At 53.2% G+C, this 115,343-nt stretch carries 106 protein-coding genes, 1 tRNA gene, 2 pseudogenes and 1 riboswitch (2 of these 110 cut by a window edge); of the genes and pseudogenes, 53 read left to right on the forward strand and 56 right to left on the reverse strand.

All coding sequences use genetic code 11. From position 1 onward, the window contains the following. From dmsA to lrp, 6 genes are all read right to left on the reverse strand, one after another. Nucleotides 1–110 carry the beginning of a dimethylsulfoxide reductase subunit A gene (gene dmsA, locus OGV65_RS13930; protein WP_049269642.1) on the reverse strand. Its footprint begins 2,335 nt before the window's first position, so only the first 110 of its 2,445 coding nucleotides appear in the window; the start codon lies at nt 108–110; its stop codon lies off the left edge, out of view. A 236-nt stretch (nt 111–346) separates the two neighbouring features. Continuing rightward, a complete protein-coding gene (gene serS / locus OGV65_RS13935; protein WP_003831902.1) occupies nt 347–1,639 on the reverse strand; it encodes a serine--tRNA ligase in 1,293 nt (430 codons plus the stop codon). Between the two features lie 92 nt (nt 1,640–1,731). Further along, entirely contained in the window at nt 1,732–3,075 is a 1,344-nt protein-coding gene (rarA, locus tag OGV65_RS13940) for a replication-associated recombination protein RarA (protein WP_016152429.1), read from the reverse strand. Nucleotides 3,076–3,085: 10 nt separating this feature from the next. After that, nucleotides 3,086–3,697, reverse strand: a complete 612-nt coding sequence (gene lolA / locus OGV65_RS13945; protein ID WP_279263431.1) for an outer membrane lipoprotein periplasmic chaperone LolA — start codon at nt 3,695–3,697, stop codon at nt 3,086–3,088. A 111-nt stretch (nt 3,698–3,808) separates the two neighbouring features. Then, nucleotides 3,809–7,714 (reverse strand): DNA translocase FtsK, encoded by a 3,906-nt coding sequence (gene ftsK / locus OGV65_RS13950; RefSeq protein ID WP_286455078.1) that lies wholly within the window; start codon nt 7,712–7,714, stop codon nt 3,809–3,811. 134 nt (nt 7,715–7,848) lie between these two features. Further along, complete coding sequence (lrp, locus tag OGV65_RS13955) at nt 7,849–8,343, reverse strand: leucine-responsive transcriptional regulator Lrp (RefSeq protein WP_002439523.1); 495 nt, start codon at nt 8,341–8,343, stop codon at nt 7,849–7,851. A 546-nt stretch (nt 8,344–8,889) separates the two neighbouring features. Here lrp and trxB point away from each other — a divergent pair. The 5 genes from trxB to infA all read left to right on the forward strand — a co-directional run bounded on the left by trxB (nt 8,890) and on the right by infA (nt 14,714). Next, nucleotides 8,890–9,858, forward strand: a complete 969-nt coding sequence (gene trxB, locus OGV65_RS13960; RefSeq protein WP_016152427.1) for a thioredoxin-disulfide reductase — start codon at nt 8,890–8,892, stop codon at nt 9,856–9,858. A gap of 114 nt (nt 9,859–9,972) precedes the next feature. After that, complete coding sequence (gene cydD / locus OGV65_RS13965) at nt 9,973–11,739, forward strand: heme ABC transporter permease/ATP-binding protein CydD (RefSeq protein WP_137381060.1); 1,767 nt, start codon at nt 9,973–9,975, stop codon at nt 11,737–11,739. Further along, nucleotides 11,740–13,461 carry a heme ABC transporter ATP-binding protein/permease CydC gene (cydC, locus tag OGV65_RS13970; protein ID WP_019076386.1) on the forward strand — a complete coding sequence of 574 codons (1,722 nt, stop codon included), beginning with the start codon at nt 11,740–11,742 and terminating at the stop codon, nt 13,459–13,461. Between the two features lie 44 nt (nt 13,462–13,505). After that, the gene (gene aat, locus OGV65_RS13975) at nt 13,506–14,210 is read left to right on the forward strand and encodes a leucyl/phenylalanyl-tRNA--protein transferase (RefSeq protein WP_046274664.1); all 705 of its coding nucleotides are present in this window, start codon (nt 13,506–13,508) and stop codon (nt 14,208–14,210) included. 285 nt (nt 14,211–14,495) lie between these two features. Next, a complete protein-coding gene (gene infA / locus OGV65_RS13985; RefSeq protein WP_002211347.1) occupies nt 14,496–14,714 on the forward strand; it encodes a translation initiation factor IF-1 in 219 nt (72 codons plus the stop codon). A gap of 79 nt (nt 14,715–14,793) precedes the next feature. On the opposite strand, the gene OGV65_RS13990 is transcribed toward infA, so the two are convergent. Continuing rightward, nucleotides 14,794–15,705, reverse strand: a complete 912-nt coding sequence (locus tag OGV65_RS13990) for a LysR family transcriptional regulator (RefSeq protein WP_016152423.1) — start codon at nt 15,703–15,705, stop codon at nt 14,794–14,796. A gap of 108 nt (nt 15,706–15,813) precedes the next feature. Between OGV65_RS13990 and OGV65_RS13995 the strand changes: the two genes are divergently transcribed. The 3 genes from OGV65_RS13995 (at nt 15,814) to OGV65_RS14005 (ending at nt 17,605) form a co-directional block, all read left to right on the forward strand. Further along, on the forward strand, nt 15,814–16,674 hold the full coding sequence (locus OGV65_RS13995) for a pirin family protein (protein WP_286455079.1): 861 nt from the start codon (nt 15,814–15,816) through the stop codon (nt 16,672–16,674). Nucleotides 16,675–16,690: 16 nt separating this feature from the next. Further along, nucleotides 16,691–17,368, forward strand: coding sequence for an isochorismatase family protein (locus OGV65_RS14000; RefSeq protein ID WP_016156101.1), 678 nt, complete (start codon nt 16,691–16,693; stop codon nt 17,366–17,368). 149 nt (nt 17,369–17,517) lie between these two features. Further along, nucleotides 17,518–17,605, forward strand: a tRNA-Ser gene (locus OGV65_RS14005). An 87-nt stretch (nt 17,606–17,692) separates the two neighbouring features. Here OGV65_RS14005 and rlmC read toward each other — a convergent pair. The 10 genes from rlmC to OGV65_RS14055 all read right to left on the reverse strand — a co-directional run bounded on the left by rlmC (nt 17,693) and on the right by OGV65_RS14055 (nt 26,558). Continuing rightward, entirely contained in the window at nt 17,693–18,820 is a 1,128-nt protein-coding gene (gene rlmC / locus OGV65_RS14010) for a 23S rRNA (uracil(747)-C(5))-methyltransferase RlmC (RefSeq protein ID WP_049259765.1), read from the reverse strand. A gap of 41 nt (nt 18,821–18,861) precedes the next feature. After that, the gene (locus tag OGV65_RS14015) at nt 18,862–19,350 is read right to left on the reverse strand and encodes a YbjO family protein (RefSeq protein ID WP_047501197.1); all 489 of its coding nucleotides are present in this window, start codon (nt 19,348–19,350) and stop codon (nt 18,862–18,864) included. A gap of 59 nt (nt 19,351–19,409) precedes the next feature. Further along, on the reverse strand, nt 19,410–20,255 hold the full coding sequence (gene potI / locus OGV65_RS14020; RefSeq protein WP_016152417.1) for a putrescine ABC transporter permease PotI: 846 nt from the start codon (nt 20,253–20,255) through the stop codon (nt 19,410–19,412). Then, nucleotides 20,252–21,205 carry a putrescine ABC transporter permease PotH gene (potH, locus tag OGV65_RS14025; protein WP_016152416.1) on the reverse strand — a complete coding sequence of 318 codons (954 nt, stop codon included), beginning with the start codon at nt 21,203–21,205 and terminating at the stop codon, nt 20,252–20,254. Before potH ends, potI begins: the two co-directional genes overlap by 4 nt. A gap of 9 nt (nt 21,206–21,214) precedes the next feature. Further along, nucleotides 21,215–22,348, reverse strand: coding sequence for a putrescine ABC transporter ATP-binding subunit PotG (gene potG, locus OGV65_RS14030; RefSeq protein ID WP_286455081.1), 1,134 nt, complete (start codon nt 22,346–22,348; stop codon nt 21,215–21,217). Between the two features lie 138 nt (nt 22,349–22,486). Then, nucleotides 22,487–23,599, reverse strand: a complete 1,113-nt coding sequence (gene potF / locus OGV65_RS14035) for a spermidine/putrescine ABC transporter substrate-binding protein PotF (RefSeq protein ID WP_016152414.1) — start codon at nt 23,597–23,599, stop codon at nt 22,487–22,489. 433 nt (nt 23,600–24,032) lie between these two features. Beyond that, nucleotides 24,033–24,509 (reverse strand): type III secretion system chaperone family protein, encoded by a 477-nt coding sequence (locus OGV65_RS14040; protein ID WP_016152413.1) that lies wholly within the window; start codon nt 24,507–24,509, stop codon nt 24,033–24,035. Nucleotides 24,510–24,599: 90 nt separating this feature from the next. Further along, the gene (gene rimK, locus OGV65_RS14045) at nt 24,600–25,502 is read right to left on the reverse strand and encodes a 30S ribosomal protein S6--L-glutamate ligase (protein ID WP_016152412.1); all 903 of its coding nucleotides are present in this window, start codon (nt 25,500–25,502) and stop codon (nt 24,600–24,602) included. Between the two features lie 59 nt (nt 25,503–25,561). Further along, a complete protein-coding gene (gene nfsA, locus OGV65_RS14050) occupies nt 25,562–26,284 on the reverse strand; it encodes a nitroreductase NfsA (protein WP_286455083.1) in 723 nt (240 codons plus the stop codon). Further along, a complete protein-coding gene (locus OGV65_RS14055; protein WP_016152409.1) occupies nt 26,268–26,558 on the reverse strand; it encodes a YbjC family protein in 291 nt (96 codons plus the stop codon). The genes nfsA and OGV65_RS14055 overlap by 17 nt, the downstream gene beginning before the upstream one ends. A gap of 172 nt (nt 26,559–26,730) precedes the next feature. Between OGV65_RS14055 and OGV65_RS14060 the strand changes: the two genes are divergently transcribed. Continuing rightward, nucleotides 26,731–26,994, forward strand: coding sequence for a GrxA family glutaredoxin (locus OGV65_RS14060; protein ID WP_016152408.1), 264 nt, complete (start codon nt 26,731–26,733; stop codon nt 26,992–26,994). 34 nt (nt 26,995–27,028) lie between these two features. Here the strand turns inward: OGV65_RS14060 and OGV65_RS14065 are convergent, their stop codons facing one another. Next, nucleotides 27,029–27,409 carry an inner membrane protein YbjM gene (locus tag OGV65_RS14065; RefSeq protein ID WP_016152407.1) on the reverse strand — a complete coding sequence of 127 codons (381 nt, stop codon included), beginning with the start codon at nt 27,407–27,409 and terminating at the stop codon, nt 27,029–27,031. Between the two features lie 269 nt (nt 27,410–27,678). Between OGV65_RS14065 and OGV65_RS14070 the strand changes: the two genes are divergently transcribed. Continuing rightward, on the forward strand, nt 27,679–29,364 hold the full coding sequence (locus OGV65_RS14070) for an aspartate:alanine antiporter (protein ID WP_016152406.1): 1,686 nt from the start codon (nt 27,679–27,681) through the stop codon (nt 29,362–29,364). 268 nt (nt 29,365–29,632) lie between these two features. Beyond that, nucleotides 29,633–30,430 carry an SDR family NAD(P)-dependent oxidoreductase gene (locus OGV65_RS14075; protein WP_286455084.1) on the forward strand — a complete coding sequence of 266 codons (798 nt, stop codon included), beginning with the start codon at nt 29,633–29,635 and terminating at the stop codon, nt 30,428–30,430. On the opposite strand, the gene OGV65_RS14080 is transcribed toward OGV65_RS14075, so the two are convergent. Next, entirely contained in the window at nt 30,417–30,977 is a 561-nt protein-coding gene (locus OGV65_RS14080) for a TetR/AcrR family transcriptional regulator (RefSeq protein ID WP_029139468.1), read from the reverse strand. The genes OGV65_RS14075 and OGV65_RS14080 overlap by 14 nt on opposite strands. 85 nt (nt 30,978–31,062) lie before the next feature. Here OGV65_RS14080 and OGV65_RS14085 point away from each other — a divergent pair, with 85 nt between their 5' ends. The 3 genes from OGV65_RS14085 to OGV65_RS14095 all read left to right on the forward strand — a co-directional run bounded on the left by OGV65_RS14085 (nt 31,063) and on the right by OGV65_RS14095 (nt 33,474). Continuing rightward, nucleotides 31,063–32,271 carry an MFS transporter gene (locus OGV65_RS14085; RefSeq protein ID WP_046274659.1) on the forward strand — a complete coding sequence of 403 codons (1,209 nt, stop codon included), beginning with the start codon at nt 31,063–31,065 and terminating at the stop codon, nt 32,269–32,271. Further along, a complete protein-coding gene (locus OGV65_RS14090) occupies nt 32,271–33,086 on the forward strand; it encodes a Cof-type HAD-IIB family hydrolase (RefSeq protein WP_279263433.1) in 816 nt (271 codons plus the stop codon). Before OGV65_RS14085 ends, OGV65_RS14090 begins: the two co-directional genes overlap by 1 nt. A 106-nt stretch (nt 33,087–33,192) precedes the next feature. Then, nucleotides 33,193–33,474 (forward strand): hypothetical protein, encoded by a 282-nt coding sequence (locus OGV65_RS14095; protein ID WP_103766083.1) that lies wholly within the window; start codon nt 33,193–33,195, stop codon nt 33,472–33,474. A 28-nt stretch (nt 33,475–33,502) separates the two neighbouring features. Here OGV65_RS14095 and OGV65_RS14100 read toward each other — a convergent pair whose 3' ends face one another. Continuing rightward, a complete protein-coding gene (locus OGV65_RS14100; protein WP_047501216.1) occupies nt 33,503–34,735 on the reverse strand; it encodes an MFS transporter in 1,233 nt (410 codons plus the stop codon). A gap of 297 nt (nt 34,736–35,032) precedes the next feature. Here OGV65_RS14100 and ybjG point away from each other — a divergent pair, with 297 nt between their 5' ends. Beyond that, entirely contained in the window at nt 35,033–35,641 is a 609-nt protein-coding gene (ybjG, locus tag OGV65_RS14105) for an undecaprenyl-diphosphate phosphatase (RefSeq protein WP_286455086.1), read from the forward strand. A gap of 64 nt (nt 35,642–35,705) precedes the next feature. Beyond that, the gene (gene deoR / locus OGV65_RS14110) at nt 35,706–36,464 is read left to right on the forward strand and encodes a DNA-binding transcriptional repressor DeoR (RefSeq protein ID WP_019076372.1); all 759 of its coding nucleotides are present in this window, start codon (nt 35,706–35,708) and stop codon (nt 36,462–36,464) included. A 45-nt stretch (nt 36,465–36,509) separates the two neighbouring features. Here deoR and dacC read toward each other — a convergent pair whose 3' ends face one another. Beyond that, complete coding sequence (dacC, locus tag OGV65_RS14115; protein WP_286455109.1) at nt 36,510–37,712, reverse strand: serine-type D-Ala-D-Ala carboxypeptidase; 1,203 nt, start codon at nt 37,710–37,712, stop codon at nt 36,510–36,512. Between the two features lie 328 nt (nt 37,713–38,040). Here dacC and OGV65_RS14120 point away from each other — a divergent pair, with 328 nt between their 5' ends. Next, nucleotides 38,041–38,667 carry a glutathione S-transferase family protein gene (locus OGV65_RS14120; protein ID WP_141875023.1) on the forward strand — a complete coding sequence of 209 codons (627 nt, stop codon included), beginning with the start codon at nt 38,041–38,043 and terminating at the stop codon, nt 38,665–38,667. Between the two features lie 5 nt (nt 38,668–38,672). On the opposite strand, the gene OGV65_RS14125 is transcribed toward OGV65_RS14120, so the two are convergent. Then, nucleotides 38,673–39,770: a PQQ-dependent sugar dehydrogenase gene (locus OGV65_RS14125; RefSeq protein WP_200107591.1), complete on the reverse strand. Its 1,098-nt coding sequence runs from the start codon at nt 39,768–39,770 to the stop codon at nt 38,673–38,675. Nucleotides 39,771–39,872: 102 nt separating this feature from the next. Further along, nucleotides 39,873–40,256 carry a biofilm formation regulator BssR gene (gene bssR / locus OGV65_RS14130; protein ID WP_016156086.1) on the reverse strand — a complete coding sequence of 128 codons (384 nt, stop codon included), beginning with the start codon at nt 40,254–40,256 and terminating at the stop codon, nt 39,873–39,875. 230 nt (nt 40,257–40,486) lie between these two features. On the opposite strand from bssR, the gene rimO reads away from it, so the two are divergent. Beyond that, nucleotides 40,487–41,812: a 30S ribosomal protein S12 methylthiotransferase RimO gene (rimO, locus tag OGV65_RS14135; RefSeq protein ID WP_016152393.1), complete on the forward strand. Its 1,326-nt coding sequence runs from the start codon at nt 40,487–40,489 to the stop codon at nt 41,810–41,812. Between the two features lie 57 nt (nt 41,813–41,869). On the opposite strand, the gene gsiD is transcribed toward rimO, so the two are convergent. The 6 genes from gsiD to OGV65_RS14165 all read right to left on the reverse strand — a co-directional run bounded on the left by gsiD (nt 41,870) and on the right by OGV65_RS14165 (nt 49,122). Further along, nucleotides 41,870–42,781: a glutathione ABC transporter permease GsiD gene (gene gsiD, locus OGV65_RS14140; RefSeq protein WP_047501226.1), complete on the reverse strand. Its 912-nt coding sequence runs from the start codon at nt 42,779–42,781 to the stop codon at nt 41,870–41,872. A gap of 2 nt (nt 42,782–42,783) precedes the next feature. Further along, nucleotides 42,784–43,704 (reverse strand): glutathione ABC transporter permease GsiC, encoded by a 921-nt coding sequence (gene gsiC / locus OGV65_RS14145; protein WP_016152391.1) that lies wholly within the window; start codon nt 43,702–43,704, stop codon nt 42,784–42,786. Between the two features lie 46 nt (nt 43,705–43,750). Further along, on the reverse strand, nt 43,751–45,289 hold the full coding sequence (gene gsiB / locus OGV65_RS14150) for a glutathione ABC transporter substrate-binding protein GsiB (protein ID WP_115190782.1): 1,539 nt from the start codon (nt 45,287–45,289) through the stop codon (nt 43,751–43,753). Nucleotides 45,290–45,317: 28 nt separating this feature from the next. Next, a complete protein-coding gene (gene gsiA / locus OGV65_RS14155) occupies nt 45,318–47,189 on the reverse strand; it encodes a glutathione ABC transporter ATP-binding protein GsiA (RefSeq protein ID WP_019076365.1) in 1,872 nt (623 codons plus the stop codon). After that, nucleotides 47,176–48,141, reverse strand: a complete 966-nt coding sequence (gene iaaA / locus OGV65_RS14160; RefSeq protein ID WP_286455087.1) for a beta-aspartyl-peptidase — start codon at nt 48,139–48,141, stop codon at nt 47,176–47,178. The genes gsiA and iaaA overlap by 14 nt, the downstream gene beginning before the upstream one ends. A gap of 192 nt (nt 48,142–48,333) precedes the next feature. After that, nucleotides 48,334–49,122 carry an aminoglycoside nucleotidyltransferase ANT9 gene (locus OGV65_RS14165; RefSeq protein ID WP_016152387.1) on the reverse strand — a complete coding sequence of 263 codons (789 nt, stop codon included), beginning with the start codon at nt 49,120–49,122 and terminating at the stop codon, nt 48,334–48,336. Between the two features lie 176 nt (nt 49,123–49,298). Between OGV65_RS14165 and moeA the strand changes: the two genes are divergently transcribed. Both moeA and moeB read left to right on the forward strand, forming a co-directional pair. After that, a complete protein-coding gene (moeA, locus tag OGV65_RS14170; RefSeq protein WP_115190784.1) occupies nt 49,299–50,534 on the forward strand; it encodes a molybdopterin molybdotransferase MoeA in 1,236 nt (411 codons plus the stop codon). Then, nucleotides 50,534–51,283: a molybdopterin-synthase adenylyltransferase MoeB gene (gene moeB / locus OGV65_RS14175; protein WP_016152385.1), complete on the forward strand. Its 750-nt coding sequence runs from the start codon at nt 50,534–50,536 to the stop codon at nt 51,281–51,283. The genes moeA and moeB overlap by 1 nt, the downstream gene beginning before the upstream one ends. Before the next feature lie 119 nt (nt 51,284–51,402). Here the strand turns inward: moeB and fsa are convergent, their stop codons facing one another. Further along, nucleotides 51,403–52,065, reverse strand: coding sequence for a fructose-6-phosphate aldolase (gene fsa / locus OGV65_RS14180; protein ID WP_019076360.1), 663 nt, complete (start codon nt 52,063–52,065; stop codon nt 51,403–51,405). Between the two features lie 132 nt (nt 52,066–52,197). Between fsa and OGV65_RS14185 the strand changes: the two genes are divergently transcribed. The 4 genes from OGV65_RS14185 to OGV65_RS14200 all read left to right on the forward strand — a co-directional run bounded on the left by OGV65_RS14185 (nt 52,198) and on the right by OGV65_RS14200 (nt 57,888). After that, nucleotides 52,198–53,097 carry a glycyl-radical enzyme activating protein gene (locus tag OGV65_RS14185; protein WP_016152383.1) on the forward strand — a complete coding sequence of 300 codons (900 nt, stop codon included), beginning with the start codon at nt 52,198–52,200 and terminating at the stop codon, nt 53,095–53,097. Nucleotides 53,098–53,102: 5 nt separating this feature from the next. Then, nucleotides 53,103–55,535, forward strand: a complete 2,433-nt coding sequence (locus tag OGV65_RS14190; protein WP_286455088.1) for a glycyl radical protein — start codon at nt 53,103–53,105, stop codon at nt 55,533–55,535. A 121-nt stretch (nt 55,536–55,656) separates the two neighbouring features. Beyond that, the gene (locus tag OGV65_RS14195) at nt 55,657–56,472 is read left to right on the forward strand and encodes a Cof-type HAD-IIB family hydrolase (protein WP_286455089.1); all 816 of its coding nucleotides are present in this window, start codon (nt 55,657–55,659) and stop codon (nt 56,470–56,472) included. Between the two features lie 153 nt (nt 56,473–56,625). Beyond that, the gene (locus OGV65_RS14200) at nt 56,626–57,888 is read left to right on the forward strand and encodes a DUF1479 domain-containing protein (RefSeq protein ID WP_286455090.1); all 1,263 of its coding nucleotides are present in this window, start codon (nt 56,626–56,628) and stop codon (nt 57,886–57,888) included. 69 nt (nt 57,889–57,957) lie between these two features. On the opposite strand, the gene OGV65_RS14205 is transcribed toward OGV65_RS14200, so the two are convergent. Beyond that, on the reverse strand, nt 57,958–58,803 hold the full coding sequence (locus tag OGV65_RS14205) for a hypothetical protein (protein WP_286455091.1): 846 nt from the start codon (nt 58,801–58,803) through the stop codon (nt 57,958–57,960). Nucleotides 58,804–58,911: 108 nt separating this feature from the next. Beyond that, nucleotides 58,912–60,504 (reverse strand): ABC-F family ATPase, encoded by a 1,593-nt coding sequence (locus tag OGV65_RS14210; RefSeq protein ID WP_049043037.1) that lies wholly within the window; start codon nt 60,502–60,504, stop codon nt 58,912–58,914. Between the two features lie 232 nt (nt 60,505–60,736). Here OGV65_RS14210 and ldtB point away from each other — a divergent pair, with 232 nt between their 5' ends. Further along, the gene (ldtB, locus tag OGV65_RS14215) at nt 60,737–61,657 is read left to right on the forward strand and encodes a L,D-transpeptidase (RefSeq protein WP_003035268.1); all 921 of its coding nucleotides are present in this window, start codon (nt 60,737–60,739) and stop codon (nt 61,655–61,657) included. Nucleotides 61,658–61,737: 80 nt separating this feature from the next. Here ldtB and OGV65_RS14220 read toward each other — a convergent pair whose 3' ends face one another. Both OGV65_RS14220 and mntR read right to left on the reverse strand, forming a co-directional pair. Continuing rightward, complete coding sequence (locus OGV65_RS14220) at nt 61,738–62,847, reverse strand: anion transporter (protein WP_286455093.1); 1,110 nt, start codon at nt 62,845–62,847, stop codon at nt 61,738–61,740. Then, on the reverse strand, nt 62,844–63,317 hold the full coding sequence (gene mntR, locus OGV65_RS14225) for a manganese-binding transcriptional regulator MntR (RefSeq protein ID WP_003831586.1): 474 nt from the start codon (nt 63,315–63,317) through the stop codon (nt 62,844–62,846). Before mntR ends, OGV65_RS14220 begins: the two co-directional genes overlap by 4 nt. A gap of 186 nt (nt 63,318–63,503) precedes the next feature. Here mntR and mntS point away from each other — a divergent pair, with 186 nt between their 5' ends. Next, a complete protein-coding gene (mntS, locus tag OGV65_RS14230; protein ID WP_016152374.1) occupies nt 63,504–63,632 on the forward strand; it encodes a manganase accumulation protein MntS in 129 nt (42 codons plus the stop codon). Between the two features lie 276 nt (nt 63,633–63,908). Beyond that, nucleotides 63,909–65,495 (forward strand): phosphoethanolamine transferase, encoded by a 1,587-nt coding sequence (locus OGV65_RS14235; protein ID WP_286455094.1) that lies wholly within the window; start codon nt 63,909–63,911, stop codon nt 65,493–65,495. 63 nt (nt 65,496–65,558) lie between these two features. Here the strand turns inward: OGV65_RS14235 and ompX are convergent, their stop codons facing one another. Then, nucleotides 65,559–66,074 (reverse strand): outer membrane protein OmpX, encoded by a 516-nt coding sequence (gene ompX / locus OGV65_RS14240; protein ID WP_016152372.1) that lies wholly within the window; start codon nt 66,072–66,074, stop codon nt 65,559–65,561. Between the two features lie 411 nt (nt 66,075–66,485). Between ompX and rhtA the strand changes: the two genes are divergently transcribed. The 6 genes from rhtA to ybiO all read left to right on the forward strand — a co-directional run bounded on the left by rhtA (nt 66,486) and on the right by ybiO (nt 73,134). Then, a complete protein-coding gene (gene rhtA, locus OGV65_RS14245) occupies nt 66,486–67,373 on the forward strand; it encodes a threonine/homoserine exporter RhtA (protein ID WP_016156069.1) in 888 nt (295 codons plus the stop codon). A gap of 303 nt (nt 67,374–67,676) precedes the next feature. Further along, a complete protein-coding gene (gene dps, locus OGV65_RS14250) occupies nt 67,677–68,180 on the forward strand; it encodes a DNA starvation/stationary phase protection protein Dps (protein ID WP_006685362.1) in 504 nt (167 codons plus the stop codon). 365 nt (nt 68,181–68,545) lie between these two features. Then, nucleotides 68,546–69,292, forward strand: coding sequence for a glutamine ABC transporter substrate-binding protein GlnH (glnH, locus tag OGV65_RS14255; protein ID WP_016152370.1), 747 nt, complete (start codon nt 68,546–68,548; stop codon nt 69,290–69,292). A gap of 107 nt (nt 69,293–69,399) precedes the next feature. Then, nucleotides 69,400–70,059: a glutamine ABC transporter permease GlnP gene (gene glnP, locus OGV65_RS14260; protein ID WP_003035248.1), complete on the forward strand. Its 660-nt coding sequence runs from the start codon at nt 69,400–69,402 to the stop codon at nt 70,057–70,059. Next, entirely contained in the window at nt 70,056–70,778 is a 723-nt protein-coding gene (glnQ, locus tag OGV65_RS14265; RefSeq protein ID WP_003035246.1) for a glutamine ABC transporter ATP-binding protein GlnQ, read from the forward strand. The genes glnP and glnQ overlap by 4 nt, the downstream gene beginning before the upstream one ends. 118 nt (nt 70,779–70,896) lie before the next feature. Beyond that, the gene (ybiO, locus tag OGV65_RS14270) at nt 70,897–73,134 is read left to right on the forward strand and encodes a mechanosensitive channel protein (protein ID WP_286455095.1); all 2,238 of its coding nucleotides are present in this window, start codon (nt 70,897–70,899) and stop codon (nt 73,132–73,134) included. Here ybiO and rlmF read toward each other — a convergent pair. Further along, entirely contained in the window at nt 73,131–74,057 is a 927-nt protein-coding gene (gene rlmF / locus OGV65_RS14275; RefSeq protein ID WP_016152368.1) for a 23S rRNA (adenine(1618)-N(6))-methyltransferase RlmF, read from the reverse strand. The genes ybiO and rlmF overlap by 4 nt on opposite strands. 210 nt (nt 74,058–74,267) lie before the next feature. On the opposite strand from rlmF, the gene mcbA reads away from it, so the two are divergent. From mcbA to ybiJ, 5 genes are all read left to right on the forward strand, one after another. Further along, nucleotides 74,268–74,528 (forward strand): DUF1471 family periplasmic protein McbA, encoded by a 261-nt coding sequence (gene mcbA, locus OGV65_RS14280; RefSeq protein ID WP_016152367.1) that lies wholly within the window; start codon nt 74,268–74,270, stop codon nt 74,526–74,528. A 293-nt stretch (nt 74,529–74,821) separates the two neighbouring features. Next, on the forward strand, nt 74,822–77,107 hold the full coding sequence (locus tag OGV65_RS14285) for a catecholate siderophore receptor Fiu (protein ID WP_103766488.1): 2,286 nt from the start codon (nt 74,822–74,824) through the stop codon (nt 77,105–77,107). Nucleotides 77,108–77,150: 43 nt separating this feature from the next. Beyond that, nucleotides 77,151–77,828: a PKHD-type hydroxylase YbiX gene (gene ybiX, locus OGV65_RS14290; protein ID WP_047501257.1), complete on the forward strand. Its 678-nt coding sequence runs from the start codon at nt 77,151–77,153 to the stop codon at nt 77,826–77,828. A gap of 75 nt (nt 77,829–77,903) precedes the next feature. After that, nucleotides 77,904–78,170: a DksA/TraR family C4-type zinc finger protein gene (locus OGV65_RS14295; protein WP_003035233.1), complete on the forward strand. Its 267-nt coding sequence runs from the start codon at nt 77,904–77,906 to the stop codon at nt 78,168–78,170. A 300-nt stretch (nt 78,171–78,470) separates the two neighbouring features. Next, a complete protein-coding gene (ybiJ, locus tag OGV65_RS14300) occupies nt 78,471–78,731 on the forward strand; it encodes a DUF1471 family protein YbiJ (protein WP_016152363.1) in 261 nt (86 codons plus the stop codon). Nucleotides 78,732–78,828: 97 nt separating this feature from the next. Here ybiJ and OGV65_RS14305 read toward each other — a convergent pair whose 3' ends face one another. From OGV65_RS14305 to rhlE, 4 genes are all read right to left on the reverse strand, one after another. Next, nucleotides 78,829–79,914: a malate/lactate/ureidoglycolate dehydrogenase gene (locus OGV65_RS14305; RefSeq protein ID WP_046274639.1), complete on the reverse strand. Its 1,086-nt coding sequence runs from the start codon at nt 79,912–79,914 to the stop codon at nt 78,829–78,831. A 161-nt stretch (nt 79,915–80,075) separates the two neighbouring features. Beyond that, on the reverse strand, nt 80,076–81,044 hold the full coding sequence (gene ybiB, locus OGV65_RS14310) for a DNA-binding protein YbiB (RefSeq protein WP_016156063.1): 969 nt from the start codon (nt 81,042–81,044) through the stop codon (nt 80,076–80,078). Between the two features lie 29 nt (nt 81,045–81,073). Beyond that, nucleotides 81,074–83,224 (reverse strand): ATP-dependent DNA helicase DinG, encoded by a 2,151-nt coding sequence (dinG, locus tag OGV65_RS14315; RefSeq protein ID WP_046274637.1) that lies wholly within the window; start codon nt 83,222–83,224, stop codon nt 81,074–81,076. Nucleotides 83,225–83,320: 96 nt separating this feature from the next. Then, complete coding sequence (gene rhlE / locus OGV65_RS14320) at nt 83,321–84,664, reverse strand: ATP-dependent RNA helicase RhlE (RefSeq protein WP_049282687.1); 1,344 nt, start codon at nt 84,662–84,664, stop codon at nt 83,321–83,323. Between the two features lie 221 nt (nt 84,665–84,885). On the opposite strand from rhlE, the gene cecR reads away from it, so the two are divergent. From cecR to OGV65_RS14345, 5 genes are read left to right on the forward strand one after another with little or no spacing between them, the layout of a single operon-like run. Next, on the forward strand, nt 84,886–85,563 hold the full coding sequence (gene cecR / locus OGV65_RS14325) for a transcriptional regulator CecR (RefSeq protein WP_016152358.1): 678 nt from the start codon (nt 84,886–84,888) through the stop codon (nt 85,561–85,563). Next, nucleotides 85,560–86,555: a secretion protein HlyD gene (hlyD, locus tag OGV65_RS14330; protein WP_200079518.1), complete on the forward strand. Its 996-nt coding sequence runs from the start codon at nt 85,560–85,562 to the stop codon at nt 86,553–86,555. The genes cecR and hlyD overlap by 4 nt, the downstream gene beginning before the upstream one ends. Beyond that, the gene (locus tag OGV65_RS14335; protein ID WP_016152356.1) at nt 86,548–88,284 is read left to right on the forward strand and encodes an ATP-binding cassette domain-containing protein; all 1,737 of its coding nucleotides are present in this window, start codon (nt 86,548–86,550) and stop codon (nt 88,282–88,284) included. The genes hlyD and OGV65_RS14335 overlap by 8 nt, the downstream gene beginning before the upstream one ends. Next, a complete protein-coding gene (locus OGV65_RS14340; RefSeq protein ID WP_286455096.1) occupies nt 88,277–89,410 on the forward strand; it encodes an ABC transporter permease in 1,134 nt (377 codons plus the stop codon). Before OGV65_RS14335 ends, OGV65_RS14340 begins: the two co-directional genes overlap by 8 nt. A gap of 10 nt (nt 89,411–89,420) precedes the next feature. Continuing rightward, entirely contained in the window at nt 89,421–90,527 is a 1,107-nt protein-coding gene (locus tag OGV65_RS14345; protein ID WP_008784194.1) for an ABC transporter permease, read from the forward strand. Here the strand turns inward: OGV65_RS14345 and OGV65_RS14350 are convergent. Further along, nucleotides 90,489–90,899 carry a YbhQ family protein gene (locus OGV65_RS14350; RefSeq protein WP_016152353.1) on the reverse strand — a complete coding sequence of 137 codons (411 nt, stop codon included), beginning with the start codon at nt 90,897–90,899 and terminating at the stop codon, nt 90,489–90,491. The two genes, OGV65_RS14345 and OGV65_RS14350, sit on opposite strands and share 39 nt — an antisense overlap. 131 nt (nt 90,900–91,030) lie before the next feature. On the opposite strand from OGV65_RS14350, the gene OGV65_RS14355 reads away from it, so the two are divergent. The 3 genes from OGV65_RS14355 to OGV65_RS14365 are packed head-to-tail and all read left to right on the forward strand — an operon-like array spanning nt 91,031 to nt 93,992. Continuing rightward, nucleotides 91,031–91,792 carry an endonuclease/exonuclease/phosphatase family protein gene (locus OGV65_RS14355; RefSeq protein WP_153690577.1) on the forward strand — a complete coding sequence of 254 codons (762 nt, stop codon included), beginning with the start codon at nt 91,031–91,033 and terminating at the stop codon, nt 91,790–91,792. Then, entirely contained in the window at nt 91,789–93,030 is a 1,242-nt protein-coding gene (clsB, locus tag OGV65_RS14360; protein ID WP_200079517.1) for a cardiolipin synthase ClsB, read from the forward strand. Before OGV65_RS14355 ends, clsB begins: the two co-directional genes overlap by 4 nt. Beyond that, a complete protein-coding gene (locus OGV65_RS14365) occupies nt 93,030–93,992 on the forward strand; it encodes a lysylphosphatidylglycerol synthase domain-containing protein (protein ID WP_016152350.1) in 963 nt (320 codons plus the stop codon). The genes clsB and OGV65_RS14365 overlap by 1 nt, the downstream gene beginning before the upstream one ends. A gap of 39 nt (nt 93,993–94,031) precedes the next feature. On the opposite strand, the gene OGV65_RS14370 is transcribed toward OGV65_RS14365, so the two are convergent. From OGV65_RS14370 to moaA, 6 genes are all read right to left on the reverse strand, one after another. Then, complete coding sequence (locus OGV65_RS14370) at nt 94,032–94,736, reverse strand: Bax inhibitor-1/YccA family protein (RefSeq protein ID WP_003831536.1); 705 nt, start codon at nt 94,734–94,736, stop codon at nt 94,032–94,034. Nucleotides 94,737–94,777: 41 nt separating this feature from the next. Next, a complete protein-coding gene (moaE, locus tag OGV65_RS14375; protein WP_046274634.1) occupies nt 94,778–95,230 on the reverse strand; it encodes a molybdopterin synthase catalytic subunit MoaE in 453 nt (150 codons plus the stop codon). A 1-nt stretch (nt 95,231) separates the two neighbouring features. After that, nucleotides 95,232–95,477 (reverse strand): molybdopterin synthase sulfur carrier subunit, encoded by a 246-nt coding sequence (gene moaD, locus OGV65_RS14380; protein ID WP_016152348.1) that lies wholly within the window; start codon nt 95,475–95,477, stop codon nt 95,232–95,234. Next, nucleotides 95,470–95,955, reverse strand: coding sequence for a cyclic pyranopterin monophosphate synthase MoaC (moaC, locus tag OGV65_RS14385; protein WP_003035188.1), 486 nt, complete (start codon nt 95,953–95,955; stop codon nt 95,470–95,472). Before moaC ends, moaD begins: the two co-directional genes overlap by 8 nt. A 2-nt stretch (nt 95,956–95,957) precedes the next feature. After that, on the reverse strand, nt 95,958–96,470 hold the full coding sequence (gene moaB / locus OGV65_RS14390; RefSeq protein ID WP_016152347.1) for a molybdenum cofactor biosynthesis protein B: 513 nt from the start codon (nt 96,468–96,470) through the stop codon (nt 95,958–95,960). 19 nt (nt 96,471–96,489) lie between these two features. Further along, nucleotides 96,490–97,479, reverse strand: coding sequence for a GTP 3',8-cyclase MoaA (gene moaA / locus OGV65_RS14395; RefSeq protein ID WP_016152346.1), 990 nt, complete (start codon nt 97,477–97,479; stop codon nt 96,490–96,492). Beyond that, nucleotides 97,467–97,612: riboswitch (molybdenum cofactor riboswitch) on the reverse strand. It overlaps the preceding gene by 13 nt. A 392-nt stretch (nt 97,613–98,004) precedes the next feature. On the opposite strand from moaA, the gene yvcK reads away from it, so the two are divergent. Next, nucleotides 98,005–98,913 carry a uridine diphosphate-N-acetylglucosamine-binding protein YvcK gene (yvcK, locus tag OGV65_RS14400; protein WP_016152345.1) on the forward strand — a complete coding sequence of 303 codons (909 nt, stop codon included), beginning with the start codon at nt 98,005–98,007 and terminating at the stop codon, nt 98,911–98,913. A 64-nt stretch (nt 98,914–98,977) separates the two neighbouring features. Here yvcK and nhaC read toward each other — a convergent pair whose 3' ends face one another. The 3 genes from nhaC to uvrB form a co-directional block, all read right to left on the reverse strand. After that, nucleotides 98,978–100,444 (reverse strand): Na+/H+ antiporter NhaC, encoded by a 1,467-nt coding sequence (gene nhaC, locus OGV65_RS14405; RefSeq protein WP_286455098.1) that lies wholly within the window; start codon nt 100,442–100,444, stop codon nt 98,978–98,980. A 15-nt stretch (nt 100,445–100,459) separates the two neighbouring features. Continuing rightward, complete coding sequence (locus OGV65_RS14410) at nt 100,460–101,671, reverse strand: trans-sulfuration enzyme family protein (protein WP_047501285.1); 1,212 nt, start codon at nt 101,669–101,671, stop codon at nt 100,460–100,462. 316 nt (nt 101,672–101,987) lie between these two features. After that, on the reverse strand, nt 101,988–104,009 hold the full coding sequence (gene uvrB, locus OGV65_RS14415) for an excinuclease ABC subunit UvrB (protein WP_016152344.1): 2,022 nt from the start codon (nt 104,007–104,009) through the stop codon (nt 101,988–101,990). Between the two features lie 770 nt (nt 104,010–104,779). On the opposite strand from uvrB, the gene OGV65_RS14420 reads away from it, so the two are divergent. Beyond that, nucleotides 104,780–105,502 (forward strand): ATP-binding cassette domain-containing protein, encoded by a 723-nt coding sequence (locus tag OGV65_RS14420; protein ID WP_047359446.1) that lies wholly within the window; start codon nt 104,780–104,782, stop codon nt 105,500–105,502. On the opposite strand, the gene bioD is transcribed toward OGV65_RS14420, so the two are convergent. From bioD to bioB, 4 genes are read right to left on the reverse strand one after another with little or no spacing between them, the layout of a single operon-like run. After that, complete coding sequence (bioD, locus tag OGV65_RS14425; protein WP_286455099.1) at nt 105,468–106,166, reverse strand: dethiobiotin synthase; 699 nt, start codon at nt 106,164–106,166, stop codon at nt 105,468–105,470. The genes OGV65_RS14420 and bioD overlap by 35 nt on opposite strands. Beyond that, entirely contained in the window at nt 106,159–106,914 is a 756-nt protein-coding gene (gene bioC / locus OGV65_RS14430; RefSeq protein WP_181632741.1) for a malonyl-ACP O-methyltransferase BioC, read from the reverse strand. Before bioC ends, bioD begins: the two co-directional genes overlap by 8 nt. Beyond that, nucleotides 106,898–108,055, reverse strand: a complete 1,158-nt coding sequence (gene bioF, locus OGV65_RS14435; RefSeq protein ID WP_286455100.1) for an 8-amino-7-oxononanoate synthase — start codon at nt 108,053–108,055, stop codon at nt 106,898–106,900. The genes bioC and bioF overlap by 17 nt, the downstream gene beginning before the upstream one ends. Continuing rightward, the gene (gene bioB, locus OGV65_RS14440) at nt 108,052–109,092 is read right to left on the reverse strand and encodes a biotin synthase BioB (RefSeq protein ID WP_029139462.1); all 1,041 of its coding nucleotides are present in this window, start codon (nt 109,090–109,092) and stop codon (nt 108,052–108,054) included. The genes bioF and bioB overlap by 4 nt, the downstream gene beginning before the upstream one ends. A 76-nt stretch (nt 109,093–109,168) precedes the next feature. On the opposite strand from bioB, the gene bioA reads away from it, so the two are divergent. The 5 genes and pseudogenes from bioA to OGV65_RS14465 all read left to right on the forward strand — a co-directional run. Further along, a complete protein-coding gene (gene bioA / locus OGV65_RS14445) occupies nt 109,169–110,458 on the forward strand; it encodes an adenosylmethionine--8-amino-7-oxononanoate transaminase (protein WP_286455101.1) in 1,290 nt (429 codons plus the stop codon). A 358-nt stretch (nt 110,459–110,816) separates the two neighbouring features. Next, nucleotides 110,817–111,251, forward strand: a complete 435-nt coding sequence (locus OGV65_RS14450) for a hypothetical protein (protein ID WP_153690586.1) — start codon at nt 110,817–110,819, stop codon at nt 111,249–111,251. Nucleotides 111,252–111,422: 171 nt separating this feature from the next. Continuing rightward, nucleotides 111,423–111,683, forward strand: coding sequence for a hypothetical protein (locus tag OGV65_RS14455; RefSeq protein WP_286455110.1), 261 nt, complete (start codon nt 111,423–111,425; stop codon nt 111,681–111,683). Next, a pseudogene (locus tag OGV65_RS25510) lies at nt 111,664–111,804 on the forward strand (gp53-like domain-containing protein); the annotation flags it as partial. The gene OGV65_RS14455 and the pseudogene OGV65_RS25510, both read left to right, overlap by 20 nt. 99 nt (nt 111,805–111,903) lie before the next feature. After that, nucleotides 111,904–112,377: pseudogene (locus OGV65_RS14465) on the forward strand (kinase inhibitor); the annotation flags it as partial. Between the two features lie 61 nt (nt 112,378–112,438). Here the strand turns inward: OGV65_RS14465 and hutH are convergent. After that, complete coding sequence (gene hutH / locus OGV65_RS14470) at nt 112,439–113,959, reverse strand: histidine ammonia-lyase (RefSeq protein WP_047501300.1); 1,521 nt, start codon at nt 113,957–113,959, stop codon at nt 112,439–112,441. A gap of 1 nt (nt 113,960) precedes the next feature. Continuing rightward, nucleotides 113,961–115,343 carry the 3' portion of a urocanate hydratase gene (gene hutU / locus OGV65_RS14475; protein ID WP_286455102.1) on the reverse strand. It continues 303 nt past the right edge of the window, so the window shows 1,383 of its 1,686 coding nt (coding positions 304–1,686); its start codon lies beyond the right edge, outside the window — the gene reads right to left on this strand; the stop codon is at nt 113,961–113,963.

Consider the following 115,343-nt stretch of genomic DNA (forward strand, 5'->3'; position numbering starts at 1 on the left):
AGGGTAAACGCGCTACTGGCCACCGCCAGTCCGCCTATCGCCGTCGTTTTCACCAAACCGCGGCGACTAACCTCAGCTGCCAGCACGGCATCGGGGATCTTAGTTTTCATAGTGGCTCACTCTGCTGCTCACAATAAACAAAATACAAATATTCGATGTATGGTTTTTTATATAACGTTAATATCGATATACGGGCTGGTAGAAACTGAATTTGCTAAAAGACAGAGAAAAATACTGACTTTCATTCGAAGTCAGTATTACCCCTATGGGAGTAGTCGTTATTGTCCGACGTCAAACGGGCATAAAAAAAGCGCCTTGAGGCGCTTTTTTAGCAGAGAAAGGTAGCTTAGCCGATGAATTCGAGGCCATTCATGTACGGACGTAATACTTCCGGAACCTGAATGCGGCCATCAGCCTGCTGATAGTTTTCCATTACCGCAACCAGCGTACGCCCAACCGCCAGACCGGAACCGTTCAGAGTATGCACTAAACGGGTCTTTTTGTCGGATTTGCTGCGGCAACGCGCCTGCATACGACGAGCCTGGAAATCCCACACGTTGGAGCAAGAGGAGATTTCGCGATAGGTGTTCTGCGCCGGGATCCACACTTCCAGATCGTAAGTTTTGCATGCGCCGAAGCCCATGTCGCCAGTGCACAGGATGATTTTGCGATACGGCAGACCCAGCAGTTGCAGGACCTTCTCGGCATGGCCGGTCATCTCTTCCAGCGCGTCCATCGAATCTTCCGGGCGAACAATCTGCACCATCTCAACTTTATCGAACTGGTGCATACGGATCAGACCACGCGTGTCACGACCGTAAGAACCTGCTTCAGAACGGAAGCACGGCGTATGCGCAGTCATTTTGATCGGCAGCGCATCTTCATCGATGATTTCGTCGCGCACCAGGTTGGTCAGCGGAACTTCTGCTGTTGGGATCAGCGCATAGTTGCTGCTGTCAGCTTCTTCATCCAGCGGACGGGTATGGAACAGATCGCCAGCGAATTTCGGCAGTTGGCCTGTACCGTACAGCGTGTCGTGGTTAACCAGATACGGGACGTAGTTTTCGCTATAGCCATGCTGTTCGGTATGCAGATCCAGCATGAACTGAGACAGCGCACGGTGCATACGCGCAATCTGCCCTTTCATAACAACAAAACGAGAGCCGGTCAGCTTAACCGCCGCGGCGAAATCAAGACCCGTGTGCATTTCACCCAGGGTAACGTGATCGCGCACTTCGAAATCAAACTCACGCGGAGTACCCCAGCGGCTGACTTCGACGTTGTCATTTTCATCTTTACCCACCGGAACGTCGTCCGCTGGCAGGTTAGGAATAGTCAGCGCAATGTCGCGGATCTCGGCCTGTAAGGTATCAAGTTCAGCTTTCGCGGCATCCAGCTCTTCGCCCAGTTTGTTCACTTCCAGACGTAAAGACTCGATATCTTCCCCGCGCGCTTTTGCCTGGCCGATGGATTTCGATCGCGAGTTACGCTCTGCCTGCAGGTTTTCAGTTTGTACCTGCAGAACTTTACGACGCTCTTCAAGAGCGCGCAGCTTATCTACATCCAGCTTAAAGCCCCGGCTTGCCAGTTTTTCTGCGACTGCGTCTGGCTCATTACGCAGCAGATTGGGATCGAGCATGCTTATCCTGTGCTTATCGAATTAAAATAGGAGAAAGTGACCACAGCCTGCGGTCACAGGGATACAGAGACAACATTACCGCAACGATAACACTAACGGTAGCGTTTTATAGGGCTATTTTGATCCTGTCCGGCGAGCCAGGCGAGCTTTTCGCCAATCTTGCCTTCAAGACCTCTGTTTGTGGGCCGATAATAGCGCGTTTGTGCCATTTCCTGCGGGAAGTACTCTTCTCCGGCGGCATAGGCATTAGGCTCATCATGGGCATAACGATACTCCTGACCGTAGCCCATCTCTTTCATCAGCTTAGTCGGCGCATTGCGCAGGTGAACCGGCACGTCGTAATCCGGACGTTCGCGGGCATCAGACAGCGCGGCTTTGAAGGCGGTGTAAACCGCATTACTCTTCGGCGCACAGGCCAGATAAACAATCGCCTGAGCAATCGCGCGTTCGCCTTCCGCGGGTCCCACGCGGGTAAAGCAGTCCCATGCGGAAATCGCCACCTGCATGGCGCGGGGATCGGCATTGCCGACATCTTCTGAGGCAATCGCCAGACAGCGACGGGCAACGTACAGCGGATCGCCACCAGCGGTAATAATTCGCGCATACCAATAAAGCGCCGCATCTGGGGCGCTTCCACGTACCGACTTGTGTAATGCGGAGATGAGATCGTAAAAACGATCGCCTTTATTATCGAAACGCGCACTACGTTCACCGGCAATTTCGGTGAGCAATTCTGGTTTCAATACGCGCTTGCCGGAATCATCAACTTCGGCCATATCGGCCATCATTTCCAGCGTATTCAGCGCCCGCCGCGCGTCACCATTAACCAGTTCGGCAATAGCCCGACGCGTTTCTGGCGGCAGAACAATATCCTGGCCGCCATAACCACGCGCTTTGTCTGACATCGCCTGGTCCAGCACCTGTTCAATGTCGTCGGAAGTTAACGATTTCAGTAGATAAACGCGTGCACGCGACAACAGCGCCGAATTGAGCTCAAACGAGGGGTTTTCAGTGGTGGCGCCAATAAACGTAATGGTACCGTCTTCAATATGCGGTAAAAACGCATCCTGTTGGCTTTTATTAAAACGGTGAACTTCGTCCACGAACAGGATCGTGCGTCGACCCGCGTTACGGTTCTGACGCGCACGCTCAATCGCTTCACGAATTTCTTTAACGCCAGACGTAACTGCCGAAATTCGTTCGACATCGGCGTTGGCGTAACGGGCAATAACTTCGGCAAGCGTCGTTTTCCCGGTCCCCGGCGGTCCCCATAAAATCATGGAGTGCAGATGCCCGGCCTCGATAGCGCGCGGCAAGGGTTTGCCCGCAGCCAGCAGATGCTGCTGGCCGATATACTGCGCTAAATTTTCTGGCCGCATACGCGCGGCCAGCGGCTGAAAAGTATTATCAGAAAAGTCGAGCGACAGATTGCTCACTCACACGCCTCTACTTACGTTGATCGTCAACCGTTACACCTTGCGGCGGGGTAAAGGTGAATTTAGAGGATTCAATCGCACCATTCTGCTGAGATTTCAGCTGATAGCTGCTGCGCTGATCGTCTTGTTCAACGGCGCTGAACTGGTGGATCGTCCCGTCACGCCCAACATTGATAGTAAACTGCTTAAGGTTACCGCTGCTGGTTTTTGGCGTCAGCACGAAATCATCGCCATTTTGCTTAATATTGTACTGCTGCCAGTCGCTGGCTTGGTTACGCGCAATCAGCATGAACGGCGTGTTGCCCGTGGCGTCTTTCAGCCATGTCGCAGTCGCTTGCTCAACAAACGGGTTAAAGAACCACAGCGTTTTACCATCGGAAACCAGGATGCTCTCGTCAGGCTGCGTCATATGCCAGTTAAACAGATTAGGACGTTTAACCCATAAGTCACCCTGACCTTCCTGCACCGCCGCACCGCTACCGTCCGTGACCTTCTGAGTAAAGCTGGCATGGAAACTACTGACTTTATCCAGGCGGCTTTTCAGGTCGCTGGCAGCATCTGCCCACACGCTGCTCACCACAAAGCTCGACAATAATGCACAGGTGATTGCGATTCTTTTCATTGTTATTCCTCAAAATACGTCACTCCCAACGGGGAGATCCCTCTGCTATCCATTTCAGGCCAAAAATCAGCATGAGGAAAGTAGAAAATACTGAATTACTTAACTTTGCAATCATTCGAAGGGCGGCGGAGCCAGCACTTCACGATTACCATTATGCCCTTGCTCGCTGACAATTCCCTGCGCTTCCATCTGTTCGATGATACGCGCCGCTCGGTTGTAACCGATACGGAACTGACGCTGGACGCCGGAGATTGAGGCTTTGCGTTTCTGGGTGACAAAGTTTACCGCCTGATCGAACAGCGGATCCAACTCTTCGCCACCATCAAAGCCGCCACCGCCGCCTTCGCTTTCGCTGTCAGACGTAATGCCGTCAACGTATTGTGGACGACCGCGCGCTTTCCAGTCCTGAACCACAGCGTGAACTTCTTCATCACGTACAAAGGCGCCGTGTACACGCACTGGGATCGTTGAGTTTGGTGCGGAATACAGCATGTCACCCATACCCAACAGCGATTCCGCGCCGCCCTGGTCAAGGATGGTACGCGAGTCAATTTTACTGGACACGGTAAAGGCGATACGCGTTGGGATGTTCGCTTTAATCAGACCAGTGATAACGTCAACCGACGGTCGCTGGGTCGCCAGCACCAGGTGGATCCCCGCCGCACGCGCTTTTTGCGCCAGACGAGCAATCAGTTCTTCCACCTTTTTACCCACGGTCATCATCAGGTCGGCGAATTCATCCACCAGCACAACAATATACGGCAGTTTTTCCAGCACCGGATGCTGAACATCCATACTGTCGCCCGGCTTCCAGTACGGGTCCGGAATCGGACGCCCCATACGGGCGGCTTCAGCAATTTTTTCGTTATAACCGGCAAGGTTACGCACGCCAAGCGCCGACATCAGCTTGTAGCGACGTTCCATTTCATTGACGCTCCAGCGCAGGGCGTTGGCAGCATCTTTCATGTCGGTCACAACTTCAGTCAGCAAATGCGGAATGCCTTCATAAACCGACAGTTCCAGCATTTTCGGGTCAATCATGATAAAGCGAACGTCTTCCGGCTGCGCCTTGTATAACATGCTGAGGATCATGGCGTTCACCCCAACCGACTTACCGGAACCGGTTGTCCCTGCCACCAGCAGGTGCGGCATTTTCGCCAGATCGGCAACTACCGGTTCGCCCGCAATATCTTTACCCAGTACCACGGTCAGCGGAGATGAGTTATCACGGAATTTGGCGTTATCCAACACTTCGCGCAGATAAACGGTTTGACGTTTTTTGTTGGGTAACTCCAGCCCGACATACGGTTTGCCCGGAATGACCTCGACCACGCGTACCGCTGCGGTCGACAATGAACGCGCCAGATCTCGCGACAGGTTGGAAATACGCGCCGCTTTAACTCCAGGAGCAAGATTAAGCTCAAAGCGGGTAATGACCGGACCAGGAGAGTAGTTCACCACATCGGCTTTAATGCGGAAGTCCGCCAGACGAGCCTCCACCAGACGAGCCATTTGCTCCAGAGCAAAAGTATCTATCGGCTCAACCTCACTCGGCGGCGGCGTGAGCAGATCCAACGATGGCAGCGGCGTACTTGGACGGTGCGCCGGACGACTGTCGCCATTACGCATCAGGAGCGGATGGATCAGACTATCCTGCGGCGATGGTGTAACAGGCTGCGCTGGCTGCTGATAATGCTGCTGCGGTGCGACTGGCTGCGCTGGCTGCTGATAATGCTGCTGTGGTGCGACTGGCTGCGCTGGCTGCTGATAAAGCTGTTGTGGTGCGACAGGCTGCGCCGGCTGCTGAAAATGCTGCTGTGGTGCGACAGGCTGCGCTGGCTGCTGGTAATGCTGCTGCGGTGCGACAGGCTGCTGGTACTGCGGCGCAGGCTCCGGCATTACGCCTGGAGTAAATAGCGGCTCATGCGGACCATCATCCACCAGCGTTTTCATTGGCGAAAATTCAAAGTCATCAAGCGAGAACGGATTCGCTCCGGCAGGCTGTTCACCGGAATAGCGCTGCTGCTGGGAAGAGGCAAACTGGCGAGCCAGTTCCGCTTCTGCGGCTGAATCATCATCAGTCTGACTGGCATCATCCTGATACTCGTCGCCGTAGCGGTGCTGCTGCGACTGGGCGAACTGACGCGCCAGCTCATCTTGCTGCATTGCGTCAATTTCTTCGTCACTGTACGCATCTATATCAAGATGCTCTTCGCGCGCCTTCTCTTCAGCCATACGTTGTGACGGCAGTTTTATGCCATACGACGCCAGCTCCCGACGAGTAGGTACGCGCACACGATTCGGACGCGGTAACTGCGGACCAATCCCCTCTTTCACCTGTGGACGCGGCGCACCGCTACCCGCAAGACTAAAGACAGGTGCAGCGGCAGCCGCACCCGCCCCTAAAGCGGCGTTTTTCACCCCGGCGGCCAGCGGCGCAACGGCAGCAACTGACTCAACGGGCGGTATGGATGCTGCCGTCGGCATAGACGGCTTAACACGTTCAGGCTCCTGAGCAGGCTCTGGAATCGGCTGATACCAGGCGGCCAGTTGCTCGCGCTCACGTGCACGTTTCTCTTCAACTTCTTCAAAATAGTAGAGTGGCGGACGAGTCGGTTTAACCTCTTCAACCACCGGCTCAGGTTCCACTACAGGCGGTTGTTCAACCGCAGGCTGCTGGAACGCGGCGTTTTGTTGAAAGGTTGATTCCGGCTGATAAACAGGTTGCTGCACGGGATCCGGCTGATAAGCAGGTTCCGGCTGCCAGTTGTGCTCCGCGGTAAATCCCTGCGGCTGCGGACTTTCTTCCACAACCGGCTGCTGCCATGGTTCATACTGCTGCTGCACCGGTGGCTGTGCGTAGTGAACTGGCTGAGGATAACCCTCAGGCGCTGGCGCAATCACCGCATCACCGGTTTGCGGACCAGGCACGGCTTGCCAGGCTACGGCTGGGGCCGGTTGTTCCATAACCGTATTGGTCACTGGCGACGTTTGCAGCAGCGGATCAACCGGTGCGCTCCAGGCCTGAGCTGCCGTTGTCGCTGCCGCTGCGGCGGCAACTGGCTCTGTCACCGAATGACCATTCAGCAGTGGGTCAAGTTCGTCATATTCAGGCAGCGTCGCACGATTACCGGAGAACAGCACATCGTTAGGATCGGCAACCACGCCACGAGCGCTGTATTCAATTTCGTCTTCATCATCCATGCGTTTGCCGGAAAACAGCGCGGCATCAGTATGACGGCCAAGCGGGTTGGTAAATTTCTCCGCCAGACGCTTACGGCGCGCTAACGCACCGCGCAGAATACGCGCCCGACGCGATTCATGAGGTTTGCCATCAGCGGTGTCGAAAGACTCATCTTCATCTTCATATTCTTCGTCATCGACCCAGGTATCATCGCGACGGGTACGGTTGCTGGCAAACGTCAGGATATTGAGTAACCAGCCGCCCAGTTTTTCCGCAATGCTCACCCATGACCAGCCGGTAAACAGCGTTAATCCCGCAGCCCAAATGCACAATAGCGTCAGCGTACCGCCGCTACTGTGCAGTAATGGTTGCAACGTGGTGCTGAGCAGGCTGCCGATCACGCCGCCAGAGGCGAAATACCAGATGTCATCGGCATTGATTGCGGCAAGCCCGCAGGAGGTAAGGATCAGCGCCAAAACGCCAATAATACGCAGCGAAACGGCAAAATAATCGACGTATTCGTCGCTGGCCTGGTGTCGCCATGCAAACCAGCAGCCGCCGACAATGATGACGGGAATGGTGTAGGCCATGACGCCAAAAATAAAGAACAGTGTGTCTGCCAGCCATGCTCCGGGTATTCCCCCAAGATTATGGATAGGTTCGTGCCACGCGGTTTGCGACCAACTGGGATCCGAAGGGTTAAAGCTGAGTAAGGCAGCCATCAACCAGACGGCAAAAAGGGCAATAAGGATCAGTAGCGCTTCCAGGAGTCGGCGCCCGCTGCTTAACTTCGTCAATGTGACGTCTTTGTCTTCAGTGTATTCCTGGCTCAAAAACGGCTCTCCAGGTTTCAGGCTTTTCCTGCCCGATGCTAAAACGGACAACAGCACCGGGTTGCCCCGGCACTGTTGCTGTATGGATTAACAGGAGTGTAATCAAACTGCGTCGATTTTGCACCTGTTCCGTGTTAGCGCGTCTTAATTACCAGACGATTGCTCTGTTTGACTTCTTCCATTACGACATAAGTACGTGTGTCATTCACGCCAGGCAGACGCAGCAGGGTTTCCCCCAACAGCTTACGGTACGCCGACATATCCGGTACGCGTGTTTTCAACAAATAGTCGAAATCACCGGAAACCAAATGACACTCTTGAATTTCTTCAAGTTTTTGTACTGCAGAGTTAAATTGCTCAAACACATCCGGGGCGCCACGATTCAGAGTAATCTCAACAAAAACCAGAAGTGATGCATCCAGATAATGCGGGTTTAACAGCGCTGTATAGCCCTGAATAAAACCCTGTCTTTCCAACCGACGCACACGCTCAAGGCAGGGCGTTGGTGAAAGTCCCACACGTTTAGAAAGCTCGACGTTAGAAATACGCCCATCCTTTTGCAGCTCATTAAGAATGTTACGATCGATACGGTCGAGATCTTTGCCAGGGCGCTTCTTACTATCTACCATTATTATTGTCTCTCTGTATTCCTTCCCTACTCCTGCCTGACTCTACCAACATCACTGTTCAGAGTCGCTACCCATCAAAATAAACCGCAACCCAGAGGGATTTTCGGTTTGTAATGCCTGGGCTTATGGTGAGAAGACCGTTGCCTGTCGGCGGCTATCGACATCACGAATGGCATCTGTCCACACCATGCGTAGATTTCGCTAACACGGTAAACATGGTATCTACATGCATGATTATGCAGCACATACATGACACATTTTTTTCTTCCTTGACTGTTTTCGCAAAACAGCAGGTGATTGTCAAAGTAAAACATCGATTTTTAGTACAACATGCCAGTTATTCATTCGCAGTGATGGAAAATCGTCATTTTATCACCTTATAACTGACCGATTTTTAGTAGAAATCGTTATAGTATTACGACTTATTCCCCCGCTCATCGGTTTCTGCTATTACACAAATTGTTAACAAAATCGCCATACTCTTTTTTTACGCCTGTAAATTCCCTACAATCCTGCTCATTGCCTGCCAACAACTATGGGGATCTCATGGGCGCAACCAAACACAGTAAACTTCTTATTCTGGGCTCAGGCCCTGCGGGATATACCGCTGCGGTCTACGCTGCACGCGCTAACCTGCAACCGGTACTGATTACCGGTATGGAAAAAGGTGGTCAACTGACCACAACAACAGAAGTGGAAAACTGGCCTGGCGATCCGCACGATCTCACTGGCCCGCTGCTGATGGAGCGTATGCACGAACATGCGACCAAATTTGATACAGAAATCATTTTTGATCACATCAGCAAAGTTGATCTGCAAAACCGCCCTTTCCGTCTGACCGGCGATAGCGGAGAGTACACCTGTGACGCACTGATCATCGCTACCGGCGCTTCAGCACGTTACCTGGGCCTGCCTTCAGAAGAAGCATTCAAAGGCCGCGGCGTTTCCGCCTGCGCGACCTGCGACGGTTTCTTCTACCGTAACCAAAAAGTTGCGGTGATTGGCGGTGGCAACACTGCGGTTGAAGAAGCGCTGTATCTGGCGAATATCGCATCTGAAGTGCATTTGATTCACCGTCGCGACAGTTTCCGCGCAGAGAAAATTCTCATCAAGCGTTTAATGGATAAAGTTGAAAACGGCAACATCGTGCTGCACACCCACCGCACGCTGGAAGAAGTAACCGGCGATCAAATGGGCGTAACCGGGCTGCGCCTGCGTGATACGCAAAACACTGACAATGTGGAGTCACTTGACGTTGCCGGATTGTTTGTCGCTATCGGTCACAGCCCGAATACGGCCATTTTCGACGGTCAGCTTGAACTGGAAAACGGCTACATCAAAGTTCAGTCCGGTATTCACGGTAATGCCACACAAACCAGCATTCCGGGGGTCTTCGCAGCCGGTGACGTAATGGATCATATTTATCGCCAGGCGATCACCTCTGCGGGCACAGGCTGTATGGCCGCGCTCGATGCAGAACGTTATCTCGACGGTCTGGCGGACGCTTGCAAATAAGTTTTACAAATCAGTAACAAAAGTAAAAAAGGCGACTATAAGTCGCCTTTATTTTTGCCTCGTTGTAACATTGCCCTGCCCAAAAATTCCAATAACTCACCTGCTAAGCGTGCAATGAATAAAACCCGTCAAAAAGAGCTGACCCGCTGGTTAAAACAGCAAAGTGTAATTTCCCAACGATGGCTGAACATTTCACGCCTGTTGGGGTTCGTGAGTGGTCTGTTAATCGTCGCTCAGGCCTGGCTCATGGCCCGCATTCTGGACCATATGATCATGGCCAACATTCCCCGAGAGGCGCTACTGCTTCCGTTCATCGTGCTGGTATTGATTTTCATCCTGCGGGCATGGGTCGTCTGGTTACGCGAACGGGTCGGGTTTCACGCAGGGCAACATATTCGCTTTGAAATTCGCCGCCAGGTGCTTGACCGTCTGCAACAGGCAGGTCCGGCCTGGATACAGGGCAAACCGGCCGGGAGCTGGGCCACGCTGATCCTGGAGCAGATTGACGATATGCATGATTACTATGCACGTTATCTGCCGCAAATGGCGCTGGCCGTATGCGTCCCATTATTGATTGTGGCGGCGGTATTCCCGTCAAACTGGGTAGCCGCCCTTATTCTGCTCGGAACAGCCCCGCTGATCCCGTTATTTATGGCAATGGTCGGAATGGGCGCTGCCGATGCTAACCGCCGCAATTTTCAGGCTCTTGCCCGCCTCAGCGGTCATTTCCTCGATCGTCTGCGGGGCATGGAAACGCTAAGAATATTTGGTCGCGGTGAAGCCGAAACGGAAAGCATCCGCGCTGCGTCGCAAGATTTCCGCCAGCGCACCATGGAAGTCCTGCGCCTGGCGTTCCTGTCATCCGGTGTCCTTGAGTTCTTTACCTCTCTGTCTATTGCGCTGGTGGCGGTTTACTTCGGTTTTTCCTACCTCGGAGAGCTCGATTTCGGCCACTACGGGACGGGCGTCACGCTGGCAGCAGGCTTCCTCGCGCTCATTCTGGCGCCGGAGTTTTTCCAGCCCCTGCGCGATCTGGGCACGTTTTATCACGCCAAAGCGCAAGCCGTTGGTGCAGCTGATAGTCTGAAAACTTTCATGGAAACCCCGCTGGCTCATCCAGAGCGTGGCGACATTGAGCTGGCGACGAAAGACGCCGTTTCACTTGAGGCACACGATCTGATTATCACTTCGCCGGAAGGTAAAGTGCTGGCCGGCCCGCTCAACTTTACCCTGGCAGCCGGTCAACGCGCGGTGCTGGTTGGACGTAGCGGTTCCGGTAAAAGTTCGCTGCTTAATGTCCTGTCCGGTTTCCTCTCTTATCGGGGATCGCTGCGAATTAACGGCTTTGAACTTCGCGACCTGTCACCTGATTCCTGGCGTAAACAACTGTCATGGGTCGGGCAAAATCCGCAACTTCCTGCCGCCACGTTACGCGAAAACGTTCTGCTGGCTCGCCCCGATGCCAGCGAAGAACAGCTACAAGCCGCACTCGACAGCGCATGGGTCAGCGAGTTTTTACCGCTGCTGCCGCAGGGCGTGGATACGCCAGTCGGCGATCAGGCGGCCCGACTTTCCGTCGGGCAAGCGCAGCGCGTTGCCGTCGCTCGCGCCTTACTCAATCCCTGTCAGTTACTGCTGCTGGATGAACCCGCCGCCAGCCTTGATGCGCACAGCGAACAACGCGTGATGCAGGCGTTGAACGCGGCATCTCGCCGCCAGACCACGTTGATGGTGACGCACCAGTTGGAAGATCTTGCCGACTGGGACGCTATCTGGGTGATGCAGGACGGACAGATCGTTGAACAAGGTACCTGGACCGAACTTAGCTCAGCCAACGGGGCTTTTGCGACATTACTGGCTCATCGTCAGGAGGACATCTAAATGCGCGCTTTGCTACCTTATCTGACGCTGTATAAACGTCACAAATGGATGTTAACGCTGGGGATCGTTCTGGCGATCGTCACGCTGCTGGCAAGTATTGGTTTGCTGACGCTTTCAGGGTGGTTCCTGTCGGCTTCTGCGGTGGTTGGCGTCACCGGAATTTACAGCTTTAACTATATGCTCCCTGCCGCAGGCGTACGCGGCGCAGCGATCACCCGCACCGCGGGGCGTTATTTCGAACGACTGGTCAGCCATGACGCAACGTTCCGTGTGCTGCAGCATTTGCGTATTTATACCTTCAGCAAACTGCTGCCGCTCTCTCCTGCGGGCCTGTCCCGTTATGGACAGGGTGAATTACTTAACCGCGTGGTGGCTGATGTCGACACGCTCGATCATCTGTACTTGCGCGTGATCTCCCCGCTGGTAGGGGCTTTTGTCGTAATCATGGTGGTCACGCTGGGGCTAAGCGTTCTCGATTTCACGCTGGCTATCACCCTCGGCGGTATTATGCTGCTGACCTTATTTATTCTGCCCCCACTCTTTTATCAGGCAGGCAAAAGCACCGGACAAAGTCTGACACATCTGCGTGGGCAATATCGTCAGCAGTTAACCTCCTGGCTACAGGGCCAGGCTGAATTGACCATTTTTGGTGCCAGTGAACGCTACCGCGCTCAAATGGAAGCCACCGAGCTGCAATGGCACGAAGCCCAGAGACGCCAGTCTGAATTAACGGCGTTGTCGCAGGCGGTCATGCTGTTAGTCGGCGCGCTGGCAGTGATTATGATGCTATGGATGGCCTCAGGCGGCGTGGGCGGTAACACCCAGCCAGGCGCACTGATCGCGCTGTTTGTCTTCTGTGCACTAGCCGCGTTCGAAGCGTTAGCGCCTGTCACCGGCGCGTTTCAGCATCTCGGCCAGGTTATTGCCTCTGCGCTGCGCATCACCGAACTGACCGAACAGCAGCCAGAAGTGACCTTCCCGGATGCGGGTTCCTCGGTTTCAGAGCAGGTAACCCTTACGCTACGCGATGTGTCATTCAGCTATCCAGGACAGGCGCAAAAGGCGCTCGATACACTTTCCCTGCAGGCCAACCCCGGTGAACACATTGCGATTCTCGGTCGCACCGGCTGTGGTAAGTCAACGTTATTGCAATTGCTAACCCGCGCATGGGATCCGCAGAGTGGCGAGATCCTGATTAACGAACAGCCGATTGCGACCCTTAGTGAAGCCACGCTGCGCCAGAGTATCAGCGTCGTGCCACAGCGCGTGCATCTGTTCAGCGCTACGCTTCGCGATAACCTGTTGCTGGCGGCACCGCACGCCGGCGATGACGCATTAGCCGCGATGTTGTGCCGCGTCGGTCTGGACAAACTGCTTGAGGATGATGGACTCAACGCATGGCTGGGCGAAGGCGGTCGTCAGCTTTCTGGCGGCGAGCTCCGTCGTCTGGCTATCGCCCGCGCCTTATTGCACGATGCTCCGCTGATGCTACTGGATGAACCTACCGAAGGGTTGGATGCCACAACGGAAAGTCAAATGCTTGAATTAATTAGCGATGTCATGCGCAACAAAACCGTATTAATGGTTACACATCGTCTGCGTGGGCTGTCACGTTTTGATCAAATAATAGTAATGGACAACGGACAAATTATTGAGCAAGGTAATCACGCAGATCTGTTAGCCAGGCAGGGGCGTTATTACCAGTTTAAGCAACGTCTGTAAGCTATTATTGAACGATCAAACTCGCGTAGTGGAGTTTCGCTGTCATGCGCCTGGTGCAACTGTCCCGCCATTCCATAGCCTTCCCGTCACCGGAAGGCGCTTTACGCGAGCCTAACGGTTTGTTGGCGCTTGGCGGCGATCTCAGCCCTGCCCGCCTGCTGATGGCTTATCAGCGCGGTATTTTCCCATGGTTTTCACCTGGCGACCCCATCCTTTGGTGGTCGCCCGATCCGCGCGCCATTCTTTGGCCCGAGAAATTTCACCTCAGCCGTAGCATGAAACGCTTTCATAAAAATTCGCCTTATCGCGTGACGCTCAATTACGCGTTTGGTCAGGTGATTGAAGGCTGCGCGAATGACCGGGAAGAGGGCACCTGGATAACGCATGATGTGGTGGATGCTTACCATCGGCTGCACGAACTGGGGCATGCCCACTCAATTGAGGTGTGGCGACAAAATGAATTAGTGGGCGGTATGTATGGCGTGGCGCAAGGTACGCTGTTTTGTGGCGAATCGATGTTCAGCCGTCAGGAAAATGCGTCGAAAACCGCACTGCTTGTTTTTTGCGCTGAATTTATCCGTCAGGGCGGAAAATTAATCGACTGCCAGGTATTAAATAGCCACACAGCCTCGCTGGGCGCCGTCGAAACACCGCGTCGGGAGTACCTTGAGCACCTGAGCAGACTGCGCCAGCAGCGGCTACCGAGCCATTTCTGGATTCCCAGGATGTTATTTTCACCTCAGGAGTGAATGTTTTCGGCACATTTTTTGTCGGGGTGTTATAATTGTCGCGCAGAGTTGGTTTAGCCCATTACCCCGCCGCCGTTAAGGAACAGTTCGCGTCAGGCAACGCCTATCGTTTATCTCTTCGTTCCCTTACACGTTGCGCTTTAAGTGCGGCTTTGCCGTGTGTGGATAGAGTAATGCGCCAAACCCGATTTGCTGTGTTTTAAACGCACAAATCTTTACTTATTAAAAGAACTTCGGCATTATCTTGCCGGTTCAAATTACGGTAGTGATACCCCAGAGGATTAGATGGCCAAAGAAGACAATATTGAAATGCAGGGTACCGTTCTCGATACGTTACCTAATACCATGTTCCGCGTAGAGTTAGAAAACGGTCACGTGGTTACTGCACACATCTCCGGTAAAATGCGTAAAAACTATATCCGCATCCTGACGGGCGACAAAGTGACTGTTGAGCTGACCCCGTACGACCTGAGCAAAGGCCGCATTGTCTTCCGTAGTCGCTGATTGTTTTTAACGCCCGAATGGCGTCCAGATAATAAAAGGTCGGTTTAACCGGCCTTTTTTGTGGGCTGAAGCCTGGTATTTAATCCTCAATCATCCGCGCATATTCTTCCGTTAAGAAATCCACTAATGCGCGCACTGACGGTAATAATCCCCTGCGTGATGGAAAGACTGCGTGAATAATTTCTCGCTTAGGTTCCCAACCGTCGAGCAACGCCACCAACTCACCCGCAGCTAATTGATCTTTTACCATCAACTGTGGAAGTTGAACAACACCTACGCCGGCGACTGCGGCTTCGCGTAACGCCAGCATATCGGTGGTGATCATACGCGGCGTGAAATGCACCTCCGCCCGCGCGCCCTGCGGGCCGAATAACTCCCAACGATGCACATGTTTACCAGAGGCCAGACTCAAACCTGGCCAACGGGTCAGCTCTGCCGGAGAGTGTAGCGCCCCCATCTGCTCAATTAACTGCGGGCTGGCATACAAGCGATGTCCTCTGTCCGCCAGGACGCGCATCACCAGGTCGCTATCCTCAAATGGCCGAGGTCTGACGCGAATCGCCACATCCAGACCTTCTCCAACGACGTCAACACGACGGTTAGTGGCCTCCAGTTGTACTGATACGTCAGGATAACGTGCCATAAAACGGGCAAGCATTGGCCCGATATGCACATGCAGCAATGTGACAGGACAAGTCAGCTTCACAACGCCGCGCGGTTCAACCTGTAACGCGGCAATGGCATCCTGTGCCGCCTGCGCCTCCACCAGCATCGCCTTACAGTGTTCGTAAAAGGTTTGCCCGACTTCAGTCACGTTAAATTGCCGGGTGGTTCGCTGAATCAGCCGTACCCCCAGCCTCTCTTCGAGTTGCGCTATCCGTCGGCTCAGTTTTGATTTTGGTTCATCAAGCGCCCGACCCGCCGCCGCGAATCCCCCTTCCTCTACAACATGCACAAACCATGCAAAATCATTGAGATCCGGCCTTGTCATTTCATTGTCCTATTTTTGAGACAGTGAGAGCTATTTTAGCTACTACTCAGCTCGCTGTCATGAATATAAGCTTATTTACATCAAAACAACGCCACTGAGGAGACACATATGAAACAAGTAACAGGCGTCTACACCGCACCTCGCCCACACTGGGTTGGCGATGGATTTCCGGTTCGCTCGATGTTCTCTTACCAGTCTCATGCTGAGCAATTAAGCCCGTTCCTGCTGCTTGATTACGCGGGTCCGCATACGTTCACGCCGGGTAAAGAAAAACGCGGCGTAGGTGAACACCCTCACCGCGGTTTTGAGACGGTGACTATCGTTTACAGCGGCGAAGTTGAACACCGTGATTCAACCGGTCGCGGCGGCATTATCGGCCCTGGCGATGTGCAGTGGATGACCGCTGGTGCAGGAATATTACACGAAGAGTTCCACTCCCCGGAATTTACCCGTCAGGGCGGTGAACTGGAAATGGTGCAACTGTGGGTCAATCTGCCGGCAAAAGACAAAATGGCCGTACCGGGTTATCAGGGCATCAGCAGCGATGTTATTCCCACCGTCGCCTTGCCCGATGATGCAGGCAGCGTTCGCGTGATCGCGGGCAGCTATCAGGATACGAAAGGCCCGGCACACACCTTTTCACCGCTGAACGTCTGGGATATGCGCCTGCAACGTAATCATCCGCTGACGTTGTCCCAGTCTGAAGGGTGGAGCACCGCTCTGGTGGTATTAAAAGGGAATATCACCGTAAACGGCACCACGTCTGCCGGCGAAGCACAACTGGTAGTGCTAAGCCAGCAGGGGAAAACGCTACACATTGAAGCCACCAGCGACGCCAGCGTGCTGCTGCTGTCTGGCGAACCATTGAACGAGCCGATTGTAGGTTACGGTCCGTTTGTGATGAATACGAAACAAGAAATCGCTGAAGCCGTCCGCGATTTTAACTCCGGCCGCTTTGGCCAAATCTGAATCGAAGGAGAAGAATATGTCCAGTCCTGCAAACTTTAATGGTTCACGTCCGGTCATCGATGTGAATGATTCCGTCATGCTGCTTATCGATCATCAGAGTGGGCTGTTCCAGACCGTCGGCGATATGCCAATGCCGGAACTGCGTGCGCGTGCCGCCGCGCTGGCTAAAATCGCAACCCTGGCGAAGATGCCGGTAATTACCACGGCATCGGTACCGCAGGGGCCTAACGGCCCGTTGATCCCAGAGATCCATGCCAATGCGCCACATGCCCAATACGTAGCACGTAAAGGCGAAATCAACGCCTGGGATAACGAAGACTTCGTGAAAGCGGTCAAAGCTACGGGTCGTAAGACGCTGATTATCGCCGGTACGATCACCAGCGTGTGCATGGCTTTCCCGGCCATCAGCGCGGTTGCGGAGGGCTACAAGGTCTTCGCAGTGATCGACGCTTCCGGTACTTACAGCAAAATGGCGCAGGAAATCACCCTGGCACGTGTTGTTCAGGCTGGCGTGATACCGATGGATACCGCCGCCGTCGCTTCTGAAATTCAGGGAACATGGAACCGGGAAGACGCCGCTGAATGGGCGGAAGTGTATACCAAAATCTTCCCGGCTTATCAGTTGCTGATCGAGAGCTATAGCAAGGCCCAGGAAGTCGTGACCAACGGCGAAAAACTGGACTCGCAGCGCTAATCATATTCTCCGCGCCTGTCCGGGCGGAGGAATATGTACATTGCGTAACCAAACGAGAGTTAACACGTAAATTCTGCTTGACCGTATTAGCGCAACTCCCTATAGTAGCGCCCCGTTGCCCCCCAAGCGGTCAGGCAGCAATACAATATGGTGAGGTGTCCGAGTGGCTGAAGGAGCACGCCTGGAAAGTGTGTATACGGCAACGTATCGGGGGTTCGAATCCCCCCCTCACCGCCATATTCAAGAAAGAGCTCGTACGCAAGTACGGGCTTTTTTTTCGCATGTTGCATTTGCCTGATAGCGTCACGCCATCAGGCATGTCGGTTATTGTCGGCTGAGCAGAGTTAACACTTCGTAATGCGCAGTATGTGGGAACATATCGAAAAGTTGGACGCGTTCAATGCGATACCCAGGCAACTCGCGGATATCCTTTGCCATGGTTTGTGCATTACAGCTGGAGTAAACGATAAAACGCGGTGCCATGCGGGAAAGAAAATCGCACAGCGGCTTCCCAATCCCCCGACGAGGCGGATTCACCAGCACCAGGTCCGGCACTTCTCCCTGCGCGGTAGCAAACTGGGTTGAATCCAGCGCCTGAAAATGCAGATTCTGCAACCCAAGCTCCTGCGCCGACTGTTTCGCGCAGGTAATTGCCTCTGGCGCAATTTCAATACCCGTCAGTTTCATCTGCGGCGTGGCGCAGTGCAAACCAAAACCCCCTACGCCGCAAAACAGATCCCACATGTGATTAACCGGAAGCTGACGCACCCAGTCGCGCGCCGTGGCATATAAATGCCCAGCCACCACGGGGTTGGTCTGGAAGAAGCTCTGTGGGCGTATCCACAATGGCACATCGTTAAAGCGTTCAGCCAGCGCCTGTTGTTCCGTCAGGAAGATTTCACTCTCCCCTTCCATAATCGCCATATGCACAGGTTGAATATTGGCGGTGATCACTTTTAACTGCGGAAGCTGCGCCTGTAACCATGGCAGCGCCGTACGCAGTTGTGCCAGTTTCGCATCGGAGCGCAGAACAAAACGCAGCATCATACCGCCATCAAACCGGCTTTCCGTTAACAGCAGATATTTCAGCTCCCCGCGTTTGCGCGCCACGTTATAGGGCGTCAACCCCGCACGGGCGATAAACGGTTTAAGTGCGGCAAACACCGGCGCAAAAGACTCAGGATAGAGCGGACACTCGCACAAATCCTCCGGCGTACCGTCACGATGCAACATCCCCAGCAGCGGTTTTTCCACGCTGCCGCTGACCACCATTTTAGCTTTATTACGAAAAGCGCTCTCCGGGCCGCTGACCGGCGCGCACCATTCTCCGACCGGATAATCGGCCAGCAGATTCTGCAGATCGGCTGTTTTGGCGAAGAGTTGATCGGCGACAGGCTGCGTTATCCACTGACAAGAGCGGCAGCGTTCGGCGTCATAAAGTGCGCACTGCATACAAAAACCTACAAATTAACAGGGGGCGAAGATTATACACGTTATTGCAAGCGGAAGAACCGCCTGCTGGACGCAGGAACAAACAGCAGTAGCAACACCAGCATATCCGGTAATTTTTGCATCACCAGCGTATGCAGGATTTCACGTCTGGACTCTCCCGCAATACTGAACAGTTCCGGATATCCATAGCCCAATGAGGCCGCCCACAGATAGAAGCTGGCGATAATCTGGGTCAGTAGATAGACCCAGCGTGCCCAGTTCCGACCTTTAACCAGCGAAAATGCGCAGTAAATTTCGATAAACAGCAGCACCAGGCTACCCAGAAACACCAGCGTCAAATTCCAGGTCTGGACGCTGCGATGAATAAACTCGCTGGTTCCGCGAAACCCGAGCGTATTAAAAATCATCAACAGATCGAGACAGCGGATCATGATAATAGCCAGCGCCGCCACCTGCACTAAAGTAGGGACGTTTAAACGGGCATGTGATGTGGATGATTTCTTAAAAAATCCCAACGCGTCGTCTTCCATGAAAACGGCGCAGCCACCGCAGCTGCGCCGTATAGACAGGTTGGCAGATTTTAGTTTTTTCAGCCGCGTCTTGCACGTTGGATATCGCGAATCCGTTGTTTTTCTGTTCGCGCCATCAGATACCACGCGATAAATCCGATAATTCCTACTACGCCAAGTATCAACGTCGCCAGCGCGTTGATCTCCGGATTGACCCCCATACGTACGCTGGAGAACACCAGCATGGGTAACGTTGTGGCGCCAGGACCAGAGACAAAACTGGCAATGACCAGATCATCAAGCGACAGCGTGAAGGCCAGTAACCACCCTGAGATCACCGCCGGCATAATCATCGGCAGCGTGATGACGAAAAAGACCTTCAGCGGCGTGGCGCCAAGATCCATCGCCGCTTCCTCAATGGAGTGATCCAGTTCGCGTAAACGCGAGGAAATCACTACCGCCACGTACGCTGTACAGAATGTGACGTGCGCCAGCCAGATGGTCAACATACCGCGATCCGCTGGCCAGCCGATGGCGTGCGCCAAAGCCACAAACAGCAGCAGCAGCGACAAACCGGTAATGACATCCGGCATCACCAGCGGTGCGGTGATCATAAAGGCGAAACCATTTGATCCACGAAAACGACCAAAGCGCACCATCACCACGGCGGCGATGGTACCGAGAATTGCCGCCATCGTCGCAGCACAGGCGGCAATCGTTAAGCTCATGCCGACGGCGCTTATCATCGCGCTATCGTGGAAAAGCTCACCATACCAACGCGTTGACCACCCCGCCCAGACCGTCACCAGCTTGGAGCTGTTAAACGAATAGATAACCAACATCAGCATCGGCGCGTACAGGAAGGTAAAACCCAGTACCAGGATAAAAATACGCCACGGCGAGCGAACGACCGGTAAGTTATTCATCCGTGTTCCCCCACGCTTTTTTGCTGATATTTATGGAACCACATGATCGGCACAATCAGTAACAGCAGCATAATAATGGCGACGGCAGAAGCCACCGGCCAGTCACGGTTATTGAAAAACTCCTGCCAAAGCACACGCCCAATCATGATGCTGTCCGGGCCGCCCAGCAGTTCAGGGATCACAAACTCCCCAACCGCCGGGATAAATACCAGCATTGACCCGGCGATAATCCCGCCCTTGGTCAACGGCACGATCACGCTAAAGAAGGTTTTTAACGGTCGGGCACCTAAATCCAGCGCCGCTTCCACCAGCGAGTAATCAATACGTGTCAGCGCGGTATAAATCGGCAGCACCATAAAGGGCAAATAGGCGTAAACAATACCGATATAGACCGCCAGATTGGTGTGCAGAATCGTCAACGGTTGGTCGATAACGCCCAGCCACATCAGAACGTTGTTCAGGACACCGTTATTTTTCAGGATCCCCATCCAGGCGTATACGCGAATCAAAAATGACGTCCAGGACGGCAGGATCACCAGCAGCAACAGAATATTGCGTGTCGAGGGTTTGCTGTGCGCGACCGCCCATGCCAGCGGATATCCCAACAGCAGGCAACAGACAGTCGAAATCCCTGCTACCTGCAAAGATTGCAGGTACGCATCAAAATAGAGCGGATCGTCCGTCAGTTGCAGGAAATTGCCTAAATTGAGGGTGATGGATAACTGATCGTCAGCCCATGAAATGAGGTCGGTATACGGCGGAATAGCCCGCGCCATTTCAGCCAAACTGATTTTGAAGACGATCAGAAACGGCAGCAGAAACAGGAGCATCAGCCACACATACGGCAGCGCGATGACCAGCTTGCGCCCGTGCTTCATTTGCAGCCGCGACATAAACAGCGTGAAACGCCCCACGTTATCCACGCGCGCCGGAGGTTCAAGTGTACTCATCTTCGCTCCTTAAACCGTCAACACCACACAGCTGTCCGCATCCCAACATAAACGGACTTCGTCACCCCAGGTTGGTAATCCCTTGCGATAACGATGTTCATTTTGTAGCTGAGCGCTCAGCATCTGGCCACTTTTCAAGCGTACGTGGTACACCGACAAATCCCCCAGATAGGCAATGTGCACCACTTCGCCTACCGCGAAGTTATATCCCTCTGGCGGAGGGGTTTCGCAGAGCATGATTTTTTCCGGGCGCAGCGCAACATACACCGGGACGTTATCGACAACGGAAGCGTCTGCGTCCACTTTCAGCGGATGTACCAGTCCTGGAGACTCAATAACCAGACCATCTTCCTGACGTTCTTTCAGCAGCCCCTCAAAGACGTTAACCGAACCGATAAATTCTGCACTGTAACGCGTAGTCGGATGCTCGTAGATCTCTTCAGGCTCGCCGATCTGGACAAATTTGCCACGGTTCATGATCGCAATGCGGCCCGCCATCGTCATGGCTTCTTCCTGATCGTGCGTCACCATCACGCAGGTCACGCCGACACGTTCAAGGATATCCACCACTTCCAGTTGCATGCGGTCACGGAGCTTTTTATCCAGCGCCCCCATCGGCTCATCCAGCAGCAGCAGCTTCGGGCGTTTCGCCAGGCTACGCGCCAACGCCACGCGCTGACGCTGACCGCCAGAAAGCTGATGCGGCTTACGTTTGGCGAACTCCTGCATATGCACGAGTCCTAGCATCTCACTCACCCGGCTGGCGATTTCAGCCTTTGGCAGCTTGTCCTGCTTGAGGCCAAAGGCAATGTTCTGCTCTACCGTCATGTGCGGAAACAGTGCATAGGACTGAAACATCATATTAATCGGACGCAGATAAGGCGGGACATGCGCTAAATCGACGCCATCAAGCATAATTTGCCCGGTTGTTGGCTGTTCAAATCCCGCCAGCATCCGCAACAGGGTCGATTTACCGCAGCCGGACGCCCCGAGCAGAGCAAATATTTCGCCTTTATAGATAGTAAGATTGACGTCATCAACGGCGTGCTGACCGTCAAAGGACTTGGTCAGGTTGCGAATTTCAAGCAGCGGGGTCAGCGCCTTGCGGATTTTCGCTTGTGGGCGTGGGGTTGCATCATTCAATTAGGCGCTCTCCGGCATAAAACAAAGAAACGGTGCAAATAACGCACCACGGTGGTGCGTATTGCCGGGTCATATGTGTCCGGGATCAACACTGCCCGGCAGGCGTAAATCCTGCCGGGTCACGTCCCGTACATCGGGTTATTTCCCGCTTTTTACCTTCGTCCAGGCGCGTGTACGTACACGATCGATCTTCGGATCCTGTACTTTCAGCGTGAACAGCTTGGCGCGAACATCGGCAGGCGGGTAAATGCCCGGGTTGTCGCGCACGTCCTGGCTGACCAGTGCTGTCGCTTCTTTGTTGGCATTGGCATAGAACACGTGGTCAGAAATATGCGCAATTACATCAGGGCGCAGCAGGTAGTTGAGGAACTGATAGGCTTCGTCTTTGTTTTTCGCATCGGCTGGCATCGCGAACACATCAAAGAAGGCCATCGCACCTTCCTTAGGAATTGAGAAGGAAATATTGACGCCATTTTTCGCTTCTTTCGCCCGGTTTGCCGCCTGCCATACATCCCCGGCCCAGCCAATCGCCACGCAGGTATCACCGTTTGCCAGGTCGTTAATGTACTGCGAGGAGTGGAAGTAGCGAATATTTGGGCGCAGTTTCAACAGCAGATCGGTTGCCGGTCCGGTGTAATCATCCGCTTTGGTACTGTTTGGATCTTTACCCAAATAATTCAGCACGGTGGCAAACACTTCTTCGGGCGCGTCGAGGAAAGAGACGCCGCAGCTTTTGAGTTTTTCCAGATTTTCTGGCTTGAGGATCAGATCCCAGCTATTAACCGGCGCATCCGGCCCCAGTACCGCTTTCACTTTATCCACGTTATAGCCAATACCGGTTGTTGCCCACATATACGGCATCGCAAACTTGTTGTCCGGATCGTGTTTACCCACCAGCTTCAGCAGCTCAGGATCGAGGTTTTTCCAGCCAGGCAATTTGCTCTTATCCAGCGGCTGGAAGACGCCCGCGGTCAGTTGACGCTCAAGGAAACTGGCGGATGGAACGACAAGGTCAAAGCCGGTACTGCCAGCCATGAGCTTACCTTCCAGCACTTCATTGGAATCAAATACGTCATAGATAACTTTAATTCCGGTCTCTTTTTCAAAATTAGCCACCGTATCCGGGGCAATATAATCAGACCAGTTATAAATATGCAGCGTTTTTTGTTCAGCAGCGAGCGTGCCAGCAGAGATGGCCATCAGAGCACCCGCAACCAGGCCTGGTAACCATCGTTTATTTAAGGCGGTCATAATCTCTTTCCTTCTGAAAGTTCGTTAACAAACGAACAAAAATGTCACACTCTAATGATATGCAAGAAACGTGCATATTCTTTCAAGCGGCACCCATGAAAAGAGAGGACTCTCCTCACGCCGCTATTGCGCGCTGTTATCCGCCCATGCATTCAATATGCATTGTGGCCACAGGTCAGGCCACAAGGGGCTGTTTGAATGATGACGTTGATCAGCTTCGCAAGAATAACTTTAGCCAGGATTTGTGGATATAGCCCAGATTAAAAAACGTCTTTTATCAATTTTTTATGCATGAATTGTCTATGACATACAGTGGAAGGCGCTGAATGGAGGTGAATAATTCTTTAATGAACGGTTAAATGCAGAATAAAAACAGGCAATACGCAACCGCTTTGGCAGCGGCTGCGCAATATATGTCCAGATTCAGGAAGAATTAATGGAGGAAATGAACTTCGGCGTTGCTGTTTTGCGCATCTTCTTCAGCGTTAAATAACAGCTGATGCGCACCGGCCTCGAGGATCACCATCGATATTTGCTCTTCACTCTGGCGAACAAAATATTCGAACTGCTCAAACGTCACGCCCGGGATAACGGATAAAGACTGGCAGACCACCAGCTTTGGCAGATTATCATCCTGCATATCCAGAAAGGCTTTCACCGTCAGTGAACTGGCGTTAATCGCAGACAGATCGGCGGCCAGCGGCAGTAGTGCAGAAGGTCTGACTTCTGCCATCGCGGAAAACAGAATGACGTTATCGACCAAATCAACTTTTGCATCAAAGATGCCGTCAAAATTCTGCATGTGCGGCAAATGCAGCGCCTGACAGGTATCGCATTCAAAAAAACTCATGCCCAGGTCGTCGAGCCATTGACGCAACGTATCCAGAGTGGGAACGACCAGTGATGTCATAATAATGTGCGACCTCTATTGATGAAAAAAATACCGACACAGCTTACGCAAAAAGAGCGTGTCATACTACGATCGCAATCGATATTGTGCTTAGCCGCCGATTTTAAGGCAAAATTCAGGCGTAGCGTGACGCTCAATCCACTGGATCATCTTGCCGGCAATGTCTATTCCGGTAGTTTTCTCCACCCCTTCCAGGCCAGGAGAAGCGTTGACCTCCATGACCAGCGGCCCACGTTCAGCACGCAGAATATCAACGCCAGCAACGTCCAGACCCATTGTCTGAGCGGCTTTGAGCGCAATTTCCCTTTCGCGCGGCGTGATATTCGCAATAGTGGCAACCCCACCGCGATGGAGATTAGAACGAAAATCACCTTCTTTCGCCCGGCGCTCAATGGCGGCCACCACCTCGTCACCGACCACGAAACAGCGAATATCTCGCCCTTTCGCTTCTTTGATATATTCCTGAACCAGAATATGGGCATTCAACCCACGAAAGGCATCCACCACGCTTTCTGCGGCCTGCCGCGTTTCCGCCAGTACCACGCCGATCCCCTGCGTACCTTCAACCAGTTTCACCACCAGCGGCGCGCCGCCAACCATGTCAATCATGTCGCTGGTATCGTCCGGAGAGTGAGCAATCCCGGTGATGGGTAAATCGATCCCCTGACGCGCCAACAGCTGCAGCGAACGCAGCTTATCGCGCGCACGCGTAATCGCTACCGACTCATTCAGCGGATAGCTACCCAGCATCTCAAACTGGCGCAACGCCGCGGTACCGTAAAAGGTAATCGCTGAACCAATCCTTGGGATCACTGCATCGAAATGAGGAAGCTGGCGGCCCTTATAATGAATTGAGGACGCCGCCGGGCTGATATTCATATAGCAAGAAAGGGGATCGATAATTTCAACCAGGTGACCACGCTGCATCGCCGCTTCACGCAGGCGCTTACAAGAATAGAGCGTTCCGTCCCGGGACAAAATGGCAATTTTCACCCTGCACCTCTCTGAATGACCTGGTAAAAGCTGGCGTATCATACACTGCGTTAAAATCTTTAGCGCGTAGCCCATCCCTGTTTATGCAAATATTCCAGGATAAAGGGACGACTTTCTTTAATGATGGTGCGGCGAATATGGTCGCTCCAGGTGTCACGGCCCGTATTGCTCCCGCGGGTCAGATAGTACTGCGCGAGCTGCTCATCATATTGCGATAAAACGTCTTTGTTGAGTGGCTGATACTGATTTTCGTGCACCACAAGCGACGCTGGCAGTCGCGGCTTGATATCCGGGTTATCAGCAGGCCAGCCGAGGCACAGCCCAAACAGCGGCAGAACATGTTGCGGAAGCTTCAGCAGTTCAGTGACCGGCTCAATGTTATTTCGCAGACCGCCAATAAACACGCCGCCAAGCCCCAAAGACTCTGCCGCCGTCAGCGCATTTTGCGCCATCATCGCGGTATCAACGACGCCCAGTAGCAGCTGTTCCGCCAGCCCGAGTTGCGCGTCAGGGCAAATCTGCAAATGGCGATTAAAGTCAGCGCAAAACACCCAGAACTCGGCGGCCTGCGCCACATGTTTTTGTCCGCCGGATAAAGTAGCCAGTGATTCGCGCAGAGCGTTATCCGTTATGCGAACGATGGATGTGCATTGTAAAAAACTGGAGCTTGAGGTCCCCTGAGCGGCGGCAATAATCGCCTCCCGCTGCGCATCCGAAATGGCATCATCGGTGAAATGGCGAATGGAACGGTGGCTACGAAGTAAATCAATGGTTGGCGTCATCTCTTTTTTCTCTGTCTGAACGTGAAGAATCACCGGGGGTTCGTGACATCAGCTGCGGCGCAACCAGTTGAGCAATACGCCACGTTAATACCACCGCGGCGGGAAGCATCAGCAGCACACCCAGAAATATCATCACCACGCAGGCTAACGGACTGCCAAGCGGTGCGGGTAAAGTGAGGTAATCGTTAAGCGATAGCAGCGCCAGCGATAACAAAACCATCCCGATTATTTCCAGCATCAATACGCTTTTGGGTAATGCACCAATTGTGCGCATAAGCGGCCTCCCGGCGAAATGGCTTTCATTATAAAACGTTCCGGCTTGTCGTGTTTAACAGTTATAGCTTGAGGATATCAAAGCAACAGGCTGAACCTGCTTTTCATCTGTCACAAATCGCGGCATCATAACAAGTATTGCCATCCGGCCTGATAAGTTCGAGGAGAGAGAGATGTTTGCCGTTATTTTTGGTCGCCCAGGGTGCCCGTATTGCGTGCGCGCAAAAGAATTAGCAGAAAAATTAAGCAATGAGCATGACGATTTTAACTTCCGCTACATTGATATCCATGCCGAAGGTATTACGAAAGCCGATCTGGAAAAGACGGTAGGTAAACCAGTTGAAACCGTTCCGCAGATTTTTGTTGATCAAAAACACATCGGCGGCTGCACGGATTTTGAAGCGTGGGCAAAAGAGAACATGAATCTGTTCGCCTGATAGCCGTTTCTACGCCCTCCGCTGGAGGGCGTCTTCAGTTCTTTTTCCGTCGATGATGCTGATTGAACAAGTTGCTGATAAACAAAAAACACAATGCGCCAAGCGCGCACCAAAACACCGCACTAAACAACCACGCCAGCTCTTGCCACAATGAACGCGTCGGCATAAAAACGAACCGCATCAGTAACAGACAGCACGGCGCCGCCAACATGGCACCAAGAAGGGGTTTGAGCACCTCCCGACGATGGGAGAAAAAGCTTGCTGCAGCACCAGGCAGGATAAAAAACAACAATCCGACCTCAGGATGCCCTGCCGCTCTGAATGCCCCTTTCACGTTCAGCGTTAATGAAAGACACACCACAATAAAGAGCACAAAGCAGCAGACCGCACCCGCCCAACTTTGCTTATGTTTCAATTGTTCCTCCTGACACATTCTCTATCGAACACTCTTTTCGCCCGCAGGCGTCCAGTCAGATAAAGTAACCAGGCATTCCATGCCAAAAACACACTCACACGATTCTTATAGCCGTTGATACGTAATGAGATTAAACTAACCGCATATATTGTTATGCTGCATTATTCGGGGCTGTGTACGAAGCTGTCGCCCCTTAATTTCTGGCAAAAACATTAGCGTAAATTGCCATTTCTTTCAATAGCTTACTAGTAAACAAGAAGTTAGTCTCCGTGAATATAAACGTCGCAGATTTGTTAAATGGGAATTACATCCTGTTATTATTTGTGGTCCTGGCACTGGGCCTGTGTCTGGGTAAATTACGTCTGGGTTCAGTCCAACTCGGTAATTCCATTGGCGTTTTAGTGGTGTCCCTATTATTAGGTCAACAGCACTTTAGTATTAACACCGATGCATTAAATCTCGGCTTTATGCTGTTTATTTTTTGTGTCGGCGTCGAAGCCGGTCCCAACTTTTTTTCGATTTTTTTTCGCGATGGGAAAAATTATCTAATGCTTGCTCTGGTGATGGTCGGCAGCGCCATGCTGATCGCCCTGGGGCTGGGTAAGCTATTTGGCTGGGACATCGGCCTGACGGCAGGTATGCTGGCCGGCTCGATGACCTCAACGCCGGTGCTGGTCGGCGCGGGTGACACCTTGCGCCATTCCGGAATGTCGGGGACATCGCTTTCAACCGCCCTCGATAACCTGAGCCTCGGTTATGCGCTCACCTATTTGATTGGTTTGGTCAGTCTGATTGTTGGCGCGCGCTACCTGCCGAAACTTCAGCATCAGGATCTGCAAACCAGCGCCCAACAAATCGCACGTGAACGGGGTCTGGACACTGATGCCAACCGTAAGGTTTATCTGCCGGTAATTCGTGCCTATCGCGTTGGCCCGGAACTGGTGGCATGGGCCGATGGCAAAAATCTGCGCGAGCTGGGTATCTACCGCCAGACCGGTTGTTACATTGAACGCATCCGTCGCAACGGCATCCTGGCCAACCCGGATGGCGACGCGGTACTGCAAATGGGCGATGAGATAGCCCTGGTGGGTTATCCGGATGCGCATGCCCGCCTCGATCCCAGCTTCCGTAATGGTAAAGAGGTGTTCGATCGCGATCTGCTCGATATGCGCATCGTTACTGAGGAGATTGTGGTGAAAAATCACAATGCCGTTGGCCGCCGCCTGGCCCAGTTGAAACTGACCGATCACGGCTGTTTTCTCAACCGCGTGATCCGTAGCCAGATTGAAATGCCTATCGATGATAACGTCGTGCTTAATAAAGGCGACGTGCTGCAGGTCAGTGGGGATGCTCGCCGCGTCAAAACCATTGCCGATCGTATCGGCTTCATTTCCATTCACAGTCAGGTGACCGATCTGCTGGCCTTCTGCGCCTTCTTTATCATCGGTCTGATGATCGGGATGATCACCTTCCAGTTCAGTAATTTCAGCTTCGGCATCGGGAATGCGGCTGGACTGCTGTTCGCCGGGATCATGTTGGGCTTCCTGCGTGCCAACCATCCAACGTTTGGCTATATCCCACAGGGGGCGCTGAACATGGTCAAAGAGTTTGGCCTGATGGTATTTATGGCAGGCGTCGGTTTAAGCGCGGGCAGCGGCATTGGCAATGGCCTTGGCGCCGTGGGTGGGCAAATGCTGATTGCTGGCCTGGTTGTCAGCCTGGTGCCGGTTGTCATCTGTTTCTTATTCGGTGCTTACGTATTGCGCATGAACCGCGCCCTGCTTTTTGGCGCCATGATGGGCGCGCGTACCTGCGCTCCGGCAATGGAAATCATCAGCGATACAGCACGCAGCAACATCCCCGCATTAGGCTATGCCGGGACCTACGCAATTGCCAACGTACTGCTGACATTAGCGGGGACACTCATCGTCATTGTCTGGCCTGGGCTTGGTTAGCGCTGAAATTTACTCTTAAACGAAAATTTTTTGCAGGTAAGCAGAACTTTTCTTCAAGACGTCAGTCATAACTATTGCCACTGCTTTTCTTTGATGTCCCCAATTTGTGGAGCCCATCAACCCCGCCGTTTTGGTTCAAGGTTGATGGGTTTTTTGTTGCCTGAATTTTGCGTTCGCTGACTCCCTCCCCCCGAAACTCTCTCACATTTGCAGCATGCTGGTTATGACACATACTTTTAGTCAGAGCTAAATGGTAATGGGGGGTGCTATGTTACTCGCAGGCAAAGTCGCGGTAATCTTCGGAGGCAGCGGCGCTATAGGCAGTGCAGTTGCGCATGCCATGGCGCGTGAAGGCGCCCATGTGTATCTGGGCGCGCGCAGTCAGGAAAAGCTGGATTGGGCGGCCAGTAGCATTCGAACCGCGGGCGGTGCAGTCGAAACCTTTGTCGCCGATGTACTCGACGAATACGGCACCTCAAAACAAGTTACTCACCTTGCGCAGCAAACCGGTGGAATAGATGTGGTGGTTAACGCAACCGGCTTTATGCATGAACAAGGCAAACGCATCGAGGCATTATCCCTTTCTGAGTTTATGAGCGGTATCACCCCTTTCCTCTCGGCGCAGTTCAATATCGCAAAAGCCGTAACACCACACATGGGCGGCAATCGTGCGGGCGTCATTCTCACCGTTGTTGCGCCAGCGGCCCCGATGGCGATGCCTGGACATCTGGGACACATCGTTGGCTGTGCGGGAACAGAGGCCTTTATTAAAGCGCTTGCCAGCGAACTGGGGCCGGCGAATATTCGGGTCGTCGGCGTGCGCTCGCATGCGATTGTGGATGCCGTTCAGGCCGGTTCCTATACCGGGGAAATTTTTACCGCTAAAGCGCAGTCAATGGGTATTACCGTCGCACAATGGTTAGCTGGTGCGGCGCAAAGTACCATGCTCAGGCGCCTGCCTACGCTTGCACAAATCGCTGAGGTAATGACCTTTCTGGCTTCAGACCATGCCGGAGCAATCACCGCAACGGTGGTGAATATTACCGGCGGCGCTACGCACAACTGACCGTTGCGGGCAACCCCGCAATACGCTCCACCATCAGCAAGATATCTTCTCGCCGCAGTGGTTTTTTGTCCGTGACAAAATGCAGCGTCATCCCTTCAATAAACGCATCCAGCGCCCGCGCCGTAACCGGAGCAAACCACTGCTCCAGCGTTTGTTGGCTGCGTAACATCCAGTTTTGCATCACCGTTTTTAGTGCCGGTTTACGGCTGGCGAAGGCATACAGCTGATACATGAGTTCCATGTTATCGGGTGTCGTGACCTGGGAGCTGTAAATCATATCGGTAATCGCATGGCAAGCCTGCGACGCATCCGCAACGTCGGCAAAAAAAGCCTGATACTGCAGCATCATCCTGTCAGTAAAACGGTCAAACGCCTCCATTAAAAGCTCATCAATTCCCGAAAAGTAATAGGTCATAGAACCCAAGGGCACCTGAGCAATTGTCGCAATCTTCCGATGTGTAACCGCATGAATACCATGGGCTATTACCGCATCCAGAGTCGCCTGAACTATTTTTTCCCGCCGCTGCGGATCGTTCGCACGTCGCACTGCATTACCTCTTCTTGCATTTGTGTACAAATGTACACAACCTTGCTAAGGTTGTCTTCTTTCCTCTTTTCTTCGGCTCGAATTCATGACTGGCATCTCATCACGCAAAGCCTTAAGACGTCGCACCTGGGCACTGTTCACGTTCTTCTTTTTACCAGGATTATTAATGGCCTCCTGGGCAACGCGTACCCCTGCCATCAGAGATATCCTCTCCATCTCAACCGCCGAAATGGGCGCGGTGCTGTTTGGACTCTCAATTGGTTCGATGAGTGGCATTCTTTGTTCGGCCTGGCTGGTGAAACGATTTGGCACGCGTAAAGTGATCCGCACCACCATGTCTTGCGCAGTCCTCGGAATGGCAATCCTCAGCCTGGCGCTCTGGCTGCATTCCGCATGGCTTTTCGCATTTGGTCTGGGCGTGTTCGGCGCCAGCTTTGGCGCAGCAGAAGTTGCCATCAACGTCGAAGGTGCGGCTGTTGAGCGCGAAATGAATAAAACCGTACTGCCGATGATGCACGGTTTTTACAGCCTGGGAACGCTAGCGGGTGCCGGAGTCGGGATGATGCTTACCGCCTTCAGCGTACCGGCGACCGCGCATATCTTGCTGGCGGCGATGGTGGCTATCACCCCTATCTTCATCGCCATCAAAGCCATTCCTGACGGCACGGGTAAAAATGCCGCTGACGGGTCTCACTCCGGCGAAAAAGGACTGCCTTTTTATCGCGATATTCAGCTATTGCTGATTGGCGTCGTGGTGCTTGCAATGGCATTTGCTGAAGGTTCCGCCAACGACTGGCTTCCGCTACTGATGGTGGACGGACATGGATTTAGCCCGACATCAGGCTCGCTGATTTATGCCGGATTTACGCTGGGTATGACCGTTGGACGATTTACTGGCGGCTGGTTCATCGACCGCTACAGCCGCGTCGCGGTAGTACGCGCCAGTGCGCTTATGGGTGCTCTTGGGATTAGCCTGATTATTTTTGTCGACAGCACTTGGGTGGCGGGTGTTTCCGTTATTCTGTGGGGACTCGGCGCATCACTGGGCTTCCCACTGACCATTTCGGCTGCCAGCGACACCGGCCCCGATGCGCCAACCCGCGTCAGCGTTGTCGCCACTACCGGCTATCTGGCATTCCTGGTTGGACCACCGCTGCTGGGCTACCTGGGTGAACACTACGGCCTGCGTAGCGCTATGCTGGTGGTGCTGGCGCTGGTGCTTGTCGCCGCCATCGTCGCGAAAGCGGTGGCAAAACCGGATCTCAAAAACACCACTGTGATGGAGAACAGCTAATGCGTATCAAACTGATTGCAGTCGACATGGACGGCACATTTTTAAGCGACCAAAAAACCTATAATCGTGAGCGCTTTATGGCGCAATACCGCCAGATGAAAGAACAAGGGATCCGCTTTGTGGTCGCCAGCGGCAACCAGTATTACCAGCTCATCTCCTTTTTCCCTGAACTGGCCAGTGAAATCTCATTTGTCGCCGAAAACGGCGGATGGGTGGTCAGTGAAGGGGAAGATGTCTTTAACGGTGAGCTGGCAAAAGACGATTTCCTGGCCATCATGGAACATCTGCTGACCCGTACGGACATCGACATTATCGCCTGCGGTAAAAATAGCGCCTATACCCTGAAGCGGTACAGCGATGAGCATAAGACGGTCTCCGCCATGTATTATCATCGTCTTGAATTTGTGGATAATTTTGACAACCTCAACGACATTTTCTTCAAGTTCGGGCTAAATATTTCAGACGATCGTATCCCCCAGGTGCAGGCTGACCTCCATGAGGCGATTGGCGACATTATGGTGCCGGTACATACCGGCTACGGCAGTATCGATTTAATTATACCCGGTGTGCATAAGGCAAACGGGCTGCGTCTGCTGCAACAACGCTGGAATATTACCGATGATGAGGTTGTTGTGTTTGGCGATGGCGGCAATGATATTGAGATGCTGCGTCAGGCAGGATTTAGTTTTGCAATGGCGAACGCCCATAAGCCGGTTATCCAGGCGGCAAAATATCGCGCAGGGTCGAACAACGAAGAGGGCGTGCTGGATATTATCGACCGCGTGTTAAAGAATGAAGCACCGTTTACGCAATAACGCCTCAGCACAGACGGCAACAAAATGATGGCATGATCTATTCATAATCCGCCTCAAATTAACCCGCTGGATTATTACCTCCAGTGAATATTCAGACGAGCGGATTATGAAGAAAAGTGTACTGATAGCGACATTGTTGCTGGGTTTTGCGGGGACAACATTTGCGCAAAGCGTTACCATTGATGTACCAAGCGGTTATAAGGTGGTGGTAGTACCCTCTTCCGTCAGCGTTCCGCAGGCGGTCAGCGTTACCACAGCGCCACAAACGGTGTATGTTGCTCCGGCGCCTGCCCCGGCGCCTGTCTATCGCGCACATCCTTATGCGCGACATGTTGCAAGCGTCGGTGAAGGAATGATCATCGAACACCAGATTGACGATCACCACTAAGTTTTTGCCTGGCCCGGGCAACCGGGCTTTAACCTTCCCGTGAATCCCCTACCCGTTTATCTTTCAGGAAGATAACCATCAGAATCACCCACAGTACGCCGCTTGCCAGATTGAACAGGCTGAACAAGCCGTTTCCTCCGAGCAGATAAGCGTGTTTACTCAGCTCAATACCGACGGTAAAAATCAGCATCTGCAACATACCCATGGCGGCAGAAACCGTGCCCTTACTCATTTCACTGGCAAACAGCGTCAGACGTACCAGTCCCGCATTCGCCACGCCAATACCAAACGCATAGATGCTTAAACCCGCCGTCATCCATAGATACGCATGGGATGACACCACCGTGGCCGCAGCGGCAATCACCAGCCCGACGGCGATTGGCCAGCCGCCCATGATAATCAGCGAACGTACGGTTTTTCGCGAGGTCAGGCGCGCCAGTACCAGGTTACCGGCAATCAACGCGCCAAAAATCGGTACCTGCAACAGGCCATATTCGTAACTGCTGAGATGTTCACCGCTGATGATAATAATCGGGGACTGCGCAATCCACGCCAGTAACGGCAGGCTGACAAAACCCAATGCCAGCGCGCCTGCAACGAAGCGCACGTTCCTCAGCACCAGCTTATAATCTTTGCCCAGCTCTTTAATCGACAGCTTTTCACCAAGCCGGGTTGCCGTTTCCGGCATCGCGCGTTGCAGACCAAAAAAAGAGATGGCGGCCAGGGCGGCAAACAGGATAAACATCCCTTCCCACGGCAGAACATGTACCCAGGCTGCACCGACCAACGGCCCCAGCAGGGGCGCAATCAACGCTACGTTTGCCATCAGCGCAGTAATTTTTATGCACACCGCTTCTTCAAAGGATTCCTGAATTGCGGCGTAACCCACCGCGCCAATAAAGCACAGGCTTATCCCTTGTAAAAAACGCAGGAAGGTAAATTGCTCAATATTCTGCGCAAGCAGGGTTGCAAGGCAGGTCACAATGAACCAGAGCACGCCGGTTAACATCACCGGGCGACGTCCAATTCGATCCGACAGCGGTCCTAATAACCACTGCAAAAACATGCCGCCAGCCAGATAGGCGGTCATGGATGTGGGCACCCAATCTAATCCGGCATTATATTGCTCCACCACCGCCAACATTCCGGGCTGGATCATATCGTTGCCGATATAAGTAGAGAATTCGTAAAGCACCAGACAGAGAGGGAAAAGTAATGCCTGACGCCCCAAACGGGCGCCTGAAGATAAACGGTTCTGCATGCAGTCTCTTAACTATAGGAAAATCGCGCAAAGTGTAATAAATGCGCCGTACTGGTGATAGTGAATTATGTGATTTGCAAGCAAATTGCGCACATTTTTACACTCATTTGCTCAGGAACATTTTGCGTTAAGGTTAATTTAAGTTGAGGCCGCTATCATGTTCAATAAGTCTCATTAATTGTCTGAAAAATAGTCATTTAACAGACAAATAAGACAAGACCGCTTTTTATCCCGTGAAAGCAATTTTATGCTCTCCTCTCTTGGGCCTTTTTAACGATTACACTGAGTCTGGACGTTATGCTGGAAAATCTGAACAACTCACTTTTTTATCTCATCAATGCCACGCCGGACTCTGCGCAATGGATGATATCGCTTGCCATTTTTATTGCCAAAGACCTGATTAACATCGTACCGCTGTTAGCCGTTGTGCTTTGGCTTTGGGGGCCGCGGGCCCAGGTTACTCTCCAGCGCCAGTTAGTTATAAAAATGGCGATTGCGCTGATCGTCGGTCTGGCGATTTCATGGCTGATGGGGCATCTGTTCCCTCACGATCGTCCGTTTGTTAACCACATCGGTTACAACTTCCTGCATCATGCGGCGGATGACTCTTTCCCGAGCGATCACGGTACGGTTATCTTTACCTTTGCACTGGCTTTCCTGTTCTGGCATCGCCTGTGGACGGGCGCTCTGCTGATGGTCGTTGCTGTGGCGATTGCCTGGTCGCGGGTCTACCTTGGCGTACACTGGCCGCTGGATATGCTGGGAGGATTACTCGCCGGGCTGATTGGCTGCCTGAGTGCCCAGATGATCTGGCAGCGGTTTGGCACGCCCCTGTACCTCGGCTTGCAATATTGCTATCGCGCCTGCTTCGCTCTGCCCATCCGTAAAGGCTGGGTGCGTGACTAACCCACGGTAAAAAGAGTAGTATTAAGCGCGATACTGAGCACTTATTCTACTCTCCAGGGGAACTATGGAAACTCGACGCGACGAGCGTATTGGTCAATTACTGCAGGCGCTGAAACGCAGCGATAAATTACACCTCAAAGAAGCCGCGACGCTGCTGGGCGTATCTGAGATGACCATCCGTCGCGACCTGAATAATCACGATGCTCCCGTCGTCTTGCTCGGGGGCTATATTGTTCTGGAACCCCGCAGCGCCAATCACTATTTAATCAGCGATCAAAAATCCCGACTGGTTGATGAAAAGCGCCGTGCCGCCCAGATGGCGGCAAGCCTCGTGCAGGCACACCAGACTATCTTTTTCGACTGTGGTACCACCACGCCGTGGATCATTGAGGCTATCGACAATGAATTGCCTTTCACCGCAATCTGCTACTCGCTGAATACGTTTCTGGTGCTGCAGGAAAAACCGCAGTGCCGCGTCATTCTGTGTGGTGGCGAATTCCATGCCAGCAACGCAATTTTCAAACCGCTTGATTTCCAGGAAACGCTGAACAACCTGTGCCCGGATATCGCTTTTTATTCCGCAGCTGGCGTTCATATTGAGAAAGGCGCGACCTGTTTTAACCTGGAAGAGCTACCGGTGAAACACTGGGCGATGTCGATGGCGCAGCATCACGTGCTGGTGGTCGATCACAGCAAATTTGGTAAGGTGCGTCCTGCGCGGATGGGTGAAGTAAAACGCTTTAATACCATCGTCAGCGATAGCCGTCCTGACGAGGCGTTTGTTGAGTACGCGAAAGCGCAACGTATCAAACTGATGTATTAAGCGATACTGCCGGATGGCGATAGCGTCATCCGGCAAACGCTAAGATTAAGAGAACCAGCCGCCAAACCACTGGTGGAATTTCATCATCACAAAGTCCCACATGCGACTAAAGAATCCCCCCTCTTCCACGGCCTCCATCACCATCAGTGGACGCTGCTCGATGGATTTCCCGTTCAACTGGAAGTCGATAGTTCCCACAACCTGACCTTTCTTCAGCGGCGCGGTTAACTGTGGTTCGGTCAGGGTAAAGCTGGCCTTCAGGTTTTTGAGCTGACCACGCGGGATAGTCACCGAGCCCGCTTCTCCGGCGCCCAAATTAACTTCACTCTTATCGCCAAACCAGACGCGCTGCGTCACGAAAGTGGCATCCGGTTTAATCGGCGTAACGGTTTCAAAGAAGCGGAAGCCCCAGGTCAGCAGCTTTTCTGACTCATTAAAACGAATGCGGTCGGTTTTCGCCCCCAATACCACGGAGATCAGGCGCATATCCCCCTGGGTCGCGGAAGCGACCAGGTTGTATCCCGCCCCGGCCGTGGTACCGGTTTTCATACCGTCCACGTTCAGGTTGGTGCTCCACAACAAACGGTTGCGGTTCGGCTGGCGGATTTTATTAAAGGTAAATTCTTTCTCTTTGTGGATAGCGTACTCTTCCGGTACATCGTGGATTAGCGCCTTCCCGAGCAGGGCCATATCACGTGCGGTACTGAACTGTCCTGCCGCATCCAGGCCATGCACGGTCTGGAAAGTGGTATTGGTCAGCCCCAGTTTTTTCGCGTAGCCGTTCATCAGACCAATGAAGGATTCCTGGCTGCCGGCAACGTAATCAGCCAGTGCGATACAGGCATCGTTACCAGACTGGATGATAACGCCTTTGTTCAGATCGGACACTGCAACCTGATCGCCGGGCTTGAGGAACATAACAGACGAACCGCGCAGGGCCGGATTACCGGTCGCCCAGGCGTCTTTGCCCACGGTGACCATATCGTTGAGGTTAATTTTCCCGGCCTTCAGCGCCTGACCGACCACATAGCTGGTCATGATCTTAGTCAGACTGGCAGGATCCAGTTTCTCATCAGCATTACCTTCCGCCAGTACCTTACCGCTGGCGTAATCCATTAGGATCCACGCGCGCGCGTCGACGCTCGGTGGGGCCGTTGGTTGCTCCGCCGCCTGTACGTTCGGCGCCAAAAGGATTAAGAGTGCAGAACCTGCAGCAAAGCAGCGAAGTGAAGAGAAGTATTGCGTCATAAATGCCACCCGAGTATCCATTCCAAAAAACCACGTCATACCACACCGTGTTTACACAAAACCAGCCAAGCGACCCTGGCCAACCCATGCAGAAAAGGTCTGATGGATGACGTGTAAAATAAGTGCGGTGAGTAATAACGCACTAACGAGCTTAAAGAAACCGTAAGTTGGTAAAGTTTTTAAAGTTTATGCAATAACACCGCGCTGCGCTGCTCCCGGCACGATTTTTTTAGACTTTGTTGCGTAAATATTAGGTTTACCCCACCATGTGGGCTAGTCAGATGGCATCTGCAGCCATAAAGCTGCTCAATTAATTTGCGGGGTTACTATGATTACACTGTGGGGTCGCAATAACTCGACCAACGTAAAAAAAGTATTGTGGACGCTCGAGGAACTGGAACTGCCGTATAACCAAATTCTGGCGGGCGGACAGCATGGCGGTAACCGCGATGCCGACTATCTGGCACTCAACCCGAACGGACTGGTCCCGCTGCTACGTGATGATGAAACGGACGTTGTTCTGTGGGAATCCAATACCATTGTCCGCTATCTGGCAGCTCAGTACGGACAAAAGCGTTTGTGGATTGACACCCCGGCCGCGCGCGCCGTCGGTGAAAAATGGATGGACTGGGCAAACCAGACGCTAAGTCCTGCGCATCGGGTTATCTTGTTTGGCCTGGTCAGAACCCCTGCCGAGAAACGCGACATGGCGGCAATCGAGGCGGGTAGTCAGGTGTGCGATAACCTGTTTGCCATTCTGGATAACGCGCTGGCGGACCAGCCATGGTTCTCCGGGGCTGAATTTGGCACTGCCGATATCGCCGTTGCGCCGTTTATCTATAACCTGTTCAACGTTGGCCTGAGCTGGACCCCGCGCCCACATCTGGAGCACTGGTATCAGCAACTGACCGAACGTCCGGCGTTTCAAAAAGTCGTGATGATCCCGGTCAGCTAACTAAATCAGGGACTCACTTTCAGTAATTCCCCGTCGGACTCGTCGGTTAGTACGTATAAGTACCCGTCTGGTCCGACGCGCACATCACGGATCCGTTGTCCCCTTTCCTGCAACAGACGACCCTCTTCGGTGACGGCATTCCCTTTGACGCTCAGCACGATCACTTCTTTCTCTTTCAACGCGCCAATGAATAACTTCTGCCGCCACTGTGGGAAGGTATCGCTATTATAAAAAGCCATTCCGCTGACCGCCGGTGACTTTTCCCAGTAAAAGATGGGTTGCTCTGTTCCAGCAACAATTGGGCCTTTTGCTTCGGGAATTTTAAGACCACTGTAGTTAACGCCCCAGGTCGCAAGCGGCCAGCCGTAGTTTTTCCCTTTCTCGGGGATATTGATTTCATCGCCCCCGCGTGGACCATGCTCATTAAGCCACAGCGTATCGCTCCAGGGATTCATCGCCATCCCCTGCGGGTTGCGGATACCATATGACCAAATCTCTGCCCGCGCTCCTGCCCTCTTCACAAACGGATTATCCGGCGGAATTTTTCCCTCATCGGTCAGTCGTACGACCTTGCCCTGCAACTTATCCAGATCCTGTGCGGTAGAACGTTGATTATTTTCACCAAGACCAATAAACAGATAACCGTTGCCATCAAAAACCATACGTCCGCCAAAATGGTTTCCGCTGGAGAGCTTCGGCTGTTGGCGAAAAATGGTCTGGAACCCTTGCAGATGTTTGAGATCGTCGCTCAGTCGTCCGTAACCAACCGCTGTCCCGGCGTTACCTTCACTGTCAGCTTCAGCAAAGCTAAGCCACACCCGGCGGGATTGTTTAAAATCCGGAGCTAATGCCACATCAAGCAATCCCCCCTGACCATTCGCCCAGACTTTGGGTACGCCGGTCAGCGGGTCGGAAAGCCCCTTCCCTGACTGCCAAAGTCGAAGCTGGCCGCCTTTGAGCGTAATGAGCATGCCGCGATTGTCGGGTAAAAACGCCAGCGACCACGGATGATCGAGTTTCGTTTGCAGCACTTCCACCTCTACCGCGGCGGCATAAGAGGAAAATAGCGCGAGTGGGACAGCACAGAGAAAGAGTCGACGCATAACACCTCCTTAATGGCTCTGCATAAAGCGTAGCCAGCAAGGGGAATTATCCTGCCACATTTACATAATCTTAACGAAAAGGGGGAGCGCCCTCCCCCTGATTCAGACGTGTTCCAGCGTTGAATAAGATTGCAAACACTGGATACTTAGCGTCAGCGTTGTCAGGCAGTTTTCCAGTTTCTCTGCGTTAACGGCGATAAAGGTTGGACAATCGTGATGTCCACTCATAAGACAAACAGCGGCGGCGGCTAACGCCCCTTCAGCACGATGAAGGGCATTCCACTCTTCCTGATCAAGATGCATACCGTGAAGCTGTGATTGCTCGTGCAATTCGCGATTCAGTGCAAAAAAATTATCACGCAGACGATCGCTCTCGCTGACTGACATGTAGCCTTTCGCTTTTCTCAACAGCAGATAAGCGGCAAGTTCGACACGGGCGTTTATCAATTTGTTGAGAAGATCGGTTCTCAGTCTGTCAACAACCATACTTTGTTCCTCCTCTTTCCAACTATGGTGCAACTTAATAGTATGGTCATTTTTTGAACAAAGTCGTGTCCAGGATCAATCCATCACCGAAAATTAACACAATTTACAAATAATCTTTAATTCCACGCCGGGCGTGGCGACTGATGGTATGAGATTGCGATACAATTTTTATTCAGAACTCTGTAGAATCCGTGCCCTGAATATTCCAATAACTGAACAATTTTTACGCTATGAGCAATGTAACCCACCAGCCGAAAATCGGCTTTGTCTCCCTCGGCTGCCCGAAAAACCTCGTCGATTCTGAACGCATCCTGACCGAACTTCGTACCGAAGGCTATGACGTTGTGCCAAGCTACGACGATGCGGATATGGTTATCGTTAACACCTGTGGCTTTATCGACAGCGCGGTTCAGGAGTCGCTGGAAGCAATCGGCGAAGCGCTGAACGAAAACGGCAAGGTGATCGTCACCGGCTGTCTGGGCGCGAAAGTCGATCAGATCCGTGAAGTCCACCCGAAGGTGCTGGAAATCACCGGACCGCATAGCTACGAACAGGTTCTGGAGCACGTTCACCACTATGTGCCCAAACCAAAGCACAACCCGTTCCTGAGCCTGGTTCCTGAACAGGGCGTCAAGCTCACTCCGCGTCATTATGCCTATCTGAAAATTTCTGAAGGCTGCAACCACCGCTGCACGTTCTGCATTATTCCGTCGATGCGTGGCGATCTGGTGAGCCGTCCGATTGGCGACGTCCTCAGCGAAGCCAAACGTCTGGTGGATGCGGGCGTAAAAGAGATACTGGTCATTTCTCAGGATACTTCCGCGTACGGCGTGGATGTGAAGCATCGCACCGGTTTCCATAACGGCGAGCCGGTCAAAACCAGCATGGTTGATCTGTGCGAGCAGTTATCAAAACTGGGGATCTGGACTCGTCTGCATTACGTCTATCCCTATCCGCACGTTGATGACGTGATCCCACTGATGGCGGAAGGGAAAATCCTGCCGTATCTGGACATCCCGCTGCAGCATGCCAGCCCGCGTATTCTTAAGCTGATGAAACGCCCAGGCTCCGTGGACAGACAACTGGCACGCATCAAGCAGTGGCGTGAAATCTGCCCTGAACTGACGCTGCGCTCAACCTTCATTGTCGGTTTCCCGGGTGAAACGGAAGAAGACTTCCAGATGCTGCTCGACTTCCTGAAGGAAGCGCGTCTGGACCGCGTGGGCTGCTTTAAATACAGCCCGGTAGAAGGCGCTGGCGCCAATGACCTGCCGGACCAAATCCCGGAAGAGGTGAAAGAGGAACGCTGGAACCGCTTTATGCAATTGCAACAGCAAATCTCTGCTGAACGTTTGCAGGAGAAAGTGGGCCGCGAAATTCTGGTTATCGTTGATGAAGTTGACGAAGAAGGCGCGATTGGCCGCAGCATGGCTGACGCCCCGGAAATCGACGGCGCGGTATACCTGAATGGCGAAACCAAGGTGAAACCTGGCGATATCATCCGCGTGAAGGTCGAAAACGCTGATGAATACGATCTGTGGGGCACCCGCGTTTAAATAAGCGCAACCCAACTGTAGGCCGGATAAGCGTTACGTCTTATCCGGCCCTGTGATTTATCCTTTAATTTTCGGGTCCAGCGCGTCGCGCAGACCATCTCCGAGTAAGTTAAACGCCAGTACCGTCAGGAATATCGCCACCGCCGGGAAAATCGCCACGTGCGGCGCGATCACCATATCAGCGCGGGCTTCATTGAGCATTGCCCCCCACTCCGGGGTCGGCGGCTGCGCACCCAATCCCAGAAATGACAGGCTCGCGGCAGAGATAATCGACGTGCCAATTCGCATGGTAAAAAAGACCACGATCGATGAAACCGTACCCGGCAGGATATGGTTGAAGATGATGGTCGCATCGCTGGCGCCGATACTGCGCGCGGATTCAATAAAGGTCTGCTGCTTTAGCACCAGCGTATTTGCGCGCACCAGCCGCGCGAAGGCCGGAATGGAGAAAATGGCCACGGCAATAATCACGTTTGCAATGCCGCTGCCCAGCACGGCGACCACGGCTATCGCCAGCAAAATACCCGGAAAGGCAAACAGCACATCGCAGATACGCATAATCAGTCGATCCCACCAGCCTTCGAAGTATCCCGCCAGCAGACCCAGCACAGTGCCAATCGCTGCGCCAATAAATACGGCAAAGACCCCCGCCGCCAGCGAGATTTGCGCCCCCACCAGCACACGGCTAAAAATATCCCGCCCCAGCGAGTCAACGCCGAACCAGTGCAGCATCGACGGTCCGTCATTCAGACGGTCATAATCGAAGTAATTCTCGGCATCAAATGGCGTTAACCAGCGAGCAAAAATCGCCACCATTATCAGCAGCAGGACAAATAACCCCGCTAACATCGCCATGCGCTGGCGACGGAAACGACGCCAGAATTCATGCCACGGCGTGCGTATCTGCTCAGGCTTAACAAGGGGCATCGCATTTAAAATCGCCTGTCGGCGCCAGTTAAAAAATCGCATCCTTACTTGTACCTGATAGCCGGATTAATGGCGGCATAGAGCACATCCACCACTAAGTTAATAAGAATAAACTCCAGAGAAAACAACAGCACCTCGGCCTGAATCACCGGGTAGTCGCGCATTTCGACTGAGTCCACCAACAGCCGCCCAAGCCCTGGCCAGTTAAACACCTTCTCAACCACAATCGAGCCGCCAAGCAAAAAACCAAACTGTAGCCCCATCATGGTGACCACCGGGATCATCGCATTGCGCAAACCATGTTTTAACACCACCCAGGTTTCACTCACCCCTTTGGCCCGCGCGGTACGCATATAGTCTTCACTGAGCACATCGACAAACGAAGCGCGGGTAAACCGGGCTAACACCGCAGCCACCGCCGCACCCAGGGTAATAGACGGGAGGATATAGTGCCGCCAGGTATCAGCGCCAACGGTGGGCAACCAGCCAAGCTCAACGGAGAATATCTGCATGAGCAGCATGCCGAGCGCAAACGCCGGGAAAGAGATCCCGGTGACGGCGAGCGTCATACTCAATCTGTCCGGCCAACGATTGCGCCATACAGCAGCAATAATCCCTGCCGTCATGCCGAATAACACCGCCCACGCCATGCTGGCAATGGTCAGCCATAGCGATGGCATAAAACGACTGGCTATCTCTTCGGAGACCGGGCGACGAGAAACCATTGAGGTTCCAAAATCGCCTTGCAACACGTTAGTAATGTAATGCCAGAACTGAATATGCAGCGGCTGGTCCAGACCCAACTGCTGACGCACCAGTTCGATCACCTCAGCGTCAGCCTCCGGTCCGGCAATCAGCCGGGCAGGATCGCCGGGTAGCAGGTGAACAAATAAAAATACCAGCACCGCTACGATCAACAGAGTTGGAATCAACCCCAGCAGGCGCTTGAAAACATAGTTAAGCATCACACTCCCTTCGCCGGCCCCTGTGTGGCGGGGCCGGATGAATAGCTTATTTTAAATCCGCATCATCAAAGCTAAATCCGGTATCCGGCATGATCCAGAACCCGGTCAATCTGGTGTTGTGCGCCGAAATCAGTTGTTCCACAACCAGTGGGATCCACGGCGACTCTTTCCAGATAATATCCTGCGCATCCTTGTACAGCTTCGCTTTCTGGGCCAGATCGTTGGTTTGCAACGCTGCCGCTAAATCACTGTCCACCTGCTTATTGCTGTAGAACGCCGTATTAAACAGCGTTGGCGGCCAGTTTTGAGATGCAAACAGCGGTGACAGCGCCCAGTCTGCTTCACCCGTAGAGGCAGACCAGCCGGTGTAGAACATGCGTACCCCGCTCTCTTTCTGCGCTTTACCTTCGACTTGCGCCGCGCGCTGACCGGCATCCATCGCCGTCACCTGAGCCTTAACGCCCACCTGAGCCAGTTGCTGCTGGGTAAATTGCAGCACTTTTTGCGCGGTACTATGGTTATGAGAAGACCATAGCGTGGTGGTAAAACCGTTCGGATAACCCGCTTCTTTCAGCAGTTCGCGCGCTTTTGCCGGGTCGTATGGCCATGGCGTATAGCTTTGCGCATAGGCGATCGACGGTGGGAGAACGCCGGTTGCTGGCGTCGCGTAACCGGCAAACGCCACTTTCACCAGCGCCTGACGGTTGATGGCATAATTCAGCGCTTCACGCACCTTCGGGTTATCGAACGGTTTTTGCGTGACGTTCATGCTGATGTAACGCTGCATAATAGACGGACTGGCCACCAGTTCCAGGTTTTTATTCTTCGCCAGTAGCGCCGCCTGTTCGTAAGGGATCGGGAAGGCAAACTGCGCTTCCCCGGTCTGCAACATTGCCGCACGCGTGTTGTTGTCGGTCACCGGACGCCAGGTAATCGTATCCAGCTTTGGCAGCCCTTGCTGCCAGTAACCCGCGAACTTCTTAACCTTTACAAAATCCGTCTGATTCCAGGTCTCAAGCTGATACGGCCCGGTCCCCACGGGATGGAAACCGATCTCCTTGCCGTATTTCTCCAGCGCGGCGGGAGAGATCATCGCCGTAGCCGGGTGCGCCAGAATATTGATAAATGCAGAGAACGGCTGCTTCAGCGTTATCTTCACCGTCGACGGATCGACGACCTCGGTTTTATCGATATTCTTATACAGGTTGTAGCGTTTCAGATGGTTTTCCGGATTGCTGGCCCGGTCGAGGTTAGCTTTAACCGCATCGGCGTTGAAGTCGGTGCCGTCCTGAAACTTCACACCCTGTCGCAGCTTAAGGGTATAAGTCAGGCCATCATCAGAAACCGTATAACTCTCCGCCAGCACATTTTTCAGCTTCATCTCTTTATCAAGGCCAAACAGCCCCTGGTAAAAGGACTTCGCTACCGCCTGCGACAACGTGTCGTTTGCGTCGTAGGGATCGAGGGTGGTGAAATTGGATCCTACCGCCACTACTACATCTTTGGCGGCCCAGCCAGGTGTGGCGGCCAGCGCAGAGGCTACTCCCACAGCAACCAGCCATTTTCGAGCAACAATTTTTGTCATGTTATTCTCCTTAAACCCTGCCTGCCTGTTATAAACGCGAAAGCGCATTTTCTGGTTGCGGTCGCGCAACATAATGCCCCGGGCCAACTTGCTGGAGTGAAACGGGGGAAATCTCTTCACCGCGTTTGCGGATATTACTGGGGATATCATCCGACAGCAGCACGCGCTGGGGCCGGTGATGTGAGGGATCGGCGACCGGGACTGCCGCCATCAGTTTGCGGGTGTACGGATGCTGCGGATTTTCAAACACCGCGCGTCGGGTGCCGATCTCGACGATTTGCCCAAGGTACATCACCGCCACCCGATGACTGATCCGCTCCACCACCGCCATATCGTGGGAAATAAACAGGTACGCAATCCCCATTTCTCGTTGGAGGTCGAGCAACAGGTTGATAATTTGCCCGCGAATTGAGACATCCAGCGCCGAGACTGACTCATCGGCAATAATCACCTTGGGATTGAGCGCCAGCGCCCGGGCAATACAGATACGCTGACGCTGACCACCGGAAAACTCGTGCGGATAGCGCCAGGCATGCTCAGGGAGCAATCCTACGCGTTCCAGCAACCATGCAACCCGTTTTGCCGCCGCATCGCCTTGCAGTAGCCCATGCACCCGCAGCGGTTCTAAAATGGAATATCCCACGGTCTGACGCGGATCGAGCGAAGCATAGGGGTCCTGGAAGATAAATTGAATATCCCGACGCAGCGGCTGTAGCTTACTGGCGGCCAGGGTATCGATACGCTGTCCGTTGAAAACAATCTCCCCGCGCTGAGACTCTACCAGACGTAGCAGCGCCCGACCGGTGGTGGATTTCCCGCAGCCTGACTCCCCCACCAGCGAGAGCGTCTCGCCGGGCCACAGGTCAAAGCTGACGTTTTCCACCGCATGCACCTCGCGGGTCACCCGATTAAGAATGCCGCTGCGCAGCGGAAAACGCGTCACCAGATTACGTACCTGCAAAATAGGCTCGCCTTCAACCACTGTATCCTGTTCAGTCTGTGGTTCTACATGACTGGGATCGTGTAACGAAATGAGAGGAAACCGGCGCGGGTACGCTTGTCCGGTCATCGCCCCAAGCTGCGGCACGGCTGCCAGCAGCGCTTTGGTGTAAGGATGCTGGGGAGCGTGAAAAATCTGCTCAACGCTGCCGGTTTCTACCGCCTCGCCCTGATACATCACCAGCACGCGATCGGCAATATCCGCTACGACGCCCATATCGTGGGTAATAAAGATCACTCCCATCGACATATCCTGCTGCAACACTTTTATCAGTTGCAGGATCTGTGCCTGAATAGTGACATCCAGCGCGGTAGTCGGTTCATCGGCAATTAAAACCGCAGGGCGACACGATAGCGCCATGGCGATCATTACCCGCTGGCGCATGCCGCCAGAAAGCTGGTGCGGATAGCGCGATAAAATAGCCTTCGCCTCAGGAATACGCACCTGGTCGAGCATCCGTTTCGCTTCCACCATCGCCTCTTCGTGGCTGGCCCCCTGATGCAAACGGATTGACTCAGCAATCTGCTCACCCACGGTAAATACCGGATTAAGCGATGTCATGGGCTCCTGGAAGATCATGGCGATATCCGCGCCACGCACGTGACGCATCCGCGACGCGCTCTGTTCACCCAGCTCAATAACCTGTCGGTTACGGCGTCGAAGGAGCATTTCATCGCAGCTCACCTCACCGCCTGACTGTTCAATCAAACGCATTAGCGACAAGGCTGTTACCGACTTTCCTGAACCGGATTCACCCACTATCGCCAGCGTTTCACCACGCTTCAGGCGAAATGACAGATTACGCACCGCACTGATGCGCTGTTGCTCCTGTTCAAAGGCAATGTTCAGGTTGCTGACTGCCAGCACGTCGCTGGCGTCAAGCTCATCACTGTGTGGCAACGGTATCTCCTTTTTCCTGATAAATACCGGTGGTTGGCGTATCGCCTGCATATCCCCAGGCTCGGTACATGCCTTCGCTGTTAAACGGCAAGGCGACGTTGCCCTCGTGATCGATGGCAATTAAACCGCCGCTGCCGCCGAGCGCCGGTAATTTTTCCATTACTACGCGTTCGCACGCCTCCGATAAACTCAGGCCGCCATAGTCCATCAACGCCGCAATGTCATACGCCGCCAGCGCACGAATAAAGACTTCACCGGTTCCGGTGCAGGAAACGGCCACACTTGCGTTATTGGCATAACAGCCTGCGCCGACCAGCGGACTGTCACCTACCCGCCCCGGTAATTTGTTGGTCATCCCGCCGGTCGATGTTGCCGCCGCCAGATTGCCAAACATATCCAGCGCGACCGCACCCACAGTACCCATTTTGTTGTTTTCATCCAGCGGGGTCGCGCTATGATCCAGCACCGTTTCACCCGCCGATTGCGCTGCCAGCAGTTGAGCGTAGCGTTCTGGCGTCGAGAAAATATCCGCCGAAACGCGCTCCAACCCCTGCGCAATGGCAAAGTTTTCAGCCCCTTCACCTATCATCATGACGTGGGGGCTGTGTTCCATCACCAGGCGTGCCGCGAGAATCGGGTTGCGCAGATGGCTAACCCCGGCGACGGCTCCCGCGTTTAGCGTATTACCGTCCATCACACAGGCGTCCAGTTCATGGGTTTCATCACGGGTATACACCGCGCCAATTCCGGCATTAAACAACGGACACTCTTCCAACAAACGCACGGCTTCGGTGACCACATCCAGTGCGCTACGACCGTCTTCAAGCATCCGTTGGCCGGTTTCAACGATATCCGACAGCGCTTGTATATAACGCAATTCTTGCTCCTGGCTCAGTAACGCGCGGGTGATAGCCCCTGCGCCGCCGTGAATTGCAATGACTGCTTTACCCATTTTATTCGTCCATTAGGTGGCGGGTACCGGGGGGTTATAAATATCAGAATTTCGGTGACTTATTGATTCGATTTTTGAATATAGAAAGATGCAGACGTCATGTAAAGGTAAAGGCCCGCACCTCACACCCCGTCTCATCAGGTCATTCAGATGTGTTTAACGGAAAGGTGATCTCTCGACGTTGTTGCTAAATTATTCAAGCCGATCGGTAATCTGTTTTTTTGCATAAAACACAAAGCGTTCTACAGACGGCATACACGCTGCCCAGTTATGTTTGGTTAACCCCAGATATTCCGCACGCGCTGCTTGCAGCAAATCAGCATGCTCAGCGGGTAATTGCGGCAGAAGCCAGGATGCGGCCTCATCTTTAGCGACAATATTACCCGTAACCACGCTATACCAGATACGTGCCAGAGCAAGGATGATATTACGCTCGTCCCCCTCTAAATCAGCCGGTTTCTGCCACATCTCAAGGATATGCCGAAATGTTTGCAATACATCGCTAAACGGAATGACGTTAAATAACGTCTCAGCCGGTTCACCGAACAGCGGTACGCTGGCGCGCCGGGCCTGGGTTAGCAGAATAGAAAGATCAGCATCCACCATTGCCGGTTCAAACACGCCAGCACGAATATCATCACGCAACCATTCGCCAAACTGCATTTCTCTCGCCGGTGGGAATCGCCACGGCACGATCTGCGAGTGCAGAACCACGGTCACTTCCAGCGCACGATATGGCCCGGAGGTGCCGGGAGGCGCTGAAATGGTCAGCAAATCCTGCATCAGTTTTTTTCTTTGTCGGGCATTTATTGGTTCACGCAGGGTGACCAATAAATCAATGTCGCTTTGGGGTTTTAAGCCGCCTTCAACCGCAGAGCCATACAAATGAAGGGCAATGAGATTCCCCGCGAAAATCTGGCGGATGCACGCACTGGCGGCCTCCACCTGTCGTCGAATTGCGTCTGGAATAATATTAGCCATTTCGCCCCCAGGGAAAAAAGAGCGGAAATATTGAGTCTATACTGCATTCTTCTTGCTGCGCTATCCCTGACACAAAACCTTTACCAGATCTGATTCTAAGCCTGAGGTAGCATACTGCCCGCGTCCATTTTCTGACATAATGAGCAGATTCGATTTTGCCCCGCAGGAGTCTTCTCATGGAATTTACCGCCGGACTGATGCCGCTTGAAACGGCTCTCTCTCAGATGCTTTCGCGTATTACCCCGCTCACCGCCGTCGAAACGCTGCCGCTGGTTCAATGCTTTGGCCGTATTCTGGCCACCGACGTTGTCTCCCCCATTGATGTACCGGGATTCGATAACTCAGCAATGGATGGCTATGCGGTACGATTAGCCGATTTACAATCTGATCAGCCGCTTGCGGTGGCGGGTAAAGCCTTTGCCGGTCAGCCTTTCCATGGCGAGTGGCCTGCGGGAACCTGCATCCGAATTATGACCGGCGCCCCGGTGCCAGCTGGTTGTGAAGCGGTGGTGATGCAGGAGCAAACGGAACAAACTGACGACGGGGTGCGTTTTACCGCCGAAGTCCGCCGCGGGCAAAATATTCGTCTGCGCGGTGAAGATATTGCAAACGGCGCGGTGGTGTTTCCCGCCGGGACTCGGCTGACAACCGGCGAGCTTCCCGTTCTGGCTTCGCTCGGTGTTGCCGATGCTCCCGTTGTACGCAAAGTCCGCGTGGCGCTGTTCTCTACCGGTGATGAACTGCAGTTACCAGGTCAGCCGCTGGGAGACGGGCAGATTTATGACACTAACCGTCTGACCGTTCACCTGATGCTGCAACAGTTGGGCTGCGAAGTGATCAACCTGGGGATTATTCGCGACGATCCCAACGCGCTGCGTGCCGCGTTTATCGAAGCCGACAGCCAGGCCGATGTCGTCATCAGTTCCGGCGGCGTTTCAGTAGGCGAAGCGGATTACACTAAAACTATTCTGGAAGAGCTGGGAGAAATTGCCTTCTGGAAGCTGGCCATCAAACCGGGCAAACCGTTCGCGTTTGGCAAACTGAGCAACAGCTGGTTTTGCGGTCTGCCGGGTAATCCAGTGTCTGCGGCCCTCACCTTTTATCAACTGGTACAACCGCTCCTGGCGAAACTCAGCGGCAACACCGCCTGTGGACTACCGCCTCGCCAGCGCGTGCGCACCGCCTCACGCCTGAAGAAAACACCGGGCCGTCTGGATTTTCAGCGCGGCGTATTGCAGCGTACCGCTGAAGGCGAACTGGAAGTCACCACGACCGGGCACCAGGGCTCGCATATTTTTAGCTCTTTTAGCCAGGGTAACTGTTTTATCGTGCTGGAGCGCGATCGCGGTAACGTCGAAGCCGGCGAATGGGTTGAGGTCGAGCCGTTTAACGCACTGTTTGGAGGCCTGTAATGGCAGAACTCAGCGACCAGGAGATGATGCGCTATAACCGGCAAATCATTCTGCGCGGCTTCGATTTCGAAGGTCAGGAAGCGCTCAAGGAGGCGCGGGTACTGGTCGTTGGTGTGGGGGGACTGGGATGCGCAGCAACTCAGTACCTTGCAGGCGCTGGCGTCGGGCATTTAACCTTGCTCGACTTTGACACAGTCTCCGTGTCGAACCTCCAGCGCCAGACGCTGCACAGCGATGCGACCGTTGGACAGCCAAAAGTGCTATCCGCCCGCGACGCACTGGCGCGGATTAACCCTTATATCGCCATTACGCCGGTGAATGCGCTGCTGGACGAGAGCGAGATTCACACGCTTATTACCGAACACGATTTGGTGCTGGACTGTACGGATAATGTCAGCATCCGCAATCAGTTGAATGCCGGATGCTTCGCCGCCAGGATTCCGCTGGTTTCCGGTGCGGCAATTCGCATGGAAGGACAAATTACCGTATTTACCTACCAGGAAGGAGAGCCCTGCTACCGTTGCCTGAGCCGTCTGTTCGGTGAAAACGCCCTGACCTGCGTAGAGGCCGGAGTGATGGCCCCGCTGATTGGAGTGATCGGCTCGTTACAGGCAATGGAAGCCATTAAGCTGCTGGCTAACTACGGTAAACCGGCGTCCGGAAAAATCGTCATGTACGACGCCATGACCTGCCAGTTTCGCGAAATGAAGCTGATGCGCAATCCCACCTGTGAGGTCTGCGGGAGTTAGCAGAGAAATCGTCGGCACCGCACTATTGCCAGAGGGCGATGCTAATGCCTCTTATCAGGCCTACAACAGCGCATTGTGTAGGCCGGATAAGGTGTCAGCCGCCATCCGGCAAAACAGACTTACAGAGAAGTGCGTCCAAATGCGCTCTGCCAGTCGTGCTCGAACTTCGCTACGGCAGCATCAACGGCCGGAGAGCTAATCATCTGCTGAGCGACATCCAGCGGCAGCGTGATGGACTCGCAGCCTGCCAGCAGGCAATCCAGCGCCTGACGCGGCGTTTTAAAACTGGCGGCCAGTACTTTAGCGTGCGGGGCATGCATTTTCAGTAAGGTCTGCAGATCGGTCACCGTCTGAATGCCGTCCCCCCCCTGCGCATCCACACGGTTAACGTATGGCGCAACGTATTCGGCCCCCGCAAGCGCAGCTAATAGCCCTTGAGCAGCGCCGTATACCGCGGTACCCAACGTCGGGATCCCTTCTTCTTTCAGCAATTTAATGGCCGTCAGACCTTCTGCCGTGACCGGCACTTTGACCACGATATCCGCAATGATTGCCCGCAGCTTACGCGCATCACTGACCATGCCTTCGGCGGTGGTCGCCATTACCTGAGCAAACAGGCGTCCTTGCCCTCCCATCGCTTCCTGCAGTTGCGGCAGTAACACGTCCAGCGTCTGCTTACCTGCCGCCACAATGCTTGGGTTAGTGGTCACCCCTGCCAGCGGAAAAACCCGCGCCAGAGCTTTTACCGCGTCAACGTCAGACGTATCTAAATAGAGTTCCATAACCTTTCCTCAAACGAATAATTAGCATGAATAAAAGGTAGCACGGCGAAACCTCACGGTTAGTTGACGTACGTCAATATAACTTTCATTCGAAAGTAATTTAATCTTTATACGAAAGATGAGAGGCCGCTTATGATTTTCAATATCCAGCGCTATTCCACACATGATGGTCCCGGTATCCGTACCGTGGTGTTCCTTAAAGGATGCTCTCTGGGCTGTCGGTGGTGCCAGAATCCGGAAAGCCGCGCCCGCACGCAGGATCTGCTCTATGACGCGCGTTTGTGCCTCGACGGTTGCGATCTCTGTGCTCAGGCCGCACCGAAGGTGATTGAACGCGCGCTGAGTGGATTGCTGATTCATCGCGAAAAACTGACCGATGATGCGCTCACGGCGCTGACCCACTGCTGTCCAACCCAGGCGCTGACCGTCTGCGGAGAGGAAAAAAGCGTGGACGACATCATGGCGACCGTAGTGCGTGATAAACCGTTTTACGATCGCAGCGGCGGGGGCCTCACCCTGTCTGGCGGTGAACCCTTTATGCAGCCAGAACTGGCGGCAGCGCTGCTCAAAGCCAGCCACGATGCAGGTATTCATACAGCGGTTGAAACCTGTCTGCATGTCCCGTGGAAGTATATTGAACCGTCATTACCTGACGTCGACCTGTTCCTGGCCGATTTAAAACATGTCGCCGACGCGCCGTTTAAACAGTGGACCGATGGCAGCGCCTCTCGCGTACTGGAAAATCTGAAAAAACTGGCCGCCGCCGGTAAAAAAATGGTTATCCGCGTCCCCCTGATTCAGGGGTTCAACGCTGACGAAGCCGCTATTCAGGCCATTACCGATTTTGCTGCCGACGAGCTTCACGTCGATGAGATCCATTTTTTGCCCTACCACACGTTGGGCATCAACAAATACCACTTACTCAGTCAACCCTACAACGCACCGGATAAACCGCTTGATGCGCCTGCGCTGCTCGAATTTGCCCAGCAGTACGCCAGCCTGAAAGGTTTAACCGCGACCCTACGAGGATAATCGCCATGACCACTCTGAAACTGGACACACTCAGCGACCGTATCAAAGCGCATAAAACGGCCCTGATTCACATCGTGAAGCCGCCGGTTTGTACCGAGCGCGCCCAGCACTATACCGAGATGTACCAACAGCATCTGGATAAACCTATTCCGGTTCGCCGCGCACTGGCGCTGGCCCATCATCTGGCGGAACGCACCATCTGGATCAAGCATGACGAACTGATCATTGGTAACCAGGCAAGCGAAGTGCGTGCCGCGCCAATCTTCCCGGAATACACCGTGTCGTGGATTGAAAAAGAGATCGATGACCTCGCCGACAGGCCGGGCGCGGGCTTTGCGGTAAGCGAAGAGAACAAACGCGTATTGCACGAGGTGTGTCCATGGTGGCGTGGTCAGACCGTGCAGGATCGCTGCTACGGAATGTTTACTGACGAGCAGAAAGGGCTGCTGGAAACCGGCATTATCAAAGCCGAAGGTAACATGACCTCCGGTGACGCACACCTGGCGGTAAACTTCCCGCTGCTGCTGGAAAAAGGTCTCGACGGCCTGCGCCACAAAGTTGATGAACGTCGTTCCCGCATCAATCTGACATGTCTGGAAGACCTTCATGGCGATCAGTTTCTGAAAGCGATTGATATCGTGCTGGAGGCCGTCAGTCTGCACATTGAGCGCTTTGCCGCGCTGGCACGTAAAATGGCGGCCATGGAAACTCGCGCCAGTCGTCGTGATGAACTGTTGACCATGGCGGACAACTGCGATGTGATCGCCCATGAGCCGCCAAAAACGTTCTGGCAGGCGCTGCAGTTGTGCTATTTCATCCAGTTGATCCTGCAAATTGAATCAAATGGTCACTCGGTGTCGTTTGGTCGCATGGATCAGTACCTCTATCCGTTCTACCGTCGTGACGTAGAACTGAACCAAAGCCTCGATCGTGAGCACGCCATTGAGCTGCTGCACAGCTGCTGGCTGAAACTGCTGGAAGTGAACAAAATCCGCTCCGGCTCCCATTCGAAAGCCTCGGCGGGTAGCCCGCTGTATCAGAACGTGACCATTGGTGGCCAAAACCTGGTCAACGGTCAGGCAATGGATGCCGTCAATCCGCTCTCCTACGCTATTCTGGAATCCTGCGGTCGCCTGCGTTCTACTCAGCCAAACCTGAGCGTGCGTTATCATGCAGGGATGAGTAATGATTTCCTGGATGCCTGTGTACAGGTGATCCGCTGCGGCTTCGGGATGCCTGCCTTTAATAACGACGAAATCGTCATACCTGAATTCATTAAGCTTGGCATTGAACCGCAGGACGCCTATGACTATGCGGCCATTGGTTGCATCGAAACCGCCGTTGGCGGCAAATGGGGCTACCGCTGTACCGGTATGAGCTTTATTAACTTTGCCCGCGTGATGCTGGCAGCGCTGGAAGGTGGTCGCGATGCCACCAGCGGTAAAGTATTTCTGCCACAGGAAAAAGCGCTCTCGGCTGGTAACTTCAACAATTTCGACGAAGTGATGGACGCCTGGGATGCGCAGATTCGCTACTACACGCGTAAATCTATCGAAATTGAGTATGTTGTCGACACCATGCTGGAAGAGAACGTACACGATATTCTGTGCTCTGCGCTGGTAGATGACTGTATTGAACGCGCGAAAAGCATTAAACAAGGCGGTGCGAAATACGACTGGGTATCGGGTTTGCAGGTGGGTATTGCCAACCTCGGCAACAGCCTGGCTGCGGTGAAGAAACTGGTCTTTGAACAAGGCGCTATCGGTCAGCAACAGCTGGCCGCCGCGCTGGCCGACGATTTTGACGGTCTGACCCACGAACAATTACGCCAGCGGCTGATCAACGGCGCACCGAAATACGGCAACGATGACGATAGCGTTGATACGCTGCTGGCTCGCGCTTATCAGACCTATATCAATGAGTTAAAACAGTATCATAATCCGCGTTACGGACGTGGCCCGGTTGGCGGCAATTACTACGCGGGTACCTCATCGATCTCCGCAAACGTACCGTTTGGCGCGGCAACGATGGCCACACCGGATGGTCGTAAGGCGCACACTCCGCTGGCAGAAGGCGCAAGCCCGGCTTCCGGAACGGACCATCTCGGCCCAACAGCGGTAATTGGCTCGGTGGGTAAACTGCCGACCGGTTCAATCCTCGGCGGCGTGTTGTTAAACCAGAAGCTGAACCCGGCCACGCTGGAGAATGAATCCGATAAGCAAAAGCTGATGATCCTGCTGCGTACCTTCTTTGAAGAGCACAAAGGCTGGCATATTCAGTACAACATTGTCTCCCGTGAAACGCTGCTGGAAGCCAAAAAGCACCCGGATCAGTATCGTGACCTGGTGGTCCGTGTAGCAGGTTATTCGGCCTTCTTCACCGCGCTGTCTCCAGATGCGCAGGACGATATCATCGCACGTACTGAACATATGCTGTAATCCCCCTTACCCGGCGGCATTTCGCTTGCCGGGTATTCTTCTTTCGAATGAAATAAATTTGTGCTTTAGCTCACATTGTTATTAAAATGTTTCTGGTCGCAGTTATGAGCCAGGAGCAAGTATGACCATCAAAGTTATCGTCACCGATATGGACGGAACTTTTCTCGACGACGCCAAAAAATACGATCTTGCACGTTTTATGGCGCAGTATCAGGAACTAAAAAAACGGGATATTGAATTTGTCGTGGCCAGCGGCAATCAGTATTACCAACTGATCTCCTTTTTCCCGGAACTCAAAAATGAGATCTCTTTTGTTGCCGAGAACGGGGCGTTAGTCTTTGAACATGGCAAACAGCTGTTTCACGGTGAGCTGACCCGCCACGAATCCCGCATTGTCATTGGCGAACTGCTCAAAGATACGCATCTCAACTTTGTGGCTTGCGGCCTGCAAAGCGCCTACGTTAGCGAAAATGCCCCCGAGTCCTTTGTCGCATTGATGTCAAAACACTACCATCGCCTGAAACCCGTGAAGGATTATCAGGACATCGATGATGTGCTGTTCAAGTTCTCGCTGAATTTACCGGACCAACAAATCCCATTAGTGATCGATCACCTTCATTCTGCCCTTGACGGTATAATGAAGCCTGTCACCAGCGGCTTTGGGTTTATCGACCTGATCATTCCAGGTTTGCATAAAGCCAACGGAATCAGCCGTCTGCTAAAGCGCTGGAACCTGTCCCCGCAAAATGTGGTCGCCATTGGCGATAGCGGCAACGACGCAGAAATGCTGAAAATGGCGCGCTACTCTTTCGCCATGGCCAACGCGGCAGAGAGTATCAAATCGATTGCCCGCTATCAGACCGACGACAATAACCATCAGGGCGCGCTGAACGTGATTCAGGCGGTGCTGGATAACACTTCCCCTTTTAATTGCTAATCCTGCCCAACCGGGGTATCCCCTTGCCCCGGTTTCCACGCTTTTTCATGTTTCTCACACCATCAAATTTCAAACTTGCGTTAACTAAATTTTAACTTATATTATCACCTGTAAGTTAAATGAGTTTCGAATGAAAGTTAATGCGAGGTGGATATGGCTTTTACTTTTACCAGCGACACGTTGCCCACCGATCACAAAGCGGCAATCCGGCAGATGAAAAAGCAATTGCGTGAACAGCTTGGAGATGTTCAGTCGATTTTCAATCAGTTGAGCGAGGCCATTGCTAATCGCGTGGCGGAAATCAACGCCCTCAAAGCGCAAGGCTCTCCGGTATGGCCTGTGTTGTCCTATGCGGATATCAAGGCAGGTCGCGTGAGCGCTGAGCAGCGTGAAGAAATTAAGCGTCGCGGATGCGCGGTCATTAAAGGCCATTTCTCTCGCGAACAAGCCCTCGATTGGGATAGGTCAATGCTGGACTATCTGGACCGCAACCATTTTGACGACGTTTACCAAGGACCGGGTGATAATTTCTTTGGTACCCTGAGCGCATCGCGGCCTGAAATCTACCCCATCTACTGGTCCCAGGCGCAGATGCAGGCCCGTCAGAGTGAAGAAATGGCAAATGCGCAGTCATTTCTCAACCGTCTTTGGACATTTGCAGGCGAAGGTAAGCAATGGTTTAACCCGGATGTCAGCGTTATCTACCCCGACCGCATACGCCGTCGTCCACCGGGAACGACGTCCAAAGGGCTGGGCGCGCATACGGATTCCGGTGCGCTGGAACGCTGGCTTCTGCCGGCATATCAGCAGGTCTTTGCTAATGTTTTCAATGGTAAGCTGGAAGACTACGATCCGTGGCAGGCCGCGCATCGCACTGAAGTAGAAGAGTACACGGTGGATAACACCACCAAATGTTCAGTATTCCGTACCTTCCAGGGCTGGACTGCTCTCTCTGATATGCTGCCAGGTCAGGGGTTGTTGCACGTGGTCCCTATCCCTGAAGCGATGGCCTGGGTACTGTTACGTCCATTGCTTGACGATGTGCCGGAAGATGAACTTTGCGGCGTAGCGCCCGGCAGAGTTCTGCCGATTTCTGCGCAATGGCATCCGCTGCTGATTGAAGCGTTAACCAGCATTCCGCAACTGGACGCCGGAGACTCCGTCTGGTGGCATTGCGATGTGATCCACTCCGTCGCGCCGGTAGAAAATCAGCAGGGTTGGGGCAACGTGATGTACATCCCTGCCGCACCGATGTGCGAAAAGAATCTGGCCTACGCCCATAAAGTGAAGGCCGCGCTGGAAAAAGGCGTATCGCCGGGTGATTTCCCACGCGAGGATTATGAAACTAACTGGGAAGGACGCTTCACGCTGGATGATTTGAATATCCATGGCAAGCGTGCGCTGGGGATGGAATAATCCGTCCCCTTCCAACGCCTTTAAAACAGTCCGGTTTTCTTCACTACATGACAAAAACCGGATACTTTTTTATTCTATTGATACTGCTGCCAGTTTCCATTTATCATTTTCTTTGAGCATTGTAACGTTAATCTCGCCAGACTCTCCGTTTTTAAACTCTACGTTTCCAGACAAAGAACCAACATCATTTACTACATTGAAACTATCGAAACTGTATTCGCTAATATCATCAAAATGAACAAACTCGGTTACAAGCTTAAAATCCTCGCTGTTCATTTTTCTTTGCAGAAAAGAAGAGCTTGCCTGATAAGCCTGTACATATTGTCCATCGCGGAGCAAATCTATCTCTGTTCGCGCAGCATCCTTCAAATCACCCATCGTGGAAAAAAGGAAAGTGCCAATACCAATAAAAATAATTAGTGCGGCAATCACCGCTCCCGCAATAACAAATTTCCTTTTTTTCTTGTCTGCTAACACACCACGAACCTGCCATCCAGCATCACGAACCATATCAAAAACAGGGTCGGTAATTTCCGTTGATGCAAATTTATAGCCATCAATTTTACCAAAGCTACCATCTTCTTTTTTACCCAAGGATCCCCCAGCAGAAAACTCAAGACGTTGCCCGATTTGTACAGATTTGCTCAATCTGAACCCACCCAAATCTGCATCCCACTCCACATCGGTAGTTTTTTCCCGATAGCTAATCTGCTTTTTACTTTCATCGAAGAACAGTCTTAACTCATATTGTTTTTGCAATCCGTATTGACTGAAGTAATCTATCCACTCAGCATCTACGATATTCCAGGATGCAACAATATCATCGCCATCTTCACGTAAAATGAAAGGATGCTCGTTGCTGTTGTTTAAACTTAGTAAGTTTAATTTAAGATTGGTTAAAGAAAGCGGTTCCATCTGACTTATTTCCTTTCCCTGTGTAGGTAGTTATGGAAAGTATCTTAGCCACAATTGTGGCTAAGATTAATAAGCAGAGCTTTTTTTCAGAAAAGTGCGGGGAGAGACTTATTCAATACCTTTACTACGCAGGTAATCTTCGTAGTTACCGGTGAAGTCGATTACGCGTTCCGGCGTAATTTCAATCACGCGGGTTGCCAACGAACTGACGAACTCACGGTCGTGAGAAACGAAGATCAGCGTGCCCTGGTACATTTCCAGCGCCATATTCAGCGACTCGATAGATTCCATATCCAGGTGGTTGGTCGGTTCATCCATTACCAGAATATTCGGTTTCTGCATCATCAGCTTACCGAACAGCATGCGTCCTTTTTCACCACCGGACAGCACTTTAGCAGGTTTCTTGATATCGTCCTGGCTGAACAGCAAGCGACCAAGGAAGCTACGTACTACCTGCTCATCATCGCCTTCCTGTTTCCACTGACTCATCCACTCGAAGACCGTCAGATCGTTTTCGAATTCGTACTCGTGATCCTGCGCGTAGTAACCAACCTGGGCGTTTTCAGACCATTTCACAGTACCGTTATCCGGCTGTAATTCGCCGACCAGCGTTTTCAGCATGGTTGATTTACCCACGCCGTTGGCACCCAGAATGGCAATTTTCTCACCGACTTCCAGCAGCAGGTTAAAGTTTTTAAACAACGGACCTTCATCAAAACCTTTCGTCAGCGCTTCCACTTCAAGCGCGTTTCGGAACAGTTTCTTATCCTGTTCGAAGCGGATGAACGGGTTCTGACGGCTGGACGCCTTCACTTCGTCAAGCTTGATCTTATCAATCTGACGCGCACGAGAAGTCGCCTGACGAGATTTAGATGCGTTGGCGCTGAAGCGGCTGACGAAGGATTGCAGATCGGCAATCTGCGCTTTCTTCTTGGCGTTATCGGCCAGCAGACGTTCACGCGCCTGGGTTGCCGCCGTCATATATTCGTCGTAGTTACCCGGATAAACACGCAGTTCGCCGTAGTCCAGATCCGCCATGTGCGTACAGACCATGTTCAGGAAGTGACGGTCGTGCGAAATGATGATCATGGTGCTGTCACGCTCGTTCAGCGTCTGTTCCAGCCAGCGGATGGTGTCGATATCCAGGTTGTTCGTTGGTTCGTCGAGCAGCAGAATGTCCGGGTTAGAGAACAGCGCCTGTGCCAGAAGCACACGCAGCTTCCAGCCGGGGGCGACTTCGCTCATCGGACCGTAATGCTGTTCTACCGGAATACCTACGCCCAGCAGCAGTTCACCCGCACGCGCTTCCGCAGAGTAGCCGTCCATTTCGCCATACTGAACTTCAAGGTCAGCAACTTTATAGCCGTCTTCTTCGCTCATTTCGGCCAGGGCGTAAATGCGATCGCGCTCCTGCTTTACTTCCCACAGTTCACCGTGACCCATGATCACGGTGTCAAGCACGGTGAACTCTTCAAAGGCGAACTGATCCTGACGCAGCTTACCAATGCGCTCGTTCGGATCGAGGGAAACGTTGCCCAGCGTCGGTTCGAGGTCGCCGCCGAGAATTTTCATAAAAGTGGATTTACCGCTACCGTTCGCGCCAATCAGGCCGTAACGGTTGCCGCCGCCAAATTTGACGGAAATATTTTCAAACAGCGGCTTACTGCCGAACTGCATGGTGACGTTGCTGGAAACTAACACTGGCGTATCCTGAAAGAGAAAGAAATATGTGACGAACCGCTTATTATGCCATAAGTCTGCAATAAGATCGCGCCTTGATGCTGAAGGGATAAAGTGAAAGCAAAAGGAAAAAAATGTGATTTAGTACACATCCGAATTCCTTGTTGCTCAGATTGCACATATAATGCGTGCCCAACACTACATAAATCTCAACCCACTAGCCTGCCTGGCACTGAATCTCGCATACATGAACATGAATATGAAATTAACAACGCTTTTCGCGGCGGCACTCGCAATAGTTGGTTTTTGTAACACCGCTTCTGCCGTCACGTACCCGCTGCCTACCGATGGCAGCCGTTTGATCGGCCAAAACCAGGTCATCACTATTCCTGAAGGCAACACCCAACCGCTGGAGTATTTTGCGGCGGAGTATCAGATGGGTCTGTCTAATATGCTGGAAGCCAACCCAGGCGTGGATACCTTCCTGCCGAAGGGCGGCACCGTCCTGAACATACCTCAGCAATTGATCCTGCCGGATACCGTGCATGAAGGTATTGTTATTAACAGCGCTGAAATGCGTCTGTACTACTACCCGAAAGGCACCAACACCGTTATTGTTCTGCCGATCGGTATTGGTCAGTTGGGCAAAGACACGCCAATCAACTGGACCACCAAAGTAGAACGTAAAAAAGCGGGCCCAACCTGGACGCCAACGGCAAAAATGCATGCGGAATACCGCGCTGCGGGCGAACCGCTGCCAGCTGTTGTTCCGGCAGGTCCGGATAACCCGATGGGCCTGTACGCGCTGTATATCGGTCGCCTGTACGCCATCCACGGCACCAATGCTAATTTCGGCGTCGGCTTACGCGTCAGCCACGGTTGCGTGCGTCTGCGTAACGACGACATCAAATTCCTGTTTGAAAATGTGCCGGTCGGCACCCGCGTACAGTTTATCGATGAGCCGGTAAAAGCCACGACTGAACCAGACGGCAGCCGTTACATCGAGGTACACAACCCACTGTCTACCACTGAAGCACAGTTCGAAGGCGGGGAAATCGTACCGATTACGCTGAACAAGAGCATTACCAGCATCACCGGTCAGTCTGACGTCGATCAGGCCGTCGTTGAGCAGGCGGTACAGAACCGTTCAGGTATGCCGGTTCGTCTGAACTAAGCATCAAAACTGCCCTTTCGCCTTATCGGGCCTACTTAACCTGTAGGCCCGATAAGCGCCAGCCCCATCGGGCACAATCCTCACATCACCTGCAATAAACCATACCCTACCAGCGCCGCCCATATCAGCATCGGCACCGAATACCAATGAAAACGCCACCAGATCCGTCGATCGTTTGCCATCCGTAAAGCAATAAGATTCGCCAGCGATCCCGGCAACAACCCAAAACCGCCCACATTGACCGCCCAGGCCAGCAGCAGCGTTGGCGGGACGTAGTTCAGCAGCAAAATCGTGCTGGGAACATTACTGATAAACTGCGACAGGCCAATGGCCGTCAACCAAAGCCCCGGCGCTGAAAGCGTGCCAATCTGGTGGGTAATCTCCTGCAAGGCCGGGAGTTGCGTCAGCAAGTGCACATCAATGAACATCGCCATAAACACCAACAGCAGCGTCCAATCCACGCTGAGGATCACGCGGCGAGCCAGCACCATGAATCCTGCCGCGACGATCGCCAGGCCCCACAGCTCTTGTTTTAACTCCAGTGCCGCCAGGAAAATGATATACAGCCCCAGACAGCTCCACACCAGGCGCGGTTGCCAGTCAGGCGCGCGCGTACCGGTATGAAAATGCAATGCTTTATGCGGGAAACTGAACCAGCACAGCGCCACCAATGTCAGCATCATGGTCCCCGCAAGCGGCGCCATCTGCCAGGTAAACGCGGTAAACGATAAGCCGGAGCGTCCCCACATCAGAATGTTTTGCGGATTACCTATTGGCGTGAGCAACGATCCGGCGTTTACCGCCAGCGCCTCAAAGATAATCAGGCGATTTACAGGAATGGCGCACAATTTTTTCAGGGTGATCGTCAGCGGAACAACAATAAACAGCGCAACATCGTTGGTCAGAAACGTCGACAGCAGGGCCGCCGCCAGCACCATAAATATCGCCAATTGACGTTCGGTGTTAAAGCGCCGGGTCATCTTGCGCCCTAACACATCGAAGTAACCGCTTAGCTCCACGCCTTTGGTCAGTAACATCAGGCCGCTAAGCGTAATAATCGTGTGCCAGTCTATCGCCCCCGGCCACGACCGTGGCGTAAATGGCACGAACAGGCTCAGTACAACCCCGACGATGATTAACAGCTGAAAAAAGCGATCGCGCTGTAAGGCGCGTAGTAAAGGAAAACTCATTCAGAGCCTGTGCCTTGCTGTTGCGTAAACCGGCTAAAAGCCTCCAGCGTTTCCTTACTGACGTGATGCTCCATTCCCTCCGCGTCGCGACGGGCAATTTCCGGGCTGATACCTAACATCAGCAGGAAATTCTCCACAATCTGGTGACGCTCCCGACTCTCCTGAGCCAGTCGCTCACCTTCTGCGGTTAAAAACACGCCCCGCCAGGGGATCATTTCAATCAACCCAACTGAAGCAAGACGCTTAAGCATTTTAGCAACCGTCGGCTGGGAAACCCCAAGCCGTGCGGCCATATCTACCTGGCGTGCTTCACCCACCTCAATAATGAGATCGGAAATCAGCTCTACGTAGTCATCAATCAGCTCACGGCGATGTGCCTCCCGGACCTGACGAAATCCTTCAACGTGTTCTTCGACATTCACCAATTGCGTCACTTTTTTTGTTGTTGGCATACCTGCGCGACGACTCATTCTGCTTCCTCGTTACTGTGACGCGTTAACGGCATCTGATTAGAGAACGCTCATTGTAAACCAGAGTTGCGTGGGCACAAAAAATTAACGTTTTAGCAATAGCTATATAATATAGCCTGTGCTATATCTGTATATAATAAAGACATCCCTCAAGGACTGATGGGATCGTGAAGTCAGGAGGTTTATATGAATGAATTTAAGAGGTGTATACGCGTGTTTAGCCACTCTCCCTTTAAAGTACGGTTAATGCTGATCTCTATGCTGTGCGACATGATTAACAGCAAACCAGAGCAGGATAAACCTGCAGATAAATAATGCGGCGTCGCGGCACGCCGCTTCATTTTCCTGCCGTAACTCGGATACGGTGATCGTTTTCGTGCCAATAACCCTTCTTTTTGTCAGTTTTGCCACGCCCCTCGCAAAACAATTTCTTAGTAGTAGTTGACCTTCTCTTGCACACACTCTATCTTTTCGCAGCCCTGCATATATTGCGGCTCGCGGATGCGGACCCTATCCCCCTTCTCGCTCTCTCAGGCAGGCAATGACCCTTAGCGCCAGGGTAAGCACATGGCGTTTTTGTAACAGTGGCATATGAATTTAACCCTCAAAGATTCAATCATTGCTCGTAGCCGGGCGATTAGTCCGTGGACTGGCCTCTATTTCTTACAGTCTCTGCTGATCAACCTTGCGCTGGGCTATCCGCTTAGCCTGCTCTATAGCGTTGCTTTCACCTGTATATTGATGCTGCTGTGGCGCAGCGCGCCGCGTGCGCAGAAAGTGCTGATTGGCATTTGCTCGCTGATAGCGGCAATGTACTTCCCGTTTGGCCAGGCTTACGGTTCGCCGAACTTCAATACCTTGCTGGCGCTGCACTCAACCAATATGGAAGAGTCTACTGAAATTCTGACTATCTTCCCCTGGTACAGTTATCTGGTTGGGGTGTTTATTTTCGCCCTCGGGGTTATCGCCGTACGCCGTAAAAAAGAGGTGCCGCAGCGTAGCTGGAATAAGTTCGACAGCATTTGTTTGCTGTTCAGCATAGTCGCGTTCTTTGTAACCCCGGTGCAAAACCTGGCCTGGGGCGGCGTGTTCAAGCTGAAAGACACCGGCTATCCGGTTTTCCGCTTTGCCAAGGACGTTATCGTTAATAACAACGAAGTGCTCGACGAACAAGAGCGTATGGCGAAGCTGGCGAGCGTGAAAGACAGCTGGACGGTAACCGCCGTGAAGCCGAAGTATCATACCTACGTGGTGGTCATCGGCGAAAGCGCCCGCCGCGATGCGTTAGGCGCTTTTGGCGGTCACTGGGATAACACCCCGTTTGCCAGTTCCGTTAACGGCTACATCTTCGCGGATTACATCGCGGCAAGCGGTTCGACACAAAAATCACTCGGCCTTACGCTAAATCGGGTGGTCGACAATAAACCCCAGTTCCAGGATAACTTTGTCACTCTGGCCAACCGCGCGGGATTCCAGACGTGGTGGTTCTCCAATCAGGGACAGATTGGTGAATACGATACGGCCATCGCCAGCATTGCGAAGCGAGCTGATGAAGTTCAGTTCCTCAAAAGCGGTGATTTCGAAGCGGATAAAAATACCCGTGACGAAGCGCTGTTGAAGATGACCGCCCAGGTGCTGGCAACCGAGCGCACTCAGCCACAGCTTATCGTGCTGCATTTAATGGGCTCGCATCCGCAGGCCTGCGACCGTACACAGGGTAAATACGAGACTTTCGTCCAGTCAAAAGAGACATCTTGCTATCTGTACACCATGACGCAGACGGATGACCTGCTGCGCCAGCTTTACGATCAGTTACGTAACAGCGGTAACAGCTTCTCGATGGTCTATTTCTCCGATCATGGCCTCGCGTTTAAAGAGCGGGGGAAAGAGGTGCAGTACCTGGCGCATGACGATCAGTTCCAGCAGAATTTCCAGGTACCATTTATGGTGCTGTCGAGCGATGATAAAGCGCACCGGGTGATTAAAGCCCGTCGCTCCGCCAATGATTTCCTCAGCTTTTTCTCGCAGTGGACGGGGATAAGCGCGAAGGAAATCACCAACAGCTATCGCTTTATTTCAGAGAAAAAGGCTGGCCCGGTGTACATCACCAACTTCAAATTGCAGAAGGTGGACTACAACCATCTGGGTACCGACATCTTTGAGACCAAATCTCGTTAATCTCTGAATTGCGCACAAAAAAAATCCGCCCCGAGAGGCGGATTTTTTGTATCACCGAAGTGATTAGAAGCGGTAACCCACGCCAGCAATCCAGGTGCCAACGTCAACGCTACGAATACGGCTCTGCTCGTAGGAGAAGTCCAGAGCAACGTTTTCGATCGGGTTGAACTGCAGACCAGCACCGTAAGAGAAACCGTAGTCACTGGTGGTGTGGTTATCAGCCGGGGATGCTGCGTTCTGGAATTTACCGTAGCCAACACCCACTACACCGTAGATGCTTGCCCAGTCGTTCAGACGGTAAGCCGGGCCAGCAGTGATGCCGTAGTACTGGGTTTTGTTGTAGTCGCCAGACGCATCGGTACGATCTTTTTCAGTGTAAGTGAAGGAACCGATAACACCCAGCGGGTTGCTGTCCTGCTCGTAGCGATACTTCAGGTTAAAACCGTTCATTTTGTTCGCTGCGCCCTGAGCATCGCTCTGAGCGTAACCACCGGTAACGGTAGAAGTCGCAGCTACAGCAGTACCTGCGGAGAAAGCCAGAACAGCGGCCAGTGCTGAAAGACATGCAATTTTTTTCATAACCACCTCAAATGTGCTTCAAGTAAATCCTAAGTTTTAAATATACCAAAAATTGATGGGAAACTCTTTGTGATTCGCGATGTCTAACGGGGTCTTTCATGTAACAGAACGTTTCAGAAACCCGCTATCTCTTTCAATTAACATCACTTTTCTAACCTAAAATGCCATTATTGCGCGCACAATATGGCACATTCATCCAGAATATTCCTAATCACACAGATTATTAATCCATCACTTTCATGCCATTGTACGGAACTGAGCAATTTTTTTTTCAACGAATATTCAACCAGCGGTGCGTATTTCCATTACACTCGCTGTTTTACTTTTCTATACATCACGTCATCCGTGTCGTAGCAAATTTGCAACGTCACGCAGATGAAGGCGTGTAATTATCATTTGACAGGAGAAAGGATGCCGGGGTCGTCACGTAAAGCGCCAGTCTGGTTGCCTATTTTGGTTTTGCTTATTGCTATGTCCTCCATTCAAAGCGGAGCATCTCTGGCAAAATCGCTATTCCCACTCGTCGGTGCGCCGGGCGTTACCGCATTGCGACTTGCGCTGGGCACCCTCATCCTTATTGCCTTCTTTAAACCCTGGCGTTTGCGATTCGCCAAAGAACAACGCCTGCCGCTGCTGTTTTATGGTCTGTCTCTGGGCGGGATGAACTATCTCTTCTACCTGTCAATCCAGACCGTCCCGCTGGGAATTGCCGTAGCGCTGGAGTTCACCGGCCCGCTCGCGGTAGCGCTGTTTTCATCCCGACGTCCGGTGGATTTCATTTGGGTTGCACTGGCTGTACTCGGACTTTGGTTCCTGCTGCCGTTAGGTCAGGACGTTTCTCACGTGGATTTAACCGGCGCTGCACTGGCGCTGGGCGCTGGCGCCTGCTGGGCAATCTATATTCTTACCGGGCAGCGTGCCGGCGCGGAACATGGTCCGGCGACCGTCGCGGTAGGGTCATTAATTGCGGCGCTGATTTTTGTACCCATCGGTGCGCTCCAGGCTGGGGATGCCTTGTGGCACTGGTCCATTCTACCGTTAGGCCTGGCCATTGCGGTCCTCTCCACTGCGCTTCCCTACTCGCTGGAGATGATTGCGTTGACGCGGCTGCCAACACGCACTTTTGGTACTCTGATGAGTATGGAACCCGCACTGGCTGCGGTTTCAGGAATGATCTTCCTCGGTGAAACGCTGACGCTTGTCCAGACGCTCGCTCTGGGCGCCATTATTGTCGCATCAATGGGTTCGACGCTCACTATTCGCAAAGAACCACAAATTAAGCAAGTTGACGTGAATTAACCACTTAATATTCTGCATGGTTTGCATAATCATGCAGAATATCCAATTGTAAATCTGCGTGATAATTATTCTAATAAATATAATTTTCTCATCTGCATATTTCTTGAAATTTATACATTAACATAAAAATAACACACCTCCATTAATAACCACTATATCCATATGATTTTATTAGTTATTTCATATCCACCCCTCTCTTCGCTATTAAAGTGATAGGTAACACCAGAAAAATAAATCCAAAATTCACGCTATACTTATTCCCGTTGAAGAGCTGGGACATAATTATCAAGAGGATATGAAAATATGAGTACCGCAAAACTGGTAAAAACAAAAGCATCTGCCCTCCTTTATACCCGCAACGATGTAACAGATAGCGAAAAGAAAGCGACTGTAGAGCTGCTGAATCAGCAAGTGATCCAGTTCATCGACCTGTCTTTGATCACCAAACAGGCTCACTGGAACATGCGCGGCGCGAACTTCATTGCTGTGCATGAAATGCTCGATGGCTTCCGTACTGCCCTGACCGACCACCTCGATACCATGGCTGAGCGCGCCGTACAGTTAGGCGGTGTGGCATTGGGTACCACCCAGGTTATTAACAGCAAAACGCCTCTGAAAAGCTATCCGCTGGATATCCATAGCGTACAGGACCACTTAAAAGAGCTGGCCGATCGTTATGCCGTCGTCGCTAACAGCGTCCGTAAAGCCATTAGCGAAGCAAAAGACGAAGATACAGCAGATATCTTCACCGCCGCTTCACGCGACCTCGACAAATTCCTGTGGTTTATCGAAGCCAACATTGAATAACAGCAGACATAAGAATTACCTATATAACCCTCGCCCTGGCGGGGGTTTTGCACATCTATGGTGCATGACATTGATCGTTCGTCACTCCAAAGTAAATTATTTGTAATAATCACTTCACACAATCGTTAACGAAAGATTGTTTTATCAACAATTTTTACGCTAAATAGTCATACCGTTTGTACTGTGTCAGGTACGCACCAAATGAGTGCCCCAAAACAGTGCAGATTGCCCACTTTGCCCTACTTATTGTGCAGAGAAACGAGACACCCTCTTGTTAAAACAATGAGTTGCAAAACTGGCACGATTTTTTCATTAAGCCATATGTTCTCGCAGGGGATCGCCCCGTGGATATAAAAGGAAATCCTATGAAGTCTGTATTAAAAGTCTCACTGGCTGCACTTACCCTGGCTTTTGCGGTGTCCTCCCATGCCGCAGATAAGAAACTGGTTGTCGCAACCGACACCGCATTTGTACCGTTCGAATTCAAACAGGGTGACAAATACGTTGGTTTTGATGTGGATCTGTGGGCTGCAGTGGCCAAAGAACTGAAGCTGGATTATGAACTGAAACCAATGGATTTCAGCGGCATCATCCCGGCTCTGCAAACCAAGAATATCGACCTGGCGCTGGCGGGTATCACCATCACTGATGAGCGTAAGAAAGCGATCGACTTCTCTGACGGCTACTACAAAAGCGGTCTGTTAGTGATGGTCAAAGCGAATAATAACGACGTGAAAAGCGTGAAAGATCTGGATGGTAAAGTCGTCGCTGTGAAGAGCGGCACGGGTTCCGTTGATTACGCGAAAGCTAACATCAAAACCAAAGATCTGCGTCAGTTCCCGAATATCGATAACGCATATATGGAACTGGGCACCAACCGCGCAGACGCCGTACTGCACGACACGCCAAACATTCTTTACTTCATCAAAACCGCTGGCAACGGTCAGTTCAAAGCTGTAGGCGAATCCCTGGAAGCCCAGCAGTACGGTATCGCCTTCCCGAAAGGCAGCGATGAACTGCGTGAGAAAGTGAACGGCGCGCTGAAAACGCTGAAAGAGAACGGCACATACAACGAAATCTACAAAAAATGGTTCGGTACCGAACCTAAATAACAAGAACGTTCTGTAACGCCCGGTAGCGCCAGCGCCGCCGGGCCTGCAATTTTGAGTCATCGCGTTATGGCTCATTACTTTTCTCACCACGGTAACAGGAACGAAATATGCAGTTTGACTGGAGTGCCATCTGGCCCGCCATCCCGCTTTTGATTGAAGGCGCCAAAATGACCCTGTGGATCTCGGTCCTCGGTCTGGCAGGCGGTCTGATAATCGGGCTTGCAGCAGGGTTTGCGCGTACTTTCGGCGGTTGGATAGCCAACCACGTAGCGCTGGTGTTTATCGAAGTCATTCGCGGTACGCCAATCGTTGTGCAGGTGATGTTTATTTACTTTGCCCTGCCAATGGCATTTAACGATTTACGCATTGATCCCTTTAGCGCCGCCGTTGTCACCATCATGATCAACTCCGGCGCCTATATTGCGGAAATCACCCGCGGCGCGGTGCTCTCAATCCATAAAGGATTCAGCGAAGCCGGACTGGCGCTTGGGCTTTCACGTACAGAGACTATCCGCCACGTTATTTTACCTCTCGCGCTGCGTCGTATGCTGCCACCGCTGGGCAACCAGTGGATCATCAGCATTAAAGATACCTCGCTGTTTATTGTCATTGGCGTCGCTGAACTGACCCGTCAGGGCCAGGAAATCATTGCCGGTAACTTCCGCGCACTGGAAATCTGGAGCGCCGTTGCGGTGTTCTATCTGATCATTACGCTGGTGCTGAGCTTCATTCTGCGTCGTCTGGAAAGAAGGATGAAAATCCTGTGATTGAATTTAAAAACGTTTCTAAGCACTTTGGCCCAACCCAGGTGCTGCACAATATTGACCTGAACATTCAGCAGGGCGAAGTGGTGGTAATTATCGGGCCATCCGGGTCCGGTAAATCAACCCTGCTGCGCTGCATTAACAAACTGGAAGAGATAACCTCTGGCGATCTGATCGTCGACGGTCTGAAGGTAAACGATCCAAAGGTAGACGAGCGGTTAATCCGCCAGGAAGCCGGGATGGTGTTTCAGCAGTTCTACCTGTTCCCGCATCTGACGGCGCTGGAAAACGTCATGTTCGGACCGCAGCGCGTACGCGGAGCGAATAAAGAACAGGCCGAGAAACTGGCTAAAGAGCTGCTGGCGAAAGTAGGTCTGGCCGAGCGTGCGCATCACTACCCTTCTGAGCTGTCTGGCGGTCAACAGCAGCGTGTAGCGATCGCCCGAGCGCTGGCGGTGAAGCCGAAAATGATGCTGTTTGATGAGCCAACCTCAGCGCTGGACCCGGAACTGCGCCACGAAGTTCTGAAAGTTATGCAGGATCTGGCGGAGGAAGGGATGACCATGGTGATTGTGACCCACGAAATCGGCTTTGCCGAAAAAGTGGCTTCACGCCTGATTTTCATCGATAAAGGACGTATTGCCGAAGACGGTAATCCGCAGGCCCTGATTGAAAATCCGCCCAGCCAACGTTTACAGGAATTCTTGCAGCACGTTTCCTGATAGCTCTCCCTCCCTTCGCCTGAAGGGAGGTTTTTCACCAGAATCCTCTCATTTCATTTCTCCCCCGCCCTGACATCTATACTTATCCTTTTGAATTTATTTTCTCATGGGAGGAGTCATGCGCTGGATCCTGTTCATCTTTGTTTGTCTGGTGAGTCTCCCGACTCAGGCGGTGACGATACCTGGCGTCACTACGCCAACGTCAACCAACGCGCAAACCGCGCCGGCGAAAGAGCCGGATGTTGAACAGAAGAAAGCGGCCTACGGCGCACTGGCTGATGTGCTGGAAAATGACGCCTCGCGCCAGGAACTGATCGGTCAGTTACGCAAAGTGGCGACAGCGCCCCCTGCCGAGCCGGTGCCAACCATTGTTCCGCCCACGTTAACGGAAGAAAAAACGGTGCTGGAAAACGTCACGGATGTCACCCGCCACTACGGTGAGGCGCTCTCCAGCCGCTTTGCTCAGCTTTACCGCAATATTACCGATGCACCACACAAGACCTTCAACCCGCAAACGTTCACCAATGCCCTGACCCATTTTTTAATGCTGGCGGCGTCAGTGTTCGGTTTTTTCTGGCTGCTTCGCCTGTGCGCGCTGCCGCTGTATCGCAAAATGGGGAAATGGGCACGACGGAAAAACCGCGAACGCAGCAACTGGCTCCAGCTTCCGGCGATGATCGTCGGCGCATTCATTATCGATTTGCTTCTGCTGGCGCTGACTTTGTTTGTCGGGCAGATACTGAGTGACAGAATGAACGCCGGTAGCCGCACTATCGCCTTTCAGCAAAGCCTGTTTCTCAATGCCTTTGCGTTGATTGAGTTCTTCAAAGCCATTCTACGCCTGATATTTTGCCCAACGGTGGCCGAACTGCGCCCGTTTAACATTCAGGATGCCGGTGCGCGCTACTGGAATCGCCGTTTAAGTTCATTGAGCAGCCTGATTGGATACGGACTTATCGTTGCCGTTCCCATTATCTCGAATCAGGTCAACGTGCAGGTCGGCGCGATGGCAAACGTCATCATCATGCTGTGTATCACGCTATGGGCGCTGTACCTGATTTTCAGAAACAAGAAAGAGATAACGCAGCATTTGCTGAATCTGGCGGAAAGATCGTTAGCGTTTTTCAGCCTGTTTATCCGCGCCTTTGCACTGGTATGGCATTGGCTGGCCAGCGCCTACTTCATTGTGCTGTTTTTCTTCTCGCTGTTTGATCCTGGCAACAGCCTGAAATTCATGATGGGCGCTACGCTGCGCAGCCTGGTGATCATTGGGATCGCCGCTTTTGTTTCCGGTATGCTTTCCCGCTGGATAGCCAAAACTATTACCCTTTCGCCACACACCCAGCGCAGCTATCCGGAATTACAAAAACGGTTGAATGGCTGGCTGTCGACGGCGCTAAGCGTGGCCAGGATCCTGACGGTGTGCGTCGCGGTAATGCTGCTACTGAATGCCTGGGGATTGTTCGACTTCTGGAACTGGCTGCATTACGGCGCAGGAGAAAAAACGGTGGATATCCTGATCCGTATCGCGCTGATTTTATTCTTCTCCGCCATCGGCTGGACGATCCTTGCCAGCCTGATTGAAAATCGTCTGGCTTCCGATATTCACGGTCGCCCGCTCCCCAGCGCCCGTACCCGCACCCTGCTGACGCTGTTTCGCAACGCGCTGGCGGTGATCATCAGCACGATCACCATCATGATTGTGCTATCCGAAATTGGCGTCAATATCGCACCCTTACTGGCCGGGGCCGGGGCGCTGGGGCTGGCTATCTCTTTCGGCTCGCAAACGCTGGTAAAAGATATTATTACCGGGATCTTTATTCAGTTCGAAAATGGCATGAACACCGGCGACCTGGTGACCATCGGTCCACTCACCGGTACGGTTGAACGGATGTCCATCCGCTCTGTGGGCGTCCGTCAGGACACCGGGGCGTACCATATCATTCCCTGGTCATCGATAACGACCTTCGCCAACTTTGTGCGCGGGATTGGATCGGTCGTAGCCAATTACGATGTAGACCGCCATGAGGATGCAGATAAAGCGAATCAGGCGTTGAAAGACGCTGTGGCTGCAGTGATGGAACAGGACGATATTCGCGGGCTGATTATTGGCGAACCGTCGTTTGCCGGGATTGTGGGGTTAACCAATACGGCCTTCACGCTACGGGTCTCATTTACCACATTACCGCTGAAACAGTGGACGGTACGTTTCGCGCTCGACAGCCAGGTGAAGAAATACTTCGATCTGGCCAACGTACGCGCGCCGGTACAGACGTATCAGGTTTTGCCTGCACCGGTGAATGGCCCTGCGTCGGCAGCAAGCGAACCGCTGCCGCCAACCGAGCCAACGCTTTAGCGTTTACGCGCCATAAAACGGCGACGCTGATCGTTATCCATAAAGGTCCAGGCAATAAAGCGACTCTGCTTTTGCCCCTGGGCCATCTCTTTCTTAACCACTTTCACCGCGCCCGCATCCGTTAACGCATGGTACAGCGGAGGCAAATTCTCACCGCGCGAAACCAGCGTGGTGAACCACATCACCTGACGGCCAAAGGCCTGGCTTTCGGCGATCATTTTTTTGATGAACGCCACTTCACCGCCTTCACACCACAGCTCCTGCTGCTGCCCGCCAAAGTTCAGCGCATCATCTTTATCCTGCCCCAGATTACGACGTTTGCGCTCGCTTCCGGCGCGGGCTGAAGCCGCAGAATCATGGAAAGGCGGGTTACACAATGTGGCTTCATATTGCTCATTCTTGTGAATGATACCGTTGAAGATTGCCGTAGCATCTTTCTGGCGACGCAGACGAATTGCGCGAGTTAACCCCGGATTGGCATTTACGATCGCCTGAGCGCTGTTAAACGCTTCGCTACTGGTCTCACTGCCGGTGAATCGCCAGCCGTATTCATGCACGCCGATCAGCGGATAAATACAGTTTGCCCCAACTCCCACATCCAGCACGCTCGCATTTGCCGGAATGGTTCCGCTGGTTTCACCTAACAGGTCGGCCAGATGGTGAATGTAGTCAGCGCGACCAGGAACCGGCGGGCACAGAAAACCGTCTGGAATATCCCAGTTTTTCACCGCATAAAAATGCGCCAGCAGTGCTTTATTGAGCGCCTTCACTGCCTGCGGATTCGCGAAATCAACACTCTGCTCGCCGCCCGGCGTGAGGGTGAGAAATTGCGTCAACTCGGGTGTAACCTGGCATAAAGTCGCAAGATCATAACGGCCATTGTGGCGGTTACGTGGGTGTAATCCCGGTTTCTGGGGGGACATAGCATTCTCCTTTTAACAGCGGCGTAAGATACCCGCATAACGCCACGCGGTAAACACACAGCAAGGAAATTTGCTTTTTTTATACCTATTTGATGGCTTGCTGATTGTTCAAAAAACAGACAGCTCATCACCAGTTTTTTGCGGTAAATGTCATCCACTGACGGCCTAAACTTATCAGGCACGACCTGTTGTTTCTCAGAGGATATCACCATGAAGAAATGCCTCACATTCCTTGCCGCTACCGTACTGACCGGCATGACATTTGCGTCCTTTGCTGCACAGCCCTACACCAGCCCTCAAACCGGCCAGCTACAAGCTTCCGGCACTGTTTTCGCTACCGGAGCTTCTAACCTGAGCGATCTCGAAGACAAGCTGGCAGAGAAAGCGAAAGAGCAAGGCGCAAAAGGCTTTGTCGTCAATTCTGCGGGCGGTAAAAACCAGATGTACGGCAGCGCAACTATCTATAAGTAGTCCCTCACCTTAGCCCAACTGCATTCACCCCGAATGCAGTTTGCTACCTGCTGTTCACGTCGTTCACCGCTCAAATTGTAATCATCGTGTAGCAATTTTGAATCCAATGTAAATAAATGTATTTATTTTTGAATTAATGAATGCTAAAACGTCGCACTGATTAGTAATGCTTATCAAAATCATTATCAATTACACATTCACTCCCGCGAGGCCTGCAGGGTATAACATCCACAGAGATGTCCCTTCGCGCGAGTGAAACCGTCTACTCAAAAAATAATAAGTCACTCACTAACATGGATAAAAATCGCAATTTGCCTGCCAGTAGTTTTCATTCACTGACTTTTTTTGCCGGTCTGTGTATTGGCCTGTCTCCGGTAGCTCAGGCTGTCGCCGCGGGCGATCAAGATAAAAAACAAGAAGATACGTTGGTTGTTGAAGCGGCCAAACCTTCGTTATACGCCCCAACGCAATCTGCCGACCCTAAGTTCTCCCGCCCGGTAGCGGATACAACCCGCACCATGACAGTGATTTCTGAGCAGGTGATTAAGGATCAAGGTGCAACCAATCTGACCGATGCGCTGAAAAACGTACCGGGCGTTGGCGCGTTTTTCGCCGGTGAGAACGGTAACTCCACCACCGGTGACGCGGTGTACATGCGTGGTGCGGATACCTCGAACAGTATTTATATCGACGGTATCCGAGATATTGGCAGCGTTACGCGCGACACTTTCAATACCGAACAGGTTGAAGTGATCAAAGGCCCCTCCGGCACCGACTATGGCCGTAGCGCGCCAACGGGCTCCATCAATATGATCAGCAAACAGCCGCGCACTGACTCAGGGATCGATGCCTCGGCCAGCGTCGGTAGCGCCTGGTTCCGCCGTGGTACGCTGGACATTAACCAGGTCATCGGCGAGACCACCGCTGCACGGTTAAACCTGATGGGTGAAAAAACGCATGATGCCGGTCGCGATAACGTTAAGAATGAACGTTATGGTGTGGCCCCCTCCCTCGCCTTTGGCTTAGGCACTGAGAACCGACTGTATCTGAACTATCTGCATGTCACCCAGCACAACACCCCGGATGGTGGTGTCCCCACCATCGGTCTGCCGGGATATTCCGCGCCTTCCGCGGGGACTGCTGCACTGAATCAGTCAGGAAAAGTGGATACGCATAACTTCTACGGTACCAACTCGGATTACGACGATTCAACGACCGATACCGCAACGATGCGTTTTGAACATGACCTGAACGACAGCACCACTATTCGCAACACCACCCGCTGGTCACGCATTAAGCAGGATTATCTGATGACGGCGGTGATGGGCGGCGCGACTAACATCACTCAACCCACCAGCAGCGTCGACACCTGGACCTGGTCACGCCTGGCAAATACCAAAGATGTCAGCAATAAGATCCTGACCAACCAGACCAACCTGACCTCAAAATTTTACACGGGAGCCATCGGTCACGACATCAGCACCGGCGTGGAGCTAACGCGTGAAACGCAAACCAACTATGGTGTAAACCCGATCACCCCGCCGTCGGTAAATATCTATCATCCCGACAGCAATGTGAATATCGGCGGATTGTCTCGTAACGGCGCTAATGCTAACGGGCAAACCGATACCTTCGGTGTATACGCCTTTGATACGCTACAGATTACCCGTGAGTTTGAACTGAACGGTGGTATTCGCCTCGACAATTACCGCACGGAATATGACAGCGCTACCGCTTGCGGCGCTTCTGGTCGCGGCGCGGTCGCGTGTCCGACAGGCGTGGCGAAAGGTTCTCCGGTCACCACCGTGGATACTGCCAAATCAGGCAATCTGGTGAACTGGAAAGCGGGCGCGCTGTATCACCTGACCGATAACGGTAACGTTTACATTAACTACGCCGTTTCTCAGCAACCGCCGGGCGGCAGCAACTTTGCCCTCGCTCAGGGCGGAAGCGGTAACAGTGCGAACCGTACCGATTTCAAACCGCAGAAAGCGAAAACCAGCGAGATCGGCACCAAATGGGAGGTGCTGGATAAGCGCCTGCTGTTAACTGCCGCGATTTTCCGTACGGATATTGAGAACGAAGTTGAGCAGAACGACGACGGCACATATTCCCAGTACGGGGAGAAGCGCGTTGAAGGTTACGAACTCTCGGTAGCAGGGAACATCACTCCCGCATGGCAGGTTATTGGGGGTTACACCCAGCAGCGCGCGACGATCCACAGCGGCAAAAACGTTGCTCAGGATGGTTCTTCATCCCTGCCGTATACGCCAGAACATGCGTTCACGCTGTGGAATCAGTATCAGGCTACCGATGATATCTCTGTTGGCGCGGGCGCTCGCTACGTGGGCAGTATGCATCGCGGTTCCGACGGGGCCGTGGGTACGCCATCCTACACCGAAGGTTACTGGGTCGCCGACGCGAAACTGGGTTATCGCGTGAATCGCAATCTCGATTTCCAGTTGAACGTCTATAACCTGTTCGACACCGATTATGTATCCTCCATTAACAAGAGCGGATACCGTTACCATCCGGGTGAGCCAAGAACCTTCCTGCTCACGGCAAATATGCATTTCTGATCTTTTACGTGGGGCGTAAGCCCCACTTTCAGGAGAAACACTGATGATGTATCACATTCCCGGCATTCTGTCGGCGCAGGATGTCGCCTGGTTTCGCGAACAACTGGACGCTGCCGACTGGGTTGATGGCCGCGCAACCACCGGCGCTCAGGGCGCGCAGGTTAAAAACAACCAGCAGGTGAATACGCAAAGTGAACGTTACGGCGTTTTACAACAGGCGGTACAAAACGCGGTGAACAACAGCGCGTTATTCTTCGCCGCTGCATTACCGAAAACGCTCTCCACACCGCTGTTCAATCGCTACCAGCACAACGAGACCTACGGTTTTCACGTTGACGGCGCGGTGCGTAGTCATCCGGAAAACGGCTGGATGCGCACAGATCTTTCCGCCACCTTATTCCTGAGTAATCCCGACGATTATGAGGGAGGAGAGCTGCTGGTCAATGACACCTACGGCCAGCATGCGGTAAAACTTCCGGCAGGCGATCTGGTACTTTACCCTTCCAGCAGCCTGCACTGCGTTACGCCGGTGACCCGTGGGGTTCGGGTGGCATCCTTTATGTGGATCCAGTCGATGATCCGGGACGATAAAAATCGCGCCATGCTTTTTGAACTGGATAAAAACATCCAGTCCCTGAAGACACGTCATGGGGAGAGTAGCGAGATCCTGTCGCTTCTCAATCTCTACCATAACCTGCTGCGCGAATGGTCCGAAATCTGATACCGCTGACGCGTGGTCGTTTTTCAGCCATCACATTCGCTATACTTATTCTGTAGACATCAGCAGGAGGTAGGTATGGCATCCGGATGGGCAAATGACGACGCTGTTAACGAACAGATCAACAATACTATTGAAGATGCTGTTGCCCGCGCCCGCGGTGAGTTACCGACGGGGGAAAGTCTGTATGAATGCGAAGAATGTGGTAATCCAATCCCTCAGGCCAGACGGGAGGCCGTGCCCGGCGTACGCTTATGCATCACATGCCAGCAGGATAAAGATTCACATAGCGCTGCATTTTCAGGATATAATCGCAGAGGTTCGAAAGACAGCCAGCTACGTTGACTTATCTTTACCGAAAGTTTCAGCGCATACGATTTCCTTTATGAGCACGCTTTTTTGCACTCTGTGTAGCAAAATGTGCCGTTGTCGGTTTCTCTGTAAAGCGCAATGACAAGAACTGTAAATCCCTCTTTCGAATTTATTAATATTCAATAAGTTATTTGTCATTCAATTTTTTTGATTGATGTCGTCAATTCTATTCGATTTTATCTCGCATAAAAAAACGTGATACTTCTCACATCGACGAAACAACGTCTTCTTAAAGAACACTGACTAACAGAACAAACCTGCGAGAAATTAATCATGAAAAATATCAAATTTGCTGTTGCCGCCATCGCTCTGTCTACCCTGTCATTTGGCGTTTTTGCTGCCGAGCCAGTTTCCTCTACTCAGGCGCAAAACATGAACAAAATTGGTGTGGTATCTGCTGACGGCGCCACCACGCTGGACGGCCTGGAAGCAAAACTGGCTGAAAAAGCGACTGCTGCTGGCGCAACGGGTTACAGCATCACTTCCGCTATCGGCAAAGACAAAATGAGCGGCACCGCGGTTATCTATAAATAACCGAAAGATTACCTGTACGACCCAATGCTCCAACCCTCATTGACCCTGTTTGTTACCCTTTGTTTGCCCGTCCGCCACTGGACGGGCTTTTTTTTGCTTAGTGTTCCAGTCGTTGACGGAATTCCTGCAACACGGCGTCTGGCATCCCTATTTGCAACGCCGCCTCGCAAATCGCCTGCCAGCTTCCGGCATCCAGCGGAATACCTTGCTCCAGCCGTTCTTCACGAGTATTCACCTCCCACTCCCCTGGCAACAGGATCGGGGCATCTTCAGCATGGGGGGACGCTTTCACCCACTTAGCAAATGCCGCGACCTGGTTGTCGCAGTCCGGCGCGCCAAACAGTTCCGGATTCATAATGATGGTCGTCATACAGTTAATGATGGCGTCCGCGCTGGTCTGCAGACTCTCTTCATGTGTGGTTTTACCACCAGAAAGCGCTCCCCCCATAATTTCGCACATTGCCGCCAGCGCATAACCCTTGTGTTGGGCGAAAGTCAGCAACGACCCCAGCGGAGAGACCTGCATTACGGCGGGATCGGTTGTGGGTACCCCATTAGCATCAATCAGGCATCCCGGAGCCACCGGCTCGCCCTTGTGCCATGCCACGCGGGTTTTGCCAAACGCGATGGCGCTGGTTGCATAGTCCAGCAACAACGGGAACGTATTTTTACGTGGGAACACCACGCAGAAGGGGTTGGTGCCAAATCGACTATCGCGGCCATGAAACGGTGCGACCATCGGGATCCCTACCACATTCACAAAGTGCACCGAAACAAAACCCGCCGCCGCACATTGCTCCGCCCAGTAGCCAATGCGTCCAATATGGTGCGAATTATGTAATGCCACGGCAGCGATACCGTACTGGCGCGCTTTTTCGATCCCAAGCGTAATTGCCTCGTGGGCCGCCACCTGACCAAATGCGCAGTCGCCGTCAAGCGTAATCACCGCTCCCGCATCGTTGACCACTTTGGCATGGCGGTTGATCTGCAGGTGTCCCTGCGAAAATGAGCGAATATAGCTTGGGATCATGCCGATACCGTGGGAGTCGTGGCCGGCGAGGTTAGAGGCTATCAGATGATCTGCTACCAGCCGCGCCTCCAGCTCATTGCTTCCCATCTGGTGAAAAACGGCCTGGATAAAGGCGTGCAGCGTTGGCACATGGAAGCGATGTCCACTGTTCATTGTTATCTCCTGTTGAGTCGCGTGTTGATTGTGTTTCTTATTTTTCAACAAACTATGCTGCGCCACAGCGCTCAGGAGATCAATAAACGTGCAGAAATTTCACGTTGCCGGAAAGCGTGAACCGACGGGCCTGGCAAATGACCCGTCGAGAGAAAGAAAAATCAGAAGCTTTGCTCGACGCGGCCAAGTCCTTCAGCCAGCGTCGCGGATTCACCGGTTGCTACCAGACAGCAGGCCATCTGGATTTTCAGCGATGCCGGAACCGGCTCACTGCCCGCCAGACAACGCTCAATCCAGCGCGCGGTAGTTTCCGGGTCTTTAGCCACCGGCAGCGGGACCGGCTCATCGGGCATCTCGCTCTGCCGGTCCTGTAGCACTCGCACGCCGGACGAATCTATCAGGCTTATCTGCGGGCAGCGCTGCGGGTTGGCGTACACTTCACCCTCGGTACCGTGCATCAACAGGGCACGCCCACCGATATCGCCGAAAAATTTCGCCACGCGCGATACGTATTCCGGGTGGGAAACGCTGGAAAGACGCAGCGCGGCATCTTCGGCAAACGGCGTGGCTAATTTAGCCAACGTATGCGCACTGTTACGCACGCCCATTCGCCAGCGCATCGCCAGCTGTTTTTCCAGCGGAGGACACAGCGCACTCACCGGGATAAACACCGGCTCATGACCATCCAGCTTTGCCTGCGCCTGCCCGGCATGCAGCGTCGGCGCAATCCCCATCAGTTCGAAAATGGTTTCAGTCAGCACGCGGGTTGGATCCTCGCTGACACCGTGCACCACCACCGGGAAGCCCAGCTTATGCAGTAAAATCGCCAGCAGCGGAGTCAAATTTGCCTGCTTGCGCGCGCCATTGTAGCTGGGAATGACAATCGGCATGGGTTTGGCCACTGGCGGAGTCAGGCGAATGGTGTGGTTCTGCATCGCTTCGTAAAAGCCCAGCATCTCCGCTTCGCCTTCGCCTTTAATACGCAGCGCAATCAGTACACCGCCCATCTCAAGATCGGGTACCTCGCCGTTCATCATATGGGTATACAGTCCGCGAGCAGTATCCTTATCCAGGTCACGCGCGTGATTTTTTCCTCGCCCAATCTCTTTGATGATTTTGCGGTAATCCATCGATAACTCCTTGCCTGTTGCTCGCATCGTTAACGCCGACGGCGACGCGTGGGTTTCGCTTTTTCTTTTGGTTTTACTATAACGTCTGGCACAGCAGGTTGCTCTATCGGAAATATGGGTAATGCGTTCAGTAAACGCTTGCCATAGCTTTTGGTCAATAAACGCTTGTCATAAATAACCACTTCTCCCCAGCAGCCGTGGCTACGAATGAGTCGCCCAACCTGCTGGATCAAATTGAATGACGCCGCGGGCAAGCTCTGCACCTCAAAGGGGTAGCGGTTCAGGCTTTTCAGCCACTCGCCCTCGGTGATCACCACCGGGCTGTCGATAGGCGGAAAAGCAATTTTGTGAATATGCACCTGGGTCAGCAAGTCGCCTTTCAAATCCAGACCTTCGGCAAAAGATTGCAGCCCAATCAGTACGCTACGCTCGCCGTTGGTCACCCGCTTGCGGTGCAGCTCCACCAGTCGATAGCGCGGCTGGTCGCCCTGTACCAGCAACAGCAGACGCAGATCGGTAACGTGCTCAAGAAAACGCTGCATTGCCCGACCGCTGGCAAAGAGTACTAGCATGCCCTGATGCTTTTTACTTTCCAGCTGTTCGCGGAAATAGGCGGCCATTTCCGCGATATGCTGCTCTTCGTTATCAATTGACGGTTCGTAGCGCATCTGCGGAATGACGATTTTGCCTTGCTCAACGTGATTAAACGGTGAATCCAGCGCGATAAACCTGTCCCCTGCTTTTTCTTTCAGCCCGCTCATCTCCTGCAAACGCGAGAAGCTGTTGAGCGAACGCAGCGTGGCAGAGGTCACGATAATATGCGGTACGCTGCGCCACAGCAGTCGTTCAAGCTGATCGCTCACACGGATCCCCACACAGTGGAACCAGACGTGGATCTGCCCGTCACGCACTTCGCGCGTCGCCCATTTACTCACCGGCGCGCCTGACGACTGCGCGAGCGAAGCCAGCCGCCACAGTTTGCTTTGCGCCTCAAACATGCCCAACGCCCGATTCATCTGCAAAATAACCCGATGCAGACGCACAATATCGTGGGTGCCGGTTTTTTCGCTGAGATCGTTGAGGAACAGTTCCGCCAGACCGCGCAGCATTTCTGTTAGCTTCGCCAGACGCTGACAAATCTCCATCACTTCCGCAGGCAGTTCGCCCATCGCGAAGCGGTGTTCCGCCTCCTGGGTCGCAGGCATGTACAAATTAAGAATGTTATTGAGCGATGAAATCAGCTCATACAGTTCCTCACAGTGACCGTTCAGACGCTCGGCATTCGCCAGCGGCGGCGTAGTTTTTGGACGAAACTGTTCCAGGCAGGTGGCTACTAATTTGCAAAACAGATCCAACTGCAGTCGATACCAGGGGGCGCTGATTTCTGCGCTCATCTCCAGCGCATCGCGCGCGACGTCCGGCAAATGGTGACCTTCATCAAGAACCAGCAGCAGGTTCTTCGGCTCCGGCAAAACAGCTTCGCTTTCCATGGCCGCCATTACCAGCGCGTGGTTAGCAACCACCACTTCGGCTTCCTGAATCTCACGGCGGGCGACAAAAAAGGGGCATTCACGATAGTAGTGACAGTTACGATTCAAACAGCTGGCTTTATCAGTGCTCAGGCGCTGCCAGAGTCCGTCGTCGATAGCGATATCCGTGTGATCGCGCAGCCCGTCCCACTTGTAGCTGTCGAGATCGCCTTTTAGCCTGGCGCAGCGCTTTTGTTCTTCCTGGTTGTTGGGCGTCAGGTCATCGTCGAGAAAGGCCAACAGATCCTGCTGATTGGGTTCGCTACTGGCCAGCGCCGCTAAATTACGCGGGCAGACATAACGCCCGCGACCAAACGCGGCGGTAAAACGCAGATCGGGGATAATTTTGCGCAGCAGCGGTAAATCTTTGCTGTAGATCTGATCCTGTAAAGCAACGTTGGCGGTACTGACCACCAGCGTTTTTTGTTCTTCACGCGCTATGGCAATACCGGGAATCAGGTACGACAGCGTTTTCCCCACCCCGGTCGGCGCTTCAATCGCCAGATGCCGCCCTTCTTCCCCGGTAAGCGTTTTCGCGACGTCAGCAATCATCTGCCGCTGCGGCGCACGGGGAATAAAGTCGGGGATCTGTTCCTGAAGCGCCTTATACCAGGCGGCAATTTGCGCTTTTAGCGCAGCCGTTAGTGCCATGAGAAAACCTGAAATACTGTATAAACAGCCACTATTGTGGCACTTTCTGATACGTGTCGCAAAAAGAAAAGCCCGACCTTTCGGCCGGGCTCGCAATTACTGCGCTGTAGACGGTTTGCGCGGACGGCGCGGTGGACGAGGCTTATCGCCCGCCGGTTTGCCTTCGCCGCTACGCGGTTTCGCTTTTGGCGCACCGCCATCCTGACGACGCGGCTGCTGACCACGCCCTGCTCCACCCTGACCGCGACCACCGCCGCCACGCTGCTGGCGACCATTCTGGATCGGCTCGGCTTTGATGGACGGGTCTGGCTCGTAGCCTGGCATCGCAATTCGCGGGATCTCTTTTTTCAGCAGCTTCTCGATGTCACGCAGCAGCTTGTGTTCATCAACGCACACCAGAGACAACGCTTCGCCGGTAGCGGCCGCACGACCGGTACGACCAATACGGTGCACGTAATCTTCCGGGACGTTTGGCAGCTCGTAGTTCACCACGTGCGGCAGCTCTTCAATATCCAGACCGCGCGCGGCAATATCGGTCGCCACCAGCACACGAATATCACCGGATTTAAAATCAGCCAGCGCACGCGTACGCGCCCCCTGAGATTTATTACCGTGGATCGCCGCGCTGCGAATGCCGTCTTTATTCAGCTGTTCCGCCAGATGGTTCGCACCATGTTTGGTACGGGTAAACACCAGCACCTGCTGCCAGTTGCCCTGACCGATCATCTGCGACAACAGTTCACGTTTACGCTTTTTATCAACAAAATGAACGTGCTGAGTCACCTGCTCTGACGCGGTATTACGGCGCGCCACTTCGATTTCCAGCGGATTGTGCAGCAGCTTTTCGGCCAGCGACTTAATATCATCAGAGAACGTTGCTGAGAACAGCAGGTTCTGGCGTTTTGCCGGCAGTTTCGCCAGAACGCGACGGATATCATGAATAAAGCCCATATCCAGCATGCGGTCAGCTTCATCCAGTACCAGAATCTCAACCTGATCCAGTTTCACCGCATTCTGGTGTTCCAGATCGAGCAAACGACCAGGCGTGGCGATCAGCACATCCACACCGCCGCGCAGCTTCATCATCTGCGGGTTAATGCTCACGCCGCCGAAGACCACCAGCGAGCGAATATTCAGATACTTACTGTAATCACGTACGTTTTCGCCAATCTGGGCCGCCAGTTCGCGGGTTGGCGTGAGGATCAGCGCACGCACCGGACGACGGCTTTTGCCATGCGGCTGATGGGTAATCAGGTGCTGCAACAGCGGCAGGGTAAAACCTGCCGTTTTCCCCGTACCGGTCTGGGCGCTGGCCATCAGATCGCGGCCTTCCAGCACGGCAGGGATCGCCTGCTGCTGAATAGGGGTAGGTTCACGGTAACCCTGCTCGGCAACGGCACGTAAAATTTCAGGGTTTAAACCAAGGGAATCAAAAGACATAACAACTCCGAACCACCCTGACCGTTACCGGTGTCGTTTTCAGGGAGATACATATAATAAAGATGACAAAAACCACAATGTCATGAAGGGGCGGAGTGTAGCAGTTTTTGTGATGTGCCGCATAAATTATCCCTGCGCTGAAAAATAACGGTCCGGACTGGACAAGGTTACACATCAGTCATAATCTTAATCAATCGATTGATTAAGATCTGAGTCGTGCTATGAATACACCCACCATGACAACCAAAGGTGAACAGGCGAAAAATCAGCTCATTGCCGCCGCGCTGGCGCAGTTTGGCGAGTATGGTCTGCACGCCACTACTCGCGATATCGCCGCGCAGGCCGGGCAAAATATTGCTGCTATCACCTACTATTTTGGCTCAAAAGAGGATTTATATCTCGCCTGCGCCCAGTGGATTGCGGATTTTATCGGCTCACAGTTTCGCCCGCATGCTGAAGAAGCCGAGCGTCTGTTTGCTCAGCCGGAACCGGATCGTGGCGCGATGCGCGAACTGATCCTCCGCGCCTGCAAAAATATGATCATGCTGTTAACCCAGGACGATACCGTTAACCTGAGCAAATTTATTTCGCGCGAACAGCTTTCACCCACCGCGGCTTATCAACTGGTGCACGACCAGGTTATCAATCCGCTGCATACTCACCTGACGCGCCTGATTGCTGCCTATACCGGCGGCGATGCCAACGATACCCAAATGATCCTGCACACCCACGCCCTACTCGGCGAGGTACTGGCCTTTCGTCTGGGGAAAGAAACCATTCTGTTGCGTACGGGCTGGTCACAATTTGATGAGGATAAAACCGCGCTGATTGACCAAACGATCACCTGTCACATCGATCTTATTCTGCAAGGTTTAACGCAAAGGAGTCTGGAGTCATGAAAAAACCTGTCGTTCTCGGGCTGGTCATCGCGGCCCTCGTTGCCGTGATTGCCGGTGGAACGTGGTGGTATCAAAGTCGGCAAGATAACGGTCTGACGCTGTACGGCAATGTCGATATCCGTAGCGTCAACCTGAGTTTTCGCGTCGGCGGCAGGCTGGCCTCGCTGGCGGTTGACGAAGGCGATGCCATTACCGCCGGTCAGGTGCTGGGCGAACTGGACCGTGCACCGTATGAAAACGCATTAATGCAGGCAAAAGCGAATGTTGCCGCCGCCCAGGCGCAATACGATCTGATGCTGGCAGGGTATCGTAAAGAGGAGATCGCGCAAACCGCAGCGGCAGTCAAACAGGCGCAGGCAGCCTATGATTACGCGCAAAACTTTTACAATCGGCAGGTGGGATTGTGGAAAAGCCGCACTATCTCCGCCAACGATCTGGAAAACGCCCGTTCATCACGCGATCAGGCGCTGGCCTCTCTGAAATCCGCACAGGATAAACTCAGCCAATACCGCAGCGGTAATCGTGTGCAGGACATCGAGCAGGCGAAAGCCACGCTCGAACAAGCTCAGGCCGAGCTGGCCCAGGCAGAGCTTAATTTGCATGACACCACGCTGACCTCGCCGTCTGACGGCACGTTACTCACCCGTGCGGTCGAACCCGGCAGCATGCTGAACGAAGGGGGCACGGTACTGACGCTGTCACTCACGCGTCCGGTATGGGTTCGCGCCTACGTTGACGAACGAAATCTGAGCCAGGCGCAGCCAGGACGCGAAATCCTGCTTTACACCGATGGCCGTCCGGACAAACCGTATCACGGTAAAATCGGCTTCGTGTCGCCCACCGCCGAGTTTACCCCAAAAACAGTCGAGACCCCTGACCTGCGCACCGACCTGGTTTATCGCCTGCGTATTGTGGTGACCGACGCGGACGATGCGCTGCGCCAGGGAATGCCGGTAACGATAAAGTTCAGCGATGAGGCACGGCATGAATGACGCCGTCATTACGCTGAATGGACTGACGAAAAACTTTGCCGGAATGGATAAACCGGCCGTCGCCCCGCTCGACTGTACCGTTCATGCGGGCTACGTGACCGGGCTGGTCGGGCCGGATGGCGCTGGCAAAACCACGCTGATGCGAATGCTGGCAGGGCTGTTGAAACCCGACGCCGGTAGCGCAACGGTAATTGGTTTTGATCCCATCAAAGACGACAGCGCGCTGCATGCGGTACTGGGTTACATGCCGCAGAAATTTGGTCTGTATGAAGATTTGACCGTCATGGAGAACCTTAATCTCTATGCAGATTTACGTAGCGTTACCGGTGAAGCGCGAGAAAAAACCTTTGCCCGACTACTGGAATTTACCTCGCTGGGGCCGTTTACCGGACGCCTGGCCGGCAAGCTTTCCGGCGGCATGAAACAGAAGCTCGGACTTGCCTGTACGCTGGTCGGTGAACCCAGCGTGTTACTGCTGGATGAGCCTGGCGTGGGCGTCGACCCTATTTCCCGTCGCGAACTGTGGCAAATGGTTCATGAACTGGCCGGGGACGGCATGCTGATCCTCTGGAGCACTTCGTATCTGGATGAAGCTGAACAATGCCGTGATGTGCTGCTGATGAACGAAGGTGAATTGCTGTATCAGGGCGATCCCACTCAGCTTACGCAAACCATGTCGGGTCGCAGCTTCCTGATGAGCAGTTCGCAGGAAAATAACCGCCGACTGCTGCAACGCACGTTAAAACTGCCGCAGGTTAGCGACGGGATGATTCAGGGGAAATCCGTCCGCTTAATCCTGAAAAAAGAAGCGACGGCCCAGCAGATTCAAAACGCTGACGGCATGCCGGAGATAACCATCAACGAAACCGCCCCCCGCTTCGAGGATGCCTTTATCGATTTACTCGGCGGGGCCGGAACATCGGAGTCCCCGCTGGGCGCTATCCTGCATACCGTGGAAGGCACGCCAGGTGAAACGGTGATCGAAGCCAAAGCGCTGACCAAAAAATTTGGCGATTTTGCCGCTACCGACCACGTAGACTTTGCCGTGCAGCGCGGCGAGATTTTTGGTTTGTTAGGACCCAACGGCGCGGGCAAATCCACTACCTTTAAAATGATGTGCGGCCTGCTGGTCCCCACCTCGGGTAAAGCGCTGGTGCTGGACATGGACCTGAAGGTCAGCTCCGGTAAAGCGCGTCAGCATCTGGGTTATATGGCACAGAAATTCTCCCTGTATGGCAACCTGACGGTTGAACAGAATCTGCGCTTTTTCTCCGGCGTCTACGGCCTGCGCGGTCGGGCGCAGAAGGAGAAAATCGAGCGGATGAGCGAGGCATTCGGCCTGAAGAGTATCGCCTCCCACGCCACCGACGAACTGCCGCTGGGCTTTAAACAGCGCCTGGCGCTGGCCTGTTCGCTGATGCATGAACCCGACATTCTGTTCCTCGATGAACCCACTTCCGGGGTCGATCCCCTCACCCGTCGGGAGTTCTGGTTACATATCAACAGCATGGTGGAAAAAGGCGTCACGGTGATGGTGACCACCCACTTTATGGATGAGGCAGAATACTGCGATCGCATCGGGCTGGTGTATCGCGGCAAACTGATTGCCAGCGGTACGCCGGACGACCTGAAAGCTCAGGCTGCTGACAGTGAGACGCCAGACCCGACCATGGAACAGGCCTTTATCACGCTAATCAATGACTGGGATAAGGAGCATACGCATGAGTAACTCCGTTCTCTCCTGGCGTCGCGTACGCGCGCTGTGCGTGAAAGAGACGCGCCAGATCGTCCGCGATCCCAGCAGTTGGCTGATTGCGGTGGTAATCCCGCTGCTGCTGCTGTTTATCTTCGGCTACGGGATCAACCTCGACTCCAGCAAGCTGCGGGTAGGGATTCTGCTCGAACAGCAAAGCGAAGAGGCGCTGGATTTTACCCATACCATGACCGGTTCACCGTATATTGACGCCACCATCAGCGATAACCGTCAGGAATTGATTGAGAAAATGCAGGCCGGGCGCATTCGCGGGCTAGTGGTGATCCCGGTGGATTTCGCCCAGCAGATGGCGCGACCCAACGACGTGGCGCCGATCCAGGTGATCACCGACGGCAGTGAACCGAATACCGCTAACTTTGTACAGGGTTATGTCGAAGGCATCTGGCAGATTTGGCAACAACAGCGGGCGGAAGATCGCGGAGAATCATTTGAACCTTTGATCGACGTGCAGACCCGCTACTGGTTTAACCCGGCGGCCATCAGCCAACATTTTATTATTCCCGGGGCGGTAACCATCATCATGACGGTCATTGGCGCTATCCTCACCTCATTAGTGGTGGCGCGCGAATGGGAGCGCGGAACCATGGAAGCGCTGTTGTCTACCGAAGTCACCCGCGTCGAACTGCTGCTGTGCAAACTGATCCCCTATTACTTTCTGGGCATGCTGGCGATGCTGCTTTGTATGCTGGTGTCGGTGTTTATTCTCGGCGTGCCCTATCGCGGTTCGTTGCTGATCCTGTTTTTCATTACCAGCCTGTTCCTGCTCAGCACGCTCGGCATGGGGTTGCTTATCTCCACCATCACCCGCAACCAGTTTAACGCCGCGCAGATCGCGCTAAACGCCGCCTTCCTGCCCTCGATTATGCTGTCGGGTTTTATCTTCCAGATAGACAGCATGCCGGCGATTATCCGGGCAGTAACCTATATTATTCCGGCTCGTTATTTCGTCAGCACCCTACAAAGCCTGTTTCTGGCGGGAAATATTCCGGTGGTGCTGATTATCAACGTGCTGTTTTTAATCGCTTCGGCGGTGATGTTTATTGGCCTGACGTGGCTTAAAACCAAACGTCGGCTGGATTAAGGGGACGGGCATGTTTCATCGCTTATGGACATTAATTCGTAAAGAGCTGCAATCACTGTTACGTGAACCGCAGACGCGAGCCATTCTGATTTTACCGGTGCTGATTCAGGTTATTCTGTTCCCATTCGCGGCCACGCTGGAAGTCACCAACGCCACTATCGCTATCTATAACGAAGACAACGGTAAACATTCGGTGGAGCTAACCCAGCGCTTCGCTCGCGCCAGCGCCTTTACGCACGTTCTGCTGCTGAAAAGCCCGCAGGAGATCCAGCCCACCATCGACACGCAAAAAGCCCTGTTGCTGGTGCGCTTCCCGGCCAACTTTTCGCGTAATCTGGATACTTTCCAGCAGGCTCCCATGCAGATTATTCTCGACGGGCGTAACTCTAACAGTGCGCAAATTGCCGCGAATTACCTGCAACAAATCGTTAAGGAGTATCAGCAGGAGCTGATGGACGGCAAGCCGAAACCGAACAACAGCGAGCTGGTGGTGCGTAACTGGTATAACCCGAACCTGGATTACAAATGGTTTGTGGTTCCGTCGCTGATCGCCATGATCACCACCATCGGCGTCATGATCGTCACTTCGCTCTCGGTTGCCCGCGAGCGCGAGCAAGGCACGCTGGATCAGCTGCTGGTCTCCCCGCTTACCACCTGGCAGATATTCATCGGTAAAGCGGTGCCCGCGTTAATTGTGGCAACGTTTCAGGCCACCATTGTGCTGGCGATCGGCATCTGGGCTTATCACATCCCCTTTGCCGGTTCACTGGGGTTGTTCTATTTCACGATGGTGATTTACGGGCTGTCGCTGGTCGGCTTTGGTCTGCTGATTTCATCACTGTGCGCCACCCAGCAGCAGGCGTTTATCGGCGTGTTTGTGTTTATGATGCCGGCGATTTTACTTTCAGGCTACGTCTCGCCGGTCGAAAATATGCCGGTCTGGTTACAGAATCTGACGTGGATAAACCCAATCCGCCATTTTACGGACATCACGAAACAGATTTACCTGAAGGATGCGAGTCTGCAGATTGTGTGGGGAAGTTTGTGGCCGCTGTTGGTAATAGCGGCCACGACCGGCTCAGCGGCGTATGCGATGTTTAGACGCAAGGTGATGTAGCTTTTTGTCTTTCGCCAACAGCGAGACCACGGCGGGTCCGGCAAGGATCACCAGCCCCGCCAGGGCCAGCAAGACGTTGTTTTGCAGCACGCGCGACAGCAACCACAGTACGATCATCGCGGCACCGAAATACCACGTGGTAGTCAGCTCTTCCAGCACATCAGCTACGTCGCGCCAGCGCTGTTCATGGTGACGTTGCAAGGCCAGCATTAATAAAACCGTTACGCCGTAAACGACGCATAATCCCAGGCCGACGCGCACCAGCGTACCGCTCATCCAGCCCATTACCAGCAACGCCACTACCAGTAAATGCAACACAATCTGCCAGCAACTTAGACCCGTTGCGACACGAACACGTTGTTGCCACCTCATGGCTTTTCTCCTGAAGGATTTTCAACTAATTATTCAGAGTACCGGACTTTACGGAAAATTCCGCAACACCGCATCTTTTTGTGACGACGACTACACTATTTTATTTAGGAAGTGACGCCAACGGGAGGCTCATGAGCGGATCGGGAGTTCAATTTTCATTCAATGTGCTCACCATTAATACTCACAAAGGGTTCACCGCCTTCAACCGGCGTTTTATTTTGCCTGAGCTACGGGAGGCTGTCAGAACGGTCGGGGCAGATATTGTGTGCCTGCAGGAAGTCATGGGCGCGCACGATGCTCACTCGCTGCAGATTGAGAACTGGCCGGATACCACCCACTACGAATTTCTGGCGGACACCATGTGGAGCGACTTCGCCTACGGGCGTAACGCCGTGTACCCGCAAGGGCATCACGGTAACGCGGTGCTGTCGCGTTATCCCATTGAACATTATGAAAATCGCGATGTGTCCGTCGGCGCGAGTGAAAAGCGCGGGGTCCTCTACTGCCGCATCGTGCCGCCAATGCTCTCGCACCCAATCCATGTCATGTGCGTGCATCTCGGTTTGCGTGAAGCACACCGTCAGGCCCAGCTCGCTATGCTGGCTGGCTGGGTCAATGCCCTGCCCGACGCGGAGCCCGTGGTGATCGCCGGAGATTTTAACGACTGGCGGCAAACGGCCAATCACCCGTTGAAAGCCAGGGCCGGCCTTGACGAGATTTTTACCCGCGCCCACGGTCGCCCGGCGCGGACGTTTCCGGTGCATTTTCCCCTGCTGCGTCTGGACAGGATCTACGTGAAAAACGCGAATGCCAGTACTCCAACGACGCTGGCGCTGCGTCACTGGCGACATTTGTCCGATCATGCCCCCCTGAGTGCGGAGATTCATTTATGAAAAATGGCTGGCGTGAAGGCAATCAAATTCAACTGCTGGAAAATGGCGATCAATACTATCCTGCCGTCTTTGACGCCATTGCACAGGCACAGAAAAAAATTATCCTTGAGACTTTTATCTGGTTTGAAGATGCGGTCGGAAAACAGCTGCATGCCGCCTTGCTCGGAGCCGCCCAGCGCGGAATCAAAGCAGAGGTGCTGCTGGACGGTTACGGTTCGCCGGATCTTAGCGACAGTTTTGTCGAAGAGTTGACCGTAGCTGGCGTTATTTTCCGCTACTACGATCCGCGCCCGCGTCTGTTCGGTATGCGCACCAATCTCTTTCGCCGTATGCATCGCAAAATTGTGGTCATTGATGATCGTGTTGCCTTTGTCGGCGGTATTAATTATTCCGCTGAACACATGTCTGATTACGGTCCCGAGGCCAAGCAGGATTACGCCGTTCGCGTGGAAGGTCCAGTCGTGGCCGACATCCTGAAATTCGTGCTGGATAACTTACCGGGACAGAGCGCCGTACGACGCTGGTGGCGACGTCATCACCGGGCAATTGAGAATCATCGGCCTGGCGAAGCGCAGGCGCTGTTTGTCTGGCGCGATAACGAAGAGCATCGCGATGATATTGAACGCCACTATTTGAAAATGCTGACCCAGGCCCGGCGGGAAGTGATCATTGCCAATGCCTATTTCTTTCCGGGTTATCGCCTGCTGCATGCCCTACGAAAAGCTGCGCGACGCGGCGTTCGGGTAAAACTCATCGTCCAGGGTGAACCGGATATGCCGATTGTGAAAGTGGGTGCCCGCCTGCTTTATAACTATCTGGTTAAAGGCGGCGTCCATGTCTATGAATACCGGCGTAAGCCCCTGCATGGTAAAGTCGCGCTGATGGACGATCATTGGGCGACGGTAGGTTCCAGCAATCTCGACCCGCTCAGTCTGTCGCTCAATCTGGAGGCAAATCTTATTATTCATGACCGCACGTTTAACCAGACCCTGCGTGACAACCTGAACCCCATTATTGCGCAGGACTGCAAGCGAGTTGATGAATCAATGCTGCCAAAACGTACCTGGTGGAACCTGACCAAAAGCGTGCTGGCCTTCCACTTTTTACGCCACTTCCCGGCGCTGGTCGGCTGGCTACCGGCGCACACCCCGCATCTGGCCGAGGTAGAACCACCCGCACAGCCAACTCTGGAAACCCAGGATCGTATTCCAACTGAGGATGCAGGAGGGGAAACCTGATGCCAAAAAACCACCGACGCTGGCGCTTAGCGAAAAAGATCCTCACATGGCTATTTTTTATTGCGGTCATCGTATTGCTGGTCGTTTATGCCAGCAAGGTCAACTGGCAGGAAGTGTGGACGGTAATCCGCGATTACAATCGGATCGCCCTGCTCAGCGCCGTAGGGCTGGTGATCGTCAGTTATTTACTTTACGGCTGCTATGACCTGCTCGGGCGCTACTACTGTGGGCACAAGCTGGCAAAACGCCAGGTCATGCTGGTGTCGTTTATCTGCTACGCCTTCAACCTGACGTTAAGCACATGGGTGGGCGGTATTGGGATGCGTTATCGTCTCTACTCGCGTCTCGGATTACCGGGGAGCACAATTACGCGAATTTTTTCACTGAGCATTACCACTAACTGGCTGGGCTATATTCTGCTGGGCGGTTTTATTTTCACCTTCGGCGTCGTTGAACTGCCCGCGCACTGGTATATCGATGAAGGTACGCTACGCCTCTTAGGCATTGCGCTGCTGCTGATGATTGTTGTTTATCTGTGGTTTTGCGCTTTCGCTAAACATCGCCACATCACTATCAAGGGCCAAAAACTGGTGCTGCCCTCCTGGAAATTTGCCCTCGCGCAAATGGCGATATCCGGTACTAACTGGATGGTAATGGGGGCGATTATCTGGCTGTTGCTGGGTCAGAATATCAACTATTTCTTCGTGCTGGGCGTACTACTGGTGAGCAGTATTGCCGGTGTTATCGTGCATATTCCGGCGGGGATTGGCGTGCTGGAGGCGGTCTTTATGGCGCTGCTGGCAGGAGAGAACACCTCTCAGGGGACAATCATTGCCGCCCTGCTCGCGTATCGCGTGCTGTACTATTTTATTCCGCTGCTGCTGGCGCTGATGTGCTATTTGCTGCTGGAGAGTCGGGCGAAAAAGTTGCGGGTAAAAAACGAGAAGGCGATGGCGAAATGATTCACCGGATGGCGGCTTACGCCATCCGGCAACAGAAAATTAACGACGATTGCCGAAGATACGCAGCAGCATCAGGAACAGGTTGATGAAGTCCAGATACAGCGTTAAGGCCCCAAGAATTGCGTATTTACGCAGATTGGAGCTGTCACGCAGGTCGATCTGCTCACCGATGTTTTTCAGCTTCTGCGTGTCATAAGCGGTCAGGCCGACAAACACAATCACCCCAATATAGGTCACCGCCCACATCAGCGCTTCGCTCTTCAGCCAGAAGTTAACCAGCGAGGCCAGCACAATACCGATCAGCGCCATAAACAGCATATTGCCGAAACCGCTGAGATCGCGTTTGGTGGTGTAGCCGTACAAACTCATGATCCCGAACATCCCGCCGGTGACCACGAAGGTGCTGGCGATAGACGAGTAGGTATAGACGATAAAAATGCTTGATAGCGTCAGCCCGGTTAATGCCGAATAGAGCATAAACAGCGTGGTCGCCATTCCCGCGCTGAGCCTTTGCACCATGCCGGACAGGACGAACACCAGCGCTAGCTGGGCGATGATCAGTCCAAAGAAGGTGATTTTGCTGGAGAAGACAAACATCATCACCGCGGGCGTATTTGCTGCATACCAGGCGATAAACGCCGTCAGCAACAATCCGCAGGTCATCCAGCCGTACACCTGCGCCATATACGTTTGCAGGCCGGAACGGGCCTGTACAATAGAATCGGATCGTGGGAATCGGTCCATGACAATCTCCTGAATCAGTATGAGCCTACACCAATTGTACTCTACCAGCGTTTTGCTGCTAGCTTATCGCTGTCGCGGGCATCAACCCAGCGCTCACCTTCTGGCGTGGCCTCGCGCTTCCAGAACGGTGCGCGGGTTTTCAGATAATCCATAATGAACTGCCCGGCATCAAACGCGCTGCTGCGATGCGCACTGGTCACGCCAACAAAAACGATTTCGTCACCCGGCCACAGTTCGCCAATGCGATGAATGACCGTTACTCGTCCCAGCGGCCAGCGCGCACGCGCTTCGTCGACAATCTCCGCCAGCGCTTTTTCGGTCATTCCCGGATAGTGTTCCAGCGTTAACGCCTGCACGCTATCGCCGAGATTGTGATTGCGGACTTTACCGGTGAAAGTGACCACCGCGCCATCTTCATCGCGTTCGGCCAGCCAGGGATACTCATCCCCGACGCTGAACGGCGCATGACCAACAACAATTCGCGTTTCAGCCATCTTAGCCTCCGGTTACCGGTGGGAAGAAAGCCACTTCGTCACCCGCATTAAGGGGATGGTCAAAACTGACCAGCGTCTGGTTTACCGCTGCCAGCAGCTTGCCGTCTTCCAGCGCCAACGCCCAGCGATCGCTTTTTGCCGCAAGACTCCGGCGCAGCGCTTCTACCGTTGCAAACTCAGCGGCGACCTCTATGGCATCCGTGTTCACCAATTCCCGTACCTGAGCAAAGAAAAGAACCTTAATCATGCGCATCCACCTTAAAATCTCCCGATTTGCCGCCGCTTTTAGCCAGCAGACGCACCGGACCAATCACCATATCCTTTTGCACCGCTTTGCACATATCGTAGATGGTCAACGCTGCCACGGAGGCCGCCGTTAACGCTTCCATTTCGACGCCGGTTTTCCCGGTCAGGCGACACAGCGTTTCAATGCGTACGCGGTTGTGTTCCGGCTCGGCGTGCAGATTAACTTCAACCTTGCTCAACATCAGCGGATGGCACAGCGGGATAAGATCCCAGGTCCGTTTGGCGGCCTGAATACCGGCAATACGCGCCGTGGCGAAAACGTCTCCCTTATGGTGGCTGCCGTCGATAATCATCGCCAGCGTTTCGCTACGCATGGTCACGAATGCTTCTGCACGCGCCTCGCGTACGGTTTCCGCTTTGGCGGAGACATCCACCATATGCGCTTCGCCAGCGGCGTTAATATGAGTCAGTTGCGACATACTTATTTCTTCAAATGTGGGTGGAAATTACACGGACGCGTACGGGCATCGAGCTGCGGCGCAATGATATTTTCCCATGCGGTACGACACGCCTTAGTCGACCCCGGCATGGCGAAAATCAGCGTTTTGTTGGCCACTCCGGCAATCGCCCGGGATTGCAGCGTCGCGGTGCCAATCTCTTCAAACGACAGCATACGGAATACTTCACCAAACCCTTCGACTTCTCTGTCGAACAGCGGTTGCAGCGCTTCTGGCGCCTGGTCTCCTTCGGTTAAGCCCGTGCCGCCTGTAATGAGCACAACCTGCACATCCTCACTGGCAATCCATGCAGAAACCTGGGCGCGAATGGCGTAGCGGTTCTCTTTGACGATCGCCTTGTCGACAATCTGATGACCCGCCTCTTGCGCCGAGTCACGCAGATAATGGCCGGAGGTGTCATCTTCTTCGCCGCGACGGTTGGAAACAGTAAGAATAGCAATGCGTGTCGGGATAAATTCAGCGCTTACCTGACTCATGAAAAACTCCTTTTAGCGATCAGCCGCCAATGTAAGATAAGTTTTGCGTAATACCGGTATTGTTCTGATGCAGGAAATGAGTCTGCTTTTTCTCCAGCAGCGCGGCTGAAATGCGTTCTTCCAGCGCCGACTGCTGAGCGTCATCTTCCAGCAAATCACGCAGGCTTACGCCGCCTTCACCAAATAAACACAGATGCAGTTTGCCGACAGAGGAAACGCGCAGACGATTGCAGGTGGCGCAGAAGTCTTTCTCATAAGGCATGATCAGACCAATTTCACCAGCATAGTCAGGATGACAGAAAACCTGAGCCGGACCGTCGCTGCGCTGTCGGATCTGGTGGATCCAGCCGCGACGCAACAGCTCATCACGCAGGACCTGGCCTGAGATATGGTGTTTACGGAAGAGAGAGCTGCCCTCGCCCGTTTCCATCAGTTCAATAAAGCGTAGTTGGATAGGACGGGGCTGAACCCACGCCAGGAAGGTGTCCAGTTGATGATGGTTTACGTCGCGCATCAGCACGGTATTGACTTTCACTTTTTCAAAACCCGCATCAAAGGCGGCGTCAATGCCTGCCATCACCTGCTGAAATTTGTCCTGCCCGGTAATGGCGTGAAACTGACGGGCATCGAGGCTGTCGACGCTGACGTTAAGTGCGGTCAGTCCGGCATCGCGCCAGGCAGCAGCATCACGCGCCAGACGATAACCATTAGTGGTCACCGCAATCTGACGGATGGCGTGGTTTTCGCGCACGGCGGCGATAATGTCGGTAAAGTCGCGACGCAATGAAGGTTCGCCCCCTGTCAGACGCACTTTTTCCGTTCCCAGACTGGCGAACGCGCGCGTAACGCGGCGAATTTCATCAACGGTCAAAAAGCCGTTATTGGTGACACCGCCGGGCTTATAGCCATCCGGCAGGCAGTAGGTGCAACGAAAGTTACACACATCGGTAATCGACAAACGTAAGTAGTAAAACTTACGTGCGAAAGCATCGGTAAGTTGAGAGCCCATGTACACCTTTCCAAATACGGGAGACGTAGTCATTTCTTCCTACGCCCTGGTGACAAACTTATTCAAGTATTGTCACGGCCAAAGCACCGTATCATTTGACCCAGGTGCAGAGGCTAGAGTGTTTATTCTCGTCATACTTCAAATTGCAGAAGCGTGGGCTTTATTCGTTCACCCCAGTCACGTACTTATGTCCGCTTACGGGGGATTCTCTCCCTCACTGCCTTCCTGCAACTCAAATTATTCAGAGTACATTGTGGTTATGCCGATACTAGCGTGTAAATGACGCTTTTGCCATGTACACTTTCGCTGTATAAATACATATATAGCGACATGATCGTGCAATTTCGCTACAGAATAAGCAAAAACCACAGTTTTGCATTGATATACATCATCTTGCCAGCAGGTGAATCTCGTCAGAAAGGAGTAGATCGCAGAAAAAAATTACGTCAGATTCCGCCTGGATAATTGCTGAAAACACACTATTTACGTTACTGTAGCGCCGATCAATTGATATCAGGAAAATATATGCGCACTCGCACGCTGGCAGATCTGGACCGCGTTGTCGCTCTCGGCGGAGGGCATGGACTGGGACGCGTTCTCTCCTCTCTTTCCCCTTTAGGTTCACGCCTGACAGGGATCGTCACCACGACCGATAACGGCGGGTCGACAGGTCGTATTCGTCGCTCTGAAGGAGGGATTGCCTGGGGAGACATGCGTAACTGTCTGAACCAGTTAATTACTCAACCCAGCGTTGCATCCGCCATGTTTGAGTATCGTTTTGGCGGTAATGGTGAGCTTTCCGGGCATAACCTCGGAAATCTGATGTTAAAGGCGCTCGATCACCTCAGTGTGCGGCCTCTGGAAGCCATCAATTTAATTCGTAGTCTGCTGAAAGTTGACGCGCATTTAATTCCGATGTCGGAGCTGCCGGTGGATCTGATGGCTATCGACGATCAGGGACATGAAGTCTATGGCGAAGTGAATATCGATCAGCTCACCATCCCGCCTCAGGAACTGATGCTGTCGCCAAAAGTCCCCACCACGCGGGAGGCAGTTGAAGCTATCGCCGAAGCGGATTTGATTTTGATCGGACCCGGCAGTTTTTACACCAGCCTGATGCCGCTCCTGCTGCTCGACGAATTGGCGCAGGCATTACGTCGCACACCTGCCCCAATGGTCTACATCGGCAATCTGGGTCGTGAATTAAGCCTGCCAGCAGCCAGCCTGACGCTTAACGATAAGCTGGCAATCATTGAACAGTACGTTGGCAGGAAAGTGATTGATGCGGTGGTTGTAGGCCCGAAAGTGGATGTATCCACCGTTACCGACCGCGTTGTTATTCAGGAAGTGCTGGAAGCCAGCGACATTCCCTACCGCCATGACCGCCAGCTATTGCATTACGCGCTGGAGAAAGCGGTACAGGCGCTGGGGTAATACCAAGTGCGTGATTAGCATACAATCCTCATCGTAACGAGGATTGTACTTGTAGCTTACTGCATTAACCTCTCAGCACAGGTACCTGCTCGGCGGATATTGGCTCTTCGTATCTTGTGCCAAAATTAGACCACCGGGCAAGAATGGCAAAGAATACGGCCATAACCAGGCAACTTAAATTGAACAAAACCCAGGGTGCATAATCCAGCGTCGCCACCCCCAGCGTTTTCGCCATGAACATACCAGATATTGTCCAAGGGAAAAGCCCTTCTAGTAGCGTGGCTCCAGACTCCATTGATCGGGACATATTAACCATATGCAATTTTTTGTTTTTAAAACAAGGATCATAAATATTCTTCACCAGAAAGAAACTGATGACTGCATTGCCAGTGCAGGCAACTAATAAAGAACTTGTGAACATTGTCGCCAACAAAGTACTGGTCACCGTTTTTAATTTCTGAACCAGTCGCCCAAGCAGTACATTAAGGCCACCAGAAACATCAAGTGCCGAAGCGAACATAAATGCACAAAGCATAACCACAATTGGGCTAACCATTGAATACATACCGCCACGATTAAGCAATATATTAATATTTTTAGTCGTAGATTCATTCATCGCGACATCTGAAAAATTGCTGATCATATTGGTATTAAAGCCATTAATCGATGCTTGAACGAGGTCCATCATGGTAAACGGCTGAAAAATTGCGCATATTGCCAGAGCAAAAAAAGAAGATGCGATCAAAACAATAATGGTATCCCATTTTTTTATCGCACCAATAAAGACCAGCAATGTCGGTAATATTAATAAAGGGTTAAGCCAGAATAATGAGTTTAGCGCTTTTTTCATGACCGGGATAGTATCTAGTTGGATTGAATTTACCACATTTAAATCTAACCCCGCGATATAAAACCCCAGGCAGGCAAACAAAAAAGCAGGAACCGATGTATACAACATATTTCTAATACTTTGATAAAGCTCAGCCCCCGCAGCTAACGCGGCCATGTTTGTGGTATCTGATAAAGGAGATAATTTATCACCAAAATAGGCACCGGAGATAACGGCTCCAGCAGTAATCGGCAATGACACATTCATCGCCGACGCAACGGCAACCAACGCCACACCAATTGTTCCTGCGGAACCCCATGAAGTGCCTGTAAATGTCGAGATGCAAACCGTCACTAAAAAAGCTGTAAGATATAAGTAAGCTGGGTTGATAATTTCCAGGCCATAATAGACCATTAACGGAATGGTACCACTAACCATCCAGCATCCAATCAACATACCGATCGACAGTAGAATTAACATTGCAGGGACGGCATCTTTTATTTTTTCTATAAAAGTCTGGAGAATTTCCTTCCAGCCCGCGCCATAGTATCTGGCAAAAAAACCTGTAATAATCGTAATAACAATTAAGATAAATTCAACTGGGTAATTTAAAACCCCAATACCTATAAAGAAAACCAGGAAAATAGCCACTAATAACATCAATGCTGCATAAAAGCTCGGTTGCTTATTTGTGCTTACCATGTTATTTTCCCGCTATTAATATGTTTTTATAGAATCAAACGCATTCTCTAAGTCCGCAATTAACATCTCTGGAGATTCCTGTCCAATTGAAATCCTAATTAAACCAGGCGCCATCCCATCTTTGCATATTACATCCTGGTTATAACCGCGATTTGGAGAAATAATCAGGCTTTCATATCCCCCCCAACTGCACCCCGGTTTGAAAATTCTACAACTATCAATAATGGCTTTAACTTTTTCAAAACTGCCATCTTTAAGTTCAAAACTAATGAGACCAGAAGTACCAAACATTTGTTGTGAAACAATTTCACGTTGTTTTGCATCTGCCATAAGGGGGTGACAGATATTCTCAACCTCTGCTCTGCTATTGAGAAAAGTAAGAATTGCATAGGTATTATTCTGATGTTGTCTCATGCGCAGCGGCAACGTTCGTAAACCGCGAATCACTAGCCATGCACTATCCGGGGCCAGCACTGCGCCAAGAAGCTGATGTGAAAAATCACGAATAATATCAAGATAGACTTTTGCGCCTACCACAGCACCCGCCGTTAAATCACTGTGACCGCCGATATATTTAGTACAAGAGTGGAGCACTAAATCGAAACCAAGAGTCAATGGCTTTTGGAAGAGTGGCGTAGCCCATGTATTATCAATGGCAGTAATAATATTATTCTCTTTCGCCAACTCTGCTATCATCTGCAGATCCACAACTCGCATGGTCATTGTTCCTGGGGATTCCGTGTATATCATGCGAGTATTCGGCTTTATTTTCTGCCGAATATCCTCGACATCGCCACTGAGAACAATGTCATAGTCAATACCAAAGCGTTGTTGCATTTGCTTCACCAGCACAACTGTTGGACCATAAACATTATTCACCAGAATAATATGGTCACCACTTTTCAGCAGGCCAAACAATGTTGCGCTTATCGCGCCCATGCCCGATCCAAAAACTTTGCAGGCCGCGCCACGCTCCAACGCTGCCAGTTTATGCTCTAACAGTTCCGTTGTTGGGTTAAGCCCCCGGGAATAGATGTAACGTTCAGCTTCGTGCTGCATATCATCACAGTATTGCTGATAGCTCTGCTGCACAAACAGACTGGTTTTTACTAGCGGAGGGCTGACTGCACCAAAATTTTTCTGGTGTTGTTCACCAACTCCAGAACATATCATGGCGTCCTGAACGGCATAATCATTCTCAGCGTAATTGCATATTATCTCTTTCATAATTTTCCTTTATATTTTCGTCAGGGAAATTTCTATAACAGGACAATTATAAAAAAAAGGAACAATGACAGCCTTTTGCTTGCTGCCAAAATGCTGAAAGAATCGTCAGAAATGTAAAGAATAAAACGATGAGATTCACAAAGCTGAAAAACAAAAATCAATTCAGCAAAGAATCAATTAGAGTGAGTGCATTAATTTTAAGAATTATAAATGGCAATAGAAAAACGAATAATATAATTATAAATGATAATACATTCTGTATTTTTCCAATCGCCATGGCATTTACGCGATGGCGAATTGGAAAGTGGAAACAATCTTACGATGCCGCGATAAACAACTCGCGCAGCTGATGCAACTGGTCGCGGATTGTCGCAGCCTCTTCAAATTCAAGATTCTGCGCATGCTGCATCATCTGCCCTTCCAGCTCATGAATCTTCTGCTGCAGCGCTTTTGGCGTCATATCCAGTTCGACAATTTCAGACTTCGCGCCTGCGCGTGACTTCCCTTTGCCTTTCGCCTTAGTCTTCGCAATATTCTGACCCAGCGCCAGAATATCGACCACTTTCTTGTTCAGCCCCTGCGGCGTAATACCGTGTTCTTCGTTGTAGAGCTGCTGTTTCTCACGACGGCGTTCAGTTTCACCTATCGCCTTAGCCATTGAGGCGGTAATTTTGTCACCGTAGAGAATAGCCTTCCCGTTGATATTACGCGCCGCACGGCCGATGGTCTGAATAAGCGAACGTTCAGAACGCAGGAACCCTTCTTTGTCTGCGTCCAGAATCGCCACCAGTGAGACCTCAGGCATGTCCAGACCCTCACGTAACAGGTTGATACCCACCAGCACGTCAAACTCGCCCAGACGCAGGTCACGAATGATTTCCATACGTTCCACGGTATCGATGTCTGAGTGCAGATAGCGCACCCGCTCACCGTGCTCTTCAAGGTATTCGGTGAGATCCTCTGCCATCCGTTTCGTGAGCGTAGTGACCAGCACACGTTCGTTAATCGCCGCACGGATGCGGATCTCAGACAGCAGATCGTCAACCTGCGTCGCCACCGGGCGTACCTCAATGATCGGATCCAGCAGGCCGGTCGGTCGTACTACCTGATCGACGACGTCATCACCGGATTTCTCCAGCTCATAGTTGCCCGGCGTCGCTGAGACGTAGATGGTCTGCGGGGCCAGCGCTTCAAACTCTTCAAATTTAAGCGGACGGTTATCCAGCGCCGACGGTAGACGGAATCCGTATTCGACCAGAGTCTCTTTACGCGCCCGGTCACCACGATACATACCGCCAATTTGCGGGATAGTGACGTGGGATTCATCCACCACCAGCAGGCCGTCGGCAGGCAGGTAATCAAACAGCGTCGGCGGCGGCTCGCCGGGGCCACGCCCGGACAGATAGCGGGAGTAGTTTTCAATCCCCGAGCAGTAACCCAGCTCATTCATCATTTCCAGATCGAACTGCGTACGTTGACTTAGCCGCTGTTCTTCCAGCAGTTTGTTATTTGCCAGCAGGACCTTACGCCGCTCTGCCAGCTCCACTTTGATTTCTTCCATCGCCTGCACGATACGTTCGCGCGGCGTCACGTAGTGCGTTTTAGGATAGATGGTGTAGCGCGAAATCGTGGATTCAACCTGCCCGGTAAGCGGGTCAAACAGCGATAAACGTTCGACCTCTTCATCAAACAGTTCCACGCGCAGCGCAATGTCGTCGGATTCAGCCGGGAAAATGTCGATCACTTCACCACGCACGCGGAAGGTTCCGCGCTGAAATGCCTGATCGTTGCGGGTATATTGCAGTTCCGCCAGGCGGCGCAGGATCGCACGCTGGTCGATAATCATCCCCACCGTCAGATGCAGCATCATTTTCAGATACAGATCCGGATCGCCCAAACCATAGATAGCGGAAACTGACGCGACGACGACGACATCCCGACGTTCCAGCAGCGCTTTGGTCGCCGACAGACGCATCTGCTCAATATGTTCGTTAACCGAGGCATCCTTCTCGATGAAGGTGTCAGAACTTGGTACGTAGGCTTCCGGTTGATAATAGTCGTAGTAGGAGACGAAATACTCCACCGCGTTATCCGGGAAGAACTCTTTCATCTCACCGTACAACTGCGCGGCCAGCGTCTTATTGGGAGCCAGCACCATGGTAGGCCGCTGCAAGTCCGCAATTACGTTAGCGATGGTGAATGTCTTCCCCGAGCCCGTCACCCCCAGCAGCGTCTGATGCGCCAGACCATCCTCCAGCCCTTCTTCCAGACGGCGAATAGCCTCAGGCTGATCGCCAGAGGGTTTAAAAGCGGAATTTAGTTTGAACGGTTTACTCATGAGCAGCTACCTGAAGCAATGGGCGGGCAGGTGTGTAATTTTACTCGCAGTCGTATATTTTGCCAGTAAAATATACTGGATGAAAAAACAGTAACGCACCAGAATATTTCTGATACGCCATCAGAATGACCGTGACCGCAGGCTAAAATTTGGGCTCAGACAAGATAAAACACCAGCAAAAACGTGTTATCCCCAAAGCAATGACTTTTTTAACATTTGTCAAGCTGCCCGATGAAAGTTTTGTGGCAACGCATGACACTTCTGCGACAGCCATTGATTTTATCTAAGATTCTGTAATTTAATGACTATTATCCCGAGCCGTCTTTCGCATCAATTTAGTCGCAGGCCGCGTCTTCTCTCGCTTACATTGTGTTTTCTAACTCTAATACACAAGGTTATCCACAGGAATAGTGGATAACTGCCTCCAGCCCGTATGGACTGTAGCCTGGCAAAAACGCCCTCACTCCCTTTTCCGGAGGGATAAAAAAAATTTATCGCTATTTTTTGATATTTATCAGCTAACGAAACGGCCTGGAATGGCCGGGATCTTGCTCGCATTTTCATCATTTTCTTGCCTGCACCATTACGACACCGCCAGGCACTGGCAATGTGCACAAAACAACGCCAGCCCTCCGGCCAGCCAGACGTTACCGCCTGCGCGGCACACTCTCCTGCTGTTTTTTGACCCCAATCCCTCTTCTGGCAAGAGAATTGCAATTTTCTTCCGACGACCTGTACGTGGGGCGGATAGCATCATGCTGGAGGAATCTATGTTGAGTCTTCGCGCAGTGAATCATTATTACGGTAATCAACACTCCCTATGGGATGTGGATCTCGACCTGCTGCCCGGTAAATGTACCGGTGTGTTGGGGCTTCCAGGGATGGGAAAGACTACACTGACCAATTGCATTATCGGCAATTTACCGATCGAAAGCGGCACCATGTTCTGGCATCAGGCTGGCGCACCACCGCGCGACCTGAGTCCCATTCCGGCGGCAAATCGCATCGCGCTGGGCATTAACTACGTTTCACAAGAGAGACGGATTTTTTCGCAATTGACGGTAGAGGAAAATCTGCATATTGCGCGCCAGGCGGTTGAGGAAAGCGAAACGATGAACAGCAGTGATATTTACCGCCTGTTTCCGCAGTTGTTCGTACTGCGTCAGGCCAAAGGGGCGGCATTATCGGAAGATGATCAGCACCAGCTTGCGCTCGCCAGCGCGCTGGTCACACGCCCGCGCCTGCTGATCCTCGATGAGCCCACGCGGGGAAGTGGCCAGGCATATATCCACAAGCTGGGGAACCTGGTGGTAAGGTTAAGCCAGGAGCTCGGCATCGCCATAATGCTCGCGGAGCAGAGCCTGCCGTTTATTCGTCGGGTCGCTGACTGCTACTGCCTGTTACACCGTGGGCGCAACGTGGCTCAGGGGCAAATCACACAGCTCAGCAACCCGCTAATCACCGACTGGGGGGCGCTACAGACAAAACGCTAAGATCGATATAACGTCCTGTCGATGCCCGCTCCGGCTCTTCTGCCAGCCAGGGAATTTCCCCCAGCAGCGGAGCCGCAAGCACACGCCTGAGCGTTGCCATATATTCAGCATGACGCTTGCCAGGTGGCGTCACATCATTGGCGACCCATCCGGCAAGCGTCAGCCCGGCCTGCTGCACCGCCTGGGCGGTCAGCACAGCGTGGTTGATGCAGCCGAGCTTAACGCCAACCACCAGAATAACCGGCAGCTGCTCTGTTTTCACCCAGTCAGCAAAACTCAGCGTTGGCGAAAGCGGCGTAAACCACCCTCCGGCACCTTCCACCAGCACCCAGTCAGCCTGTTGTTCCAGCGAGCGTAAACCCGCAGACATTACTGAGGCCTGAATGGGGCGACCTTCGTCCGCGCTGATGATATGCGGTGAGGTAGGTTCCGCGAAGGTATAGGGGTTGATAGCCGCATAGTCCACCGTCACAACGCTGTTGCGCTGTAATGCCAGGGCATCGCTATTGCGCAGACCTTCAACCGTCATTTCACTACCCGACGCCACTGGCTTATAGCCGACGGTTCGCAATCCCCTCTGCCCCGCCGCCTGTAGCAACGCGCAGCTGGCGATAGTTTTCCCCACTTCGGTATCCGTCCCGGTGACAAAAAAAGTGTTAGTCACGTTGAATCACTCCCAAAAATAGATGATAGGTCAGCGGATATTTCCCCTGCTGGCAGGGCCAGGCTAGCTGTAGCTGGCGCAACTGTGAGCGGGTGAGGACGCGCGGCTCGCGGCCATCATGCAAATGCGTCGCGCCAATGCCCTTCAGCGAGCGCATGGCGCTCAGCGCATCGTCAAACCACAGCGTGACGGCATGAGACTGGTATTCAACGTCCCACCCATGCAGGGCGTTTTCCAGTTGCTCCACGGGCAAAAAACGATTGGCGTGCTCCCGCTCATCAACCGCTCGCCACGCCTGACGAAGTTCCGGCATTGACCCCTGCGCCAGGGTACTAAACGCCACCGTCCCGCCAGGACGCACCACCCGGTAAAGCTCGCGTAACGCGCCGCGCAGATCGCTGCACCACTGTACGGCCAGATTGCTCCAGGCCAGGTCGAAAGTAGCAGCAACCTGCGGAATGGCTTCAATATCCGCCAGCAAATAACGATGGGCGACATCGTGACGCTGTGCTTCAGTCAGCATTTGCGCCGACAGATCCAGCGCGCAGACCTCGCTCCCCTGCTCCCGCCAGTAACGGCTCATACGCCCGGGTCCGCAGCCCGCATCTAAAACCTGAGAGAATGCCCGACCATCGAGTCGCGCCAGTAACGCATCGGCGCTCTGACGCTGGAGTTCCGCGTGTTGCTCATAGTGAGTAGCCGCACGACCAAACGCGGCAGCAATCGCCTGCTTATTGACCTGCGCCATGCAGCACCTCCAGTAAGCGATCGATATCCTGGACTTCATGCGCCTGGGTCAGCGTAAGCCGCAGCCTGGCCGTACCAACCGGCACCGTCGGTGGGCGAATAGCCGTCACCCAGCATCCCTGTTGACGTAATGCCTCCGCCAGCTGCAAGGCTTTATGATTGTCGCCCACGATCAGTGGCTGAATGGCGCTGTCGGACTGCGCCAGCGTTAAGTCCGGCGTATTCACCCCAGCGCGAAAACGCCGGATCAGCATCGCCAGTTTTTCTCTGCGCTCATCGCCTTCGCGGCTGCGGATCACCTCCAGCGCGGCGCGCAAGGCCTGGGCCTGCGCCGGAGGCATACTGGTGCTGTAGATCAGATGACGGGCAAACTGCAGCAGATAATCGGCCACGCTGTCTGAGCACAAGATTGCCGCGCCGCTGACGCCAAACCCTTTGCCAAACGTGACCACTAACAGCTCGGGTTTCACCTGCTGTCGGGAGCACGAACCGCGCCCTTCCTCACCGCTCACGCCAATCCCGTGCGCATCATCCACCAGCAACCACGCGCCCTGCCGCTCTGCTACCGCGTGAATTTCCGCCAGCGGTGCGCTATCGCCATCCATGCTGAACACACCTTCAGTGACCACGAGTTGTTGCCCCGGACAGGGGGTGGTCAGCAGACGTTCCAGATGTTGGGGATCGTTATGGATAAAGCGACGTAGCACGGCAGGGCTAAGGCTGGCAGCTTCCAGCAGTGAGGCATGGCTGAGCCGGTCAGCAACAATCCGGTCCTCTTTGCCCATCAGCGCGGCAATAACCGCCTGATTAGCGGCAAAACCGGAGATAAACAGTAGCGCCCGTGAATAGCCGAGCCATTGCGCCAGCTCATCCTCCAACGCCTGATGAGCAACGGAATAACCGCTGACATGACCCGAGCCGCCGCTGCCGACGCCAAAACGCTCAGCGCCTTGCTGCCACGCGCAGATAATATGCGGATGGTGGCTTAAGCCAAGGTAGTCGTTGCTGGAAAAATTCAGGTATTGGCGACCGTCGGCCTGCAGCCAGCGACCGGCACCCTGCGTCACCGCATAGCGCCGACGCAACGCATCAGCACGACGACGCGCCGTTAACGCATCGTCTATTTTTTGCTGCCAGGTCATACGGTTGCCGCGTTGTAGTATTCGTCGGTATCTGGGGTACGCAGCGCCTGCTCCAGGCGTTGCTGCTGTTCGTTATCACCCGCCAGCACCGCCGTTTGCTGCGGATTGAGACCCAGTTTGCGAAACAACAGCAAATCCTTATCTTCGTTCGGGTTCGGCGTGGTCAGCAGTTTGCAGCCGTAGAAAATCGAGTTAGCCCCGGCCATAAAGCACATCGCCTGGGTTTGTTCGTTCATCTGCTCGCGTCCGGCTGAAAGACGGACATATGAAGTCGGCATCATGATCCGCGCCACGGCGATAGTACGAATAAAATCAAAGGCATCCACATCGTCATTATCGGCAAGCGGCGTGCCTTTCACTTTCACCAGCATGTTGATCGGCACGCTTTCTGGCGGCGTTGGCAGATTCGCTAATTGCAGCAACAGACCCGCACGGTCGGTCACCGTTTCCCCCAGTCCCACAATCCCGCCGGAGCAAACTTTAATGCCCGCCTCACGCACTTTATCCAGCGTATCCAGGCGCTCCTGGTACGAACGGGTTGTGATGATATTGCCGTAGAATTCCGGCGAGGTGTCGAGGTTATGGTTGTAGTAGTCCAGACCCGCATTAGCCAGCCGCTGGGCCTGATTTTCGTTCAGCGTACCCAGCGTCATACACGCTTCCAGCCCCAGTTCTTTTACGCCCTGAACCATCTGTTCCAGGTAAGGCATGTCGCGTTCGTGTGGATTCTTCCACGCCGCGCCCATGCAAAACCGCGTTGAACCGGCCTGTTTCGCTTTACGCGCAGAGTCCAGTACCTGTTCAACCTCCATCAAACGTTCCGTTTCCAGACCGGTTTTATAGCGGGAGCTTTGCGGGCAGTATTTGCAGTCTTCCGGGCAGGCACCGGTCTTAATCGACAGCAGCGTACTGACCTGAACCTGCCGCGGATCAAAGTGCTGACGGTGAACCTGCTGCGCTTCAAACAGCAGATCCAACAGCGGTTTTTCAAATAATTCGGTGACTTGCGACATTGTCCAGCGAGAAGAATGAGCCATATTGGTATACGTTTCGTTATGAGTTTGGTGTAGACTCGTAAACCTAAATCTTTTTAATTTGGTTTACAAGTCGATTATGACAACGGACGATCTTGCGTTTGACCAACGCCATATCTGGCACCCTTACACCTCCATGACCTCCCCGTTACCGGTTTATCCGGTGGCGCGTGCCGAAGGTTGCGAACTGATTTTAGCCAGCGGTGAGAGGCTGATAGACGGCATGTCATCCTGGTGGGCGGCGATCCACGGTTACAATCACTCACAGCTGAACGCCGCGATGAAAACGCAGATTGATGCCATGTCACATGTGATGTTTGGCGGCATTACCCATGCCCCGGCCATTGCGCTGTGCCGCCAGTTGGTGGCGATGACGCCAGAGGCGCTGGAGTGCGTTTTTCTCGCGGATTCAGGTTCGGTCGCCGTAGAAGTAGCAATGAAAATGGCGCTGCAATACTGGCAGGCCAAAGGCGAATCCCGTCAGCGTTTCCTGACATTTCGAAACGGTTATCACGGCGATACCTTCGGCGCGATGTCGGTCTGCGATCCCGACAACTCGATGCACAGTCTGTGGAAGGGTTATCTGCCGGAGAACCTGTTTGCGCCCGCCCCGCAAAGCCGCATGGACGGCGAGTGGGACGAACTGGATATGGTGCCTTTTGCCCGCCTGATGGCCGCGCATCGCCACGAGATTGCGGCGGTGATCCTTGAGCCGATTGTGCAGGGCGCTGGCGGCATGCGCATGTATCATCCCGAATGGTTAAAGCGCATCCGTAAGATGTGCGACCGTGAAGGTATCCTGCTGATTGCCGATGAAATCGCCACCGGATTTGGTCGTACAGGCAAGCTTTTTGCCTGTGAACACGCCAACATAACTCCAGACATTTTGTGTCTGGGCAAAGCGTTAACCGGCGGAACCATGACCCTTTCCGCCACCCTGACCACGCGTCAGGTCGCGGAAACCATCAGCAACGGTGAGGCCGGATGCTTCATGCACGGTCCAACCTTTATGGGTAATCCGCTGGCCTGCGCCGTCGCCTCCGCCAGCCTGTCGTTACTCGAAACCGGTGAGTGGCGCTCACAGGTAGCGGCTATTGAAGCGCAACTGCGGACAGAACTCGCCCCGGCGGCAGACTCCAGTTGGGTAGCCGACGTGCGCGTACTCGGCGCCATCGGTGTGATCGAAACCACGCATCCGGTGAATATGGCGGCGTTACAGAAGTTCTTTGTTGAACAGGGCGTGTGGGTACGACCGTTTGGCAAACTGATCTATCTGATGCCGCCGTACATTATTCAGCCCGATCAGTTGCGTCGTCTGACCCAGGCCGTAAACGAGGCTGTGCGCAGTGCAACATTTTTTAGCGATTAATCAGCGCCCGGTCCGGACGTGGAAAAGTGGAACAGCCCGGATTATTCGATGACTGATTAAGTAACAATATTTAGACATGAAGGCCGGATTATTCCGGCCTTTTTTTATTTGCATCAAAGAAATTGCAAATCGTTTTATATCAATGCTGAGCAAAAATTGACGGGTGATTTAGTAAGCGATAGCGTGAATTTGTCACGTAAGTGATTAAAGTGAAAGGATTTTATGAGATTTTCCTTAAATGGAGTTTTAAGAAAATGGCTATTCCAGCTTATTTATGGCTCAAAGATGACGGCGGCGCTGATATCAAAGGTTCCGTCGATGTTCATAGACGTGAAGGCGGCCCGCTTGAGGTTGTACGATGAAACGGCTCGCATTGTTGCTACTACTTCCGTTTATTGTGGCCACTTCAGCAGCTGGCGAAGTGAACTGGCCCGATGCGCTGAAAGGCGTGGCTACGGGCGATCAAGCGTGGCTGAATAAAACGCCAGAACTCGCGGCTGCGGCAGATGTTAAGCAGGCCATTAAACTGGAAGATGCTTTATCTGCTGCCCTAACAGCAAATACAACCGGCGCTCTTGATGCGCTCAGCGTCATTGACGCGGGAAAATGGCCGCACATGCTCGGGACTGATATTGTCTGCGGAGTGCCTGTTGAAGCTCCAGCAACCGTTGAGGATTTTTATCAGCGGACACGTCCTGCGTTGTTAAGCACTGATAAGGGCGCTCGCTGCTTGTGGTTCCTCGAAGCAACATATGAGGAATGGAAAGCAGACAAAGCCCGTCAGGTTAAGTAAGATAATTAACCCGGTCAATATGGCCGGGTCCTTTCCTCCGCTTCCCTTTGATTTTTCGTGCCGCAGCCGCTCCCTGAATACTCAACACCACACAATAACCGCTCATGCAGTGGGTTTAACCGACAGCACCGGCACGCCGCACACGTTCCGGCACCCAGTAAGGATTATTAAATGACATTTCACGTCCCAACCGTTGCGAAAAGTACCGACCGCCAGTTACGCGATATTCAGAACGCGCTACCCGATGAGAACGCCGACACCAGCAGCGACAGCGACTACGCCGTCTGGGCTAATGCTGTATCAGGCGTGGCGGACGATCTCTACGCCTATCAGGGCTGGATTATTCGCCAGATTTTCCCTGACACCGCCGAGAAGGAGTATCTGGAGTTTACTCAATGCCGCACTGGCTTGACTGGTCACCAGTGCGAATAAAGTATCCTACTTCACCGGAGAGGATAAGGCAGCGCTGGCTGATTTAACTTCTGTTGGTCGTGACATTATCAGCAAGAACGCTATTGCCGACATTCTCACATACCTTGGTTTGCACGAAACCGGATTTGCCACCCTTGATTGAACGCAAAACAGTCCAGAATATTTCGCCACGCTACATACGGTTCCTGGCTACACTTTTTGGCTAACGAGAGGAGTCAGCATGAAACTAATCAGTAACGATCTGCGCGATGGCGAAAAGCTTGCGCATCGCCACGTCTTTAACGGCGTGGGGTATGACGGGGATAATATTTCCCCGCATCTGGCGTGGGATGACGTGCCCGCAGGGACCAAAAGCTTTGTCGTGACCTGCTACGATCCTGATGCACCAACCGGCTCCGGCTGGTGGCACTGGGTGGTGGTAAATCTGCCAGCAGATACCCGCGTACTCACGCAAGGCTTCGGCTCCGGGCTGGTTGCGCTGCCGGATGGGGTGATTCAGACCCGTACGGATTTTGGGAAAGCAGGTTATGGCGGTGCTGCGCCGCCGAAGGGGGAAACCCATCGCTATATCTTTACGGTTCACGCATTGGATGTGGAGCGTATTGATGTCGATGAGGACGCCAGCGGCGCGATGGTTGGCTTTAACGTTCACTTCCACTCGCTCGCCAGCGCCTCGATTACGGCGATGTTCTCAGTTAAGCTGTGTTGTGCCGGATGTCGGCTTCGCCGCATCCGGCCTACTAAACAAGGCTTATCTACAAAAATTCAGGCATCAATTTCAACAACGTCCCCTGGGCTAACAGTTCGGTTGCGCACTCAATATCCGGAGCAAAAAAGCGATCCTGCGTATAGTGGGCAACCTGCTCGCGCAGAGCCTGGCGCGCCTGCTCCAGCAGCGGGCTTGAGGTTAACCCTTCACGCAGGTCAATCCCCTGACACGCCGCCAGCCACTCCACGGCAATCACGCCGCGCGTATTCGCCGCCATCTCCCACAACCTGCGGCCCGCTGCCGGCGCCATAGACACATGATCTTCCTGGTTGGCGGAGGTCGGCAAGCTGTCCACGCTGTGCGGATGCGCCAGCGCTTTGTTCTCGCTCGCCAGCGCGGCCGCGGTTACCTGAGCAATCATAAAGCCGGAGTTCACCCCGCCGTTTTTCACCAGGAACGGCGGCAACTGCGACATATGTTTGTCCATCATCAGCGCAATGCGTCGCTCTGATAACGCCCCGATTTCCGCAATCGCCAGCGCCAGATTATCTGCCGCCATCGCCACCGGTTCAGCATGGAAGTTGCCGCCGGAAATGACATCGCCCTCTTCGGCAAACACCAGCGGGTTGTCGGAAACCGCGTTGGCTTCTACCAGCAGGACCTCCATTACCTGACGCATTTGCGTCAGGCACGCCCCCATCACCTGCGGCTGACAGCGCAAAGAATACGGATCCTGCACTTTTTCACAGTTATGATGCGACTGGGAAAGCGCGCTGGTGTCGGTCAACACGTGGCGGTACAGCGTTGCGGCATCAATCTGCCCACGCTGTCCTCGTGCGGCATGAATACGGGCATCAAACGGACGACGAGAGCCTAAAACGGCTTCGGTGGTCAGCGCCCCACACACCGTCGCAGACGCAAACAGCTCCTGGGCTTCAATTAACCCGCGCAGCGCAAAGGCTGTGGAAGCCTGGGTACCGTTGAGCAGCGCCAGCCCTTCTTTCGCCTCCAGCGTAATCGGCTCCAGCCCGGCCTTTTTCAGCGCTTCGGTCGCCGGAAGCCATTCCCCCTGCCAGCGCGCTTTACCTTCGCCCAGCAGCGTCAGAGACATATGCGCCAGCGGTGCCAGATCGCCCGATGCGCCCACTGACCCTTTCGCCGGGATCAGCGGATACACCTCGGCATTCACCAGCGCAATCAGCGCTTCAATCACGCTGAGACGAATACCCGAAAAACCCCGCGCCAGGCTGTTGATTTTCAGCACCATAATCAGGCGTACCATCGCGTCATCGAGCGCCTCACCAACGCCTGCCGCATGGGAAAGCACCAGCGAACGCTGTAAATTCTGCAAATCTTCCGTGGCGATACGGGTCTGAGCCAGCAGGCCAAAGCCGGTATTAATGCCATACGCCGTACGGCCTTCAGCGACAATATTATTGACGCAGGCGACGCTTGCGTTGATCGCATCAATCGCCCCGGCATCCAGGCTCAGTTTGACCGGCTGCTGCCAGATGTCGCGCAGTTGCGCAAAGCTCAGATGACCCGGCGTTAATGTCATGGTGTTCATATCAGCGTTTCTCCTGCGTCGCCGCGACCATCGGCAAATTCAGCCCTTCTTCGACGGCGCAATCCACCGCAATGTCATACCCGGCGTCGGCGTGGCGCATCACCCCGGTAGCCGGATCGTTATGTAATACCCGGGCGATACGCGCTGCGGCTTCATCAGTGCCATCGCAAACAATCACCATCCCGGCATGCTGGGAGAAGCCCATTCCTACCCCGCCACCGTGATGCAGTGACACCCAGGTTGCACCGCTGGCGGTGTTAAGCAGCGCGTTCAGCAGCGGCCAGTCGGATACTGCATCAGAACCGTCGCGCATGGCTTCGGTTTCGCGGTTCGGGCTGGCGACGGAGCCGGAATCCAGATGATCACGGCCAATAACAATCGGCGCAGACACTTCGCCGCTGCGCACCATTTCATTAAACGCCAGCCCCAGTTTTTGACGCCATTCCAGACCGACCCAGCAGATACGCGCCGGTAATCCCTGGAAGTTAATCCGCTCACGCGCCATATCCAGCCAGTGGTGCAGATGCTTATCGTCAGCCACGATCTCTTTCACTTTGGCATCCGTTTTATAAATATCCTGCGGATCGCCGGAAAGCGCCACCCAACGGAACGGGCCAATGCCGCGGCAGAACAGGGGGCGAATATAAGCAGGGACGAAACCAGGGAAATCAAAGGCGTTTTCCACGCCCATCTCTTTGGCCATCTGGCGAATGTTGTTGCCGTAATCAAACGTCGGCACGCCCATTTTGCTGAACGCCAGCATTGCCTCGACGTGCGTTGCCATTGAGCGTTTCGCCGCCTGTACCGTGCCCTGCGGATCGGACACCGCTTTCTCCTGATACGCTTCCCAGCTCCAGCCGGACGGCAGATAACCATGCAGCGGATCGTGGGCGCTGGTCTGGTCAGTGACCATATCCGGGCGCACACCGCGCTTCACCAGTTCCGGCACAACGTCGGCGGCGTTAGCGCATAGCGCAATGGAGACCGCTTTCCCCTCACGGGTGTACTTTTCGATACGCGCCAGCGCGTCTTCAAGCGATGTCGCCTGCTCATCCACGTAGCGGGTACGCAGACGGAAATCGATCCGGCTTTGCTGGCACTCAATATTCAGCGAGCAAGCACCTGCCAGCGTTGCGGCTAACGGTTGCGCCCCACCCATGCCGCCCAGCCCGGCGGTCAGCACCCAGCGTCCGCTCAGGTTACCCTGATAATGCTGACGCCCGGCCTCAACGAAGGTTTCATAAGTCCCCTGCACGATGCCCTGGCTACCGATGTAGATCCAGCTCCCGGCGGTCATCTGGCCATACATCGCCAGCCCTTTGGCGTCCAGCTCGTTGAAGTGTTCCCAGGTAGCCCAATGTGGCACCAGGTTGGAGTTGGCAAT

Source organism: Citrobacter sp. Cb004, assembly GCF_030337065.1.
GTDB lineage: Bacteria > Pseudomonadota > Gammaproteobacteria > Enterobacterales > Enterobacteriaceae > Citrobacter > Citrobacter braakii.

What these genes read in the sequence shown, in the direction of transcription:
- serS (WP_003831902.1), bottom strand. Translation starts at nt 1,639, where the DNA reads ATGCTCGATCCCAATCTGCTGCGTAATGAGCCAGACGCAGTCGCAGAA.
- lolA (WP_279263431.1), bottom strand. Translation starts at nt 3,697, where the DNA reads ATGAAAAGAATCGCAATCACCTGTGCATTATTGTCGAGCTTTGTGGTG.
- lrp (WP_002439523.1), bottom strand. Translation starts at nt 8,343, where the DNA reads ATGGTAGATAGTAAGAAGCGCCCTGGCAAAGATCTCGACCGTATCGAT.
- trxB (WP_016152427.1), top strand. Translation starts at nt 8,890, where the DNA reads ATGGGCGCAACCAAACACAGTAAACTTCTTATTCTGGGCTCAGGCCCT.
- cydD (WP_137381060.1), top strand. Translation starts at nt 9,973, where the DNA reads ATGAATAAAACCCGTCAAAAAGAGCTGACCCGCTGGTTAAAACAGCAA.
- cydC (WP_019076386.1), top strand. Translation starts at nt 11,740, where the DNA reads ATGCGCGCTTTGCTACCTTATCTGACGCTGTATAAACGTCACAAATGG.
- aat (WP_046274664.1), top strand. Translation starts at nt 13,506, where the DNA reads ATGCGCCTGGTGCAACTGTCCCGCCATTCCATAGCCTTCCCGTCACCG.
- infA (WP_002211347.1), top strand. Translation starts at nt 14,496, where the DNA reads ATGGCCAAAGAAGACAATATTGAAATGCAGGGTACCGTTCTCGATACG.
- OGV65_RS13990 (WP_016152423.1), bottom strand. Translation starts at nt 15,705, where the DNA reads ATGACAAGGCCGGATCTCAATGATTTTGCATGGTTTGTGCATGTTGTA.
- OGV65_RS13995 (WP_286455079.1), top strand. Translation starts at nt 15,814, where the DNA reads ATGAAACAAGTAACAGGCGTCTACACCGCACCTCGCCCACACTGGGTT.
- OGV65_RS14000 (WP_016156101.1), top strand. Translation starts at nt 16,691, where the DNA reads ATGTCCAGTCCTGCAAACTTTAATGGTTCACGTCCGGTCATCGATGTG.
- rlmC (WP_049259765.1), bottom strand. Translation starts at nt 18,820, where the DNA reads ATGCAGTGCGCACTTTATGACGCCGAACGCTGCCGCTCTTGTCAGTGG.
- OGV65_RS14015 (WP_047501197.1), bottom strand. Translation starts at nt 19,350, where the DNA reads ATGGAAGACGACGCGTTGGGATTTTTTAAGAAATCATCCACATCACAT.
- potI (WP_016152417.1), bottom strand. Translation starts at nt 20,255, where the DNA reads ATGAATAACTTACCGGTCGTTCGCTCGCCGTGGCGTATTTTTATCCTG.
- potH (WP_016152416.1), bottom strand. Translation starts at nt 21,205, where the DNA reads ATGAGTACACTTGAACCTCCGGCGCGCGTGGATAACGTGGGGCGTTTC.
- potF (WP_016152414.1), bottom strand. Translation starts at nt 23,599, where the DNA reads ATGACCGCCTTAAATAAACGATGGTTACCAGGCCTGGTTGCGGGTGCT.
- OGV65_RS14040 (WP_016152413.1), bottom strand. Translation starts at nt 24,509, where the DNA reads ATGACATCACTGGTCGTTCCCACTCTGGATACGTTGCGTCAATGGCTC.
- nfsA (WP_286455083.1), bottom strand. Translation starts at nt 26,284, where the DNA reads ATGACGCCAACCATTGATTTACTTCGTAGCCACCGTTCCATTCGCCAT.
- OGV65_RS14055 (WP_016152409.1), bottom strand. Translation starts at nt 26,558, where the DNA reads ATGCGCACAATTGGTGCATTACCCAAAAGCGTATTGATGCTGGAAATA.
- OGV65_RS14060 (WP_016152408.1), top strand. Translation starts at nt 26,731, where the DNA reads ATGTTTGCCGTTATTTTTGGTCGCCCAGGGTGCCCGTATTGCGTGCGC.
- OGV65_RS14075 (WP_286455084.1), top strand. Translation starts at nt 29,633, where the DNA reads ATGTTACTCGCAGGCAAAGTCGCGGTAATCTTCGGAGGCAGCGGCGCT.
- OGV65_RS14085 (WP_046274659.1), top strand. Translation starts at nt 31,063, where the DNA reads ATGACTGGCATCTCATCACGCAAAGCCTTAAGACGTCGCACCTGGGCA.
- OGV65_RS14090 (WP_279263433.1), top strand. Translation starts at nt 32,271, where the DNA reads ATGCGTATCAAACTGATTGCAGTCGACATGGACGGCACATTTTTAAGC.
- OGV65_RS14095 (WP_103766083.1), top strand. Translation starts at nt 33,193, where the DNA reads ATGAAGAAAAGTGTACTGATAGCGACATTGTTGCTGGGTTTTGCGGGG.
- OGV65_RS14100 (WP_047501216.1), bottom strand. Translation starts at nt 34,735, where the DNA reads ATGCAGAACCGTTTATCTTCAGGCGCCCGTTTGGGGCGTCAGGCATTA.
- ybjG (WP_286455086.1), top strand. Translation starts at nt 35,033, where the DNA reads ATGCTGGAAAATCTGAACAACTCACTTTTTTATCTCATCAATGCCACG.
- deoR (WP_019076372.1), top strand. Translation starts at nt 35,706, where the DNA reads ATGGAAACTCGACGCGACGAGCGTATTGGTCAATTACTGCAGGCGCTG.
- dacC (WP_286455109.1), bottom strand. Translation starts at nt 37,712, where the DNA reads ATGACGCAATACTTCTCTTCACTTCGCTGCTTTGCTGCAGGTTCTGCA.
- OGV65_RS14120 (WP_141875023.1), top strand. Translation starts at nt 38,041, where the DNA reads ATGATTACACTGTGGGGTCGCAATAACTCGACCAACGTAAAAAAAGTA.
- OGV65_RS14125 (WP_200107591.1), bottom strand. Translation starts at nt 39,770, where the DNA reads ATGCGTCGACTCTTTCTCTGTGCTGTCCCACTCGCGCTATTTTCCTCT.
- bssR (WP_016156086.1), bottom strand. Translation starts at nt 40,256, where the DNA reads ATGGTTGTTGACAGACTGAGAACCGATCTTCTCAACAAATTGATAAAC.
- rimO (WP_016152393.1), top strand. Translation starts at nt 40,487, where the DNA reads ATGAGCAATGTAACCCACCAGCCGAAAATCGGCTTTGTCTCCCTCGGC.
- gsiD (WP_047501226.1), bottom strand. Translation starts at nt 42,781, where the DNA reads ATGCGATTTTTTAACTGGCGCCGACAGGCGATTTTAAATGCGATGCCC.
- gsiC (WP_016152391.1), bottom strand. Translation starts at nt 43,704, where the DNA reads ATGCTTAACTATGTTTTCAAGCGCCTGCTGGGGTTGATTCCAACTCTG.
- gsiB (WP_115190782.1), bottom strand. Translation starts at nt 45,289, where the DNA reads ATGACAAAAATTGTTGCTCGAAAATGGCTGGTTGCTGTGGGAGTAGCC.
- iaaA (WP_286455087.1), bottom strand. Translation starts at nt 48,141, where the DNA reads ATGGGTAAAGCAGTCATTGCAATTCACGGCGGCGCAGGGGCTATCACC.
- OGV65_RS14165 (WP_016152387.1), bottom strand. Translation starts at nt 49,122, where the DNA reads ATGGCTAATATTATTCCAGACGCAATTCGACGACAGGTGGAGGCCGCC.
- moeA (WP_115190784.1), top strand. Translation starts at nt 49,299, where the DNA reads ATGGAATTTACCGCCGGACTGATGCCGCTTGAAACGGCTCTCTCTCAG.
- moeB (WP_016152385.1), top strand. Translation starts at nt 50,534, where the DNA reads ATGGCAGAACTCAGCGACCAGGAGATGATGCGCTATAACCGGCAAATC.
- fsa (WP_019076360.1), bottom strand. Translation starts at nt 52,065, where the DNA reads ATGGAACTCTATTTAGATACGTCTGACGTTGACGCGGTAAAAGCTCTG.
- OGV65_RS14185 (WP_016152383.1), top strand. Translation starts at nt 52,198, where the DNA reads ATGATTTTCAATATCCAGCGCTATTCCACACATGATGGTCCCGGTATC.
- OGV65_RS14190 (WP_286455088.1), top strand. Translation starts at nt 53,103, where the DNA reads ATGACCACTCTGAAACTGGACACACTCAGCGACCGTATCAAAGCGCAT.
- OGV65_RS14195 (WP_286455089.1), top strand. Translation starts at nt 55,657, where the DNA reads ATGACCATCAAAGTTATCGTCACCGATATGGACGGAACTTTTCTCGAC.
- OGV65_RS14200 (WP_286455090.1), top strand. Translation starts at nt 56,626, where the DNA reads ATGGCTTTTACTTTTACCAGCGACACGTTGCCCACCGATCACAAAGCG.
- OGV65_RS14205 (WP_286455091.1), bottom strand. Translation starts at nt 58,803, where the DNA reads ATGGAACCGCTTTCTTTAACCAATCTTAAATTAAACTTACTAAGTTTA.
- ldtB (WP_003035268.1), top strand. Translation starts at nt 60,737, where the DNA reads ATGAATATGAAATTAACAACGCTTTTCGCGGCGGCACTCGCAATAGTT.
- OGV65_RS14220 (WP_286455093.1), bottom strand. Translation starts at nt 62,847, where the DNA reads ATGAGTTTTCCTTTACTACGCGCCTTACAGCGCGATCGCTTTTTTCAG.
- mntR (WP_003831586.1), bottom strand. Translation starts at nt 63,317, where the DNA reads ATGAGTCGTCGCGCAGGTATGCCAACAACAAAAAAAGTGACGCAATTG.
- mntS (WP_016152374.1), top strand. Translation starts at nt 63,504, where the DNA reads ATGAATGAATTTAAGAGGTGTATACGCGTGTTTAGCCACTCTCCCTTT.
- OGV65_RS14235 (WP_286455094.1), top strand. Translation starts at nt 63,909, where the DNA reads ATGAATTTAACCCTCAAAGATTCAATCATTGCTCGTAGCCGGGCGATT.
- ompX (WP_016152372.1), bottom strand. Translation starts at nt 66,074, where the DNA reads ATGAAAAAAATTGCATGTCTTTCAGCACTGGCCGCTGTTCTGGCTTTC.
- rhtA (WP_016156069.1), top strand. Translation starts at nt 66,486, where the DNA reads ATGCCGGGGTCGTCACGTAAAGCGCCAGTCTGGTTGCCTATTTTGGTT.
- dps (WP_006685362.1), top strand. Translation starts at nt 67,677, where the DNA reads ATGAGTACCGCAAAACTGGTAAAAACAAAAGCATCTGCCCTCCTTTAT.
- glnH (WP_016152370.1), top strand. Translation starts at nt 68,546, where the DNA reads ATGAAGTCTGTATTAAAAGTCTCACTGGCTGCACTTACCCTGGCTTTT.
- glnP (WP_003035248.1), top strand. Translation starts at nt 69,400, where the DNA reads ATGCAGTTTGACTGGAGTGCCATCTGGCCCGCCATCCCGCTTTTGATT.
- ybiO (WP_286455095.1), top strand. Translation starts at nt 70,897, where the DNA reads ATGCGCTGGATCCTGTTCATCTTTGTTTGTCTGGTGAGTCTCCCGACT.
- rlmF (WP_016152368.1), bottom strand. Translation starts at nt 74,057, where the DNA reads ATGTCCCCCCAGAAACCGGGATTACACCCACGTAACCGCCACAATGGC.
- mcbA (WP_016152367.1), top strand. Translation starts at nt 74,268, where the DNA reads ATGAAGAAATGCCTCACATTCCTTGCCGCTACCGTACTGACCGGCATG.
- OGV65_RS14285 (WP_103766488.1), top strand. Translation starts at nt 74,822, where the DNA reads ATGGATAAAAATCGCAATTTGCCTGCCAGTAGTTTTCATTCACTGACT.
- ybiX (WP_047501257.1), top strand. Translation starts at nt 77,151, where the DNA reads ATGATGTATCACATTCCCGGCATTCTGTCGGCGCAGGATGTCGCCTGG.
- OGV65_RS14295 (WP_003035233.1), top strand. Translation starts at nt 77,904, where the DNA reads ATGGCATCCGGATGGGCAAATGACGACGCTGTTAACGAACAGATCAAC.
- ybiJ (WP_016152363.1), top strand. Translation starts at nt 78,471, where the DNA reads ATGAAAAATATCAAATTTGCTGTTGCCGCCATCGCTCTGTCTACCCTG.
- OGV65_RS14305 (WP_046274639.1), bottom strand. Translation starts at nt 79,914, where the DNA reads ATGAACAGTGGACATCGCTTCCATGTGCCAACGCTGCACGCCTTTATC.
- ybiB (WP_016156063.1), bottom strand. Translation starts at nt 81,044, where the DNA reads ATGGATTACCGCAAAATCATCAAAGAGATTGGGCGAGGAAAAAATCAC.
- dinG (WP_046274637.1), bottom strand. Translation starts at nt 83,224, where the DNA reads ATGGCACTAACGGCTGCGCTAAAAGCGCAAATTGCCGCCTGGTATAAG.
- rhlE (WP_049282687.1), bottom strand. Translation starts at nt 84,664, where the DNA reads ATGTCTTTTGATTCCCTTGGTTTAAACCCTGAAATTTTACGTGCCGTT.
- cecR (WP_016152358.1), top strand. Translation starts at nt 84,886, where the DNA reads ATGAATACACCCACCATGACAACCAAAGGTGAACAGGCGAAAAATCAG.
- hlyD (WP_200079518.1), top strand. Translation starts at nt 85,560, where the DNA reads ATGAAAAAACCTGTCGTTCTCGGGCTGGTCATCGCGGCCCTCGTTGCC.
- OGV65_RS14335 (WP_016152356.1), top strand. Translation starts at nt 86,548, where the DNA reads ATGAATGACGCCGTCATTACGCTGAATGGACTGACGAAAAACTTTGCC.
- OGV65_RS14340 (WP_286455096.1), top strand. Translation starts at nt 88,277, where the DNA reads ATGAGTAACTCCGTTCTCTCCTGGCGTCGCGTACGCGCGCTGTGCGTG.
- OGV65_RS14345 (WP_008784194.1), top strand. Translation starts at nt 89,421, where the DNA reads ATGTTTCATCGCTTATGGACATTAATTCGTAAAGAGCTGCAATCACTG.
- OGV65_RS14350 (WP_016152353.1), bottom strand. Translation starts at nt 90,899, where the DNA reads ATGAGGTGGCAACAACGTGTTCGTGTCGCAACGGGTCTAAGTTGCTGG.
- OGV65_RS14355 (WP_153690577.1), top strand. Translation starts at nt 91,031, where the DNA reads ATGAGCGGATCGGGAGTTCAATTTTCATTCAATGTGCTCACCATTAAT.
- clsB (WP_200079517.1), top strand. Translation starts at nt 91,789, where the DNA reads ATGAAAAATGGCTGGCGTGAAGGCAATCAAATTCAACTGCTGGAAAAT.
- OGV65_RS14365 (WP_016152350.1), top strand. Translation starts at nt 93,030, where the DNA reads ATGCCAAAAAACCACCGACGCTGGCGCTTAGCGAAAAAGATCCTCACA.
- OGV65_RS14370 (WP_003831536.1), bottom strand. Translation starts at nt 94,736, where the DNA reads ATGGACCGATTCCCACGATCCGATTCTATTGTACAGGCCCGTTCCGGC.
- moaE (WP_046274634.1), bottom strand. Translation starts at nt 95,230, where the DNA reads ATGGCTGAAACGCGAATTGTTGTTGGTCATGCGCCGTTCAGCGTCGGG.
- moaD (WP_016152348.1), bottom strand. Translation starts at nt 95,477, where the DNA reads ATGATTAAGGTTCTTTTCTTTGCTCAGGTACGGGAATTGGTGAACACG.
- moaC (WP_003035188.1), bottom strand. Translation starts at nt 95,955, where the DNA reads ATGTCGCAACTGACTCATATTAACGCCGCTGGCGAAGCGCATATGGTG.
- moaB (WP_016152347.1), bottom strand. Translation starts at nt 96,470, where the DNA reads ATGAGTCAGGTAAGCGCTGAATTTATCCCGACACGCATTGCTATTCTT.
- moaA (WP_016152346.1), bottom strand. Translation starts at nt 97,479, where the DNA reads ATGGGCTCTCAACTTACCGATGCTTTCGCACGTAAGTTTTACTACTTA.
- yvcK (WP_016152345.1), top strand. Translation starts at nt 98,005, where the DNA reads ATGCGCACTCGCACGCTGGCAGATCTGGACCGCGTTGTCGCTCTCGGC.
- nhaC (WP_286455098.1), bottom strand. Translation starts at nt 100,444, where the DNA reads ATGGTAAGCACAAATAAGCAACCGAGCTTTTATGCAGCATTGATGTTA.
- OGV65_RS14410 (WP_047501285.1), bottom strand. Translation starts at nt 101,671, where the DNA reads ATGAAAGAGATAATATGCAATTACGCTGAGAATGATTATGCCGTTCAG.
- uvrB (WP_016152344.1), bottom strand. Translation starts at nt 104,009, where the DNA reads ATGAGTAAACCGTTCAAACTAAATTCCGCTTTTAAACCCTCTGGCGAT.
- OGV65_RS14420 (WP_047359446.1), top strand. Translation starts at nt 104,780, where the DNA reads ATGTTGAGTCTTCGCGCAGTGAATCATTATTACGGTAATCAACACTCC.
- bioC (WP_181632741.1), bottom strand. Translation starts at nt 106,914, where the DNA reads ATGGCGCAGGTCAATAAGCAGGCGATTGCTGCCGCGTTTGGTCGTGCG.
- bioF (WP_286455100.1), bottom strand. Translation starts at nt 108,055, where the DNA reads ATGACCTGGCAGCAAAAAATAGACGATGCGTTAACGGCGCGTCGTCGT.
- bioB (WP_029139462.1), bottom strand. Translation starts at nt 109,092, where the DNA reads ATGGCTCATTCTTCTCGCTGGACAATGTCGCAAGTCACCGAATTATTT.
- bioA (WP_286455101.1), top strand. Translation starts at nt 109,169, where the DNA reads ATGACAACGGACGATCTTGCGTTTGACCAACGCCATATCTGGCACCCT.
- OGV65_RS14450 (WP_153690586.1), top strand. Translation starts at nt 110,817, where the DNA reads ATGAAACGGCTCGCATTGTTGCTACTACTTCCGTTTATTGTGGCCACT.
- OGV65_RS14455 (WP_286455110.1), top strand. Translation starts at nt 111,423, where the DNA reads ATGACATTTCACGTCCCAACCGTTGCGAAAAGTACCGACCGCCAGTTA.
- hutH (WP_047501300.1), bottom strand. Translation starts at nt 113,959, where the DNA reads ATGAACACCATGACATTAACGCCGGGTCATCTGAGCTTTGCGCAACTG.